Source organism: Pantoea agglomerans (assembly GCF_021397715.1).
Lineage (GTDB): Bacteria > Pseudomonadota > Gammaproteobacteria > Enterobacterales > Enterobacteriaceae > Pantoea > Pantoea astica.
In genome coordinates, this window is sequence record NZ_CP090207.1 from 798899 (window position 1) to 912241 (window position 113343).

The 113343-nt window shown below is 55.8% G+C and carries 111 protein-coding genes and 1 other RNA gene (2 of these 112 only partly in view); 73 read left to right on the top strand and 39 right to left on the bottom strand.

The features are described from left to right. Both LZU96_RS03900 and LZU96_RS03905 read right to left on the bottom strand, forming a co-directional pair. On the bottom strand, positions 1–964 hold the 5' portion of the coding sequence (locus tag LZU96_RS03900; RefSeq protein WP_233988126.1) for an alpha,alpha-trehalase. The gene continues 695 nt to the left of window position 1, outside the view; 964 of the gene's 1659 nt are visible here — the first part of the coding sequence; its start codon is at positions 962–964; its stop codon lies beyond the left edge, outside the window. 353 nt (positions 965–1317) lie between these two features. Continuing rightward, positions 1318–2175, bottom strand: coding sequence for an SDR family oxidoreductase (locus LZU96_RS03905; protein ID WP_233987142.1), 858 nt, complete (start codon positions 2173–2175; stop codon positions 1318–1320). 103 nt (positions 2176–2278) lie between these two features. Here LZU96_RS03905 and LZU96_RS03910 point away from each other — a divergent pair, with 103 nt between their 5' ends. After that, the gene (locus tag LZU96_RS03910; RefSeq protein WP_233987143.1) at positions 2279–2665 is read left to right on the top strand and encodes a winged helix-turn-helix transcriptional regulator; all 387 of its coding nucleotides are present in this window, start codon (positions 2279–2281) and stop codon (positions 2663–2665) included. A 65-nt stretch (positions 2666–2730) separates the two neighbouring features. Here the strand turns inward: LZU96_RS03910 and yghX are convergent, their stop codons facing one another. Then, the gene (gene yghX, locus LZU96_RS03915; RefSeq protein ID WP_233987144.1) at positions 2731–3618 is read right to left on the bottom strand and encodes a YghX family hydrolase; all 888 of its coding nucleotides are present in this window, start codon (positions 3616–3618) and stop codon (positions 2731–2733) included. Between the two features lie 786 nt (positions 3619–4404). Between yghX and LZU96_RS03920 the strand changes: the two genes are divergently transcribed. From LZU96_RS03920 to LZU96_RS03950, 7 genes are all read left to right on the top strand, one after another. Next, positions 4405–5817, top strand: coding sequence for a cytochrome ubiquinol oxidase subunit I (locus tag LZU96_RS03920; protein WP_233987145.1), 1413 nt, complete (start codon positions 4405–4407; stop codon positions 5815–5817). A 1-nt stretch (position 5818) separates the two neighbouring features. Beyond that, the gene (gene cydB / locus LZU96_RS03925; protein WP_094121919.1) at positions 5819–6823 is read left to right on the top strand and encodes a cytochrome d ubiquinol oxidase subunit II; all 1005 of its coding nucleotides are present in this window, start codon (positions 5819–5821) and stop codon (positions 6821–6823) included. A gap of 1 nt (position 6824) precedes the next feature. Then, positions 6825–6992: a DUF2474 domain-containing protein gene (locus LZU96_RS03930; RefSeq protein ID WP_094121920.1), complete on the top strand. Its 168-nt coding sequence runs from the start codon at positions 6825–6827 to the stop codon at positions 6990–6992. Between the two features lie 192 nt (positions 6993–7184). After that, positions 7185–8054: a helix-turn-helix domain-containing protein gene (locus tag LZU96_RS03935; protein ID WP_233987146.1), complete on the top strand. Its 870-nt coding sequence runs from the start codon at positions 7185–7187 to the stop codon at positions 8052–8054. Positions 8055–8333: 279 nt separating this feature from the next. Continuing rightward, positions 8334–8489 (top strand): hypothetical protein, encoded by a 156-nt coding sequence (locus LZU96_RS03940; RefSeq protein ID WP_233987147.1) that lies wholly within the window; start codon positions 8334–8336, stop codon positions 8487–8489. Between the two features lie 365 nt (positions 8490–8854). Then, complete coding sequence (locus LZU96_RS03945; protein WP_233987148.1) at positions 8855–9682, top strand: siderophore-interacting protein; 828 nt, start codon at positions 8855–8857, stop codon at positions 9680–9682. Between the two features lie 77 nt (positions 9683–9759). Further along, complete coding sequence (locus LZU96_RS03950; protein ID WP_233987149.1) at positions 9760–10296, top strand: PadR family transcriptional regulator; 537 nt, start codon at positions 9760–9762, stop codon at positions 10294–10296. Between the two features lie 34 nt (positions 10297–10330). On the opposite strand, the gene LZU96_RS03955 is transcribed toward LZU96_RS03950, so the two are convergent. Next, on the bottom strand, positions 10331–10627 hold the full coding sequence (locus LZU96_RS03955; RefSeq protein ID WP_233987150.1) for a SelT/SelW/SelH family protein: 297 nt from the start codon (positions 10625–10627) through the stop codon (positions 10331–10333). 240 nt (positions 10628–10867) lie between these two features. Between LZU96_RS03955 and LZU96_RS03960 the strand changes: the two genes are divergently transcribed. The 6 genes from LZU96_RS03960 to LZU96_RS03985 all read left to right on the top strand — a co-directional run bounded on the left by LZU96_RS03960 (position 10868) and on the right by LZU96_RS03985 (position 17496). Further along, complete coding sequence (locus LZU96_RS03960; protein WP_233987151.1) at positions 10868–13240, top strand: TonB-dependent receptor domain-containing protein; 2373 nt, start codon at positions 10868–10870, stop codon at positions 13238–13240. Positions 13241–13290: 50 nt separating this feature from the next. Then, positions 13291–14322 carry a hemin-degrading factor gene (locus LZU96_RS03965; RefSeq protein WP_233987152.1) on the top strand — a complete coding sequence of 344 codons (1032 nt, stop codon included), beginning with the start codon at positions 13291–13293 and terminating at the stop codon, positions 14320–14322. Continuing rightward, on the top strand, positions 14319–15140 hold the full coding sequence (locus tag LZU96_RS03970; RefSeq protein WP_233987153.1) for a heme/hemin ABC transporter substrate-binding protein: 822 nt from the start codon (positions 14319–14321) through the stop codon (positions 15138–15140). The genes LZU96_RS03965 and LZU96_RS03970 overlap by 4 nt, the downstream gene beginning before the upstream one ends. Further along, positions 15133–16131, top strand: a complete 999-nt coding sequence (locus tag LZU96_RS03975; RefSeq protein ID WP_233987154.1) for a FecCD family ABC transporter permease — start codon at positions 15133–15135, stop codon at positions 16129–16131. The genes LZU96_RS03970 and LZU96_RS03975 overlap by 8 nt, the downstream gene beginning before the upstream one ends. Further along, the gene (locus LZU96_RS03980) at positions 16128–16904 is read left to right on the top strand and encodes a heme ABC transporter ATP-binding protein (protein ID WP_233987155.1); all 777 of its coding nucleotides are present in this window, start codon (positions 16128–16130) and stop codon (positions 16902–16904) included. The genes LZU96_RS03975 and LZU96_RS03980 overlap by 4 nt, the downstream gene beginning before the upstream one ends. A gap of 94 nt (positions 16905–16998) precedes the next feature. Further along, positions 16999–17496, top strand: a complete 498-nt coding sequence (locus LZU96_RS03985) for a CinA family protein (protein ID WP_233987156.1) — start codon at positions 16999–17001, stop codon at positions 17494–17496. 713 nt (positions 17497–18209) lie between these two features. On the opposite strand, the gene LZU96_RS03990 is transcribed toward LZU96_RS03985, so the two are convergent. The 3 genes from LZU96_RS03990 to LZU96_RS04000 all read right to left on the bottom strand — a co-directional run bounded on the left by LZU96_RS03990 (position 18210) and on the right by LZU96_RS04000 (position 20091). Then, positions 18210–18695, bottom strand: coding sequence for a GNAT family N-acetyltransferase (locus LZU96_RS03990; protein ID WP_233987157.1), 486 nt, complete (start codon positions 18693–18695; stop codon positions 18210–18212). Then, positions 18692–18985 (bottom strand): DUF1778 domain-containing protein, encoded by a 294-nt coding sequence (locus LZU96_RS03995; RefSeq protein WP_233987158.1) that lies wholly within the window; start codon positions 18983–18985, stop codon positions 18692–18694. Before LZU96_RS03995 ends, LZU96_RS03990 begins: the two co-directional genes overlap by 4 nt. A 122-nt stretch (positions 18986–19107) precedes the next feature. Further along, positions 19108–20091: an MDR family oxidoreductase gene (locus LZU96_RS04000; protein ID WP_233987159.1), complete on the bottom strand. Its 984-nt coding sequence runs from the start codon at positions 20089–20091 to the stop codon at positions 19108–19110. Between the two features lie 560 nt (positions 20092–20651). Between LZU96_RS04000 and LZU96_RS04005 the strand changes: the two genes are divergently transcribed. Then, the gene (locus LZU96_RS04005) at positions 20652–22805 is read left to right on the top strand and encodes an ornithine decarboxylase (RefSeq protein WP_233987160.1); all 2154 of its coding nucleotides are present in this window, start codon (positions 20652–20654) and stop codon (positions 22803–22805) included. 930 nt (positions 22806–23735) lie between these two features. On the opposite strand, the gene mltC is transcribed toward LZU96_RS04005, so the two are convergent. Genes mltC through mutY form a run of 3 tightly spaced genes read right to left on the bottom strand, consistent with a single transcriptional unit; the run spans position 23736 to position 26226 of the window. Then, on the bottom strand, positions 23736–24815 hold the full coding sequence (mltC, locus tag LZU96_RS04010) for a membrane-bound lytic murein transglycosylase MltC (protein WP_233987161.1): 1080 nt from the start codon (positions 24813–24815) through the stop codon (positions 23736–23738). Between the two features lie 53 nt (positions 24816–24868). After that, the gene (locus tag LZU96_RS04015) at positions 24869–25141 is read right to left on the bottom strand and encodes an oxidative damage protection protein (RefSeq protein ID WP_128086611.1); all 273 of its coding nucleotides are present in this window, start codon (positions 25139–25141) and stop codon (positions 24869–24871) included. Further along, positions 25138–26226, bottom strand: a complete 1089-nt coding sequence (gene mutY / locus LZU96_RS04020) for an A/G-specific adenine glycosylase (protein WP_233987162.1) — start codon at positions 26224–26226, stop codon at positions 25138–25140. Before mutY ends, LZU96_RS04015 begins: the two co-directional genes overlap by 4 nt. Positions 26227–26380: 154 nt before the next feature. Here mutY and trmB point away from each other — a divergent pair, with 154 nt between their 5' ends. The 3 genes from trmB (at position 26381) to LZU96_RS04035 (ending at position 28243) form a co-directional block, all read left to right on the top strand. After that, positions 26381–27100, top strand: a complete 720-nt coding sequence (gene trmB, locus LZU96_RS04025; protein ID WP_233987163.1) for a tRNA (guanosine(46)-N7)-methyltransferase TrmB — start codon at positions 26381–26383, stop codon at positions 27098–27100. Beyond that, entirely contained in the window at positions 27100–27426 is a 327-nt protein-coding gene (locus LZU96_RS04030; RefSeq protein WP_233987164.1) for a YggL family protein, read from the top strand. Before trmB ends, LZU96_RS04030 begins: the two co-directional genes overlap by 1 nt. A 100-nt stretch (positions 27427–27526) precedes the next feature. Beyond that, a complete protein-coding gene (locus LZU96_RS04035; protein ID WP_233987165.1) occupies positions 27527–28243 on the top strand; it encodes a DUF2884 domain-containing protein in 717 nt (238 codons plus the stop codon). Between the two features lie 35 nt (positions 28244–28278). On the opposite strand, the gene hemW is transcribed toward LZU96_RS04035, so the two are convergent. Genes hemW through LZU96_RS04055 form a run of 4 tightly spaced genes read right to left on the bottom strand, consistent with a single transcriptional unit; the run spans position 28279 to position 31300 of the window. Beyond that, on the bottom strand, positions 28279–29418 hold the full coding sequence (gene hemW / locus LZU96_RS04040) for a radical SAM family heme chaperone HemW (protein WP_233987166.1): 1140 nt from the start codon (positions 29416–29418) through the stop codon (positions 28279–28281). Then, the gene (locus tag LZU96_RS04045) at positions 29411–30004 is read right to left on the bottom strand and encodes an XTP/dITP diphosphatase (protein WP_233987167.1); all 594 of its coding nucleotides are present in this window, start codon (positions 30002–30004) and stop codon (positions 29411–29413) included. Before LZU96_RS04045 ends, hemW begins: the two co-directional genes overlap by 8 nt. 21 nt (positions 30005–30025) lie before the next feature. Then, the gene (locus LZU96_RS04050; RefSeq protein ID WP_094120697.1) at positions 30026–30580 is read right to left on the bottom strand and encodes a YggT family protein; all 555 of its coding nucleotides are present in this window, start codon (positions 30578–30580) and stop codon (positions 30026–30028) included. 12 nt (positions 30581–30592) lie between these two features. Then, complete coding sequence (locus LZU96_RS04055; RefSeq protein WP_233987168.1) at positions 30593–31300, bottom strand: YggS family pyridoxal phosphate-dependent enzyme; 708 nt, start codon at positions 31298–31300, stop codon at positions 30593–30595. A 14-nt stretch (positions 31301–31314) separates the two neighbouring features. Here LZU96_RS04055 and LZU96_RS04060 point away from each other — a divergent pair, with 14 nt between their 5' ends. Further along, positions 31315–32310, top strand: coding sequence for a type IV pilus twitching motility protein PilT (locus LZU96_RS04060; RefSeq protein WP_233987169.1), 996 nt, complete (start codon positions 31315–31317; stop codon positions 32308–32310). Here LZU96_RS04060 and ruvX read toward each other — a convergent pair. From ruvX to LZU96_RS04090, 6 genes are all read right to left on the bottom strand, one after another. Next, the gene (gene ruvX / locus LZU96_RS04065; RefSeq protein ID WP_094120694.1) at positions 32304–32723 is read right to left on the bottom strand and encodes a Holliday junction resolvase RuvX; all 420 of its coding nucleotides are present in this window, start codon (positions 32721–32723) and stop codon (positions 32304–32306) included. The genes LZU96_RS04060 and ruvX overlap by 7 nt on opposite strands. Next, complete coding sequence (locus LZU96_RS04070) at positions 32723–33286, bottom strand: YqgE/AlgH family protein (RefSeq protein ID WP_233987170.1); 564 nt, start codon at positions 33284–33286, stop codon at positions 32723–32725. Before LZU96_RS04070 ends, ruvX begins: the two co-directional genes overlap by 1 nt. Before the next feature lie 87 nt (positions 33287–33373). Then, positions 33374–34318, bottom strand: a complete 945-nt coding sequence (gshB, locus tag LZU96_RS04075) for a glutathione synthase (RefSeq protein ID WP_233987171.1) — start codon at positions 34316–34318, stop codon at positions 33374–33376. A gap of 113 nt (positions 34319–34431) precedes the next feature. Beyond that, entirely contained in the window at positions 34432–35163 is a 732-nt protein-coding gene (gene rsmE / locus LZU96_RS04080) for a 16S rRNA (uracil(1498)-N(3))-methyltransferase (RefSeq protein WP_233987172.1), read from the bottom strand. A 75-nt stretch (positions 35164–35238) separates the two neighbouring features. Then, a complete protein-coding gene (gene endA / locus LZU96_RS04085) occupies positions 35239–35946 on the bottom strand; it encodes a deoxyribonuclease I (protein ID WP_233987173.1) in 708 nt (235 codons plus the stop codon). Between the two features lie 78 nt (positions 35947–36024). Continuing rightward, the gene (locus LZU96_RS04090; RefSeq protein ID WP_233987174.1) at positions 36025–36537 is read right to left on the bottom strand and encodes a SprT family zinc-dependent metalloprotease; all 513 of its coding nucleotides are present in this window, start codon (positions 36535–36537) and stop codon (positions 36025–36027) included. Between the two features lie 270 nt (positions 36538–36807). Here LZU96_RS04090 and LZU96_RS04095 point away from each other — a divergent pair, with 270 nt between their 5' ends. Continuing rightward, entirely contained in the window at positions 36808–37917 is a 1110-nt protein-coding gene (locus LZU96_RS04095; protein WP_233987175.1) for a glycosyltransferase, read from the top strand. Beyond that, on the top strand, positions 37907–39166 hold the full coding sequence (locus LZU96_RS04100) for an O-antigen ligase family protein (protein ID WP_233987176.1): 1260 nt from the start codon (positions 37907–37909) through the stop codon (positions 39164–39166). The genes LZU96_RS04095 and LZU96_RS04100 overlap by 11 nt, the downstream gene beginning before the upstream one ends. Positions 39167–39237: 71 nt before the next feature. On the opposite strand, the gene LZU96_RS04105 is transcribed toward LZU96_RS04100, so the two are convergent. Continuing rightward, on the bottom strand, positions 39238–40635 hold the full coding sequence (locus LZU96_RS04105) for a sugar porter family MFS transporter (protein WP_233987177.1): 1398 nt from the start codon (positions 40633–40635) through the stop codon (positions 39238–39240). A gap of 441 nt (positions 40636–41076) precedes the next feature. Next, a complete protein-coding gene (metK, locus tag LZU96_RS04110) occupies positions 41077–42228 on the bottom strand; it encodes a methionine adenosyltransferase (protein WP_233987178.1) in 1152 nt (383 codons plus the stop codon). A gap of 848 nt (positions 42229–43076) precedes the next feature. On the opposite strand from metK, the gene speA reads away from it, so the two are divergent. From speA to LZU96_RS04125, 3 genes are all read left to right on the top strand, one after another. Next, the gene (gene speA, locus LZU96_RS04115) at positions 43077–45053 is read left to right on the top strand and encodes a biosynthetic arginine decarboxylase (protein ID WP_233987179.1); all 1977 of its coding nucleotides are present in this window, start codon (positions 43077–43079) and stop codon (positions 45051–45053) included. A gap of 170 nt (positions 45054–45223) precedes the next feature. Further along, entirely contained in the window at positions 45224–46144 is a 921-nt protein-coding gene (gene speB, locus LZU96_RS04120) for an agmatinase (RefSeq protein WP_010248847.1), read from the top strand. Positions 46145–46341: 197 nt separating this feature from the next. Beyond that, a complete protein-coding gene (locus LZU96_RS04125) occupies positions 46342–46752 on the top strand; it encodes a YidB family protein (RefSeq protein WP_233987180.1) in 411 nt (136 codons plus the stop codon). Between the two features lie 55 nt (positions 46753–46807). Here the strand turns inward: LZU96_RS04125 and LZU96_RS04130 are convergent, their stop codons facing one another. Next, complete coding sequence (locus LZU96_RS04130) at positions 46808–47563, bottom strand: M48 family metallopeptidase (RefSeq protein ID WP_233987181.1); 756 nt, start codon at positions 47561–47563, stop codon at positions 46808–46810. Between the two features lie 271 nt (positions 47564–47834). Here LZU96_RS04130 and tkt point away from each other — a divergent pair, with 271 nt between their 5' ends. The 7 genes from tkt (at position 47835) to LZU96_RS04165 (ending at position 56260) form a co-directional block, all read left to right on the top strand. Next, on the top strand, positions 47835–49829 hold the full coding sequence (gene tkt / locus LZU96_RS04135; RefSeq protein WP_233987182.1) for a transketolase: 1995 nt from the start codon (positions 47835–47837) through the stop codon (positions 49827–49829). Positions 49830–50138: 309 nt separating this feature from the next. Continuing rightward, on the top strand, positions 50139–51158 hold the full coding sequence (gene epd / locus LZU96_RS04140) for an erythrose-4-phosphate dehydrogenase (protein ID WP_094120683.1): 1020 nt from the start codon (positions 50139–50141) through the stop codon (positions 51156–51158). Between the two features lie 51 nt (positions 51159–51209). Then, positions 51210–52373 (top strand): phosphoglycerate kinase, encoded by a 1164-nt coding sequence (pgk, locus tag LZU96_RS04145; protein ID WP_233987183.1) that lies wholly within the window; start codon positions 51210–51212, stop codon positions 52371–52373. 105 nt (positions 52374–52478) lie between these two features. Next, positions 52479–53558, top strand: a complete 1080-nt coding sequence (gene fbaA / locus LZU96_RS04150; protein WP_233987184.1) for a class II fructose-bisphosphate aldolase — start codon at positions 52479–52481, stop codon at positions 53556–53558. A 192-nt stretch (positions 53559–53750) separates the two neighbouring features. Then, on the top strand, positions 53751–54644 hold the full coding sequence (mscS, locus tag LZU96_RS04155; protein ID WP_233987185.1) for a small-conductance mechanosensitive channel MscS: 894 nt from the start codon (positions 53751–53753) through the stop codon (positions 54642–54644). Between the two features lie 125 nt (positions 54645–54769). Further along, complete coding sequence (argO, locus tag LZU96_RS04160) at positions 54770–55393, top strand: arginine exporter ArgO (protein WP_233987186.1); 624 nt, start codon at positions 54770–54772, stop codon at positions 55391–55393. A gap of 144 nt (positions 55394–55537) precedes the next feature. Then, a complete protein-coding gene (locus LZU96_RS04165) occupies positions 55538–56260 on the top strand; it encodes an oxidative stress defense protein (RefSeq protein ID WP_233987187.1) in 723 nt (240 codons plus the stop codon). A 33-nt stretch (positions 56261–56293) separates the two neighbouring features. Here LZU96_RS04165 and LZU96_RS04170 read toward each other — a convergent pair whose 3' ends face one another. Continuing rightward, complete coding sequence (locus tag LZU96_RS04170; protein WP_009087111.1) at positions 56294–57199, bottom strand: LysR family transcriptional regulator ArgP; 906 nt, start codon at positions 57197–57199, stop codon at positions 56294–56296. Between the two features lie 181 nt (positions 57200–57380). On the opposite strand from LZU96_RS04170, the gene rpiA reads away from it, so the two are divergent. Both rpiA and serA read left to right on the top strand, forming a co-directional pair. Next, positions 57381–58040 (top strand): ribose-5-phosphate isomerase RpiA, encoded by a 660-nt coding sequence (gene rpiA / locus LZU96_RS04175; protein WP_233987188.1) that lies wholly within the window; start codon positions 57381–57383, stop codon positions 58038–58040. 279 nt (positions 58041–58319) lie between these two features. Beyond that, positions 58320–59558 carry a phosphoglycerate dehydrogenase gene (gene serA / locus LZU96_RS04180; protein WP_233987189.1) on the top strand — a complete coding sequence of 413 codons (1239 nt, stop codon included), beginning with the start codon at positions 58320–58322 and terminating at the stop codon, positions 59556–59558. Between the two features lie 53 nt (positions 59559–59611). On the opposite strand, the gene LZU96_RS04185 is transcribed toward serA, so the two are convergent. The 3 genes from LZU96_RS04185 to zapA all read right to left on the bottom strand — a co-directional run bounded on the left by LZU96_RS04185 (position 59612) and on the right by zapA (position 60875). Beyond that, the gene (locus LZU96_RS04185) at positions 59612–60223 is read right to left on the bottom strand and encodes a 5-formyltetrahydrofolate cyclo-ligase (RefSeq protein WP_233987190.1); all 612 of its coding nucleotides are present in this window, start codon (positions 60221–60223) and stop codon (positions 59612–59614) included. Positions 60224–60322: 99 nt separating this feature from the next. Beyond that, positions 60323–60506: non-coding RNA, 6S RNA (gene ssrS, locus LZU96_RS04190), on the bottom strand. A 39-nt stretch (positions 60507–60545) separates the two neighbouring features. Beyond that, a complete protein-coding gene (zapA, locus tag LZU96_RS04195) occupies positions 60546–60875 on the bottom strand; it encodes a cell division protein ZapA (protein WP_094120675.1) in 330 nt (109 codons plus the stop codon). Between the two features lie 170 nt (positions 60876–61045). Here zapA and LZU96_RS04200 point away from each other — a divergent pair, with 170 nt between their 5' ends. From LZU96_RS04200 to LZU96_RS04235, 8 genes are all read left to right on the top strand, one after another. Then, positions 61046–61624, top strand: coding sequence for a YecA family protein (locus LZU96_RS04200; protein ID WP_094120674.1), 579 nt, complete (start codon positions 61046–61048; stop codon positions 61622–61624). A gap of 59 nt (positions 61625–61683) precedes the next feature. Continuing rightward, positions 61684–63006: a Xaa-Pro aminopeptidase gene (gene pepP, locus LZU96_RS04205; protein WP_233987191.1), complete on the top strand. Its 1323-nt coding sequence runs from the start codon at positions 61684–61686 to the stop codon at positions 63004–63006. Further along, positions 63003–64181 (top strand): 2-octaprenyl-6-methoxyphenyl hydroxylase, encoded by a 1179-nt coding sequence (ubiH, locus tag LZU96_RS04210; protein ID WP_233987192.1) that lies wholly within the window; start codon positions 63003–63005, stop codon positions 64179–64181. The genes pepP and ubiH overlap by 4 nt, the downstream gene beginning before the upstream one ends. Positions 64182–64194: 13 nt before the next feature. Then, entirely contained in the window at positions 64195–65397 is a 1203-nt protein-coding gene (ubiI, locus tag LZU96_RS04215) for an FAD-dependent 2-octaprenylphenol hydroxylase (RefSeq protein WP_233987193.1), read from the top strand. Positions 65398–65837: 440 nt separating this feature from the next. After that, complete coding sequence (gene gcvT, locus LZU96_RS04220; RefSeq protein WP_233987194.1) at positions 65838–66935, top strand: glycine cleavage system aminomethyltransferase GcvT; 1098 nt, start codon at positions 65838–65840, stop codon at positions 66933–66935. A gap of 23 nt (positions 66936–66958) precedes the next feature. Continuing rightward, positions 66959–67345, top strand: a complete 387-nt coding sequence (gcvH, locus tag LZU96_RS04225) for a glycine cleavage system protein GcvH (protein ID WP_233987195.1) — start codon at positions 66959–66961, stop codon at positions 67343–67345. Positions 67346–67425: 80 nt separating this feature from the next. Continuing rightward, on the top strand, positions 67426–70299 hold the full coding sequence (gene gcvP, locus LZU96_RS04230) for an aminomethyl-transferring glycine dehydrogenase (RefSeq protein WP_233987198.1): 2874 nt from the start codon (positions 67426–67428) through the stop codon (positions 70297–70299). Between the two features lie 74 nt (positions 70300–70373). Further along, positions 70374–71117 (top strand): SDR family oxidoreductase, encoded by a 744-nt coding sequence (locus LZU96_RS04235; RefSeq protein ID WP_233987199.1) that lies wholly within the window; start codon positions 70374–70376, stop codon positions 71115–71117. A 38-nt stretch (positions 71118–71155) separates the two neighbouring features. On the opposite strand, the gene LZU96_RS04240 is transcribed toward LZU96_RS04235, so the two are convergent. Together LZU96_RS04240 and LZU96_RS04245 are read right to left on the bottom strand one after the other, a co-directional pair. Next, on the bottom strand, positions 71156–72595 hold the full coding sequence (locus LZU96_RS04240) for a 6-phospho-beta-glucosidase (RefSeq protein ID WP_233987200.1): 1440 nt from the start codon (positions 72593–72595) through the stop codon (positions 71156–71158). A 114-nt stretch (positions 72596–72709) separates the two neighbouring features. Beyond that, on the bottom strand, positions 72710–73429 hold the full coding sequence (locus tag LZU96_RS04245; RefSeq protein ID WP_233987201.1) for a MurR/RpiR family transcriptional regulator: 720 nt from the start codon (positions 73427–73429) through the stop codon (positions 72710–72712). A 168-nt stretch (positions 73430–73597) separates the two neighbouring features. Between LZU96_RS04245 and trhA the strand changes: the two genes are divergently transcribed. After that, entirely contained in the window at positions 73598–74251 is a 654-nt protein-coding gene (trhA, locus tag LZU96_RS04250; protein ID WP_233987202.1) for a PAQR family membrane homeostasis protein TrhA, read from the top strand. 31 nt (positions 74252–74282) lie between these two features. On the opposite strand, the gene tal is transcribed toward trhA, so the two are convergent. After that, positions 74283–75233: a transaldolase gene (tal, locus tag LZU96_RS04255; RefSeq protein ID WP_233987203.1), complete on the bottom strand. Its 951-nt coding sequence runs from the start codon at positions 75231–75233 to the stop codon at positions 74283–74285. A gap of 142 nt (positions 75234–75375) precedes the next feature. Beyond that, positions 75376–75834 (bottom strand): ribose 5-phosphate isomerase B, encoded by a 459-nt coding sequence (gene rpiB / locus LZU96_RS04260; RefSeq protein WP_064703550.1) that lies wholly within the window; start codon positions 75832–75834, stop codon positions 75376–75378. A gap of 435 nt (positions 75835–76269) precedes the next feature. Here rpiB and LZU96_RS04265 point away from each other — a divergent pair, with 435 nt between their 5' ends. From LZU96_RS04265 to LZU96_RS04290, 6 genes are all read left to right on the top strand, one after another. Then, positions 76270–77607, top strand: a complete 1338-nt coding sequence (locus LZU96_RS04265) for an MFS transporter (RefSeq protein ID WP_233987204.1) — start codon at positions 76270–76272, stop codon at positions 77605–77607. Beyond that, positions 77604–79349: a dihydroxyacetone kinase family protein gene (locus LZU96_RS04270; protein ID WP_233987206.1), complete on the top strand. Its 1746-nt coding sequence runs from the start codon at positions 77604–77606 to the stop codon at positions 79347–79349. Before LZU96_RS04265 ends, LZU96_RS04270 begins: the two co-directional genes overlap by 4 nt. 2 nt (positions 79350–79351) lie before the next feature. Continuing rightward, complete coding sequence (locus LZU96_RS04275; protein WP_233987207.1) at positions 79352–80131, top strand: triose-phosphate isomerase family protein; 780 nt, start codon at positions 79352–79354, stop codon at positions 80129–80131. Beyond that, the gene (locus LZU96_RS04280) at positions 80128–80937 is read left to right on the top strand and encodes a sugar phosphate isomerase/epimerase family protein (protein ID WP_233987208.1); all 810 of its coding nucleotides are present in this window, start codon (positions 80128–80130) and stop codon (positions 80935–80937) included. Before LZU96_RS04275 ends, LZU96_RS04280 begins: the two co-directional genes overlap by 4 nt. 2 nt (positions 80938–80939) lie before the next feature. Next, positions 80940–81797 carry a phosphogluconate dehydrogenase C-terminal domain-containing protein gene (locus tag LZU96_RS04285; RefSeq protein ID WP_233988127.1) on the top strand — a complete coding sequence of 286 codons (858 nt, stop codon included), beginning with the start codon at positions 80940–80942 and terminating at the stop codon, positions 81795–81797. 122 nt (positions 81798–81919) lie between these two features. Beyond that, positions 81920–82894 (top strand): sugar-binding transcriptional regulator, encoded by a 975-nt coding sequence (locus LZU96_RS04290; RefSeq protein WP_064703544.1) that lies wholly within the window; start codon positions 81920–81922, stop codon positions 82892–82894. A 44-nt stretch (positions 82895–82938) separates the two neighbouring features. On the opposite strand, the gene ygfZ is transcribed toward LZU96_RS04290, so the two are convergent. Further along, complete coding sequence (ygfZ, locus tag LZU96_RS04295) at positions 82939–83925, bottom strand: tRNA-modifying protein YgfZ (protein ID WP_233987209.1); 987 nt, start codon at positions 83923–83925, stop codon at positions 82939–82941. 226 nt (positions 83926–84151) lie between these two features. On the opposite strand from ygfZ, the gene sdhE reads away from it, so the two are divergent. Beyond that, entirely contained in the window at positions 84152–84418 is a 267-nt protein-coding gene (gene sdhE / locus LZU96_RS04300) for an FAD assembly factor SdhE (RefSeq protein ID WP_233987210.1), read from the top strand. After that, on the top strand, positions 84393–84800 hold the full coding sequence (locus LZU96_RS04305; RefSeq protein ID WP_233987211.1) for a protein YgfX: 408 nt from the start codon (positions 84393–84395) through the stop codon (positions 84798–84800). Before sdhE ends, LZU96_RS04305 begins: the two co-directional genes overlap by 26 nt. 55 nt (positions 84801–84855) lie before the next feature. On the opposite strand, the gene fldB is transcribed toward LZU96_RS04305, so the two are convergent. Further along, positions 84856–85374, bottom strand: a complete 519-nt coding sequence (fldB, locus tag LZU96_RS04310; protein ID WP_233987212.1) for a flavodoxin FldB — start codon at positions 85372–85374, stop codon at positions 84856–84858. Between the two features lie 102 nt (positions 85375–85476). Between fldB and xerD the strand changes: the two genes are divergently transcribed. From xerD to LZU96_RS04385, 15 genes are all read left to right on the top strand, one after another. Continuing rightward, complete coding sequence (gene xerD / locus LZU96_RS04315) at positions 85477–86370, top strand: site-specific tyrosine recombinase XerD (protein WP_233987213.1); 894 nt, start codon at positions 85477–85479, stop codon at positions 86368–86370. A 21-nt stretch (positions 86371–86391) separates the two neighbouring features. Continuing rightward, positions 86392–87105 carry a bifunctional protein-disulfide isomerase/oxidoreductase DsbC gene (gene dsbC, locus LZU96_RS04320; RefSeq protein WP_094120918.1) on the top strand — a complete coding sequence of 238 codons (714 nt, stop codon included), beginning with the start codon at positions 86392–86394 and terminating at the stop codon, positions 87103–87105. Positions 87106–87108: 3 nt separating this feature from the next. Continuing rightward, on the top strand, positions 87109–88845 hold the full coding sequence (gene recJ, locus LZU96_RS04325; protein ID WP_233987214.1) for a single-stranded-DNA-specific exonuclease RecJ: 1737 nt from the start codon (positions 87109–87111) through the stop codon (positions 88843–88845). A gap of 218 nt (positions 88846–89063) precedes the next feature. Then, a protein-coding gene (gene prfB, locus LZU96_RS04330) for a peptide chain release factor 2 (RefSeq protein ID WP_233987215.1) occupies positions 89064–90162 on the top strand; the annotation gives its coding sequence in 2 pieces (ribosomal slippage) (positions 89064–89138 and positions 89140–90162; 1098 coding nt in all). Between the two features lie 9 nt (positions 90163–90171). Continuing rightward, positions 90172–91692, top strand: a complete 1521-nt coding sequence (gene lysS, locus LZU96_RS04335) for a lysine--tRNA ligase (RefSeq protein ID WP_233987216.1) — start codon at positions 90172–90174, stop codon at positions 91690–91692. 728 nt (positions 91693–92420) lie between these two features. After that, complete coding sequence (locus tag LZU96_RS04340) at positions 92421–92978, top strand: helix-turn-helix transcriptional regulator (protein WP_233987217.1); 558 nt, start codon at positions 92421–92423, stop codon at positions 92976–92978. A gap of 1223 nt (positions 92979–94201) precedes the next feature. Next, positions 94202–94741, top strand: a complete 540-nt coding sequence (locus LZU96_RS04345) for a fimbrial protein (protein ID WP_233987218.1) — start codon at positions 94202–94204, stop codon at positions 94739–94741. Between the two features lie 94 nt (positions 94742–94835). Next, positions 94836–95369 (top strand): fimbrial protein, encoded by a 534-nt coding sequence (locus LZU96_RS04350; protein ID WP_233987219.1) that lies wholly within the window; start codon positions 94836–94838, stop codon positions 95367–95369. After that, the gene (locus LZU96_RS04355) at positions 95369–97888 is read left to right on the top strand and encodes an outer membrane usher protein (RefSeq protein WP_233987220.1); all 2520 of its coding nucleotides are present in this window, start codon (positions 95369–95371) and stop codon (positions 97886–97888) included. The genes LZU96_RS04350 and LZU96_RS04355 overlap by 1 nt, the downstream gene beginning before the upstream one ends. A gap of 40 nt (positions 97889–97928) precedes the next feature. Further along, positions 97929–98675, top strand: a complete 747-nt coding sequence (locus LZU96_RS04360; RefSeq protein WP_409520460.1) for a fimbria/pilus periplasmic chaperone — start codon at positions 97929–97931, stop codon at positions 98673–98675. Between the two features lie 47 nt (positions 98676–98722). Beyond that, entirely contained in the window at positions 98723–99364 is a 642-nt protein-coding gene (locus LZU96_RS04365; RefSeq protein ID WP_233987222.1) for a fimbrial protein, read from the top strand. 67 nt (positions 99365–99431) lie between these two features. Next, positions 99432–99911 (top strand): fimbrial protein, encoded by a 480-nt coding sequence (locus LZU96_RS04370; protein ID WP_233987223.1) that lies wholly within the window; start codon positions 99432–99434, stop codon positions 99909–99911. 12 nt (positions 99912–99923) lie between these two features. Continuing rightward, entirely contained in the window at positions 99924–100436 is a 513-nt protein-coding gene (locus LZU96_RS04375) for a fimbrial protein (RefSeq protein WP_233987224.1), read from the top strand. Continuing rightward, positions 100436–100996: a fimbrial protein gene (locus tag LZU96_RS04380; RefSeq protein ID WP_313188908.1), complete on the top strand. Its 561-nt coding sequence runs from the start codon at positions 100436–100438 to the stop codon at positions 100994–100996. The genes LZU96_RS04375 and LZU96_RS04380 overlap by 1 nt, the downstream gene beginning before the upstream one ends. Before the next feature lie 117 nt (positions 100997–101113). Further along, positions 101114–102058, top strand: coding sequence for a fimbrial protein (locus LZU96_RS04385; protein ID WP_233987225.1), 945 nt, complete (start codon positions 101114–101116; stop codon positions 102056–102058). Between the two features lie 97 nt (positions 102059–102155). On the opposite strand, the gene LZU96_RS04390 is transcribed toward LZU96_RS04385, so the two are convergent. Further along, positions 102156–102782 carry a serine protease gene (locus LZU96_RS04390; protein WP_233987226.1) on the bottom strand — a complete coding sequence of 209 codons (627 nt, stop codon included), beginning with the start codon at positions 102780–102782 and terminating at the stop codon, positions 102156–102158. A gap of 19 nt (positions 102783–102801) precedes the next feature. Here LZU96_RS04390 and LZU96_RS04395 point away from each other — a divergent pair, with 19 nt between their 5' ends. Together LZU96_RS04395 and LZU96_RS04400 are read left to right on the top strand one after the other, a co-directional pair. Continuing rightward, positions 102802–103083 carry a hypothetical protein gene (locus LZU96_RS04395; RefSeq protein ID WP_233987227.1) on the top strand — a complete coding sequence of 94 codons (282 nt, stop codon included), beginning with the start codon at positions 102802–102804 and terminating at the stop codon, positions 103081–103083. A gap of 66 nt (positions 103084–103149) precedes the next feature. Further along, positions 103150–104313: an MFS transporter gene (locus LZU96_RS04400; protein WP_233987228.1), complete on the top strand. Its 1164-nt coding sequence runs from the start codon at positions 103150–103152 to the stop codon at positions 104311–104313. On the opposite strand, the gene LZU96_RS04405 is transcribed toward LZU96_RS04400, so the two are convergent. Further along, on the bottom strand, positions 104310–105230 hold the full coding sequence (locus tag LZU96_RS04405; RefSeq protein WP_233987229.1) for a LysR family transcriptional regulator: 921 nt from the start codon (positions 105228–105230) through the stop codon (positions 104310–104312). The genes LZU96_RS04400 and LZU96_RS04405 overlap by 4 nt on opposite strands. A gap of 102 nt (positions 105231–105332) precedes the next feature. Here LZU96_RS04405 and lysA point away from each other — a divergent pair, with 102 nt between their 5' ends. Then, on the top strand, positions 105333–106589 hold the full coding sequence (gene lysA / locus LZU96_RS04410) for a diaminopimelate decarboxylase (protein WP_233987230.1): 1257 nt from the start codon (positions 105333–105335) through the stop codon (positions 106587–106589). Positions 106590–106621: 32 nt separating this feature from the next. Here the strand turns inward: lysA and LZU96_RS04415 are convergent, their stop codons facing one another. Then, complete coding sequence (locus LZU96_RS04415) at positions 106622–106930, bottom strand: PTS lactose/cellobiose transporter subunit IIA (RefSeq protein ID WP_233987231.1); 309 nt, start codon at positions 106928–106930, stop codon at positions 106622–106624. Positions 106931–107109: 179 nt separating this feature from the next. Between LZU96_RS04415 and LZU96_RS04420 the strand changes: the two genes are divergently transcribed. The 5 genes from LZU96_RS04420 to LZU96_RS04440 all read left to right on the top strand — a co-directional run bounded on the left by LZU96_RS04420 (position 107110) and on the right by LZU96_RS04440 (position 111557). Next, complete coding sequence (locus LZU96_RS04420; RefSeq protein WP_233987232.1) at positions 107110–108459, top strand: PTS sugar transporter subunit IIC; 1350 nt, start codon at positions 107110–107112, stop codon at positions 108457–108459. Continuing rightward, complete coding sequence (locus tag LZU96_RS04425; protein ID WP_233987233.1) at positions 108456–109883, top strand: glycoside hydrolase family 1 protein; 1428 nt, start codon at positions 108456–108458, stop codon at positions 109881–109883. The genes LZU96_RS04420 and LZU96_RS04425 overlap by 4 nt, the downstream gene beginning before the upstream one ends. A 23-nt stretch (positions 109884–109906) precedes the next feature. Next, positions 109907–110224 (top strand): PTS sugar transporter subunit IIB, encoded by a 318-nt coding sequence (locus tag LZU96_RS04430; protein ID WP_233987234.1) that lies wholly within the window; start codon positions 109907–109909, stop codon positions 110222–110224. A 96-nt stretch (positions 110225–110320) separates the two neighbouring features. Beyond that, complete coding sequence (locus LZU96_RS04435; RefSeq protein ID WP_033733824.1) at positions 110321–111094, top strand: FCD domain-containing protein; 774 nt, start codon at positions 110321–110323, stop codon at positions 111092–111094. A gap of 13 nt (positions 111095–111107) precedes the next feature. Further along, positions 111108–111557, top strand: coding sequence for a GNAT family N-acetyltransferase (locus LZU96_RS04440; protein WP_233987235.1), 450 nt, complete (start codon positions 111108–111110; stop codon positions 111555–111557). Positions 111558–111597: 40 nt separating this feature from the next. Here LZU96_RS04440 and LZU96_RS04445 read toward each other — a convergent pair whose 3' ends face one another. From LZU96_RS04445 to LZU96_RS04455, 3 genes are all read right to left on the bottom strand, one after another. Further along, positions 111598–112638, bottom strand: coding sequence for an NADP(H)-dependent aldo-keto reductase (locus LZU96_RS04445; RefSeq protein WP_233987236.1), 1041 nt, complete (start codon positions 112636–112638; stop codon positions 111598–111600). Between the two features lie 140 nt (positions 112639–112778). After that, complete coding sequence (locus tag LZU96_RS04450) at positions 112779–112997, bottom strand: YgdI/YgdR family lipoprotein (protein WP_233987237.1); 219 nt, start codon at positions 112995–112997, stop codon at positions 112779–112781. Positions 112998–113115: 118 nt separating this feature from the next. Beyond that, positions 113116–113343, bottom strand: the 3' portion of a protein-coding gene (locus LZU96_RS04455; protein WP_233987238.1) for a TerC family protein. It continues 483 nt past the right edge of the window; the window shows 228 of its 711 coding nt (coding positions 484–711); its start codon lies beyond the right edge, outside the window — the gene reads right to left on this strand; it ends in the stop codon at positions 113116–113118.

Below are 113343 nucleotides of genomic sequence, written 5' to 3' on the forward strand. Positions count from 1 at the left end.
CTGCACCCGCACGCAGATCGCGATAAACTTCGCTGGCCGGACGTTTTGACTGTCGGGCCGTTTCCACATCCTCGATCCACGACTCATCACGCGGTGTATCCCGGTCATCCCAGTAACGGTTAAGCAGTGAACCGTTCGGCATCCGCACCACATGGCGATAAGCCTGATTGGGCATCAGCGAACCGGCACCGTCCATCCAGAACTGATACTCCTTCATCAGCTGTTCCTGATAGCGCTTCGCACCGCGCACGCCATCTTCTTCAAACAGCTCAACCATCAGCGCAAACACGGGCGGCTGGGAACGGCTGAGATAATAGGTGCGGTTACCGTTAGGCACATGGCCGTAGTTATCGATCAGCCAGGCGAAGTTATCCGCCATGTGACGCAGCAAATCATCACGACCCGACTCGGCGAGGCCGAGCATGGTGAAGTAAGAATCCCAGTAATAGGTCTCGCCAAAGCGCCCGCCCGGCACCACATAAGGTTTCGGCAGCGGCAGCAGGGAAGAGTGCGGCATATGCTGCTGCGGCATTTTGGTCAGTACCGGCCACAGATCGTCGATATGCTCGTTGAGCGTTTTATCCGGATTGGAGACATAAAAGCTTTCATTTACGCCAGGCAGATAAAAGTGATCGGCGACAAAACGCGACAGGTCAAAATCACTGCTGCGTTTCTGTCGGCGATAGCGCATCAGCACATCCAGCGGATCGTATTTTGGCGAGCAGTCGGGGAAGGTTTTGCTATCCTCAAAAATGCGCGACATCTGGACATGTTCAAACAGTTCCAGATAACGATCGGCAGGGGTGAGCGCATCCGGCGCCGGTAAGCCTTCAATCAGCTCCGGTTCCGGTTCAGAATCCTGCATGCGATCCAGTTTCAGTTCATGGGGATCGTATTGATACTCAACTTCCGCCCCGGCACGAACCTCTTCAAGTGCATTTAGTTGCTGGCGATAAGTATTAATAGCGGCCTCCTGAGCGGTCGGGGTTGCACAAAGGACAAATTATAGACCTCTCATGCTGCGGAACAACAATGCAGAATATCTATGAACGTAATAAAAATTGTCTATTAATCGACGTTTTTGGATAAATTCCAGTCAATTCAACCAAATATGCCGTTGTTCATAAAAAACGCATTTCAGATGAATCTCTTAGTCGGTAAAAGAAAAAAATTTAGCCTGAAGAAAACCGGCTTTTATTTACATTTTGTAAGATAAGCGTGGCGGGAAAAGGGTGCAAAAGATGGCATACGCAACGACAGAACCGGTGAGAAACGGCAAACAGAGCGGCCGATAGCGGCCCGCTCTGCGATCGTCAGTCAGCTTTTCGCCAGCGCAGCGCGAATGACTGCCGGATAAGGCGTCGTGGGACGACCAATCAGCTGGCTGAGCTGATGTGAATCATCAAACAGACCGCCTTTTTCTGCACCCGCGTCGGAATCTGCCAGCATTTCAGCCAGGCCGTCAGGCAGCCCCGCGCTTTTCAGGGCGGCAGCAAATTCCTGCTGCGACAGATTGACGTAATCCACCTTTTCGCCGCTCTGAGCGGCAATTTCAGCGGCGAACTGCGCCAGGGTATAGCTGTCATCACCGGCCAGTTCATACACCTTGCCAGCCTGATTATCACGTACCAGCACTTCCGCTGCTGCATCGGCATAATCCTGGCGCGCTGCCGACGCGATGCGTCCTTCGCCTGCGGCACCGATAAAGGCATGATGCGCCAGCGCCGGGGCGATACTGGCTGCATAGTTTTCACTGTACCAGCCGTTACGCAGCAGGGCGAATGGCACGCCGGAAGCCTGCAACAGCGCTTCGGTTGCCCGGTGTTCTACGCCCAGCCCCAGCGGTGAGCTATCGGCGTGCAGCAGGCTGGTATAAGCAATAAAACCAACGCCAGCCGTTCGGGCCGCTTCAATCACCGCTTTATGCTGGGCTTCGCGCTGACCCACTTCACTGCCGGAAATCAGCAGCAGCTTATCGACGCCAGCGAAGGCGGCAACCAGCGTCTCCGGCTGGCTGTAATCCGCCTGACGCACCACCACACCTTGTGCAGCAAGGTCTGCCGCTTTGGCTGGGGTACGCACGGCGGCAACAATATCGCCCGCCGGCACTTTTTTCAGTAATGCGTCGATCACTAAACGGCCGAGCTGGCCGGTGGCACCTGTCACTGCAAACATGGTATCGCTCCGATTATTTCGCTGTTGGTGAAATCCAGACTACGGGATAAACTAATTTTTAGTAAGTACTTACAGATTTGTTAGTTTAAGGGTTGTGATATAAATGTCTGAAAAGCTGAGTGAAAGATTTATCCGCGGTGAGCTGCTCAATGTGAACTGCCCCTCGCGTGAGGTACTTAAACGGGTGACCAGCCGCTGGAGCGTACTGATTCTGCTGGCGCTGCAGGACCAGACGCTGCGCTTCAGCGAGTTGCGGCGAGTAGTAGGCGGCGTGAGTGAGCGGATGCTGGCGCAGAACCTGCGTCATCTGGAAGAAGACGGTTTCGTGCAGCGCATCGCTTATCAGGTGGTGCCGCCTCATGTGGAGTACTCGCTAACGCCGCTCGGGCGTGAAATGGGTGAGCAGGTGGTCGGGCTGGCCGACTGGCTGGAGGTCAATCTGAGCCGGATACTGGCGCAACGCGATAAAAGCGCGGCGGATCGGGCTTAACACCCGAGCGGCAGTGAAGCCGCGCTTTGCCTGCGTCCCGTCGAAGATGCCTGCAATAGCCTGCGCTAGTGAAGATATTTTTCAAACCACGCCAGGGTTCTTTGCCACGCCAGTTCTGCCGCCGGTTGGTCGTAGCGCGGGGTCGAATCATTGTGGAAGCCGTGATTCACGCCAGGATAGAGGTATGCCTGATAGATCTTGTTATACTGCTTTAGCGCCGCTTCATAAGCTGGCCAGCCCGCGTTGATATTGTTATCCAGCGCGGCATAGTGCAGCAGCAATGGCGCGTTTATCCGCGGCACATCTTCCGCTTTTGGCTGCCGGCCATAGAAGGGGACCGCGCAGTCCAGCTCCGGGAAGGCAACGGCCGCCGCATTGGCGACGCCGCCGCCATAACAAAAGCCCGTTATTCCCACTTTCCCGCTCGCTTCCGGGTGATGACGTAAAAATGTCACGGCGGCAAAAAAGTCGTTCATCAGCCTGACGGGATCGACCTTCGCCTGTAATGCGCGCCCCTCTTCGTCATTACCAGGATAGCCGCCGACCGAACTCAGCCCGTCGGGAGCCAGCGCGATATAACCCGCTTTGGCGACCCGGCGCGCCACATCATCAATGTAGGGATTGAGACCGCGGTTTTCATGTACCACCACCACCGCCGGACGCCGGCCTGCAGGTTTCGTCGGTTTTACCAGATAGCCGCGGACTTCACCGTGACCCTCCGGCGAAAGATAGTGGAGGTATTCTGGTTTGATATCGGGATCGGTGAACTCCACCTGCGTCGCCAGGGCATAGTTGGGGCTGAGCATACCGAGCAGCGTGGCACCGGTCATGCCGCCAATAGCCAGTTTACCGGCCATGGCAATAAACTCGCGTTTAGTGATGCGGCCGTGCGCGTAGTAATCGTAAAGCTCCAGCAGTTCCTGCGGAAAATCCTGTGCGGTCAGACGTGCCATAGCGACTCCTTAACCCGGATAAGAGGATAAATGCCACCCTAACAAACCACAGCGGGAGACGGCAGGCAACCGGCATGACGCAACAGGTTAAAACGGTAATAACGTAACGGCAGAGGAAAATAAGCGGCTCAGCCGGTTAATAAGTGATTGCTGCTTATTAAGCCGCTTATTCAGTGTTGTTTCAGGGAATAAGCCGCAGACGCGCGGCGGCTGTTAATTATCGGTAAGAGATCACTCCAATTTATTAACATTTACATCCGCATTAAACTGCCCGGTTTTACCGGCTTCGCCTGAAAATATAATCCTGCCATTAGACAATCCAGGGCAAAAAAGCAAACAAAGCGGCAGGCAGAAATATTTGGTTTCTAACCCATTAAAAAGTAAGTCTATTTCGAAGAGTTACAGTCAGATTTGACCTTTCCCGGAACAGGGTTTATAAAATAATAACACCGGAAAACAGCATGTTGAGGGCTTTTTTTTGGTTAAAGGTGGGCTTAGCCAGTGGGCAATTTTAAGCCAGCAATAGCATAACATTCGTGTCACATAACTACGCTGTAATTAACCTTTGCGCCTTATTTTTAAATAAGTAATTCCCATGAAAAACAATGATCAGAATCAACAAAGACTGTTATAGTTTTCATTAACCCGATTGTTTCTGTTTCCTCGCTGCGAATAGTTTTAAATTCGCGGCGGGAATTAATTCAACGGCAACGAAATGAGTGCTTCAGGCTTAAGTTGTTAATTATAAGTAAATATGTGGTGTTCTATGTGGCAAAGAGGTAAGCAATGTTCGGATTAGATGCCTTTCATCTGGCGAGGATTCAGTTCGCATTTACTGTTTCCTTCCATATTATCTTTCCCGCCATCACCATCGGCCTCGCCAGCTTCCTGGCCGTGCTCGAAGGGATGTGGCTGAAAACCCGCGATCATACCTATCGTGATCTCTACCATTTCTGGTCGAAAATCTTTGCCGTCAACTTCGGCATGGGCGTGGTGTCGGGACTGGTGATGGCCTATCAGTTCGGGACCAACTGGAGCGGCTTCTCGGAGTTTGCCGGCAGTATCACCGGTCCGCTACTGACCTATGAAGTCCTGACCGCTTTCTTCCTCGAAGCGGGCTTCCTCGGCGTGATGCTGTTCGGCTGGAATCGCGTCGGGCCCGGTCTGCACTTCTTTGCCACCTGTATGGTTGCGCTGGGAACCCTGATCTCTACCTTCTGGATCCTCGCGTCAAACAGCTGGATGCATACGCCGCAGGGCTACATCATCGAGAACGGCATCGTGGTGCCGCAGGACTGGTTCAAAATCGTCTTTAACCCGTCGTTCCCGTACCGCCTGTTCCATATGTCGGTGGCCGCCTTCCTCGCCAGCGCCTTCTTTGTCGGGTCATCAGCGGCCTGGCATCTGCTGAAAGGCAAAAATAATCCTGCGATTCGCAAGATGTTTTCGATGGCGCTGTGGATGGCGCTGATTGTCGCGCCGATTCAGGCGATGATCGGCGATGCGCATGGTCTCAACACCCTGGAGCATCAGCCCGCCAAAATAGCGGCGATTGAAGGACACTGGGAAAACCCGCCAGGCGAAGCCACGCCGCTGATTCTGTTTGGTATTCCCGACATGGAGCAGGAGCGCACCAAATACGCGCTGGAAGTGCCTTATCTCGGCAGCCTGATCCTGACCCACAGCCTGGATAAGCAGGTACCGGCGCTGAAGTCATTCCCGAAAGAGGATCGGCCAAATTCAACGGTCATCTTCTGGTCGTTCCGCGTGATGGTGGCGATGGGGCTGCTGATGATTACTCTGGGCGTGGTCAGTCTGTGGCTGCGTTTCAAAGGGCGTCTGTATGAGTCACGTCCATTCCTGTGGTTTGCGCTGCTGATGGGGCCGTCCGGTCTGATAGCGATCCTGGCTGGGTGGTTCACCACGGAGATCGGCCGTCAGCCCTGGGTGGTGTATGGCGTACAGCGCACCATTGATGCGGTGTCGGCGCACGGCGATCTCCATATGAGTATCAGCCTGCTGGCCTTCATCCTGGTCTACAGCTCGGTGTTCGGCGTGGGTTATCACTATATGATGCGTCTGATCAAGCAGGGTCCCGAAACCGGCGAAGGACACATCACTGAGCAGGGTGGTCCGGGTCAGAAGAAAACCCCGGCACGTCCACTTTCTGCGGCCACCTTTAAGGATGGAGACCACTAAGATGATCGATTTTTCAATTATCTGGTTCGCGATTATCGTCTTCGCCACCCTGATGTATATCGTAATGGATGGGTTCGATCTCGGTATCGGCCTGCTGTTCCCGTTCAACAAGGATGTGGGCGAGCGCGACATGATGGTCAACACCGTTGCGCCGGTCTGGGATGGTAATGAAACCTGGCTGGTGCTGGGCGGGGCGGGGCTGTATGGCGCGTTCCCGCTGGCCTACTCGGTGATTGCCGATGCGCTGTCGATTCCGCTGACGGCGATGCTGATTGGCCTGATTTTCCGTGGCGTGGCGTTTGAGTTCCGCTTCAAAGCGGTAGAAGGTCACCGCGCATTCTGGGACAAGTCATTCATCGCGGGGTCTATCCTGGCTACCTTCAGTCAGGGCGTCGCGGTTGGCGCAATGCTGGACGGTATTCCGGTTGAGGGCCGCCGTTTTGCCGGTTCCGCAATGGACTGGCTGGCACCGTTCCCGCTGTTCTGCGGCGTGGGGCTGGTGGTGGCCTATGCGCTGCTGGGCTGTACCTGGCTGATCATGAAAACGGAAGATGAGCTGCACCGCAAAATGTCAGCGCTGGCCACGCCGCTGGTGATCGCGCTGCTGGTGATTGTCGGTATCATCAGCCTGTGGACGCCGTTTGCCCACGACGATATTGCCCAGCGCTGGTTTAGCAAGCCTAACCTGTTCTGGTTCCTGCCGGTTCCGGTGCTGGTGTTGCTCTGTTCGTGGGGCATCGTGCGTGCGATCAAACGTCAGGCGCACTACTCGCCGTTCCTGCTGACGCTGGCGCTGATCTTCCTCGGCTTCTCTGGCCTGGGTATCAGCATCTGGCCCAACATTATTCCGCCGTCAGTGACCATCTGGGCCGCCGCATCACCTCCGCAGAGCCAGGCCTTTATGCTGGTGGGAAGCCTGCTGATCATTCCGATGATCCTGGGCTACACCTTCTGGAGCTACTACGTGTTCCGTGGAAAAATCAAAGCAGATGCAGGATATCATTGATATGAAAACCGAAGTCAGCAGCATGAAAAACCACAATGAAACGAAAGCCCCGTGGTGGAAGCGCGTGATGTGGCTGGTGGTCATCTACGCCGCAAGCGTGCTGGCACTGGGTGTCGTCGCCTCATTATTCCGCATGATGATGACAGCGGCCGGTATGCGCAGCCATTAGTGGCTCCCTTACCCGCTGCGTAAAGAGCAGGGCTGACTTCGGTCAGCCTTTTTTAATTAGTCACCTAAGCAATTAATGCGAAATCGTCACCTGGCCACCCTTTGCGCCCGGCCTTTCCTTACCGCCGTTGCGGTTTTTTGTTATTCTTTTGTGACAAATATCACCCTTTAATCCGCGTCGTACATCGCCATCATGCTCAGTCAGGCCCTTAAAAAACAGCACATTAATGCACTGGTAGAGTGGATCGAAGCCAATCTGACCGACGATCTTAGTATTGATCTGATCACCCTGAAATCGGGTTATTCCAAATGGCACATGCAGCGCATGTTCAAAGAGATGACCGGCCAGACGCTGGCGGCTTATACCCGTAAACGACGCCTGACGATGGCGGCAATGGCGCTGCGGCTGACCCGTATGCCGCTGATCGATATCGCCGTACGCTTTGGTTTTGACAACCAGCAGAATTTTACCCGGGTCTTTAAAAGCCATTTCTCGCTGACGCCTGGCGCGTTCCGTCGTATCCCGCATTTACCGGTGAAACATTTCCACGGCCGGATTCCGGTGCGCTCGCCGATTGAACATGCGGTGCTGGTTGAACAGGATGAAGACCTGCCGCTCTGCGGTGAGACGATGGAGTGGGAGTGTCAGTTCGGCGAATATATCGCCGATCATGAACATCGGGTGGCGGAACAGGCGCGACGGCTGGTTGCGCTGGCGGGCGGCCAGGTGCGGCATGGCTGGCTCGGTTTTCAGTATGGTCCGGGCCACTCTTCGGCTGACCAGCAGAATATCAGCCTGTTCCAGGCACTGGAGCCGCAGCACGCCGCGATGCTGGACGGCAAAACAGAGAGCTGGAGTGAAACGCGTGGACTTTATGCGCGGATTAACTGGAGCGGCGCACCTGAGCAGCTGACGCGCTTTATTGCTGACATCTACTATCTGCACCTGCCGACGCTGGGCGTGGCGCGCCGTCAGGGTAAAGATCTGCTGCGGCTGGATTTTGCACTCTGCAAACCGGACTGGCTGAGCGGGGTTTTTTCGATTCCGGTGACGCCAGCCTGAGGCGTCACCGGCCGTTTCAGCCGCGATTCGGCTGCCTCAGCCTGAAAAATGCATATTCTGTGCGGTAAACCGTGACAAACCGCACGATTTTATAAAATAAGTTACCGGTCTGGCGTAAAATCCTTCACCGAAACCCCGTAGTGCACCATTCAACGTACTTTTCTGGCGGGGCTGAAACATTCATCTGCATTTCTGGCCATTTCTGGCTAAAAACGATAAACGAAGAAAATTATGCGACGCTCAATGTTGTTACTTATCTCAATGCTTTCGGCATTGCCTATGCTGGCTGCGGCTCAACTGGCAGAACCCTTCTCGCCACCGGCTGGCCTGCACCCGCATTCACAGATCTCTCAGCACGAAATTCTGGGCGACGGCCAGTTGCCGCAGCACACCCAGAATAATCCTGCCGCCTCCGGCTTTAACGACACGCTGTAACCGTTCTGGCCGGTAAGTGGGCGTCCCTCGGTTCAGCGGCGCAATCGACATCCCCGGCCGAATGCCTTTCCTGTTACATCCTGCGTCAGCAATAAAATCGGCTGATCGGCTGGCCATCACTTCTGCATCTTTTCCTCTTCTCTCTGGCCTGTGCAGGCTACTGAGCGACTGTTGTCGCCAGTCAGCCAGCGGCTGACTCACTTTGCACTGCTGCGTTCACCGCCTGTGTCGCAGAAGCCGATCTTCAGTGACATAAAATATATCTTAATCCGCTGCGATCGCATTTTTCGTCATTGTGTTCAAGATATATCATAGCTAATCTGAGCCACTCAGATGAGAATGATTTTGATTCCATGATTATGCTGATGCCCTCGATTGACGGGCATTTAACCCGCTTCAGGAGAGATGTTGTGCCAAATCCTAACTCTGATCGCCTTCCTCAGCGCGTCCGTAATGAACTGCGCTTTCGTCATATTCAGGTGGCAAGCAAAACTAACATTGCCGGTAACTTCTGGCGCATCGTCTTCAGCGGCAGCGATCTGGCGGGCTTCAATTCACCAGGCTTTGACGATCACATTAAAGTCTTCTTTCCCACCAGCGCGGGTGAGATGCCGGCACTGCCGCAGATCACCGAGGATGGCATTGTCTGGCCGGACGGCTTGCGCCCGGCGGCCCGTGATTACACGCCGCTGGCCTTTGACGGCGTCTCGTCGCTGACGCTCGATTTCTATATTCATCAGAGTGGCGTTGCCAGCGACTGGGCGACACAGGCGAAAATCGGCGACAGCCTGATCGTCGGCGGTCCGCGCGGCTCACTGATCGTACCGACCGACTACGCTTTCCAGCTCTATGTCTGTGACGAAACCGGTCTGCCGGCCTTTGCGCGCCGTAAACAGGATGCCCGCGCCCAACAGCTGCATCTGTTTGCCTATGCAGATGAGACCACCGGGCGGGATTACTTAACCGATACGGCTGGCGTTACTCTCAACTGGCTCGGCAGCGGTCAGATGCAACGGGCGCAGCTCAGCCAGCTGACGGCGAAGCTGGATCAACTGGCGATACCGTCGGAAGATTACTTCATCTGGCTGACCGGCGAAGGCGAGTTTGTTAAGGCGCTAAGCGACTATTTCACCACCCAGCGCGGCGTGAACAGCGACTACGTCCGGGCCGTGGCCTACTGGCACCAGAAGTAAAGCCGGCGGCCGCCCGTGTTGAATTTTGCCAGGCGGCGGTCTACCATCAACCTCCATTTCTTCTCCCTGAGCAGGTTATGAAAGACCATTCAGCAGCGCCATCTGATGATCATCCCGCGCGCGCTGGCGGCTGTGGCAGCCGTCGTAAGCGTCGGGAAAAAATGCTGGAGGCGAGTGATATTCGTCTGCTGATGCTCCATTTCCTGGCGCAGAATGCCGCGCACGGCTATGAACTGATCAAGTCGGTGGAGGAGTTGTCGAAAGGGGAGTATTCGCCCAGTCCGGGCATTATCTATCCCAATCTGACGCTGCTGGAAGAGATGGAGGCGATTCAGGTGGTCGACGCGCAGGCCACACGCAAAGCGTACCGGCTGACTGCGGCGGGTGAGGCGCTGCTGGCGTCCAGCGGCGATCGGGTCGCCAGCCTGATCGCCCGCTTATCGTCACTGGCGATTCTGGTTAATAACCGCAGCATTCCGGCGGTTGAGCAGGCGATCCATACACTGAAAATGGCGCTCAACACCCGTCTGGCACAGCAGGATATCTCCGAGGCCGCGTTGCAGACGCTGATTGCGGCGCTGCACGACGCGGCAGAAAAAATCACCCACAGCTGACCCTTCTCCCTGATGCGGGTTGCCAGCCGGCGACTCAGCTCACTTCAGGCTTGTGCTTATCAATGTGACCCAGCGTGCGGTCCGGGAAACAGATGTCGCGCACCCGTTGTTTTAGCGTTGTGGCATCTGGAAAACCTCCATCCCGTTTACGCTCCCACAGCAGATGCCCGTCGAGCGTAATCTCAAAAATACCCCCGGTTCCCGGCCTGAGCGTCACTTCCGCCAGATCCTCAGCGAAGGTGTGCAGGAGTTCCTGTGCCATCCACGCCGATCGCATCAGCCAGTTGCACTGCATACAGTAGTGGATAACGACCACAGGTTTTTGCGCCATAACTCTTTTCCTTTAACGTGTTGATAAATTACCGGTTAATTGTAGTTAACAAATTGTGCTGCGCAAGAGTGATCTTAATGTAAATGGGATTGATAATGATTCTTAATTGCATTAAATTCCGGGCGATAAGAAATACTCAGAAACAACTCCTGCTATTTTGCGGCTTTTGTGCGAAGCCGGTTTGATGATGCCAGCAAGTAAGTGAGCGAATACTAACAATTAACCAGGTAATTCGCGCCCATGTCACCACTTTTTCAGGGATTGACGCAACAGCGTCTGTTTAAACTGGCGTACCTCGCCTCTGCCATCCAACCCCTCTGCAGTTATGCCGCAGGCAGTGACGCTGCTCCGCTGGCGCTTTCCGACAAAACACAAAGTCAGGCCGATGCGGTGATGACGGTTACGGCACCACCGCTGAAGCAACAGGCTGGCAGCAAAACCAGCCTGTCGGCAGCGGATCTGCTACAGCGTGGTGCCACCGATTTTGGCTCTGTTATGCGTTATGAACCGCTGATCAGCGCCACCGGCAGTCAGGGCGGATCGTCCGCAGGCAAGAGCGGTTTTGATCGGGCGGGCTATACCGGCTACAACATTCGCGGGCTGGAAAGTAACCGCGTCGGGCTGGACGTTGATGGTATTCCGCTGCCGCAGGCAACCGGCCGCAGCTATGTGGGGCGAGCCGGGCTGGACAGTTTTGGCATTGGCCGTGACTACATCGACCCTTATCTGTTTGGCCGCATCGACATTGAAAAGGGCGCGACGGCGGTTGATCAACCCAACACCTCGCTCGGCGGCAATGTCTCCTTCCGTAATAAGTCTCCCGACGACTACCTGCATCCCGGAAAAGCGACCGCGTTCAGCTATCAGAGCGACTATGACTCATCCAATCGCAGCTGGCATAACGGCGTCACCGCCGCCGCCGGTGACGATGAACTGCGCGGCATCTTTGTTTACAGCCGCCGCGACGGCCAGCAAACCCGTAACAACAGCGACACGCTGGAGGCGTATCCCGCGAACTGGCACTCCGATGCCTTTATGACCTCCGGGGTCTGGCAACCCAACGATTTGCACCGGTTCAGCGCGACCGCCGACTACTACCATAAAACCAATCACAGCCGTTACGACAGCTGGGATACCGCCGGTAACACCATCTGGGGCAGCGCGCAGCAGCAGAGCGATACCCGCCGCTGGGGCATCAGCCTGGCGGATGAATATACGCCCTACAACGAGATTATCGACAGCCTGACAACCCGGATTTACTGGCAGCAGACCGAAGCGCACGACAATACGCTGATGCCGTCGAGCGCAACCGCCTGGCAAAACGTCTATTCCGATTACAACAGCGACAGCTACGGTTTTGACGCACAGGCAACCAAACGTCTCGGGCGACATGAGCTGAGCGGCGGAGTGAATGCGCGTCGGGTAGAGACCGAGCGGCCTTTCCGTCAGACGCCGGCGCCGGGCGTCACCGGTGTCATCATGCAGCCACAGGCCAATAGCCGCAGCTACACCCTTGGCGGCTATCTGCAGGACAAAATTAATTTTGATGCTGACGGACATAACGCGGCAGTGATCCCTGGCGTTCGGGTGGCGTACCAGAACACCAAACCGCGTGATGTCGGGACGCTGACTACCAACAGCAGTGTGCTGGATGCCAGTGAAGTCTCCGCCCTGTACGGTTCGGCCAACAGCGATACCCAGCTGCTACCGTCAATCGCCTTCCAGTACGATCTCACGCCCAGCCTGATGACCTATCTGCAATATACCCGTGGCGCGCAGTTCCCTAACGATACCCAGCTGTATGGGTCCTGGAACCTCGGTTCCAGCTATGCGGGTCCGGCACAGTATGCGCTGATCGGTAATGCTGATTTAAAAACCGAGACCAGTAATAACTACGAATGGGGCGTGAAAGGCCAGCTGACAGAAGGTGTCACCCTGAATGCCGCTGCGTTTTATAACGACTACAAAAACTTTATCGCCTTTACCCGCTACAGCCGCGCGGCAAATCCGGGTAAGTTCGTTAATGTCCCCAGCAACATCTACACCACTTACCAGGCGGAAAACCGCGACAAAGCCTATATCTACGGCGCTGAAATCAGCAGCAAAGTGAACGTCGGCAGCTGGTTCCCGCAGGTGGATGGCCTGAGCGCCAGCCTGGCCTTTGGCTATACCCAGGGTGCGGCGAAGTCGAGCTATCTCGGCGACCGCTATATCGACCTGGAAAGCGTGGCCCCGATGAAAGCTATCGTCGGGCTGGGCTGGGATGATGCGGAACGGGGTTATGGCGCGGCCGTCACCGCGACCTTTGTCAAAGGCAAACGCGCCACCGCCACCAACCGTAACAGTTATGCCAACAGCGGCGGCAGCCTGACCGATTCCAGCACTGATTATATGCGGGTGCCCGGTTACGGCATGGTGGATATGACCGCTTACTGGCGGGTGACGCCGCAGGTCAGGCTGAGCGGGGGAGTGTATAACATTACCGATCGCAAATACTGGGATTACCTCAGCAGCCGTGAACTGACCAGCGCGACCCAGCAGGAGCGCAACAATCAGGCGCTGGCGGTGATGCCGGGCCGGACCTTCCAGTTAGGCGTTAACGTCGATTTCTGATAACCGCTGCTCTGCACTGATGCAGGGCACCGCAATGGGAGCACTCAAGCATGGATTCTGTTTACCAGCACTACCTCGCCCTGAAAGGCGAACAACCGAAAAAGTATGCCCGTGACCTTGCGGCACTGATCGGGATCAGTGAAGCGGCGCTGTGTCAGGCCCGCATCGGGGCGGATGCCTGGCGGCTGAAGCCAGATTTTCCGGCACTGCTGCAGGCACTTGAGGCGGTTGGTGAAACCAAAAGCCTGACCCGCAACGCCTATGCGGTACATGAGCAGATCGGCGAGTACAAAAACCTGCATCTGGGTGACCACGCCGGCATTTTACTGAACCCGCGAGCGCTGGATCTGCGTCTGTTTGTCGCCCAGTGGCGGAGTGCCTTTGCCCTGCAGGAGCAAACCGCACAGGGCGAACGGCACAGCATTCAGATCTTTGATCGTCATGGAGATGCGGTGCTGAAGATCTATGTCACGGATCGGACCAACAGGGCCGCGTGGCAGACGCTGATTGAGGCTTTCCGCGAGGACGGCGCGACGCCACTGCAGGTTGAGCCGTTCGCCGCCGCTGCGCTGACCGATAAAGTGGATGGAGCGGCTATCGATCGTGAATGGCGTGCCATGACCGATGTGCATCAGTTTTTCAGTCTGCTGAAGCGTCACAACCTGTCGCGTCAGCAGGCGTTTCGTGCCGCCGGTGACGATCTGGCCTGTCAGACCCGCAACGACGCGCTGGCGCGGCTGTTGCAGATGGCGCAGCAGGAGGGCAATGAAATCATGATATTTGTCGGTAATCGCGGCTGTACCCAGATTTTCACCGGCGCGATCGAGAAGGTAATGCCGATGGATAACTGGCTCAACGTCTTTAATCCGCAATTCACCCTGCATCTGATGGCTGACCAGATCAGCGAAAGCTGGATCACCCGCAAACCAGCTGGCGATGGCTTTGTCACCAGTCTGGAACTGTTTGCCGCCGACGGCACCCAGATCGCTCAGCTCTACGGACAGCGCAGCGAAGGCACGCCGGAGCAGGCGCGCTGGCGCGAGCAGATCGATGCGCTGCGTGATGCAGGAGCCGTGGCATGAGATGGCTGACGCTGTTAGGACTGCTGCTGGCGCTGCCGTCGCTGGCAACGGAGCGGGTGGTATCGATTGGCGGCGACGTCACGCAGATTATCTATGCGCTGGATGCCCAGCAGCAGCTGGTGGCGCGAGACAGCACCAGCCTGCGCCCGGCGCTGGCAACCCGGCTGCCGGATGTCGGTTACCTGCGCCAGCTGAATGCCGAAGGTATCCTGGCGCTGAAACCGACGCTGGTGATCGCCAGTGAACTGGCGAAGCCTTCGCTGGTGCTGCAACAGATTGCACAGGCCGGGGTGCGCGTGGTGACGGTCAGTGGTGAAAACAGTCTGCAGGCGATTCCGCAAAAAATAATCACCATCGGCGAGGCGCTCGGCCATCAGACCGACGCCCAGGCGCTGGCACAGCAGATGACGCAGCAGATCGGCCAGTTGCCACAGCAAAAATTGCCGGTGAAGGTGCTCTACATTATGGCCAACAGCGGCATGAAATCGATGGCGGCGGGTAATCAGACCGCTGCTGACAGCGCCATCCGCAGCGCCGGACTGCAGAACGCGATGGGCAGCGTGCCGCACTATCAGGCGCTGTCGCAGGAAGGGGTGATCGCTGCCGCGCCGGATCTGGTGGTCATCGGCGAAGAGGGACTGAAAACTCTGGGCGGCGAACAGCAGCTGTGGCAGTTACCCGGACTGGCGTTGACGCCGGCCGGTCAGCAGCATCGTCTGCTGGTGATCGATACTATGGCGCTGCTGGGCTTTGGCCTGGATACGCCGCGGGCGATCGTCCGGCTACGTCAGGCCGCGGAATCACTGACGCATGATTAACGGTAATGCGCCGCGCATACTGACGCTGATGACCATTATGTTGCTGATATTCGTGGTGCTGGCCGCCAACTTTGGGGCGATGTCGCTGTCGCTGCGTGGCCTGTGGCAGGCAGCGTTCAGCGAGTTGATCTGGCAGGTCTGGCTGAATATTCGCCTGCCGCGCGTGCTGCTGGCGGTGCTGATCGGCATGGCGCTGGCAGTTTCCGGCGCAGTGATGCAGGGCGTCTTTCGTAATCCGCTGGCCGATCCGGGTTTGCTCGGTATCAGCAGCGGGGCCGGTCTGGCCGTGGCGCTGGCGATTGTTGCCCCGCTGGCTCTGCCGCCGTCGCTGGCGCTGTGGCTGCCGATGATCGCCGCCTTTATCGGCAGCCTGCTGGTGACGTTGCTGATCTTCAGCTTCAGCCGGCTGGCGCGCGGCAATCTGTCGCGGCTGCTGCTGGTGGGGATCGCCATCAACGCGCTGTGCGGTGCGGCGGTCGGCGTGCTGTCGTGGCTGAGTAACGATCAGCAACTGCGTCAGCTGTCGCTGTGGGGAATGGGCAGCCTGAGCCAGGCGCAGTGGCCGACGCTGCTGATCTGCGCGCTGCTGATTTTGCCGGCGCTGCTGCTGTTACAGTCACTGTCTCGCCAGCTCAACCTGCTGCAGGCGGGCGAAGAAGATGCGCACTACATGGGCGTTGAGGTGAAACGCACTCAGCATCAGTTACTGATCCTCAGCGCGCTGCTGGTCGGTACGGCGGTGTCGGTCAGCGGCGTGATCGGCTTTGTCGGCTTAGTGGTACCGCACGTAATGCGTTTTTGCCTTGGCAGCGATCATCGCTGGCTGCTGCCTGGTTCGGCGCTGGCGGGCGCGATTCTGCTGCTGCTGGCCGATACTCTGGCGCGCACAGTGGTGGTGCCGGCAGAGATGCCGGTCGGGCTGCTCACCAGCCTGATTGGCGGTCCGTGGTTTCTCTGGTTAATCCTGCGTCAGCAGCGAGGCATCGAATGAGCGAGCAATTACAGGCGGCGGGATTATGTTTATCCCGCGACGGTAAAGTCATTATCGATCGTCTCGACGTCACGCTCTCGGCCGGTGAGATGGTGGCGCTGATTGGCCCCAACGGTGCCGGGAAATCGACGCTGCTGCGGATGCTGACCGGCTTCCTGTCGCCTGACCAGGGTGAATGTCGTCTGGACGCGCAGCCCCTGGCGGAGTGGTCACGCGAGCGGCTGGCGCGACGCCGGGCAGTGATGCGGCAGCAAACCCAGCTGACCTTTTCACAATCCGCCGAATCGGTAGTGGCGATGGGACGTGCGCCCTGGCCGGAGACGCGCAGCCGGGAAATTGTGGCGGAAGTGATGCAACTGACCGGCTGCCAGTCACTGGCGCAGCGCGACTATCGTCAGCTGTCAGGAGGAGAGCAGCAGCGGGTACAGCTGGCACGGGTGCTGGCACAGCTGTGGCAGGATGGCGCGCCGCGCGGCTGGCTGTTTCTGGATGAGCCCACCTCGGCGCTGGATCTCTTCTGGCAGCAGCAGACGCTGCGATTACTGCGGCAACTGACGCGCACCGGTGAGCTGAGCGTCTGCGCGGTGCTGCACGATCTTAATCAGGCGGCGTTATGGGCGGATCGCATCCTGCTGCTGCACGCCGGCAGGCTGGTGGCACAAGGTACGCCGCAGGCGGTGATGACGGAAGCGACGCTGACCCGCTGGTATCAGGCCGAATTACAGGTGGTGCCGGGCGAGGGTGGAAAGCCGCACATTCAGCTGCGGGTTTAGACCGTTTCGCTTTTAAAACATTGTGTTGCGAGGTTCTGTCTTGACAGTTTTGCGCCATACTTGTGTTTCTGGGTGAGTTATTAAGGAGACAATAATGGCGCAATCTTTAGACCAAACCGCTAACCAACTGGGTGAACTTTTACTCTCTTCCGGACTGCATCTGGCCACTGCCGAATCCTGTACCGCCGGGTTGATCAGCATGACGCTGGCGGCGGTAGAGAACAGTGGCAACTTTTATACCAGCGGCTTTGTGACCTACAGCGAAAATGCCAAGATCCGCCTGCTCGGTGTTCATCCCGCTACGCTGGAGCAGCACACCGCGGTCAGTGAACAGACCGCGCGGGAAATGGCCCAGGGCGCCTGCGCCCGTTCCGGTGAGCCGGTCGGGCTGGCGATCACCGGCTATGCCGGGCCTGATGGTGGGGAAGATGGTACGCCCGCCGGCACCATCTGGTTCGGCTGGGTCTTGCCGAATGGCCAGGACTACGCCGAGTGCCATCAGTTCAGTGGCGATCCTAAATCGGTGATGGAGCAGGGCACGCAGTTCGCGCTGGAAGGGTTGATTAAACGGCTGCAGCTGCCGACTGAATAAAGGCGCAGGATTGCGCCTTAACCGGGCATCACCGTTCATTTCTATGCTTTCTTGTAAAACCCTATCTGTTTGTAATTGATTGAGTTAGCGTAGAAATATTTCCGGATGCGTTTTGATTTATCCCTACGTATCCGGAAAATCAGGGTCAGAATGAGGCATTGAAAGCAATTGGGAATAACCACTTTTAATATTGTAAAAAGGTTCTCAACCCAAATTGAACCTGGCATCGACTTTTAGAAAACACTTCCAAAAGAAAAATGTCCTGATGCAGGTGATTTTGATACTTTAGCCTGTTTTGCTGATGTCAGCACCTGGCTGAATAGAGAGTATAGATATAATCACCCCTACTATTGCATTAAGGATATGCGTCGTTTAAGAGAGAAAATACCTGATAGATGTGATACAAGAGGGGAGATTGGTGGTTGAATTAAGCTATTGATTTTAAATAAAAAATACAGTGAATATTGTGCACTGCTAAACTGGAGTGAGACCGTGGATAATTACGAAATTAAATTTATCCATTTATAGATTAGTAGACAAATTTACGGGTGGTTAAGCTGTTCGCCCTGTTAAAATAATATTAACGTTGTTCAGGCAGAGGCGTTATAAGCCTGGCTGCAAGAAAATTTATAGCATATGAACCAGGTGCTGTGTAATTAAGGTGATTCAGAAAATAACCATATTAATATTTTTTCTCCAGCCCGGAATAGCAATCAGGCATGAACTAAATCCCCCAGCGTCACCATCAGCATCATCGGGTCAATGGGCGACGGCTCAAACCCCACCCGCAGGTAAAACTCCCGCGCTTCATCCGACAGGGCGTGAACCAGCATCCCGCGAATGCCGATAGTCTCTGCCACCTGAATCACCCGCAGCCCGGCATCCCGCATCAGCGCCCGTCCGACGCCCTTCCCATGCAGAGATTTATCCACCGCCAGACGTCCCAATACCACAACTGGAATCGGGTCAGGCATATTGCGGCGGAAGTGGCCAGGCGCAGTATTCGTCGTCACAGCGCTGGAAGCTAGCGAGTAGTAAGCCATTACCTTAGCATCGTCGCAGCAGACAAACGTGCGGGACGCGCCAGAAAGCTGCTTCTTCATCGCCCGCTGTTTCAGCCAGTTATCCATAGAATCCACGCCGCAACAAAACGGGGTAAGAATATGCCCGGCGTGAAGCGGCTCAGGGGCAGAGATCACTTTTCCTGCTCCCACGGAGCAGGAGTCTGCATGGTTTTACGCAGTGCAGCATTAGGCGAAGGAGCCTGATCCAGACGAGTCAGAAATTCCTGATAAGCCTGCGGATCGGCCATAATGATGCGCTGCTCGATCAGCGCCTCTTCTGCTGCGGCGCGGGCGGCCTCCAGCACAAAGTCAGTGCGGTTTTTCCCTCTGGCTTTCGCCGCCCGATCGATAAGTTCGCGCTCGGCGGGCTTAATGCGCAGGTTCAGAGTTTCGCGTTTCATCGCCATACTGTTTGTGGCTGGCATGGAGTTGTCCTCTTGTGTTTCAGTGGATATTAAGTATACAACGCATGTAACGCAGATGTCATTACGATAAATTCAGAAGGTATCGAACCTGAATCTTCCCGAGTCCGGGCACCGTCATTGTGTTAACGACAGTCAACAATCAGCCGCCCGCGGACTTTGCCTTCCAGCAGGTCCTGAGCCCCTTGCCGGGCTTCACTTAGCGGAATTACCTGCGTCAGCTGGCTCAGCAGATCGCTATCGAGTAATTCTCCGAGCCGTTGCCAGGCTTGCTGGCGCAGCGGGATCGGGCACATCACGCTATCCACGCCAGCCAGCGTAATGCCGCGCAAAATAAAGGGTGCCACGCTGGTCGGCAGATCCAGTCCCTGCGCCATTCCACAGGCGGCGACCGCACCATCGCGCTGGGTTGCGGCCAGCACATTCGCCAGCGTATGACTGCCGACACTGTCTACCGCCGCCGCCCAGCGCTCTTTCATTAATGGCTTACCGGACTGCGAGAGTTCGTTGCGATCGATCACCGAGGCCGCGCCCAGCGTATCAAGCAGATAAGCGTGATCGCTGGCGCGTCCGCTGGAGGCCACCACCTGATAGCCGAGGCGGGCCAGCAGGCTGACGCTAAAGCTACCCACACCGCCACTGGCACCGGTGACCAGCACCGGACCGCGATCCGGCGTGATGCCCTGTTTTTCCAGCGCCATCACACACAGCATGGCGGTCAGACCCGCAGTGCCAATCGCCATGGTTTGCAACGGGCTGAGCGTGGCGGGCACTTCGACCAGCCAGTCGCCGCTCACGTTGGCTTTCTGCGCCAGGCCACCCCACTGTTTTTCACCCACGCCCCAGCCGGTGAGCAGGGCGACATCATCCTGCTGCCAGTCGGGATGGCGGCTGGCGGTAACCCGTCCAACAAAATCGATACCCGGCACCATCGGGAAGTGACGCACAATCGGCCCTTTATTGCAGATCGCCAGCGCATCTTTGTAGTTAAGGGAGGAGTAGCTGACGTCGAGAGTGACATCGTGATCGGGCAGTTGTGATTCGGGAAGATCTTTCAGCAAAGAACGGTAACCCTGTTCGTCATTTTCAATGACCAGTGCCTTGAACATGCAGCCTCCGGCAAAATAGGAAAGAGGGGAATAAGTTTACGCCTGACTGACGGATTGCGGTAGGGATAGGGTCGCTAAGCTGCGCGCTGTCGCTCGCATCGATCGTGAAACGGCGTAAATCCTGATCGGGACGGGAATGAACTTCGTGCATAAATCTGCATATAATTCAGATAATTAATCGGATAATATGATTGTTATTTGTTTTTAGTTATTAAAATCAATGATTTAATTATGTGTGGGTTTGACTATTTAATTGACGCGCGCGGCTTGTTCGCGTCAAAAAAAGATGACATTATGACCGCCACTTTTTGAACCTGCTTATCTCTTTCAGAGGACGTTGCCATGTCCGGTTTACCGCGCACTCGCCCTGGTTACCGTTCGTTTTTTGCGGCTTACGCCCGATTCTGTTCCGTCCTGCTGAACACCTTCCTGATCGCCATGCGGTGAGGCCAGCCAGCGGCTGCACGCGGCCGCATGATGCTATCTGACACTATTCGCCGGGGAGATCTCCCCATTGCTGTGCCTCTGGCACTCAGCCCCTGACGTTAGGGATTTGCCTTATGACTCCACTTAAAATTGCTGCCAGCGCCGCGGTGGCGCCCAACCTGACCCTTAACACCACGCGCGATGTGGTCACGCTGGATAACACCGACTTTACCGACGTCGCGGCGGTCGTTGTCTCACTGGCGGATAGCCGCAGTGGCGTGCTGGCCCTGTTACGCCATACCGGCTTTAACCTGCCGGTATTTGTCGCCAACGCGTTTGAAGAAGAGGTGATGCATCTGCCTGGCGTCAGCGGTGAGCTGAATGGTGATCCGCAGGACTGGCTGGCGCTGGAAGCTGCTGCTCAGGCCTATGAAGCGGCGCTGCTGCCACCCTTTTTCGAGACGCTGACCCGCTATGTGGATATGCAAAACAGCACCTTCGCCTGTCCGGGACATCAGGGCGGGGCCTTCTTCAAAAAGCATCCGGCGGGTAAACAGTTCTTCGATTTTTACGGCGAGAATGTGTTCCGTTCCGATATGTGCAACGCCGACGTCAAACTGGGGGATCTGCTGATCCACGAAGGCTCGGCGAAAGATGCACAGAAGTATGCGGCGAAAGTGTTTAACGCCGATAAAACCTACTTCGTGCTGAACGGCACCTCCAGCGCCAATAAAGTGGTGACCAACGCGCTGTTAACACGCGGAGACCTGGTGCTGTTTGACCGCAACAACCATAAGTCGAACCATCATGGCGCACTGATTCAGGCGGGTGCGACGCCGGTCTATCTGGAAGCGGCGCGCAACCCCTTTGGCTTTATCGGCGGCATTGATGCGCACTGTTTCGATGAAGCCTATCTGCGCGAGCAGATCGGCAAGGTGGCGCCACAGCGCGCCACGGAAGCACGTCCTTTTCGTCTGGCGATTATCCAGCTGGGCACCTATGACGGTACCGTTTATAACGCGCGTCAGGTGGTGGACCGCATTGGTCACCTGTGCGATTACATCCTGTTCGATTCGGCCTGGCTCGGCTATGAGCAGTTCATCCCGCTGATGGAAGGGTGTTCGCCGCTGACCCTGACGCTGAATGAAAACGATCCCGGCATTTTTGTCACCCAGTCGGTGCACAAGCAGCTGGCGGGCTTTTCGCAAACCTCGCAGATTCATAAAAAAGACAACCACATTCGCGGGCAGCGGCGCTTTTGCCCGCATAAACGCCTGAATAACGCCTTTATGCTGCACGCCTCAACCAGTCCGTTCTATCCGCTGTTCGCCGCGCTGGATATCAACGCGCGTATGCATCAGGGCGAGGCGGGACGGCGGATGTGGGATGAGTGCGTCACGCTGGGGATCGAGGCACGCAAAGCGATCCTTGAGCGATGCGACATGATCCTGCCGTTTGTGCCGGAGACGGTCGGAGGCCAGCCCTGGCAGGCGGCAGCAACGGAAACCATCGCCCGTGATCTGCGCTATTTCAGCTTTGAACCGCAGGCAAACTGGCACGGCTTTGCGGGTTATGCCCGCGACCAGTATCGGGTCGATCCCTGCAAGCTGCTGCTGACCACGCCGGGCATTGATGCGGCGAGCGGTGACTATGCCGACTTTGGTATTCCTGCCACCATTCTGGCTAACTATCTGCGTGAGAACGGTATCGTGCCGGAGAAGTGCGATCTTAATTCGATCCTGTTCCTGCTGACGCCTGCCGAGACGCCGGAAAAAATGGCCAATCTGGTGGCGATGCTGGCGCAGTTTGAACAGCATGTGAAAGAGGATGCGCCGCTGGCGGAAGTGCTGCCGACCATTTACCGCAAGAATGCCCAGCGTTATGCCGGATATACCCTGCGTCGCCTGTGCCAGGAGATGCACGATCTCTACGTCAGTCACGATGTGAAGGGCCTGCAACGAATGATGTTCCGCGAGGCGGGCTTGCCGCCGGTGGCGGTGAATCCGCAGGATGCGCATCAGGCGTATATTCGCGGAGAGGTGGAACTGGTGCCGATCGCCGAAGCCGAAGGCCGTGTCGCTGCGGAAGGCGCGCTGCCTTATCCGCCAGGCGTCCTCTGCGTGGTGCCGGGTGAAGTGTGGGGCGGCGCGGTGCAGCGCTATTTCCTGGCGCTGGAAGAGGGAGTGAATTTACTGCCGGGCTTTTCGCCGGAGTTGCAGGGCGTTTACACCGAAGAGGATGCCGCAGGGCGTAAGTATCTGGTGGCCAATATGATGGTGGGGCGCTGATCTGAGCGTGGGCAGAGGCGGGTGGCGGCCCGCCGGACCTTGTTGTTCGCTGCGCGAACGGGCTGGGAGCGGGTTTCGTTCGCTGGTTGGCTGGCGGCTGGTGGGGTTCGCTGCGCGAACGGGCTATGAGCAGGTTTCGTTCGCCGGCTGGCTGCGGCAGTTTCAGCTTCGCCGCTGCCGGCGACCGACAAGGGGGCGCCAGTCGCCGCGCCCCCTTGACCCCGGGCTCCGGCCTGCTTCACCGCCGCTTCGCGGTCCCTTCGCTTCTTCCAGATTTCTCACGGACCGGCCGGGACGCGCCATCCCTGGCGCGGCCCCGCCTCTTCGCGACATCCCTGTCGCTCGTCCTGAAATCCCTCATCCGCTCAGCGCTTCAGACGGCCTCCCAACCCCTCGCTGTTATTTCTGCGTTTCCTGGTGAGTTCTTCGTCGCTGTATGTCTGAGCACAATGACTGTCGGTGCTGCTGGTTTTTCAGGGCCGTTGTCGTGAGAAAAAAGAAAACATCCAGCCCCAGCCCGCCGCCAGGCGTCATTACACCAACCCCCAGACGACACCGGACCATTAAAAAACAGAGATACCACAGACGGGGTTTTACCCGAGGCGTCCGAAGCGCTGAGGAGTGAGCGAAGGCCAGGAAGAGCCGACAGGACGTCGGCGAAAGGACGGCCTCGCCAGGGACGGCGAGTCCGGACGGTCCATCGGCCGCAGGGAATGACGAAGGGACCGCGCGCAGCGTGGCGCGAAAGCAGCCGGACGCCGGGATTGTTAAGGGGCGGGCGTCCGCCCCTTAACGCGTCCGCCCGCTCGGGCAAACTGAAACTCCCCAACGCCTGGCGGACGAAACCTCACTCTTTGTCAGCCCGCAGCCATGCGTTACCTGACCCAGCCTGCTGCCAGGCGAAACACTCCACCGCTGCGAAGCGAAACATCAAAACCCACGATAACTACGCTGCGCGGTACTCACCTTATAGAGATAACGACGTGACTCCGCCGAAGGATGCTGGCTGGTCAGGGTCTGATAAACCTTGTTCGGTGACATGCTGTTGATCATCGAAAACGCCCGATCTTTATCACTGGAGAAGACCCGCAATACGCTGCCGGCACCGCCGTTATAAGCGGTGATCACCGCATAGCGACGTGATACCGGATCCTGAATGCCGCCCAGATAGCTGCGCTGCAACAGCGACAGATAAGCCGTACCGGCGTCGATATTGTTCTCTGGATCAAGCAGATAGCTGCGGCTCGGTTTGCCCCATTTGCCTTTCATGCGGAACACGTCGACCCCGGCGGTATGCTGCACCACCTGCATCAGGCCCAGCGCATCGGCGTGGCTCACCGCATAGGGGTTGAAGCTCGACTCGGTCTGCATAATCGCCAGAATCAGTGAGGCGTCCACACCATACTGTTCCGACGCTTTACGCACCATCGGCAGATATTTGTGCGCACGCTTATCCAGATGGTTCGGCACCATCGGAATCGAGATCGAGTAGATCACATGCAGGCCCGAGGTGCGGCGCTGCAATTTATTCTGGATCAGGTAATCTGCAAAGGCCTCGGCGCGACCCTGCCAGCGGATCGGCTGGCCGGTATTGTCCAGCACCTGACCGTAAAGCAGCGGCTCTTTGCTGATCACAATATCGTTGGCGTCGGAATAGAGATCGACGTTGCCCGGATCTTCACCAATCAGCAACGTGGTCACAATCGCCTGGCGCAGGCTGGCCATCGGATCGGTACCGGCAATGGTCTCAATCGTCAGCTTACCGCTTTCGAAGTTGATGTGGCTGCGGGTGTAATAGTTGTCGCTATATTTGACGTAATCTTTAGGTCCGGCGATCAGGACCTCATTAATACCCCAGATATTCTCAATATTATGGGCAAACTGGCCCATCAGAATATCGAAACCGTTGGTGTCTTTTACCCAATCTTCATGAAACTGCTGTTTTTTTTGTCCGGAGCAGGAAACCAGAAGTGGTGCCACCACCAGCAGGGCGATCAATTTTTTATTCATTGGGAGTGCATGCCTGATCGGGATAACGAGCCTCAACGCAGAGGCCCAAATGTTTACGCTTCTGGCGGTGTATAGCCTTCGATATGAACGTCTTTGCCTTCAAACAGGAAATTGATCATCTCCTTCTCCAGCACCTTACGATCTTCCGGATTCATCATGTTGAGCTTCTTCTCATTGATCAACATGGTCTGTTTCGCCATCCATTTCTGCCAGGCTTCTTTCGAAATCTCGTTGTAAATACGCTTGCCCAGATCGCCAGGATAGAGCTGAAAATCCTGCCCTTCCGCGTCGCGTTGTAAAAAAGTACAAAAAATGGTGCGGCTCATGATTCTTCCTCATTGATCTCACAACTGTCCAAAGCCAGTTGTTGGGGATGGCGCAATTCGTGTAACAGGCGCTCAACCGGCGCGGCTAATCCCACAGATGGTGGCAGCGCTAAGTTATACCAGAGACCGCCCGCTTCATCCATCGCCGCCCCGACAGAAGGCCACGCCAGCCACATAGGCACAATGTCCAGATGGAAATGGCTGAAGGTGTGGCGGAAAGCGGTCAGCTGCTGTGGTTGGGCGTGGATACCGCGAGCAATCAACCAGTCAGTCAGTGCGGCTTCGCTGGTGAACTGCGGGAAGCAGAACAGGCCGCCCCACAGTCCGACCGGGGGACGCTGCTCCAGCCAGACCTGATCGCCATGTTGCATCATCAGGAACCAGCCGCTGCGTTCCGGTAATACCTGCTTCGGTTTTTTACCGGGATAGCTGGCCCAGCTGTGATGAGCATAGGCTTCGCAACCGTTGTTCAGCGGACAGATATCGCATTTCGGTTTCGAGCGGGTGCAGACGATAGCGCCCAGATCCATCATCGCCTGATTAAACTGGCTGACGCCCACGGCGGGCGTTACGGTTTCGCTGATCTGCCATAAGCGCTTCTCAACCTCTTTCTTGCCCGGCCAGCCGCCAACGGCGTAGCACCGCGCCAGCACGCGCTTGACGTTGCCGTCGAGAATCGGGAAGTGCTGACCCAGTGACAGTGATAACACCGCGCCAGCGGTGGAGCGTCCGACGCCGGGCAGGGCGGCAACCTCATCGAAATTCTGCGGGAACTCGCCCTGGTGAACCTCAACAATCTGCTTTGCCGCCTTGTGCAGATTACGCGCCCTGGCGTAATAGCCCAGACCGGTCCACAGATGCAGCACTTCATCCAGCGGCGCAGCCGCCAGATCGCCCACCGTGGGGAAGCGCGCCATAAAGCGTTCAAAGTAGGGAATAACCGTGGCAACCTGGGTTTGCTGTAACATCACTTCGGACAGCCACACCTTATAAGGCGTTTTTTCCAGCTGCCAGGGCAGGGTTTTGCGGCCAAAGCGCTGATACCAGTCCAGCACTTGTTGCGCGAACTGCGGCGCTTGCATCATAAGAAGGAAATTTTCCGTGTTTACTCTACACTCAGGCAGGAATTCCAGCACATGCGCACCTGGGTGTAAACCGGAAGATTGCAAAGGCTTGCTTCTGCTTATGAACTTTGCATAATGCCCGTTTCCCAGAACAGGCTAACCAGCAGGCTTCGACATGATTAATGACGTCATCACCCCAGAATTTGATGAGAACGGGCGGCCATTGCGCCGGATCCGCAGTTTTGTACGCCGCCAGGGCCGCTTAACCAAAGGGCAGCAGCAGGCTGTTGATACATACTGGCCAGAGATGGGAGTGGAATATCAGCCGGAGCCGATCGATCTGCCCCAGCTGTTTGGACGTGACGCGCCGGTCACACTGGAAATTGGCTTTGGCATGGGCGCTTCGCTGGTCACCATGGCGCAAAATACACCACACCAGAATTTCCTCGGCATTGAAGTCCACCTGCCGGGCGTGGGTGCCTGCCTGGCTTCCGCTAAAGAAGCGGGCGTCGATAACCTGCGCGTGATGTGTCACGACGCGGTGGAAGTGCTGGAGAAGATGATCCCGGATAACTCGCTGCGTATGGTCCAGCTGTTCTTCCCCGATCCCTGGCATAAAGCCCGTCACAATAAACGTCGTATCGTCCAGGTGCCGTTTGCCGAGCTGGTGATGCGTAAGCTGAAGCTGGGCGGCGTATTCCACATGGCAACCGACTGGGAAGCCTACGCTGAACATATGCTGGAAGTGATGAACAGCATCGATGGCTTCCGCAACCAGTCAGAACAGCAGAATTACGTGCCGCGTCCCGAGACGCGTCCACTGACCAAGTTTGAGCAGCGCGGGCAGCGTTTAGGCCACGGCGTATGGGATTTAATGTTTGAGAGGGTGAAATAATGGCCACACAACGCAGCCGCCGTTTACGTAAAAAATTGCACATTGATGAGTTTCAGGAACTCGGTTTCTCGGTGGCCTGGCGCTTCCCGGAAGGGACCAGCGAGAGCGAAATTGATGAGACGCTGAACCAGTTCATCAACGAAGCGATCGATCCTAACGGTCTGGCCTTTGATGGCAGCGGTTACCTGGTGTGGGAAGGTCTGATCTGCCTGCAAAAAACCGGTAAATGCACCGATGAGCATCGTGAACTGGTGCGTAAATGGCTGGAAGACCGCAAGGTGCAGGATGTGCAGGTGACTGAACTGTTTGATGTCTGGTGGGACTAAGTAACACGACGCCGGGCTGCGCAACAGGGGAGAAATGATCTCTCACTGCAGCGCAGCCCGGCCCTTCAGGATCGTTCAGACAGTAGATAAGGGAGATTCTATGATGCGTAAAGCGCTTCTTGCTGTGCTGCTGGTGGCAGCGACCCAGGCTCAGGCGGCCTATGAATGCAGCGTTAAGCCACAGGATGATGTGGTGATCACGCCGCAAAGCGTGCAGGTGGTGGGCGCTAATGGCAATCTGCAGATTACCCCGCAGGGCGAGGTGCAGTTCAACGGCCAGAAGGTGTCGCTGGACAGTGCCGGTCGCCAGAAAGCCATCGACTATCAAACGGCTTTACGGCGCGATCTGCCGTGGATCGACAGCGGTGCCACCTCGCGGCTGGAAAAAGGACGCGCGGCACTGGATCGGGTGATTGTTGAGAAGCTGGGCGAGAACAGTAACGTTCGCAATCGCCTGACTACCCTGAACGGTCAGCTGAAACAGCAGATGAACCGCATCATTGAACACCGGCCGGATGGCCTGACCTTCCATCATCAGGCGATCGACACTGTGCGTGCCGACGGCGAGCGGCTGGTGCAGTCAACGCTGGGTGGCGTGATGCAGGACAGCCTGAACGAGATGGGCAGTCAGCAGGCGAGCGGCGGCAGTAATCCGCTGCAGGCCATTATGGGTAATCTGGGCGGTTTGCAGCAGTCGATTCAGGCGGAGTGGAGCAAGCAGGAGCAGGATTTCCAGAACTTCGGTCACGAAGTCTGTAACCGCGTCATTTCGTTAGAAGATCAGCGCAAAGGGTTGGTTGCCGGTCTGAACAAATAATCTGACGCCTCAGCCCGCAGGCTGAGGCGTACCTCTTACTCTTCCGGTAAAAACAGCTCTAACAGCGAATTGAGGAACAGTTTCCCTTTCTCACTGATCTGCCACTCTTCAGCCGTTTCCACCACATAACCTGCCGCAATCGCCGCCTCCATCTGCGGGCGGATCACCTGTTCCGGCAAACCGGTATAACGGGTAAATTCACTGCGCGGCGCGGCTTCCAGCAGCCGGAAGCGATTCATAAAGTATTCAAACGGCTTGTCGATGTCGGCCACGTCATACTGCTTTTCGCGATAATTACCCTGCATAAAGCCACGCGGATGACGGGTCTTCACCGTCCTGACGATACGACCATCGGGCTGGGTCAGTTTGCCGTGCGCACCACAACCGATGCCGAGATAATCCCCGAAGCGCCAGTAGTTGAGGTTATGTTCACAGCGGTAACCCGGCTTCGCATAGGCGGATGTTTCATACTGCTGATAGCCGGCAGCGCTCAGCAGCTGATGACCCTGCTCGTAAATATCCCACAGCGCATCATCATCCGGCAGCACCGGCGGTCGTGAACCAAACAGCGTGTTGGGTTCAATGGTCAGCTGATACCAGGAGAGATGCGGCGGATTAAGCGCGATCGCCTGACGCAGATCGTCAAGCGCTTCGTCCAGCGACTGATCGGGCAGGCCGTGCATCAGGTCGAGGTTAAAGCTGCGCAGCTGTAATCCCTCGGCCAGCTTCGCGGCACGCTTCGCCTCGTCCGGACCGTGAATACGACCCAGTCGCTGCAGCTTTTGCGGGCTGAAACTCTGGACGCCAATCGAGATCCGGTTAATACCGGCACGCTGATAGGCGCTGAAGCGGTCCGCTTCAACGGTACCCGGATTCGCTTCCATGGTGATCTCTGCACCCGCCGCCAGCGGCAGGCGTGAACGTACGCCATCCATCAGCAACTGCATCGCACTGCCGCTCAGCAGGCTGGGCGTGCCGCCGCCGATGAAAATGGTGCGCACCTCACGGTCAGCGATCAGCGGTAAGTCCTGATCCAGATCGCGCAGCAGGTGCTGCACGTATTCAACGTGCGGCACCTCATCTTTCAGCGCATGGGAGTTAAAATCACAGTAGGGACACTTCTGTACGCACCACGGAATGTGGATATACAGACTTAACGGCGGCAGATTAGGCATTACGCATCGCTTCCAGCAACAGCGTCAATGCTTTACCCCGGTGAGAAACCTCGCCTTTTTCCGCTTTGCTCAGTTCGGCAGCGGTTTTACCCAGCGCCGGCACGAAGAAAATCGGGTCGTAACCAAAGCCACCAGCGCCAGCCGCCGCACGGGTGATCTCACCCTGCCAGCTACCGTGGAACACCAGCGGCGTCGGATCGTCGGCGTGACGCAGATAGACCAGCACGCAGTGAAACTGCGCCTGACGCTGGCCGTCAGGCACGTTTTCCAGCGCCTGCAGCAGTTTCTCCAGATTCTGCTGATCGCTGGCTTCTTCACCGGCGTAACGCGCGGAGTAGATACCCGGCGCGCCGCCCAGCGCATCCACCGCCAGCCCGGAATCATCCGCGATGGCCGGTAAACCGGTGATCTTCGCCGCATGACGTGCTTTGAGAATGGCGTTCTCAATAAAGGTCAGGCCGGTTTCTTCAGCCGATTCCACCCCAAGTTCGGTCTGGGCGACAATATCCAGGCCGAAGGCGGAGAGCAGATCCGCCAGTTCACGCACCTTGCCGGGATTACCGGTGGCGAGGACAACTTTTTGCATAACAGTTCCAGTTTGGTTCATTTACAGCAAATACCAGAGACCCGGGAACAGGTCCATGCCGAGAAAGTTCAGGGCATACAGCACCAGAATAACGATCATGGCGGAGAAATCGATGCCGCCCATCGCGGGCAGCACGCGGCGAATCGGTGCCATCAGCGGTTCGGTCAGCTGAATCAGCACGTAATCAATCGGGCCGCGACCCTGACTGATCCAGCTCATCAGTGAGCGGATGATGATGACCCAGAACACCAGATAGCCGGCGGATTTAACCAGCGAGAGCAGACCGACCAGCAGGTTGGTCGGATCGACGGAGAACACCCCGACCTGAATCAGCAGCAGAATCGGATATTTCAGCGTGGTCAGCACAAACGCCAGCAGCAGCGAGGCGGTATCGATCGGGCCGAGCGCCGGGAGTACGCGACGCAGCGGCTTGATGATGGGCTGCGTCACTTTCACCACGAACTGTGCCAGCGGGTTATAAAAATCGCAGCGCGCCCACTGCATCCAGATGCGTAACAGCAGCACCATGACGTAGAGATCGATCAGCGTTTTTACTAAAAACGTCATTGTTAACATGAAGTTCCTCTATTATTGTTGTGAGTTGCGCGCAGCGTCGCGAGCGCCAAAAATGGCGGTGCCGATGCGCACCATCGTACTGCCTGCGGCGATTGCCGCCTCCATGTCATCGCTCATTCCCAGCGAGAGCGTATCGATAGCGGGATAGTCCTGCTGCAACTGCCGGAAGGCTTCAGCCATCTGCTGGCACACCGCCAGTTGCCGGTCATAATCGCTTTCCGCTGCCGGTATGGCCATCAGCCCACGCAGCCGAAGCTGCGGCAGCGCAGCGATCTGCTGCGCCAGCCCGGAAACAGCATCCAGCATGATGCCAGATTTGCTGTTCTCGTCACTGATATTTACCTGAATTAACACATTCAGCGGCGGCAGCGTCGCGGGACGCTGATCGTTGAGCCGCTGTGCAATGCGCTGACGGTCAATGGTGTGGCACCAGTCAAAGTTTTCCGCTACCAGGCGACTTTTGTTCGACTGCAGCGGGCCAATGAAGTGCCACTCCAGCTGAGGATGTGCGGCCAGTGCCTGAACCTTTTCAACCCCTTCCTGAACGTAATTTTCACCAAAGGCGATCTGACCGGCTGCGGCGGCTTCTTCGACCGCGCTCGCAGGTTTGGTTTTACTGACTGCAAGCAGCGTAATTTCTTCTGGCGCGCGGCCGCAACGCGCGGCGGCGGCGGCGATTCGTTGCCGCACTTGCTGTAGGTTGTGCTGGATTGAGGTCATAGTCAGGAGAAATCATGAATCTGGATGAAATGGTGGCGCTTAGTGTAAAGCATAATGCCGCCGATCTGCACCTTTGCAGCGGACATTTGCCCTACTGGCGACGTCAGGGAAAGCTGGAGGCGATCCCGCAGCAGGCCAGGCTGCCGTCAGCGTGGATGGAACAGTTTGTCACCCAATGGCTCGATAACCTGCAGCGTCAGCAGCTGGAGTGCGACGGGCAGCTCGATTTTGCCCTGACGCTGGTAAACGGTCAGCGGCTGCGTGCCAGCCTGTTCCTGCAGCGTAACGGCCTGTCGCTGGCGCTGCGCATCATCGCCGGGCAGTGTCCGACGCTGGAGAGCCTGCGGCTGCCGCCAGGCGTGCTGGCCCTGCTGACGCTTCAGGATGGGCTGATTCTGGTCACCGGCGCCACCGGCAGCGGCAAGTCTACCACGCTGGCAGCGCTGGTGGATGCGCTGAATCGCCAGCAGGCGCGGCACATTATTACGCTGGAAGATCCGATTGAGTTTATCCATCACAGCCAGCAGTCACTGATTCAGCAGCGTGAAATTGGCCTGCACTGCGCCTCGTTCAGCCTTGGAGTAAAGGCGGCGCTTCGCGAAGATCCGGATGTGATTCTGCTGGGCGAACTGCGCGACAGCGACACCATCCGTCAGGCACTGACCGCGGCGGAGACCGGCCATCTGGTGCTGGCGACGCTGCATACCCGTGGTGCGGTGCAGGCGGTTGATCGGCTGGTCGATGTCTTTCCGGCAGAAGAGAAACAGCTGGTGCGCAGCCAGCTGGCGGGCAGTCTGAAAGCGGTGATTGCCCAGCGGCTGGTGCCGTCTATCGACCAGAAACGTATTGGCCTGTTCGAAGTGCTGGTGGCAACGCCCGCGATTGTGAACCTGATCCGCGAAGGCAAGATGCACCAGATCCCGGCGCTGCTGCAAACCGGCGCGCAGGCCGGAATGCAGACCTTCGAGCAGAGCCGGCTGGCCCGCCAGGCCGAAGGGTGGCTTCAGTAGTGGTTCTCGAACCAGTCCTGCAGAATGATGGCGGCAGATTGTGAATCCACCGAGCCTTTGTTTAACGCGCGGTAGCCGCCGCGTTCAAACAGTCCGGCGCGGGCTTCGACCGTGCTGAGGCGCTCATCCTGCAGTTCGACCCGGATGCCGAAGCGGCCGTGCAGCCGGTTAGCAAATTTGCGCGCGCGGGCGGTCAGCGGCTGTTCGGTGCCGTCCATATTCAGCGGTAAACCCACCACCACGAAATCGGGCTGCCATTCTTTCAGCAGCTTTTCAATCTGCAGCCAGTCCGGTGTGCCATCCTGCGCTTTAAGCGCCGTCAGCGGGCGGGCGGTGCCGGTCAGTTGCTGACCTACCGCGACACCAATACTTTTGGTGCCGAAGTCGAAACCTAACAGAGTTTGTGTTGACATCAGGCGTGTCCGGCGTCGCTGGCCATGTTGTGTATATCGACGCCAATACTGCGCGCCGCTTCGCGCCAGCGCTCTGAAATCGGCGTCTGGAACAGAATATTGCTGTTAGCGGGCGTGGTCAGCCAGGCATTTTCCATCAGCTCATTCTCCAGCTGATCCTTTTCCCAGGCACAGTAACCCAGCGCCACCAGTACGTTGCTGGGCTGAGAGGCAGTACCAATCGACTCCAGTACGTCGCGGGAAGTGGTGATAACCGTATTGTCTGAAATACGGATGCTGGAGGTAAAGGTGCGTTGAGCCGAATGCAGAATAAAGCCGCGATCTTCCGCCAGCGGACCGCCGGTAAACACCGGTTTATCCAGTTTGATCGCCGGATCGCGATCGTCGGCAGAGATTTTAAGCTTCTTCAGAATGCCTTCAACCGTCAGGTTTTCCATCGGTTTATTGATGATCAGACCCATTGCGCCTTCTTCGTTATGTTCGCAGAGATAAACCACGGAACGTTTGAAGAAAGGGTCCTGCAGTGAAGGCATGGCGATCAAAAAGTGATGCTGTAAATTCATTCTCACACGATGTACCAAAAAAATAACCGGCACGCGACGGCCGCACCGGTATTGGGTTGATCTCGGAGCATGGCCCCGGCGTCATGCTCAGCCCAGGCGCTTCTCAATGGCATCCATCAACATGCCGGTGATGGAAATCGGGAAAGCCGCCTCAATTTCACGCACGCAGGTCGGGCTGGTCACGTTAACTTCTGTCAGTTTATCACCGATGATGTCCAGTCCGACAAAAATCAGCCCTTTCGCTTTCAGAGTCGGGCCGACACGACGGGCGATTTCCCAGTCGCTCTCGCTCAGCGGACGGGCTTCGCCGCGTCCACCGGCCGCGAGGTTACCGCGGGTTTCGCCGCCCTGTGGAATACGGGCCAGGCAGTAAGGCACCGGCTCGCCATCCACCACCAGCACGCGTTTGTCGCCATCTTTGATCGCCGGAATATAGTTCTGCGCCATGCAGAACCGGCTTTCATGCTCGGTCAGGGTTTCCGTGATAACGCCAAAGTTCGGATCGTCTTTCTTCACCCGGAAAATCGAGGCGCCACCCATGCCATCCAGCGGCTTCATGATGATGTCGCCGTGCTCCTGCCAGAAGGCGCGCAGTTTCTCTTTGCTGCGGGTCACCAGCGTATCCGGCGTGAACTCAGCAAACCAGGCGGTATAGAGCTTTTCGTTACAGTCGCGCAGGCTCTGCGGTTTGTTAACGATCAGCGTACCCAGCTCTTCTGCGCGCTCCAGAATATAGGTCGCATAGATAAATTCAGTATCGAACGGCGGATCTTTGCGCATCAGTATCACGTTCAGGTCAGCCAGCGGGATCTCCTGCTCGCTGCCAAACTGATACCAGTTATCGGGATTCTGCTCGACGGTTAACAGACGAGTGCGGGCAGAGGCGACGCCACCGCGCAGGGAGAGATCGTGCATCTCCATGTAGTGAATCTCGTAACCACGGCGCTGTGCTTCCAGCAACATGGCGAAGCTGGTGTCTTTTTTAATATTGATGGACGAAATAGGGTCCATCACGATGCCAAGTTTAATCATTATTATCTCCTCAGGGAGGCGGCGGTTACCGTCTCGTCTCGTTCGGTCAGCAGTGGGCGCTTAGTCAGCACGCCAGATGGCGGGCGTCGGTGACGGCCCGCTGGAAGTATCGCTTAACCCAGGTCGCCAAACCTCACCTGAAGTGCCGTAATGGCGGTCAGCGCGGTGGTTTCGGTACGTAAAACCCGTGGGCCAAGCAGGATGTCAGTAAAATCGTGCTGCGCCGTCATGGCGATCTCGTCAGCGGAGAGCCCGCCTTCAGGGCCAATCAGCAGCCGCACCCGTTCAACCGGCTGCGGTAGCGTATTAATACTGTGGCTGGCGCGCGGATGCAGATTCAGCTTCAGTCCGCTCTCCGCCTCAGCGCACCAGGCTTCCAGCGTCATCGCCTGACGAATTTCCGGCACGCGATTACGGCCGCACTGCTCGCAGGCGGCAATGGCAATCTTCTGCCACTGCTGAATTTTTTTAGCCAGGCGTTCAGCGTCCAGCTTTACACCACAGCGCTCGGAAAACAGCGGCGTAATGACGTTCACCCCCAGCTCAATCGATTTCTGGATAGTAAACTCCATCTTCTCACCGCGCGACATCACCTGACCCAGATGCAGGTGCAGCGGTGACTCGCGATCGTCCGGCTGGCTCTCTGTGACCGATACTTTTACACGCTTTTTATCAACATGCGTGATCTCTGCTGCAAAAGTCAGATTAGTGCCATCAAAGAGTTCCAGATGCTGTCCAGGCGTCATACGAAGCACCCGGCCAACGTGATTGGATGCATCTTCATCCAGCGTAATGTCACTGCCAACGCTCAACGGCCCGGCGTGATAGATGCGAGGTATGCGCATAAGGTTCCTGAGAACTAAGCGCCGTGTGGAATGACACGGCGTCATCGGGAAAAGAGCTAGTTTAGGGCAGGCTTTTTAGCGCTGGCAAGCCTGCTGCACATAAGGATTGTGATTCCCCTGTACCCGCGCGATACGCTGGTCACGTTCGCACTCCCATTTCGTCACCGGATAGAGCTTATCCCAGGCGGTAAACAGCTGAGTTTGCTGGCGCGAAATCCGCAGATGATACTGGTCACGCATATAGAAATAGGTACGGGCAATGGCACCGCGCGCCCGTGCGGGTGGCTCCGCCTGTTTGAGTTTAAAATCCACCTTCATCTCACACTGACCATACTGCTTTTCACTGCCGTTCCATTGACTGTAGGCGAAGTTGCCGCGGTCGCCATTGACTTCGCCAACAGCCGGTTGCAGGTTGTGCAGATCGGTTTCGATGCGACGATAGTCGGGATCTTTGCTGCAGTTTTTACGGCCGCCGTTTTGCCAGCATTGACGCTGGTGACCAAACTCCCAGGCGGGCATAACGTGTTCCCATTCAATACGTGAAGCGCGATTGGCGTTTTTACGCGCCTGATAGCCGCAGCTGTTCAGGTCAGGTACGCCTTTTTTCCCCTGCCAGCTAATTTTACAGCCGCAGTAAAAGGAGCCGGGCGCATCCGCGTTGATTTCTGCCGCAAAGGCCTTGGCCTGTTGAAAGTTGTTCTGGTGATAGTTATTCAGATTCAGGGCGTCAGCCGCAAAAGGAACCCATAACAGCGCAGCGGCCAGACTAATTATGCGAGACATATTCCAGATTTCTACTCAGTGCTTTAAAAAGGGCGGCAGGGTAACAGAATGCGGAATAGGGCGGAATGGGAATCCTGCTCAGGCGGGGACAAACTCGCCAGCTTTCAGCAGGCTGCCGCAGTGAACGCAGCGATATTCGCTCTCACCGCGCAGCACGCGATTGTGACGACGGACCGTCAGCTGGTGCTGCTGGCACTGGCAGCGGTAAGCAAAGGTGCGGCTGCGTACCGACTGCACCTCAAACTGATGGGTACGCCGTGCCGGCACGCCCAGCACCTGCTCCATCATCCACTTCCACTCCTTGCCGTGCGGCGCTACGCGACCGAATTTCTTCCACACCAGCAGATGCGCCAGTTCATGCGGAATCACTTCATCAATGAACGCCTGCTGATTTTCCAGCAGTAACACCGGATTGATGCGGATCTCCCAGGGTTCCAGCCAGGCGGTACCGGCCGCGGTGCCGCGCTGCTGATAGAGCAGTGTCGGTTCGGGATAGTCCGTTTTGAGTGCCTGATTGGCGCGCGTCAGCGCCTGGCGCAGCGCGCGCATCACGGCTTGTTGCAGTGCAATAGGGAGGCGAGGCGTTTTCATGGCGCTCAGAATAATCGGCGACGGGCGGGAACTCAACCGCCCAGGATAAACCTCGCATAAAAGGCCTGGCTGAGCGTTTTGCCCTCTGAACCCCCGAAAGCGGGTAAAGCGCGCGCGATGCTGCCGCTGGCGTGACAGCGCGCACCATCGCCAGCCGGGTAATCATTCTGGTTTAAATATTGTTATGCTCCTATTTAGAATATTCTATTGTTAACATTCTCCGCAGAGTGAATGGATGTCGGGTGAAGGGCACAGGGCACGGATAAAGCGATGAAAGATAATAATAACTTAAAGAAACAACGGATTGTGCTGGTGACAGATTTGATGGCCGGACGCGGTGGGATGGAGAACGTGACCCGGCAGTTGATTACGGCGCTGAATGCCGATCCGGAAACGGAGGCCGGGCTGTTTATCATCAATAGCGGCGAACAGAGCGACTCTCGCGACTGGACCGCTAACGCCGTGTTACAGGAAAGCGTCTGCACGCTGCGCAATAAAAAAATTAAGAACTTCATTCATACGCTGCGAATGGCGGCTTTTTTTCGCCGCTATCAACCCGATCACGTCCTGACCTTAAACACTATTCCCTGCCTGATGACGCGCCGGGCGATCACGCTCTCCGGCCGAAAAATCGTGTTGTCGAGCTGGATGCATCTGCCACCGCGTGAACGTTACCGTCCTCACTATCTGCTGCGCGCCGATCACCACTTTGCTATCAGTCAGCAGATCAGGCAGCAACTGATCGAGCTGGGCGCGAAGGCGACGGATATCGATGTGATCTACAACCCGGTGAAGCGCCAGGCTGACGTAATTGGTCGGCCATCAGCGCTTAAATTTCTCTACATCGGTCGGGTTCATTTTGAACGGCAGAAGCAGCTTAAAGATCTGTTCGATGCGCTCCGGCGGGTTGAGGCACCGTGGACGCTGGAGATTATCGGCGACGGCGAAGATCTGGCGCGCTGCCAGGATTATGTCACGCAATTGGGGATGCAGGATCGCATCACCTGGCATGGCTGGCAGGAGAATGCCTGGGATTATGTAACCCGCCAGATCGGCGAGGTCACCTCTCTGGTGATGACCTCAAACTTCGAAGGCTTCCCGCTGATTCTGCTGGAGGCGATGTCGCGCGGCGTCTATTGCGTCTCGTCTGACTGCGTCAGTGGCCCGGCGGAAATCATCAGGCCGGGCATCAATGGTCAACTGTACGAAAAAAACGACAGCGTGGCGCTGGCTGCCATTCTCAACGCCATGAGCGGGGCGTTTCATTTTCCCGATCAACAGACTATTAAACAGAGCATCACCGGTTTTTATGAGGAGAATTATATGAAGCATCTCAAGGAAGTGCTTAACCGCCTCTCCGGGGTTAAGCATGACGAATAAGCGCGAACTTAACGGATTATCCTTAGCGGTGAATTTTTCTGTCATCGCACTCTGCCTGGCGCTGGCCATCAACATGTTTGTCACCGGCCTGCCGCAAAAAATATTCTACGTTGTCTCCTACCTGTCGGTAGCCTCCATTCTGTATGGCCTGGTGCGCAGAAAAATAGACTTTCAGCAGCACCGCTTTTTTATCGCGCTGTTTATTGCGCTGATACTCTTTACGCTGATCCGGTTGGTCTGGGCGATGCAGGTCAAAGGGATTGAAACGGCACCCTCAACCGACAGTATCACGACCATCAGCAACTATCTGCTTGGCGCAAAACGGCTGTTGCTTGGCGCATTTGTGCTGTTGAGCCTGGCCGTTTATGGTCAGCTGGTGTCACTCAAAACGCTCAGGGCCGGGAAAGTTTTAATCCTGATTGGCCTGCTGATCACGCTGGGCTTCGGCATCTATGAGCATCTCTATACCGCCAACGTGCGGATCAAGCTCACCACCGAAGCAGCCTCCATGTCCTCTTATATGATTCTGTTTATCTACTGCGCCTGGCTCTGGCTGAGTCGTTTTGAGACCCATGCTTACTGGAAGATGGCTGATGTGGCGGTGTTAATCGTCACCTTCGCGTTGCTCTATCTCTGCGGCACCCGCGTGACGCTTATCGCTCTGGTGGCGGTCGGATTGCTGTTCCTGCTGCAGACCTATCGCCTGTCGATGCTAACCAACTGGCGCATCAGCGCGCTGGTGGTGGGATTGCTGGCAGTGCTGGTGCTGATGACCAGCAACCGCTGGGTGGAAGGGGTGCAGGATATTGAGAACTTCGGTTCCAACAGCTCGACCTCGCTGGGCGCACGGGTGGCAATCTGGGGCGGGGCGGTCAACTTTATTCAGCATCATGGCGGTTTTTCGACGCCGGATGAGCGCACGACTCAGGCTCGCCAGTTTATCAGCGCGCACTACCCGAATAATGTGGAAGGCTATACCAACGTTAAATACAACATGCACAACGAGTTCCTTGAGGTCACCACGTTACAGGGCTGGCTGGGCGCTTTGTCGCTGGCGTTGCTCTATCTGGTGGCTCTGGCGGGGGGAGTGAAGCGCTGCGATCTGCGCGGCGTTGCGCTGCCGCTGGTGGCGCTGTTTGTCGCCGGGCTGACCGATTCGGTGCTGCCCTATAACCAGACCGCGACTGTTTTCATTATGGTGCTGGCCCTCTGCTGTATACGGCTACCGGTGCCGCAACGACAGGTCTGAGTTGAGCAGATGAACAAATAAAAACGGCGGGGTTTCCAGAGAAACCCCGCCGTTTTTTTTACGCCTGATAATTAATTCTGTGAACCGATGTCGCGCAGTTTTTTACCGGCCATCAGGTTACGTTCGATGTGCTCCAGCGAGACGTTTTTAGTCTCAGGGATCAGCATCACTGTCAGCAGAATGAAGAACAGGTTCAGCAGCGCATAGACCCAGAAGGTATTAGCGTTGCCCAGCGTGTTCAGCATCGTCAGGAAGGTCGCACCCACGATCATGTTAGCGATCCAGTTGGTGGTAGTGGAAACGGTGATACCGAAGTCGCGGCCTTTCAGCGGCTGAATTTCGGAACACAGAACCCAGATCAGCGGGCCGGCTGACATCGCAAAACCGATGATAAACATCAGCAGCATACCCACGGCGAAGTACTGTGCGCCCTGCGAGTGAATGCCGAAATGCAGCATGGTACCCAGCACGCCCATACCGGCTGCCATCACCATAAAGCCAAGAATCAGCGTCGGTTTACGGCCCCAGCGATCGACCAGACCGATAGCGATAAAGGTCGCCAGTACGTTGATCAGACCGACAATCACCGTGCCCCACATCTGCTCAGTGGTATTGGTGAAGCCTGCGATTTCAAAGATCTTCGGTGCGTAATACATGATGACGTTCATGCCGGTAAACTGCTGCATCACCTGCAACAGAATGCCGAGGTAGACCGCACGACGGAAGTGGCTGCTGCTGGTAAACAGACCCCAGCCAGACTGCTTGATCTTCAGGCTTTCACGAATCTCATCCAGCTCACGTTTTGCCTGTTCGCTGGTGTCACGCAGACGATCCAGTACCCGTTGTGCATCGCGGAAGTTGCCTCGTGCCGCCAGCCAGCGCGGGCTGTTTGGCAGGAAGAAGACGCCGACCAGCAGCAGCAGTGCCGGAATGGTGATGATGCCCAGCATCCAGCGCCAGTTGCCGGTAAAGCTGAACGCGGTATCGGAGAGGTAAGCGCCCAGAATACCGATGGTGATCATCAGCTGATAAAGCGAAATCATACTGCCGCGAATTTTTTCGGGTGCAATTTCTGAAAGATAAAGCGGGGCGGTGTAAGAGGCGATACCGACAGCCAGACCCAGCAGGACGCGGGCGCTGATCAGCATTTCAGGGTTAGGTGACATGGCAGACCAGAGTGAACCAATCACGAACAGAATCGCGCCGGCCATCAGGCTCTTTTTACGGCCGAGGCGGGAGGACATCCAGCCGCTACCGATAGCACCCACCGCGGCACCAAACATCATAGAACTGACGATCCACTCCTGTTGATGGGCGGTTACGTTAAAGTCTTTTGCGATAAACGGCAGAGCACCGGCAATAACGCCGATATCCAGACCGAACAGCAGTCCCGCGAGGGCCGCCAGAAAGCAGACAAATAAGGTCATCGCCTTATTTGATGTTCTGCTTTTGTGTGTATTGCCAGGCATTTTAGCCTCCAGGTTTATCCATCATTGTTTTTATCAATGTTAAAAAACTCTTTGCGCGAAAAAAGTGAGTCCGATCACATCAGTGTAATCGTTTACACACGCTGAAACCCTGAAATTCAGCATTTTTTGCCCGGAAAGGTTAATTAACCAGTGAGGTATAGCACTCATTAAGTTTCTGACAAGGCTCTATTTATTGGCTATCAGACGACGCTGAAAATAACGCATTTTCAGCAGAATAACTACGTAGAGTAAATCCTAAATAGCAGATAAACAAAGCGTTTCAAATTGTAATCGTTAACATTTTGTTGTCAGAAAAGGCGAAAAGAAGTGTAGACGAGATCAGAAATTTTGCTGCGGGCAGAGCGCGGAACGACGAATTGCGGCCTCTCAGGCATAAAAAAACCCTGCCTGAGCGGCAGGGTTTTCAGCAAAGCGCCGTTATCAGAGGCCAGCGGCTTCACGCAGCTGTGCGGCTTTGTCGGTTTTTTCCCATGGGAAATGTTCGCGACCAAAGTGACCATAAGCAGCGGTCTCTTTGTAGATCGGGTGCAGCAGGTCGAGCATCTGAATCAGGCCATACGGGCGCAGATCAAAGAACTCACGCACCAGCAGCGTCAGCTGCTCGGTAGAGACTTTCTCAGTCCCAAAGGTTTCAACCATGATCGAAGTCGGCTCTGCCACGCCGATGGCGTAAGAGACCTGAATTTCACAGCGATCCGCCAGACCGGCTGCCACAATGTTCTTCGCCACATAACGGGCTGCGTAGGCCGCTGAACGGTCCACTTTTGACGGGTCTTTACCGGAGAACGCTCCACCACCGTGACGGGCCATACCGCCGTAGGTATCCACGATGATTTTACGACCGGTCAGGCCGCAGTCGCCCATCGGGCCGCCGATCACAAAACGGCCGGTCGGGTTGATGTGGTATTTGGTCGAGGCGCTCAGCCATTCTGCTGGCAGAACCGGCTTGATGATCTCTTCCATCACCGCTTCCTGCAGATCTTTCTGGCTGACAGATTCGGCGTGCTGAGTAGAAAGCACTACCGCATCGATGCCGACGATTTTGCCGTCGTCATACTGGAAAGTGACCTGGCTTTTGGCATCCGGACGCAGCCACGGTAGGGTGCCGTTTTTACGCACTTCAGCCTGACGCTGCACCAGACGGTGCGCATAGGTCACCGGCGCAGGCATCAGCACGTCGGTTTCGTTGGTGGCATAGCCGAACATCAGGCCCTGGTCGCCCGCGCCCTGTTCCAGCGGATCGCTGCGGTCAACGCCCTGGTTGATATCCTGAGACTGTTTACCAATCGCGCTTAAAACCGCACAGGAATTGGCATCAAAGCCCATATCGGAATGAACATAGCCGATTTCACGTACGGTGTTACGGGTGATCTCTTCGATATCGACCCAGGCGCTGGTGGTGATTTCACCGCCAACCAGAACCATACCGGTTTTAACGTAAGTTTCGCAGGCCACGCGTGCTTTAGGGTCCTGTTCAAGGATGGCATCCAGCACGGCATCGGAGATCTGGTCGGCGATTTTATCAGGATGTCCTTCTGATACGGACTCGGACGTAAAAAGGTGTTTAGCCATTCTGTTCTTTACCTTACAAATGGTTTGAATTCGACTGCATAGCGCAAGTGAGTATCATCTGACTTAACGCCCCTTCAGGCAAAGCCACGAGCAGTGAGGTTGTGTCAGCACAGCAGGCCAACACCGCCTGGATATTAACCTGTTTAGATGGAAAACCATCTGGACGGCTATTTTAGGTTACAGAATGAGCCAATTGCCAGCCCTTTTTCTGTTTCAGCATTTTACCTGGAAAGGTTATCGGCATAATTTCCTGACACTGCACGCGTTTCCCCGATAATCTTTTTGCATTTTGCGGCGGTAAACTGTATAAAACGCCGCTGCTTCGAGAGCAGTAGCAAGGATGACGCCTCAGTTTGCGTCGCGCCCGTCAGACAAGGGTCTGGCTTTCACCCAGGTTGTGTTCCATATGCCGCTGGCATGTGCGGAGGTGATACGAGTAATGAACCACGTTTTCTCTTCTCCCGGTTCCCTGTGCTGCGGCGCTGCGCTGGCTGTCTCCTGTTTCCCATCTCTTTCTCTGTCCTGCCGACAATATGTTCGATGCGGTAATTTTACCGACACGAGCGCCGGTTAATCTGTACCACTATCCTTACGGTTTAGTCTCTTCTCTGCCGCCGCGCAGCTGAACGACGCACGTTATCCGTGGTCCTCTTATACAAATCTGTTAAATGCTTTCGGTTTCAACGGAGATGGCCAGGGTGTTTTACACTTAACTCTCATGCGTGAATCGCGCTGACGGTAACGTCAGGTGAACAGGACATTGCGTTTAATGTGGCAACGAATTTCCAGATTAGCGGCCAGTAAGCCGGTTAACAGTTTTATCTTTCAACGGAAAATTGAGGTTCGCGATGTCTGACGACATAAAGAATATCAAGGGTTCGTCAGCTGGCGAACAAGGTGCACTCCGCTCAATGCAGGAGGTAGCAATGAACGATCAGGATGCGAGCAAAATGTTGCGTACCTACAACATTGCCTGGTGGGGCAACAACTATTACGACGTCAACGAACTGGGCCACATCAGTGTCTGTCCCGATCCGGATCGCCCGGATGTGCGCGTCGATTTAGCCCGACTGGTCAAAGAGCGCGAAGCGCAGGGCCAGCGTCTGCCGGCGCTGTTCTGCTTCCCGCAGATCCTGCAACACCGCCTGCGCTCAATTAACGCCGCGTTTAAACGTGCGCGTGAATCCTACGGTTACAAAGGCGACTACTTCCTGGTTTATCCGATCAAGGTGAACCAGCACAAACGCGTAATTGAATCGCTGATCCACTCCGGCGAACCGCTGGGACTGGAAGCGGGCTCGAAAGCTGAACTGATGGCGGTGCTGGCGCACGCCGGTCAGACCCGTACCGTGATCGTCTGTAACGGCTATAAAGATCGCGAATATATTCGTCTGGCGCTGATTGGCGAGAAGATGGGCCACAAGGTCTACCTGGTGCTGGAGAAGATGACCGAAGTCCGTCTGGTGCTGGAAGAGGCGGAGCGCCTGAACGTGGTGCCGCGTCTTGGCATTCGCGCCCGTCTGGCCTCTCAGGGCTCGGGTAAATGGCAGTCGAGCGGTGGCGAAAAGTCGAAGTTCGGTCTGTCGGCGACCCAGGTGCTCAGGCTGGTCGAGATCATGCGTGAAGCGGGCCGTATGGATAGCCTGCAGTTGCTGCACTTCCACCTCGGTTCACAGATGGCCAACATTCGTGACATCGCCACCGGCGTGCGTGAGTCGGCGCGCTTCTACGTTGAACTGGCGAAGCTGGGCGTTAACATTAAATGTTTCGACGTCGGCGGCGGTCTGGGCGTGGATTACGAAGGAACGCGCTCGCAGTCTGACTGCTCGGTGAACTACGGCCTGAACGAATATGCCAACAACGTCATCTGGGCGATTGGCGATGCCTGTGATGAGCATGGCCTTGAGCATCCGACGGTGATCACCGAGTCGGGCCGTGCGGTAACGGCACACCACACGGTACTGGTTTCGAACATCATCGGCGTTGAGCGCAATGAGTTCAGCAAGCCGGAAACGCCGGATGCTGATGCACCACGCCCGATTGTCAGCATGTGGGAAACCTGGCAGGAGATGCACGAGCCGAACACCCGTCGTTCGCTGCGTGAATGGCTGCACGACAGCCAGATGGATCTGTTTGATATCCATACCGGTTACTCCTCCGGCACTTACGATCTCAAGCAGCGCGCCTGGGCTGAGCAGCTCTATCTGAGCATCTGTCACTACATTCAGCAGCATCTCGATCCAAGCAACCGTGCGCACCGTCCGATTATCGACGAACTGCAGGAGCGGATGGCGGACAAGATCTACGTCAACTTCTCGCTGTTCCAGTCGATGCCGGATGCCTGGGGTATCGATCAGCTGTTCCCGGTACTGCCGCTGGAAGGGCTGAACAAGAAGCCAGAGCGCCGCGCCGTGCTGCTCGACATCACCTGTGACTCCGATGGCACCATCGATCACTACGTTGATGGCGACGGCATCGCCACCACCATGCCGATGCCAGAATATGACGTGGATAATCCGCCGATGCTGGGCTTCTTCATGGTCGGGGCTTATCAGGAAATTCTCGGCAACATGCACAACCTGTTCGGTGATACCGAAGCGGTGGATGTTTATGCCCGTGAAAATGGTGATGTTGAAGTCCAGTTGTCGGATGAAGGCGACACCGTTGCAGATATGCTGCGCTACGTGCAGCTCGATCCGAACGAACTGATGGCGCTGTTCCGTCACCAGGTGCAGGCCTCCGATCTGGATGAGGAGCTGCGTGCTCAGTTCCTCGAAGAGTTCGAGAGCGGCCTGTACGGTTACACCTACTTAGAAGACGAGTAATCGGTTCAGATTGCCGGGCAACGGATATTGCAGTTGCCGGTGAAATGTCGATAATCTGACGCATACCATCCCTTCCTCGTCGGGCCTAACGACGCGGAGGGGATTTTTTTCATCTATAGCTCAATGGCTCGCGGGCCTGGCCCGACGGATGCCCACAGAGAGGACGAACTATGTACAATACCCTCGGCAACCAGTACGACAACTCCCTGGTGTCAAACGCCTTTGGTTTCATGCGCTTCCCGCTCAACTTCCAGCCCTACGACAGCGACGCTGAATGGGTAATTACCGGTGTGCCGTTTGACGCCGCTACCTCGGGCCGTCCGGGCAGCCGTCTGGGCCCAGGCGCTATCCGCCAGATCTCAACTAACCTGGCGTGGGAAGGCTGCCGCTGGCCGTGGGATTTCGATCTGCGTCAGCGTCTGAACGTGGTGGACTGCGGCGATCTGGTCTATGCCTTTGGCGACTCGCAGGATCTCTCTGACAAACTGCAGGCCCATGCTGAAAAACTGCTGGCGAACGGCAAACGCATGATGACCTTTGGTGGCGATCACTACGTGACGCTGCCGCTGCTGCGCGCGCATGCGAAGCACTTCGGTAAGATGGCGCTGGTCCATTTCGATGCCCATACCGATACCTACTCTAACGGCCCGACCTTCGACCACGGCACCATGTTCTTCACCGCGCCGAAAGAAGGCCTGATCGATCCACAACACTCGGTCCAGATTGGTATCCGTACCGAGTTTGATAAGAGCCTGGGCTTCAACGTGCTGGATGCGGCGCAGGTTAACGACCGCAGCGTTGATGACATCCTGGCCGAAGTGAAACGCACCGTCGGCGATCTGCCAGTCTATCTGACCTTTGATATCGACTGTCTCGATCCGGCTCATGCGCCGGGTACCGGCACGCCGGTGATTGGCGGACTGACCACCGATAAAGCCACCAAGCTGATTCGCGGTCTGCAGGGCATGAATATCGTCGGTATGGATCTGGTGGAAGTGGCGCCAGGCTACGACCACGCCGATCTGACTGCGCTGGCCGCCGCGACGCTGGCGCTGGATATGCTGCATGTGCAGGCGGTAAACAAAGGCTGATGCCTGATGCCTGCCGGCGCTGATCCGGCAGGTGCTGAACACGGCGTCCTGTCCGATGGGCAGACGCCGCTGCAGTGATGTTCCTCTCTTTGCGGTGATCCGATTGATTCCCTTCTGGCCCCGACGGGCAACCGTCAGGCGCGAACCCCTATCTGCAACTAAACTTACAGCGTAAAAATGGCGTAGTGGAGATAATCATGGGCTTTCTTGATGAACTGGCTGGTGCGCTGGATGGCCACCAGAGTGAAGGGCATCCGCCGGGGCAGTTGCAGGCAGTCTGGCACTGGGTGCAGGAGCAGGGCGGTATTGAGGTGCTGCTGCATAAATTCCAGCAGGGCGGATTAGGCGAGATCTTCAGTTCGTGGATCGGCACCGGCGATAACCATCCGGTAGGCCACAGTGAGATTCAGTCTGCCTTTGGCCAGGATGAACTGCAGTCACTGGCGGACAAACTCGGCACCGATGTGAAAGGGGCGTCGGGTACGCTGGCGGCGCTGTTGCCGCAGCTGATCGATAAAATGTCGCCGCAGGGCCAAATGGATGAACAGGCGCTGCATGACAATAAGCTGGATTTAGGCTCGATGGTGGATCAGATATTTAAGCGCTAGCGAACGTCGTATGGCTGAGCGCACACGCCAGATGCATGCGCGCTCAGAGGCGGATTTACTTGCCGTCTGCCGCAATACGCTCACGGATATGCTGGGCGCGCGCCTCAGAAGCCGGATGCGAATCGAACATTGAACTCTGACGTCCCTGTTCTAATTTTGCCAGCTTCTCAAAACTGGTCGCCAGCCCCATTGGGTCGATGTTGCGCTTCTTCATCAGATCGTAGGAGTAATCATCCGCCTGCGTCTCCTGGGTTTGCGAGAACTGGGCGTTGACCAGTTTTTCGCCCATTTCCCCCAGCTGCGACTGCGACAGCGATCCAATCACGCCGCCCACTGACGCCGCTGCGGTCCGTGCGGCGGTGGTGGCATAAGCCAGCTGCATCGCCTTGCGCGTATGACCTAACGCGACGTGGCCCATCTCATGGCCCAGCACGCCTTCCACTTCATTGTCCGTCATCATATCCATCAGGCCGCTGTAGACGCGGATACAGCCGTTTGCCATCGCCCAGGCGTTGACATCTTTGGTCTGGTACACCTTGTAATTGGCCGGTACGCCGTTGATGTTGTCGCCCAGCGCGGCGGCGATCTTGTTCAGACGCTGCTGGTATTCGCTGCTGGCAGGTGCAATCTGGTTCTCTTTATCCATCTGCTCACAGGATTGATCGCTGAGCTGCTTCACCTGATCATCGCTCAGGGTATAGGCCTGATAGGCCTGCGCGCCCGACTGCATCAACGCATTATTGTCTAAACCCTGACAGCCGCTCAGCAGCGTTGCCAGCCCAAGAGCTAACACAGTTTGTTGGATTTTCATTCCATATCCCATTCATAACAAGGTAAGAAAAACAAACACCTGAAACACCGCCAGATGTTTAAACGATTCGGTTATAGCGCGCCATCCGGCACTTTGCTAGCAGACATCGCCGGAAAAGCCAGACGAAGCGGGCACATTTAGCGTTTTACGGCATGTACTTTTGCCATGATTTTCATGTACATTGATCTGCAACTTTTTCCTTGTTTTGCCCGATAACTGATTAATAACAATAAGTTAAGGCGCGAAGCATTAATCCGACCTGGAGTAGAAAATGCCCTCTCGTAAAGAGCTTGCCAACGCCATTCGCGCGTTAAGTATGGATGCAGTACAGAAAGCTAAATCGGGACATCCGGGTGCCCCGATGGGCATGGCGGACATCGCTGAAGTACTGTGGCGCGGCTACCTGAATCACAACCCAACTAACCCGCTGTGGGCTGACCGCGACCGCTTCGTGCTCTCCAATGGTCACGGCTCAATGCTGATTTACAGCCTGCTGCACCTCACCGGCTACGATCTGCCGATGAGCGAACTGGAAAACTTCCGCCAGCTGCACTCAAAAACTCCAGGTCACCCGGAATATGGCTACACCGCAGGCGTTGAAACCACCACCGGCCCGCTGGGCCAGGGCATCGCGAACGCGGTCGGTTTCGCCATTGCTGAGCGTACGCTGGCGGCGCAGTTCAACCGTCCGGGCCATGACATCGTAGACCACAATACCTATGTCTTCATGGGTGACGGTTGCATGATGGAAGGGATTTCACACGAAGTCTGCTCGCTGGCCGGTACCCTCAAGCTGGGCAAACTGGTGGCGTTTTATGATGACAACGGCATCTCCATCGACGGTCACATTGATGGCTGGTTTACGGATGACACCGCAAAACGCTTTGAAGCCTACGGCTGGCACGTAGTGCGTGGCGTTGATGGTCACGATGCTGATGCGATTGCCAAAGCGATCGACGAAGCGAAAAGCGTCAGCGATAAGCCGTCGCTGCTGATGTGCAAAACCGTTATCGGTTTCGGTTCACCAAACAAAGCGGGCACCCATGATTCACACGGCGCACCGCTGGGCGATGATGAAGTGGCCCTGACCCGCAAACAGCTGGGCTGGGAACACGCACCGTTCGTTATCCCTTCTGATATCTACGCTGAGTGGGACGCGAAAGAAGCGGGCCAGGCGAAAGAAGCGGCCTGGGATAAGAAGTTCGCAGCCTATGCGCAGGCGCATCCAGAGCTGGCAGCCGAGTTCAAACGTCGCGTCAGCAACGAACTGCCGGCTAACTGGCAGCAGGAGTCGCAGAAGTTCATCGAGCAGCTGCAGGCTAACCCGGCCAAAATCGCCAGCCGTAAAGCGTCACAGAATGCCATCGAAGCCTTTGGTAAAATTCTGCCGGAATATCTGGGTGGCTCAGCCGATCTGGCTCCCAGCAACCTGACCATCTGGTCTGGCTCTAAGCCAATCAATGAAGATGCCGCCGGTAACTACATCCATTACGGCGTGCGTGAATTTGGTATGACCGCGATTGCGAACGGTCTGGCACTGCACGGTGGTTTCCTGCCATACACCGCGACCTTCCTGATGTTCGTTGAATATGCGCGTAACGCAGCGCGTATGGCAGCACTGATGAAGATCCGTCAGATCATGGTTTATACCCACGACTCAATCGGTCTGGGTGAAGATGGCCCGACGCATCAGCCGGTCGAGCAGATGGCCAGCCTGCGTACCACGCCGAACATGAGCCTGTGGCGTCCGTGTGACCAGGTGGAATCGGCGGTGGCGTGGAAATATGCCATCGAGCGCAAAGATGGCCCGACAGCGCTGATCTTCTCTCGTCAGAACCTGGCGCAGCAGGAACGCAGCACTGAGCAACTGGCTGACGTGGCGCGCGGGGGTTACGTGCTGAAAGATTGCGACGGTACGCCTGAAGTGATCCTGATCGCTACCGGTTCAGAAGTTGAACTGGCAGTAGGCGCGTGGGATAAACTCACCAGCGAAGGCCGTAAGGCTCGCGTCGTCTCTATGCCGTCAACTGATGCATTCGACAAGCAGAGTGACGCTTACCGTGAATCCGTTCTGCCGAAAGCCGTTAGCGCACGCGTGGCTATCGAAGCGGGTATCGCCGATTACTGGTTCAAATATACCGGTCTGAACGGCGCTATCGTCGGCATGACCAGCTTCGGCGAATCTGCTCCGGCCGATCAGCTGTTTGAAATGTTCGGCTTCACCGTCGACAACGTGGTCGCCAAAGCGAAAGCGCTGCTGGCGTAATCGCCGTCAGGCGGGGTAATAGCCGCCTGATTAAATAAAGGGGCGCGTCAGGCGTCCCTTTTGCTGTTTTATTCCTGTAGTAATAATGCACTTTTGCTCTGTTTTGTGACGCAGATCCAAATATAAGCAGTCCGATTGATCACAATCATTCCTGTTATTCCTTCCATCCATTATTGTGGCTGAACCGTTTCAGTTGCCGGGCAAATCACCCCGGTTTCAGACAATGCCGGGTAAGATTCTCCTGTACAAACTACAGCGAAGCGCTCAGGCTAACGGCACGTTTTTTCCGTCTGACGTGGCAGGAGAGAGATGACCATACGGGTAGCAATAAACGGGTTTGGCCGTATTGGACGCAACGTATTGCGCGCGCTGTATGAAACCGGCCGTCGGGCTGAGATCAGCGTGGTCGCCATTAATGAGCTGGCTGAAGCCACCGGCATGGCGCATCTGCTGAAATATGACACCAGCCATGGCCGTTTTGCCTTTGACGTGCGTCAGGAGCGCGATGTGATGTGGGTCGGGGGCGATACGCTGCGCATTTTACATCGGGCTGAGATTGCCGATCTGCCGTGGCGCGAACTCGATGTCGACGTGGTGCTGGATTGCACGGGCGTCTATGGCTCACGCGCCGATGGCGAAGCGCATCTGCAGGCGGGCGCGAAGAAAGTGCTGTTCTCGCATCCTGGTGGCAACGATCTCGACGCCACCGTCGTCTATGGCGTTAACCAGCAGCTGCTGAAAGCCACCGATTGTCTCGTTTCAAACGCTTCCTGTACCACCAACTGCATTATTCCGGTCATCAAACTGCTGGATGACGCCTTTGGCATTGAATCCGGCACTGTCACCACGATCCACTCGGCGATGCACGATCAGCAGGTGATCGACGCTTATCACAGCGATCTGCGCCGTACCCGCGCGGCCAGCCAATCGATCATTCCGGTGGATACCCGTCTGGCGGCCGGCATTACCCGTATTTTTCCGAAATTCAACGATCGCTTTGAAGCGATTGCTGTGCGCGTGCCGACGATTAACGTGACGGCGATTGATCTCAGCGTTTCTGTACGCCAGCCAGTGAAGGCGTGTGAAGTTAACGCCTTGTTGCAAAGCGCGGCAGAAGGGGCATTTCGTGGTATAGTTGACTATACAGAATTACCGTTAGTCTCAGTCGATTTTAACCATGATCCGCACAGTGCCATTGTGGACGGCACCCAGACGCGGGTCAGCGGTCAACACCTGATCAAGACGCTGGTCTGGTGTGACAACGAATGGGGCTTTGCTAACCGAATGCTCGACACGACGTTAGCGATGGCCGCAAGCGGTTTCAGGTAGGGCGCGGTTTGCGCCCGGCAAAACTTATGAGAATCAACGAGAGGGTTCACCATGTCTGTAATTAAGATGACCGATCTGGATCTTGCTGGCAAACGCGTTCTGATCCGCGCCGATCTCAACGTACCAGTGAAAGAAGGGAAAGTGACGTCTGATGCACGTATCCGTGCTTCACTGCCTACCATCGAAGCGGCGTTGAAACAGGGCGCGAAAGTGATGGTTACCTCTCACCTGGGTCGTCCGACCGAAGGTGAATACACCGAAGAGTTCTCGCTGCTGCCGGTAGTTAACTACCTGAAAGAGAAGCTGAGCGGCACCAATGTGACCCTGGCAAAAGATTACCTCGACGGCGTTGAAGTGGGCGCTGGCGAACTGGTGGTGCTGGAAAACGTTCGCTTTAACAAAGGCGAAAAGAAAGATGACGAAGCGCTGTCTAAAAAATACGCTGCCCTGTGCGACGTGTTCGTGATGGATGCATTCGGCACCGCGCACCGCGCGCAGGCTTCTACCCACGGCGTCGGCAAATTTGCCCCTATCGCCTGTGCCGGTCCGCTGCTGTCAGCAGAGCTGGAAGCACTGGGTAAAGTGATGAGCAACCCGGAGCGTCCGCTGGTCGCAGTCGTGGGCGGTTCTAAAGTCTCTACCAAATTTGACGTACTGCAGTCGCTGGTGAAAATTGCTGACACCGTTATCGTCGGTGGCGGCATCGCCAACACCTTCGTGGCGATCGACAACAACGTCGGCAAATCACTGTATGAGCCAGACTTCGTTGAAGCGGCGAAAGGCCTGCGTGACCAGTATGGCATTCCGGTTCCAACCGATTCCCGCGTTGGCACGGAATTCTCTGAAACTGCCCCGGCAACCGTGAAAAAGGTTTCGGAAGTAGCGGATAACGAAGAGATTATGGACTTCGGTGACGAAACCGCTCAGGCGATGGCGGCCATTCTGAAGGATGCGAAAACCATCCTGTGGAACGGTCCGGTTGGCGTCTTTGAGTTCCCGAACTTCCGTAAAGGTACCGAAATCGTGGCAAACGCCATTGCTGACAGCGAAGCGTTCTCTGTTGCCGGCGGCGGTGACACCTTAGCGGCCATCGATCTGTTCGGTATCGAAGATAAAATTTCCTACATCTCGACCGGTGGCGGCGCATTCCTGGAGTTCGTGGAAGGCAAAAAACTGCCAGCCGTTGCCATGCTGGAAGAGCGTGCGAAGCAGTAATCCTTTGGGGGCGATGCCGGGTGGCATCGCCTGAAGTCTTGCCCGTCAGGGCGTTTAAATCGAGGTCCCCAATGGGGATCAACGGTCACGAAACAGGACACAATCATGTCTAAAATTTTTGATTTCGTAAAACCCGGCGTTGTCACTGGTGATGACGTACAGAAGATCTTCAAAGTTGCGAAAGAGAACAAATTCGCACTGCCAGCTGTAAACTGCGTCGGTTCCGACTCTATCAATGCGGCACTGGAAGCAGCGGCGAAAGTTAAAGCGCCGATCATCATCCAGTTCTCTAACGGCGGTGCCGCATTTATCGCCGGTAAAGGCTTCAAGACTGAAAAACCACAGGGCGCTGCCATCTTCGGTGCTATCGCTGGCGCACACCATGTGCATCTGATGGCTGAGCAGTATGGCGTGCCGGTTATCCTGCACACTGACCACTGCGCGAAGAAACTGCTGCCGTGGATCGACGGTCTGCTGGACGCAGGCGAAGAGCATTTCAAGAAAACCGGTAAGCCACTGTTCTCTTCTCACATGATTGACCTGTCTGAAGAGTCACTGGAAGAAAACATCGAAATCAGCAGCAAGTACCTGGCGCGCATGGCGAAAATCGACATGACGCTGGAAATCGAACTGGGCTGCACCGGTGGTGAAGAAGATGGCGTCGACAACAGCCACATGGACGCGTCTGCTCTCTACACCCAGCCAGAAGATGTGAACTACGCGTACGAAAAACTGAATGCCATCAGCCCGCGCTTCACCATTGCGGCGTCATTCGGTAACGTCCACGGCGTTTACAAGCCAGGCAACGTTAAACTGACCCCAACCATTCTGCGCGATTCGCAGAAATATGTGTGTGAAAAACACGGTCTGCCGCACAACGCGCTGGACTTCGTTTTCCACGGTGGTTCAGGTTCTTCTGCTGCAGAAATCGAAGAGTCTATCAGCTACGGCGTGATCAAGATGAACATCGATACCGATACCCAATGGGCGACCTGGGACGGCATCCTGCAGTACTACAAAAAGAACGAAGGCTATCTGCAGTCGCAGCTGGGTAACCCGGAAGGCGCTGACAAGCCAAACAAAAAATACTATGACCCACGCGTCTGGCTGCGTTCAGCCCAGGCCTCTATGGTGGTCCGTCTGGAGCAGGCGTTTAAAGAGCTCAACGCGGTCGACGTGCTGTAATAGCCGGTGAGTTAGCGTACAAAAAAGGCCCGAAAGGGCCTTTTTTTTCTCTTTTTTTTGGCAAAAGCGAAGCAAACCGCCGCCAGGTTTGGCACTGGCCCATTTATTGTTTACCCTTTTGTCAGGGATTGTCAGACAAGGTCTGGCAATGTTTTGTCGTTTCCCTTGGGGATACTATTACAGGGTGGTTACATGCAAGACACGGGCATGATTGATGAACTCAACAATGCAGGCAACTGGATAATTCGCAATCAGGAATTGTTGATCAGCTACGCGGTCAATATCGTCGCAGCCATTGCGATCATTATCGTCGGGATGATGATTGCACGCATTATCTCCAATACGGCAAATCGGGTGTTGCAGGCGCGACACATCGATACCACGGTGGCTGACTTCCTTTCTGCGCTGGTTCGTTACGGCATCATCGCCTTCACACTTATTGCGGCGTTAGGACGCATTGGCGTACAGACAACGTCAGTGATTGCCATTCTGGGTGCGGCAGGTCTGGCCGTGGGTCTGGCGTTAAAAGACTCTCTTTCTAACCTGGCGGCGGGCGTGCTGCTGGTGATATTCCGCCATTTCCGTGCCGGCGAATTTGTCGATCTTGGCGGCATTATGGGAACGGTGATGAATGTCCAGATCTTCTCAACCACACTCAAGTCCGCTGACGGCAAACGTGTTGTGGTACCCAACGGCAAGATTATTACCGGCAATATCGTTAACTTTTCCCGTGAACCGGTTCGACGTAATGAGTTCATTATTGGCGTCTCGTATGAAGCTGATGTGGACGAGGTGCTGACCCTGTTACGTGAAGTGGTCGATGCAGACAGCCGCGTCCTGCAGGACCTGGGTGTACAGGTCGGTCTGAATGAGCTGGCCGCGTCATCAATGAACTTTGTGGTGCGCTGCTGGAGCAACAGCGGTGACCTGCAGAACGTCTACTGGGACCTGCTGAAGAACTTCAAGCGGGCGCTGGATGGCAAAGGCATCGGTATTCCTTATCCGCAGATGGACGTGCATCTGCATCGCGTCCGGTCACCCGACGCCACGGTGCCGCAGCTGCAAAGCCCGACGCAGCCGCAGTAACCCGTCAGTGGGCGGCGTTCGCCGCCCATTCATTTTGCTAATCGCTGATTAATTTTTTCCATTTCCGCTAATCTCATCGCCTCTTTATACTCCTTCCCATCTTCAGTTATTCGGGAAGTTATCTGATGTTATCTCTCTACTTTCAAGGGCTTGCTCTTGGCGCTGCGCTGATCCTGCCTCTGGGTCCGCAGAATGCGTTCGTGATGAATCAGGGCGTAAAACGGCAGTATCATCTGATGACCGCCTCGCTGTGCGCCCTGAGCGATATTTTGCTGATCAGTGGCGGGATCTTTGGCGGCAGCGCCTTACTGAGCCAGTCGCCACTGCTGCTGATGATGATCACCTGGGCGGGCGTAGCCTTTCTGCTCTGGTATGGCTGGGGCGCGCTGCGTAGCGCCTTCAGCCACAGCGTCGATTCAGACGACAGCCAGCCGCTGAAGCAGAGCAGGGGACGCATTATCGCGACGCTGCTGGCGGTGACCTGGCTTAACCCGCACGTCTATCTTGATACCTTTGTAGTGCTCGGCAGCCTGGGCGGCCAGTTGCCGACCAATGCCGCCCGACAATGGTTTGCGCTGGGCACCATCAGCGCCTCGGTGCTGTGGTTTTTTGGCCTGGCACTGCTGGCCGCCTGGCTGTCGCCACGGCTGCGAACCGCCAGAGCACAGCGCATTATTAACCTGCTGGTGGGCGCGGTGATGTGGTTTATCGCCCTGCAGCTGGCGCGTCAGGGCATGGCCGGTTTTTAAACTCAGCGCGAACAGGCAACGGTTATTGCCGCGCTGAGGCCGAACTTTTGCCATAATGACCACTCAAAGCATGGCGCATACCGATGCGCTTTTGGGCTTCGCCTGTTGGAAGCCGTCATATTGACCTTTTCAAGGAGGACTTTCATGAAACTGAAAGCATTGGCTCTGGCCGCCATAATGAGCGCCGGGGCACTGCCCAGCGTACAAGCTGATGAGTTGCCGAATGGGCCGCATGTCGTGACCTCTGGCAAGGCAACGGTTGATGCCCGTCCGGATATCGCCACCTTATCTATCGTGGTAAACGTATCGTCAAAAGATGCTGCTGATGCGAAAAAGCAGGCCGATAGCCGGGTGGCACAATATTTCGATTTCCTGCAAAAGAATGGCATCGAGAAGAAAGATATTGATGCGGCCAACCTGAGCACCCAGCCGGAATACGATTACACCAAAGAGGGTAAATCGGTACTGAAAGGTTATCGTGCGGTGCGTCAGGTGCAGGTTACCCTGCGTCAGCTGGATAAACTCAACGATCTGCTGGATGGCGCGCTGAAATCCGGCCTGAACGAAGTACGCAGCGTTGAGTTAGGCGTGGCAAACCCGGAAAGTTATAAACAACAGGCCCGCAAAGCAGCAATCAAAAATGCCACTCAGCAGGCGTCAGAGCTGGCAGCCGGCTTTAATGCGCAGCTGGGCTCGATCTACAGCATTCGCTATCAGGTCGCTAACTATCAGCCGATGCCGATGAACCGTATGTATAAGGCCGCTGCGGCAGCCGATACCTCGGCGCAGGAAACCTACGATCAGCAAAGCATCAACTTTGACGATCAGGTCGATGTGGTGTTTGAGCTCAAACCGAATACGCCATAATGCAAAACGGGGCCTCAGCCCCGTTTTCTCTGGTTACGCGGCAACGTCATCCTGACGCAGCACGCGATGTCCATGCGCAATCAGCGCATCGGTCACCCGCCGCATCAGACGGCTTTCCGGCGCAAAGCGATGCCAGTAAAGCATCCGGCGCTGATAGAGGCCCGGCGTCAAATCAATCAGCTCACCGCTCGCCAGCTCACGCTCAATCTGCAGATGCGGAATCATACAGCAGGTCGAACCCTGTCGAGCCATCTGCACAAAGGCTTCCGATGAATTAACGATGTGGCAGGGCACGCTGCCCGGCGAGAGATCGAAGTTCTGTTGCAGAAACGCCTGGTGCATATCATCCAGGTGGTCAAAGGCTACGGCAGGCGCTTTCAGCAGGGCAGAACGGGTGACGCCGTTGGGGAAGAAACGGTCAGCAAAATCGCGGGAGGCGACAAACAGATAGTCGAGCGCACCCAGCTGATCGACCAGGCAACTCGGCAGCGGTTGCGGCTGAATACTCACTGCACCCACCACTTCGCCGCGGCGTAAACGCTCCTGGGTCCGGGTTTCATCTTCTACCTGTAAATTGAGCCGTACCGGCGAGTCGGCCAGCACATCTTTCAGCGCGGGCAGCAGCCAGGTCGCCAGACTGTCGGCGTTGACCGCCAGTGACAGCAGCAGCGGCGTGGTACCGCTGTTCTCATCGCCCAGCCACTCCTCTTCCAGCAGCTCAACCTGATGCAGCAGCGCCAGCAGCTTCTGACCCTGCTCGGTGGGGCGAGGCGGCACGGTACGCACCAGCAGCGGCTGACCAAACAGGTTCTCCAGCTGCTTGATGCGCTGCGAAACCGCCGACTGCGTGATGCATAATTTTTGTGCGGCGCGTTCAAAACCGCGTTCACGAATCACTGAATCCAGCGCCTGAAGCGTACGATAATCGGGGCGTTTCATTGTTATTCTCTCTCCTTCAGGGTGGACGTTACTATGCCACAAAAGTGTCACCGGTAAGTGACCGCGTGTTTTTGTGGTCTGGCTTCCAAAGCGATAAATCCGCGCCTGTCACCCGAGCATTTTCAGTAAGCCTTGTTTTATACTACGCGCACTTCGTTGTCGCACAGGTTTTAAACATACCATGACCCAGGATGAACTGAAAAAAGCCGTAGGTTGGGCTGCACTCGATTACGTTAAGCCCGGTACGGTTGTCGGCGTTGGCACCGGCTCGACCGCCTCCCATTTTATTGATGCGCTCGCGACGGTCAGGCATCAGATCGAGGGCGCGGTCTCCAGCTCTGACGCCTCAACCCAAAAGCTGAAAAGCCTCGGTATTCAGGTGTTCGATCTGAACGAGATCGATGTTCTGTCGGTTTACGTTGATGGTGCTGATGAGATCAATCCGCAGATGCAGATGATCAAAGGCGGTGGGGCTGCGCTGACGCGTGAGAAAATCGTCGCCGCGGTGGCTGAAACCTTTATCTGTATCGCTGATGCCTCAAAAGAGGTAGACGTGCTGGGTCGTTTCCCGCTGCCGGTCGAAGTGATCCCGATGGCGCGCAGCTATGTGGCGCGTCAGCTGGTCAGGCTCGGCGGTTTACCGGAATATCGGCAGAACGTGGTCACCGATAACGGCAATATTATTCTCGACGTGCATAATCTGCGTATTCTCGACCCGATTGAACTGGAAAAAGCGATCAACGCTTTGCCAGGCGTTGTTACCGTTGGCCTGTTCGCCGCACGCGGCGCGGATATCGCGCTGATTGGCGGACCTGACGGGGTGAAAACCATCAAAAAATGATCTGTCCGGCGTCGAAGCGGCGCCGGGGGTTTCTGTCTGAAAAACAGCTTTTCTCGCCAGGGTGAAATTTGGTGACTTATGTCACATTAGCGTCATCCACAGCGGGTTCGTTCTCCCTTCATCGCAGACATCACGATTTTGTACGGCAATGTGCTGCTGCAAAGCCTTGCCGTGCTGTCGCACAGGCAATCGTTTGTATTGCCGCAGGCGTATTTTTTGATATTTTGACAGAAGGCTGGCTTATGGCAGTCCTCATTGAATTCTGAATAGGGTCGGGAAATGGCAAAGGTATCACTGGAAAAAGACAAGATTAAGTTCCTGCTGGTGGAAGGTGTCCATCAGAGCGCGCTGGAAAACCTGCGGGCTGCAGGCTATACCAACATCGAATTCCACAAGGGCGCGCTGGACGCTGACGCGTTAAAAGCATCGATCCGTGATGCGCACTTTATTGGTATCCGTTCCCGCTCCCAACTGACTGAAGAGATTTTTGCCGCCGCTGAAAAGCTGGTCGCGGTCGGCTGCTTCTGCATTGGCACCAACCAGGTTGACCTGCAGGCCGCAGCCAGCCGCGGGATCCCGGTGTTTAACGCGCCGTTCTCCAATACCCGCTCGGTAGCGGAACTGGTAATTGGTGAGATGCTGCTGATGCTGCGCGGTATCCCGGAAGCCAATGCCAAAGCCCATCGTGGTATCTGGAACAAAAATGCCAAAGGTTCGTTTGAGGCGCGCGGCAAGAAGCTGGGCATCATCGGCTATGGTCATATCGGTATGCAGCTCGGCGTACTGGCCGAAAGCCTGGGAATGCACGTTTTCTTCTACGATATCGAAAACAAGCTGCCGCTGGGCAACGCGACCCAGGTACGCCATATGGCGGATCTGCTCAATATGAGCGATGTGGTCAGCCTGCACGTGCCGGAGACGGTCTCCACCCAGGATATGATTGGTGCTGAACAGCTGGCACAGATGAAGCCTGGCGCGCTGCTGATTAACGCCTCGCGCGGCACGGTAGTGGATATCCCGGCGCTGTGTGACGCACTGGCCAGCAAACAGGTTGGCGGCGCAGCCATCGACGTGTTCCCGGTCGAGCCTGCCACTAACAGCGATCCCTTCATCTCGCCGCTCAGTGAATTTGATAACGTCATCCTGACTCCGCACATTGGCGGATCGACCGAAGAAGCGCAGGAGAATATCGGCATCGAAGTCGCTGGTAAGCTGGCGAAATATTCCGATAACGGCTCCACGCTGTCAGCGGTTAACTTCCCGGAAGTGTCACTGCCGATGCACGGCGCCAGCGCCAGCCGTCTGCTGCACATCCATGAAAACCGCCCAGGCGTCCTGACCGCTATCAACCAGATTTTTGCCGAGCAGGGCATCAACATTGCCGCTCAGTATCTGCAGACGTCGCCGTTTATGGGCTATGTGGTCATCGATATCGATGCTGAGCCAGAGCTGGCTGATAAAGCGTTACAGCTGATGAAGGCGATTCCCGGCACCATTCGCGCTCGTCTGCTTTACTAAGCGTCAGAAACAGCAAGAGGCGCGCTGTGCGCCTCTTTTTTTGCTCAGCTATCTTACTCCCACTGCCACAGCTTTGACGGCGTCAGCACCGCTGGTAACGGCACATCCCACTCCGCAACCGGCAGGCTATCGACACACTGACAGTCATGCGCCAGCCCGACCGGCAGGAAACCATGCTGTCGCCAGTTCTGCAGCGTGCGATCGTAAAAACCGCCGCCCATTCCCAGACGTTGTCCATATTGATCAAAAGCCACCAGCGGCACCATCATCACATCCAGCTGATCGAGGGTGATCAACTGCCGGATATCCAGCGGCGGCTCGGGAATATGGAGTTTATTTTTGCGCAGCAGGGTATCGGGTGAGTAGCGCAGGAATAACAAATTACCGGGGGAAAAGGGGTGTAATACTGGCAGATAAACCGCTTTCTTCAGATGCCAGAGACGGGCAATCAGCGGACGGGTATTGAGCTCGCCATCCACCGACAGGAACAGGGCGATATTGAGCGCTTCAGTCAGTGGAGCGTAATTCAGGGCGTGTTCAGCAAGCTGCTCAGCGGCCAGGGTTTGCTGCTCATCGGTTAGTGCGCGCCGTAAATGGCGGACGTGCTGGCGAATTGCCTGGCGTTGAGGCTGGATTGCATTGGGTCGCTGAGAAGGTTCAGACATGGTTTCCCCGCCGGATAAGTCGCTGTAGCAGCAACTATAACATGACAGTCGGGGAAAAATACCGGGACGAACAGGGTAGTACACAGGGACTACAGAAGAGAGATCTCCGAGATGCCGCCGTAGGCTGTAACCCTTGAACCCTTGGTTCAAGGTGAATATGCCGTCGCAACCATCAGGCTTCTCGGACGGACCGAGCATGCTCACAGGTTACGGAGCGTCACATTCTGTTTTTTTGAAATATCGGCTCAGGGGACTGGCCCACATGCAAACATCTCAGAGAAAATTTACCTCACCGTTACCAGAGTATAGCAACCATGAAGTTTTATTCGAACTTCGCATCCTCACGCTCAGTGATGCGACCTTGCTCAACCAGCGCCTGTTCAATCGTCTGCTGCAACATACGGATACGCTGTTCCATATTAGCAGCATAATCGCGCGTTTTCACTTTCTCTTGCGCCAGCTCGTGGCAGACGTTTAACGCGGCGATGAACACCAGTTGTTCTGTATTGGTGACTCTAGTGCGAACTTTTAGATCTTGCAACCGTTGATTGAGATCTTCAGCCGCTGCATTCAGCGCATCTTGCTGTTCAGGCGGACAATTCACTCTCAACGAACGACCAAAAATTTGTAAATCTACCGGTTGTGCAGACATGCCACCTTCCTGACTGATTACTTCGCCCGCAACTCCCTTAACCATCAATGGTTTGAGAGGCGGGCAACTATATAGACCCGCGAAATAAGTTACAACCCCTTTTCTGGAAACCTTGAGGCAGCTAGTGGTAGCATAACACGAACTTATTCTGCCAACGACGATGAAAACTTATGTCCTTACAGAACGCAACCCCCGATTACAACGCGCTGGCGGCGGCGCTCTCACAGCAGGGCGTAGGAATGACCCCAGCGGAAATGCATGGCTTGCTGAGCGGCATCCTGTGCGGCGGCAATCAGGACCCGAGCTGGAAGACCCTGGTGCACGATCTGGCCAATGAGGGCATGGCGTTTTCACAAAGCCTGTCGATGCCGTTACAGGCGCTGCACGAAAATATCGCCACCACGCTGGAAGATGAAGGTTTTCTGTTTCAGCTGCTGCTGCCGAGCGATGATGACATCACGGTATTCGATCGCGCCGATGCGCTGGCCGGCTGGGTAAACCATTTTCTGCTCGGCCTCGGCGTGACACAGCCTAAACTGGATAAAGTCACCGGCGAGACCGGTGAGGCGATCGATGATCTGCGCACCATCGCCCAGCTGGGCTATGAGGAAGACGAAGATGAGGAAGAGCTGGAACAGTCGCTGGAGGAGGTGATTGAGTATGTGCGTGTGGCGGCGTTGCTGTGTCACGACACCTTTACCCGTCCGCAGCCGACCGCGCCAGAAGTCCGGAAACCGACGCTACACTAAACTTACGTTAACGGGTCAACCGGTCAGTTCAATCCGATCAGATTACAGGGAGTGCAGAGATGATTTCACTGGACAGATTCCAGCAGCGTCGACAGGCGCTGTTAGCGAAAATGGTACCCGGCAGCGCCGCGTTGCTGTTTGCCGCGCCTGAAGTGACGCGCAGCAACGACACTGAATATCCGTTCCGTCAGAACAGCGACTTCTGGTATTTCACCGGCTTCAACGAGCCGCAGGCGCTGCTGGTGCTGATTAAAAGTGACGAAACGCATAACCACAGCGTTCTGTTTAACCGGGTACGGGATCTGACCGCGGAAGTCTGGTTCGGACGTCGACTGGGGCAGGAGGCGGCACCGGCAAAGCTGGGTGTCGATCGCGCTTTGCCGTGGAACGATATTGGCGAACAGCTGCACCTGCTGCTGAACGGTCTGGATGTGGTTTACCATGCGCAGGGCGAACATGCGGAAGCCGACACGCTGGTGTTTAACGCACTGGATAAGCTGCGCCGCGGTTTCCGCCAGAATCTCAGCGCACCGGCGACGGTGACCGACTGGCGTCCGTGGGTGCATGAGATGCGCCTGTTCAAGGATGAGGATGAGATTGCTTTGTTGCGCCGCGCCGGCAAAATCAGCGCCCTGGCGCATACCCGGGCGATGGAAGCCTGCCGCCCCGGGATGTATGAATATCAGCTCGAAGGCGAAATTCATCACGAATTTTCCCGTCACGGCGCCCGCTTTCCGGCTTACAACACCATTGTTGGCGCCGGTGAAAACGGCTGCATTCTGCACTACACCGAAAATGAGAGTGAACTGCGCGACGGCGACCTGGTGCTGATCGATGCAGGCTGTGAGTTTCACGGCTATGCCGGCGATATTACCCGCACCTTCCCGGTTAACGGGAAATTCAGCGCCCCGCAACGCGCCATCTATGACATCGTCCTGGCCTCTCTCTACACCTCTCTCACGCTGTTCCGGCCGGGCATCAGCATCCGTGAAGTGAATGACGAAGTGGTGCGGATTATGGTCAGCGGCCTGGTAGAGCTGGGCGTGCTGGAGGGGGAAGTCGAAACCCTGATTGCTGAAGAGGCGCATCGCCAGTTCTACATGCATGGCCTCAGCCACTGGCTGGGTCTGGACGTGCACGATGTCGGGCACTACGGTACCCCAAGCCGCGATCGGGTGCTGGAGCCAGGCATGGTACTGACCGTGGAGCCGGGGATCTACATCGCCCCGGATGCCGATGTCCCGGCAGAGTATCGCGGCATTGGCATTCGTATCGAAGATGACATTCTGATCACCGAAACCGGCAATGAAAATCTGACCGACAGCGTGGTGAAGGATGCCGAAGCGATCGAAGCATTAATGGCGGCGGCAAAAACAGCATGACTATTCTGATTGCCGGTGGCGGCATGACCGGCGCAACGCTGGCGCTGGCGATATCCCATCTGACGCAGGGCCAGCTGCCGGTGACGCTGATCGAAAGCAGCGAGCCCGCCAGCCGGTCGCACCCAGGCTATGACGGCCGCGCTATAGCACTGGCAGCCGGTACCTGTCAGCAACTGGCGGATATCAACCTGTGGCAGCGCATTGCCAGCTGCGCCACACCGATTACCCACATTCACGTCTCCGATCGCGGCCATGCGGGATTCGTCTCGCTGGCGGCGGAGGATTATGACATTCCGGCGCTGGGGCAGGTGGTGGAGCTGTTCGATGTCGGACAGCGTCTGTTTGCTGAGCTGAAAAAAGCGCCGGGCGTCACGCTGCGCTGTCCGGCTCGCGTTACGCAGGCCAGTCGCAGCGCGCAGCAGGTCAGGATAACGCTGGATAACGGCGAGCAGCTCAGTGGCGACCTGCTGGTGGCAGCCGATGGCTCACGTTCGGCGCTGGCGGCCTCCTGCGGTATCCAGTGGCAAACCAGCGACTACCAGCAACTGGCATTGATTGCCAATGTCACCACGGCGTTGCCGCATCAGGGACGTGCGTTTGAACGCTTTACCGAGCACGGCCCGCTGGCGTTGCTACCGATGTCCGGCAATCGCCTGTCGCTGGTGTGGTGCCATCCGCTGTCACAGCGTGATGCGGTTATGCGCTGGAGTGATGCTGACTTTCTTCGTGAACTGCAACGGGCATTTGGCTGGCGGCTGGGCAAATTTACGCATGCCGGTCAGCGTGAATGCTACCCGCTGGCGCTGCACCGGGCGGTGCAGCCGGTCACGCATCGGGTGGCGGTAGTCGGTAACGCGTCGCAGACGCTGCACCCGATAGCCGGACAGGGCTTTAACCTTGGCCTGCGCGATGTGATGTCCCTGGCCGAGACGCTGGCCTCAGCCCATCGACAGCAGCAGGACCCCGGCAGCTATGCGGTGCTGAATCAGTATCAGCAGCGCCGTGAACAGGATCGCGCCGCGACCATCGGCATTACCGACGGCTTAGTCCGCATCTTCGCGAACCGGCATACGCCGCTGGTGATCGGGCGCAATCTGGGCCTGATGGCGATGGATCATCTGCCGTGGCTACGAAATCAACTGGCTGAGCGTACGCTTGGCTGGGTTAAGCGTTAATAAAGAGGCTTTGATGCAAACTTTTGATGTGGTGATCGCCGGTGGCGGTATGGTCGGACTGGCGGTCGCCTGCGGCCTGCAGGGTAGCGGACTGCGCATCGCGGTACTGGAAAAATCGCCCGAGCCACCGCTCAGCCTGAGTGATGCACCCTCGATTCGCGTTTCGGCCATTAATGCCGCCAGCGAACGGCTGCTGCAGAAGCTGGATGTCTGGTCGACCATTCTCTCGCTGCGCGCCAGCGCCTATCACGGCATGGAAGTGTGGGATAAAGATAGCTTCGGAGCTATCGCTTTTGACGACCAGCAGCAGGGGCTTTCTCATCTGGGTCATATCATCGAAAATCCGGTGATTCATCGCGCCCTGTGGCAACGCGCCAGCGTCTGCAGCGACGTCACGCTGATGGCGCCCTCACAGCTGCAGCAGGTAGCGTTTGGCGACAATGAAGCCTTTATTACCCTGCAGGATGGCAGCATGTTAACGGCGCGTCTGATGATTGCCGCTGACGGGGCCAACTCCTGGCTGCGTAACAAAGCAGATATTCCGCTGACCTTCTGGGATTACGATCATCACGCCCTGGTCGCCAACGTCCGTACTGCGCTGCCGCACGACGCAGTGGCGCGTCAGGTGTTTCATGGTGACGGTATCCTGGCTTTCCTGCCGATGCAGGACCCGCATCTGAGTTCGATTGTCTGGTCGCTGTCGCCGCAGGAAGCAAGCCGGCTGGAGACGATGCCGGAAGCGCTGTTCAACCAGCAGCTGTCGGTGGCGTTTGATATGCGGCTCGGCCTGTGCCAGCTGGAGAGCGAGCGCAAAACCTTCCCTCTGATGGCGCGCTATGCCCGCAACTTTGCCGCGCATCGTCTGGCGCTGGTGGGCGATGCGGCCCACACCATTCATCCGCTGGCAGGGCAGGGCGTCAACCTGGGCTTTATGGACGCGGCTGAACTGATTGGCGAGATTCGCCGTCTGCACCAGCAGGGTAAAGATATCGGACAGCACCTCTACCTGCGCCGCTACGAGCGCAGCCGTAAGCACAGCGCTGCGATGATGCTGGCTGGGATGCAGGGCTTCCGCGAGATGTTCTCCGGCACTCATCCGGCCAAAAAGCTGCTGCGCGACGTTGGCCTCAAGCTGGCGGACAGCCTGCCGGGCGTCAAACCGCTGATGCTGAAGCAGGCGATGGGCCTGAATGATCTGCCGGCGTGGCTGCGATAAACGCAGCGTCAGCGCTCACTACCAGGCCAGCATTTGCTGGCCTTTTTTATCGCTGAAATCCGCGCTGCACCATCACAATGCAGCGCCGCACCACCATTGCCCTTCGTTTGATTTATTCTAATTTTGCCGCGCAATTCGCATTACTTTTTCTTATTCGGTTGCTAAGCCGTCACGGTGTTTTTTTAACATCCTGAACGGCTTCTCGCATAAATTTGCTGGGTATATTCAACCTCCCTGCATTTATTGCGTGATTAATCACAAAATCGCAGTTTTTTATCCTGTCGATGTGGAATCCTGGTTAGGCTGTGCATCAGCTTTCGACCCCGGTTTGCTTATGGTTAATCGTCAGATTCGGTGGTAACGTCAGGCTAAAGAGAACGTTTGCGTCGGCACCGTTTCCGGCGCGCTTTGCTACTCACTCGCTTCTGCACAGGATGGTTATGACTCAGCAAACACCTCTGTTTGAACAGCATCAGGCCTGCGGCGCCCGCATGGTCGATTTTCATGGCTGGATGATGCCGCTGCATTATGGCTCCCAGATGGACGAGCATCATGCGGTGCGTAATGACGCCGGGATGTTTGATGTCTCCCACATGACGATTGTTGACCTGAAAGGCCCGCGTACCCGCGAGTTTCTGCGCTACCTGCTGGCAAATGATGTGGCAAAACTGACCCAGCCCGGCAAAGCGCTCTACACCGGCATGCTGAATGCGTCGGGTGGCGTCATTGACGATTTAATTGTTTACTTTATGAGCGAAGATTTTTTCCGGCTGGTGGTGAACTCCGCTACCCGTGAGAACGACCTCGCCTGGATCGCCCGGCATGCCGAGGGCTACGGCATTACGCTGACCGAACGTGACGACCTGGCGCTGATTGCCGTTCAGGGTCCGCAGGCGCAGCAGAAAGCGCAGACGCTGTTCAGCGACGCACAGCGGCAGGCGGTGGCAGGTATGAAGCCATTCTTTGGCGTTGAGGCGGAGGGGCTGTTTATCGCCACTACCGGCTATACCGGTGAAGCGGGATATGAAATTGCATTACCGGCAGAGCAGGCAGCCGATTTCTGGCAGCGAATGCTGGCCGCCGGCGTCAGGCCGGCCGGGCTGGGCGCGCGCGACACGCTGCGGCTGGAAGCGGGCATGAACCTCTACGGTCAGGAGATGGATGAAGGCGTTTCTCCGCTGGCTGCCAATATGGGCTGGACGGTGAGCTGGGAGCCTGCTGACCGGGCTTTTATCGGCCGTGAAGCACTGGAACTCCAGCGTGAACGCGGCACAGAAAAACTGGTTGGGCTGATCCTGACCGAAAAAGGCGTGCTGCGTAACGGGCTGCCGGTGCGCTTCACCGACGACCAGGGCGAGCCGCAGGAAGGGATCATCACCAGCGGCTCTTTTTCGCCCACGCTGGGTTACAGCATTGCCCTGGCGCGGGTGCCGGCCTCGATTGGCGACACCGCCATCGTTGAGATTCGTAACCGTCAGATGCCGGTAAAGGTTACCCGACCGATTTTTGTCCGCGCCGGTAAACCGGTCGCCCAGTAAATTTTATTCAGGAGAAATGGCCAATGAGCAATGTGCCGAATACGTTGAAGTACCGCGACAGCCACGAGTGGGTGCGCAAAGAAGAAGATGGTTCTTACACCGTGGGGATCACCGAACACGCACAGGAACTGCTGGGTGACATGGTGTTTGTCGATCTGCCTGAAGTAGGGACAACCTTTGCGGCCGGTGAAGAGTGTGCTGTCGCCGAGTCGGTCAAAGCCGCATCAGATATCTATGCGCCGATCAGCGGTGAGATTGTGGCGGTCAATGATGCGCTGTCCGACGCACCAGAGCAGGTCAACAGCGAGCCGTATGACGGCGGCTGGTTATTCAAAATCAAAGCCAGTGACGAGTCAGAAATTGACGCGCTGCTGGATGCAGATGCGTATAAAGCGTCTATCGACGAGTAATCGTCAGGCGGCCTCTCGTCGGGGCCGCAGATTTCTGTTTGCTCTCTCTGTTCCCCAGCCCGATTCAGGATTTACTGCTAATGACTCAGACTCTCAGCCAGCTTGAACACAACGGTGCATTCATCGAGCGCCATATCGGTCCTTCACCTGAGCAACAAGCGATGATGCTTGACGCTATTGGCGCTCCGTCGCTGGAGGCATTAATCGGCGCGATTGTTCCGGCAGATATTCAGTTGCCTGGCCCGCCAGCGGTCGGTGAAGCCGCCACGGAACAGCAGGCGCTGGCTGAACTGAAAGCAATAGCCAGTCAGAATCTGCGTTACAAATCCTGGATCGGCATGGGATACAGCGCGGTAATCACGCCACCGGTGATCCTGCGGAATATGCTGGAGAATCCAGGCTGGTACACCGCCTATACGCCGTATCAGCCGGAGGTCTCACAGGGACGACTGGAGGCGTTGTTAAACTTCCAGCAGCTGACCCTGGATCTGACCGGCATGGATATTGCCTCCGCCTCGCTGCTGGACGAAGCCACTGCCGCTGCAGAAGCGATGGCGATGGCAAAACGCGTCAGCAAGCTGAAAAACGCCACTAAATTTTTTATTGCCGGGGATATTCATCCGCAAACCCTTGATGTGGTGCGAACCCGTGCCGAAACCTTTGGTTTTGAACTGATTATCGATGAGGCCGAAAAAGCCCTGGATCATGACGATCTGTTTGGCGTGCTGCTGCAACAGGTTGGCACCACCGGCGAAGCGCACGATTACAACGCGCTGATTGCCGCGCTGAAAGCCCGCAAAGTGGTGGTCAGCATGGCTGCCGATTTCATGTCGCTGGTGCTGCTGGAAGCGCCAGGCAAGCAGGGTGCGGATATTGTGTTTGGCTCTGCGCAGCGCTTCGGCGTGCCGATGGGTTACGGCGGTCCGCACGCGGCCTTCTTCGCCAGCCGCGATGAGCATAAACGCTCGATGCCGGGCCGCATCATCGGCGTCTCCCGTGATGCTGCCGGTCATACCGCGCTGCGTATGGCGATGCAGACCCGTGAACAGCATATCCGTCGCGAAAAGGCCAACTCCAACATCTGTACTTCTCAGGTGCTGCTGGCGAATATCGCCGGACTTTATGCGGTATTCCACGGTCCGGCGGGCCTCAAACGCATCGCCTCGCGCATCCATCGTTTTACCAACATTCTGGCGGCGGGCCTGCAACAGGGCGGTCTGACGCTGCGCCATCAGCACTGGTTCGATACCCTGACGGTGGAGGTCTCAGACAAAGCGGCGGTGCTGAACCGCGCCCTGAGCTTTGGCGTTAACCTGCGTAGCGATATTCATCAGGCCGTTGGCATCACGCTGGACGAAACCACCCAGCGTGAAGATATTCTGACGCTGTTCGCCATTCTGCTGGGTGACGCGCACGGGCTGGATCTGGATAAGCTCGACCACGACGTTGCGCTGGAGAGCCAGTCAATTCCGGCCGGTTTACTGCGCCACAGTGAGATCCTGACGCATCCGGTGTTTAACCGTCATCACAGTGAAACCGAGATGATGCGCTACATGCACAGCCTGGAGAAAAAGGATCTGGCGCTGAATCAGGCGATGATCCCTCTTGGCTCCTGCACCATGAAACTCAATGCCGCGGCGGAAATGATCCCGATCACCTGGCCAGAATTTGCTGAACTGCATCCGTTCTGCCCGGCAGAACAGGCGAGCGGTTATCTGCAAATGATCGGTCAGCTGTCGCAGTGGCTGGTACAGCTCACCGGCTACGATGCGCTTTGTATGCAGCCGAACTCTGGCGCGCAGGGCGAATATGCCGGTCTGCTGGCGATTCGTCGCTATCACGAAAGCCGCAACCAGGGCGATCGTCACCTCTGCCTGATCCCGAGCTCGGCCCACGGCACCAATCCGGCATCCGCACAGATGGCCGGCATGGATGTGGTGGTTGTGGCCTGTGATAAACAGGGCAACATTGACCTCGGCGATCTGCGCGAGAAAGCGGCACTGGCAGGCGACAAAATCTCCTGCATCATGGTGACCTATCCGTCGACTCACGGCGTATATGAAGAGACTATCCGCGAAGTCTGCCAGATTGTGCATCAGTATGGCGGCCAGGTTTACCTCGACGGCGCCAACATGAATGCGCAGGTCGGCATCACCACGCCGGGCTACATTGGTGCGGATGTGTCGCACCTTAACCTGCATAAAACGTTCTGTATTCCGCACGGCGGCGGCGGACCGGGCATGGGACCGATTGGCGTGAAAGCGCATCTGGCCCCGTTTGTTCCGGGTCACAGCGTGGTGCAGATCGATGGCGTATTAACGCAGCAGGGTGCGGTGTCAGCGGCACCGTTTGGCAGCGCCTCTATTCTGCCGATCAGCTGGATGTACATTCGCATGATGGGCGCGGAAGGGCTGAAGCAGGCCAGTTCAGTGGCGATCCTGAATGCCAACTATATCGCCAGTCGTTTGCAGTCAGCCTATCCGGTGCTCTATACCGGTCGTGATGGTCGGGTCGCGCATGAATGCATTCTCGATATCCGCCCGCTGAAAGAGCAGACCGGTATCAGCGAACTGGATATTGCCAAACGTCTGATTGACTACGGTTTCCACGCACCGACCATGTCGTTCCCGGTGGCGGGAACATTGATGGTTGAACCGACCGAATCGGAAAGCAAAATCGAATTGGATCGTTTTATCGACGCGATGCTCTCTATCCGTATGGAGATCGACCGGGTAACGGCGGGCGAATGGCCGCTGGAAGACAATCCGCTGGTCAATGCGCCGCATACTCAGCTGGAAATCGTCAGCGAGTGGACGCATCCCTACAGCCGTGAGCTGGCGGTTTTCCCGGCGGGCAGCCATAACAAATACTGGCCGACGGTAAAACGTCTGGATGATGTGTTTGGCGATCGCAATCTGTTCTGCTCCTGCGTACCGATGAGCGATTATCAGTAACGCGCGTATACGCGAAACCGCTAAACCAACCTGAACAGGGCCGATTCGTCGGCCCTTTTTTTATGGGAGACAAGATGAAATTAGCACTGGTTACCGGCGGCAGTCGCGGTATCGGACGCGCCACCGCCCTATTACTGGCCGCCAGAGGCTATCGGGTGGCGGTCAATTATCGCCAGCGCGAGGCGGAAGCACAGCAGGTGGTGAGCGCGATCCAGCAGCAGGGCGGCGATGCCTTTGCGCTGCAGGCGGATATTGCCGATGAAGCGCAGGTGATGGCAATGTTTGCGCAGCTCGATCATCAGTCCGCGCCGCTGACCCTGCTGGTTAATAACGCCGGGATTCTGTTTCAGCAGTGCCGGGTCGAGCAGCTCGATGCGGCCCGCCTGCACAAAGTTTTTGCGACCAGCGTCATCGGCACCTTTCTCTGCTGCCGCGAAGCCGTCAAACGAATGGGAACCCATCACGGCGGTCAGGGCGGCGCGATAGTGAATGTCTCATCAGCCGCGGCCCGGATTGGCGCACCGGGTGAGTATGTCGATTATGCCGCGTCGAAAGGCGCGATGGATACGCTGACCAAAGGATTATCGCTGGAAGTGGCGCAGCAGGGGATTCGGGTTAACGGGGTTCGTCCGGGATTCATCTACACGGAAATGCATGCTGATGGCGGTGAGCCGGGTCGGGTTGATCGCCTCGCCAGTGCGATCCCGATGGGGCGCGGCGGGCAGGCGGAGGAGGTCGCGGAAGCGATTGTCTGGCTGGCCAGCGAGGCCGCCTCTTACGTCACCGGCAGCATCATTGATGCTGCCGGTGGGCGCTAACGCAGCACGCCGCTGCTTTTCAGCCGCGGCGTCACCCGTTACAGGTTTTCGCCGTTGCTGGCGATAACCTGCTGATACCAGTTAAAGCTCTTCTTCTTCGAACGGGAGAAATCGCCGCTGCCGTCGTCGTTTTTATTGACGTGAATAAAGCCGTAACGCTTATCGTACTGGCCGGTGGTGAAGGAGACGCAATCCAGGCAGCCCCACGGCGTATAGCCCATTAGCTCTACACCGTCGTAAGTGACTGCTTTTTTCATCTCTTCGATGTGGGCGCGCAGATAGTCGATGCGGTAATCATCTTCAATCACGCCTGCATCGTTTGGCTTGTCGATAGCACCAAAGCCGTTCTCGACGATAAACAGCGGCTTCTGATAGCGTTCATAGAGTTCGTTAAGCGCGTAGCGCAGGCCGACCGGGTCAATCTGCCAGCCCCAGTCAGAGGCTTTAACGTGGGGATTTTTTACCACGCCTTCGAAGCCGGTGATCGGGTCATCCACGCCGCTGGCATCGGTTTTCACTGCGTTACTCATGTAGTAACTGAAGCCGACGTAGTCTGCACAGCCCTGACGCAGCGTATCGGCGTCATCCGCTTCCATCTGGATCTCATAGCCTTTACGCGCCCACTCTTTCAGGGTGTAAGCCGGATAGTAGCCGCGCATCTGCACATCGCTGAACACGTAACGCTGATGCATCGCTTCCTGCGCCAGCACCACATCATCAGGATGACAGGAGAAAGGATAGACCGGCACCATGGCGATCATGCAGCCAATCTGAAAGTCAGGATTAATGGCATGACCGAGTTTCACCACCTTCGCGCTGGCAACAAACTGGTGGTGCATCACCTGATACATCGCCTGTTCCGGTTTCTCATGCTCGGTAAAGATCACGCCAGAGCAGCAGTAACCAAACAGCGGATATTGCCAGTTGCGCTGGTTATTGATCTCGTTAAAGGTCATCCAGTATTTCACTTTGTTTTTATAGCGATTCAGCACCACTTCGCTGAAGCGCACAAAGAAATCGACTACCTTGCGGTTGTGCCAGCCGCCATACTGTTTCACCAGGTGATAAGGCATTTCGAAGTGAGAAAGGGTGATGACGGGTTCAATGCCGTACTTCAGCAGTTCATCAAACAGATCGTCGTAGAATTGCAGGCCAGCTTCATTGGGCTGTTGCTCGTCACCATTCGGGAAGATGCGGGTCCAGGCAATCGAGGTGCGGAAGCATTTGAAGCCCATCTCGGCAAACAGCGCCACATCCTGCTTATAGTGAGAGTAGAACTCCACCGCCTGATGGTTCGGATAAAAGTTGCCGGGCTGAACGCCGTCAGTGATCACCCGATCGACGCCGTGTGAGCCGCCGGTCAGCACATCAGCGATGCTGACGCCTTTGCCGCCCTGATCCCAGCCGCCTTCAACCTGATGCGCCGCAACCGCACCGCCCCAAAGAAACCCTTTTGGTAACTGCAATTCTGCACTCATGCTCACTCCATTACGGATATTGAAATTGCAGTGAGTGTAGCAAGGCAATAATGAAAGTCACGATATAACAACGCGCCAGTAATGTGATCTGTTACAGCCAGAAAACAGCCTGTTTTATTTTCCCAGCTGGCGCCCAATCGCCTCGATAATATAGGTGACCGGCACCTGAGTGGTGATGTCATAATTATCGGCCATGCGGATGATCGGGACGTGGTAACAGAGGCTGAAATCACACATTTTCGCCAGCGAGCAGCTCTCAGTATTGGTTATAGCGATAAGTTTGCACTTATTTGCACTGAACTGGCTGGCAATACGCAGAATCTCTTCGGTCTCGCCGGAAACCGACAGGATAATCGCAATTGCATTTTCATACAGATCGGGGCTGACGGGATAATAGGGATCGTCAATCGCGTGGCTGAATTTACCGAGGTTAGAGAAGAAACGCGCGCCATATTTCGCCAGGCTGCCCGACGTTCCGACGCCAATGAAAAACACCCGCTCAGCCTGATTAATCTTTTGCGCCGCCTGGGCAATCAACTGGCCGAACTCGTCGTTATTAATACTTTTAAAAAAACTCAACATCTCATGGACGCTGGCGGTATTCACCTGCGGTGCACTCTGCTGCTCGGTTAACCGCAGCCGGATACGAAATTCTGACCAGCCTTCGCAGTGCATCTTGCGGCAAAAGCGTAGCACGGTGGTGGTGGAAACCGCGGCCTGCTCGGCCAGCTCGCGAATGGTCATATAACCAACACGTTCACGATGTTTGATGATGAACTGATAGACCTGCATTTCCAGGTCATTAAGGCGGGCGAGATCGCGGTGCGAAAACATGGATGGCTCATTGTACAGTTGACCAGCCGACAGTTTACCAGATTCATCGGCGGGTTTGACCGTTACAACGTTTCACAGATTATTTTCAGCGTACATGTGTACACCGAAAGCGGAGTTGGCTACTCTGATGGTCCTGTTTTCGTTATGGCTTCACTTTCAGGACACCTTATGACCACCACGCGTATCCCCTCGCCAGGCTATTCACTCTCCGAGGAAATTGCTAATAGCATCAGTCATGGGCTGGGCTGCCTGTTTGGCATTGTTGCCCTGGTTCTGATGCTCAACAAGGCGTTTGAGACCGGTGCAGATGCCACCGCCATCACCAGCTACAGCCTGTATGGCGGCAGCATGATCCTGCTGTTTCTCGCCTCAACGCTTTATCACGCCATTCCCAACGGCCGGGCCAGGCCCTGGCTGAAAAAACTGGATCACTGCGCCATCTATCTGCTGATCGCCGGCACCTATACGCCTTTCCTGCTGGTGGGCCTGAAGTCGCCGCTGGCATACGGCCTGATGGTGGTGATCTGGGGCCTGGCGCTGGCCGGTATCATCTTTAAGCTGACCATTGCCCATCGTTTCAAAGTGCTGTCGCTGGTGACCTATCTCTGCATGGGCTGGCTGTCGCTGATTGTGGTCTATCAGCTGGCGATGACGCTGGCACCGGGCGGCATCTGGCTGCTGGCCATCGGCGGTATCATCTATTCGCTGGGGGTGATTTTCTATGTGGCGCGCCGCATTCCTTATAATCATGCGATCTGGCACGCGTTTGTACTGGGCGGCTCTATCTGCCATTTCTGTGCGATCTATTTTTATGTCAGTTAGCCAGGCGGAACGGGCTTCCGCCTGGCGACCATCAGAGCCGTGAAGCGAGCATATCTTCCAGCTTTTGCTGATCCACGGCGAACTGGCGGATGCCTTCCGCCAGTTTATCGACCGCCATTGGGTCCTGATTATGCAGCCAGCGGAATTGCGCTTCCGTCAGCGGAGAGGGCGGATTCGACACCGCCGTCGAAGGTGTTAACTGGCGCGTCACCGGCAGCGTGCTGCTTTCCAGGCTCTGCAGCAGATCGGGGGAGATGGTCAGTCGATCGCAGCCCGCCAGCGCCAGCACCTGTTCGGTTTTACGAAAGCTGGCGCCCATAATCACCGTCTGATAGCGGTGAGATTTGTAGTAGTGATAAATGTTGCGTACTGACACCACGCCGGGATCGCGCTGCGCATCGTACTCCGTCTCTGGATTGCGGCTCTGATGCCAGTCATAGATACGTCCGACAAATGGCGAAATCAGAAACACTCCCGCTTCGGCACAGGCCTGCGCCTGAGCAAAGGAAAACAGCAGCGTCAGGTTGCACTGGATGCCGTTGCGCTCCAGGGTTTCAGCCGCGCGGATCCCTTCCCAGGTGGCCGCCAGCTTGATCAGAATGCGTGAGCGATCAATCCCTTGCTCTTCATACATCCGCACCAGCTTTTCGGCTTTGGTGACGCACATGCCGCGATCAAAGGAGAGACGCGCATCCACCTCGGTCGAAACCCGGCCCGGCACGCTTTTCAGAATCTCCACCCCAAGGTTAACCGCGACCCGATCGCTGGCATTGATGATCTGCGTCTGTTTGCTGCCGCCCTGCGTGCGGGCGTCCTCAATCGCCTGCTCAATCAGTGGCTGGTAGCGGGGCAGCGTCGCCGCTTTCAGGATCAGTGACGGATTAGTGGTGGCATCCTGCGGGTGATAGCGACGTATCGCCTCGATATCGCCGCTGTCGGCCACCACGGTGGTGAACTGTTTCAACGCCTCTAAAGGGTTCATTTTCTGCTCCATAGTCAGACCCGCAGCGCCACGCCAGGCACACTTTTCCCTGCGAAAGCCGCGTCGCCTCTCTGGTGGTGTGGTAAAGGAAAGTCAGGCGGAGTCCGGTAACGGGCGGCTTCGCCTGATGAAAAAGCGCGGCTTACTTATTCAGGCTCGCCTGCTCGTAATAATCAATTTTATCGACTTTTGCGCTCGACCCACCGGCCTCAAACTCCGACGCCAGCCAGGCATTGACGATGCTTTTCGCCAGCTCCGGTCCCACCACGCGTGCGCCCATCGTCATCACCTGCGCATTATTACTTTTGCGGGCGCGCTCGGCCGAGAAGGTGTCATGGCACTGGGCCGCCCGGACGCCAGGGACTTTATTGGCCACGATCGCCACGCCAATGCCGGTACCGCACAGCAGAATGCCGCGCTGATATTTTCCCTGCTGGATTGCCGTCGCCAGCGCAAAGGCCACGTCCGGATACATCGGGCGGTCATTGCGGGCGTCATTGCTGTAATCCACCACTTCGTACTGCTTCTCTTCCAGATGACGTTTAATCAAGTTTTTCAGTTCAATCGCCGCATCATCGGCGCCAATCGCGATCGTTTTCATCGTCTTCTCCAGCCAGTTACCCGCTTAGCCCGCCACGCAATGACAGGCGTAAAAATGTTCAGCTTTAGCCTGACACATTTCTGTTCATATGTTCAATAGTATTTCATTTGTTTTACGCGGCGTCGCGGCGACTGGCTGCGCTGTAAGCGTGATTCTTCCCCGCACGGCGCGGCATACCGGCAGGTTATCTGAAAATTGCGCTGAATTTAATTCATTTGAAGAGGATCACAGATCTCACCGTTGCTGTTGAGAGCTGCTCAATTATACGTGTACTGTTCATTTGTTCGAATAGTGATACCAATGTACAAGAAGACCCATTGAGGACTCGCACATGGATTACCCAGGCCCTGTTTTTTGCACCTGCTTCGACAATGCACCGCGTGCGTTGCCAACACCTGACACCACTTTTTATCGCGCCCAGACCGGAGGTGCGTCATGACCCGGACCACAATGACTGACGTGGAGCAATCCGCGATTCGTAAGATCTCCTGGCGACTGGTGCCGTTTGTCGCCCTGATGTTTTTTATCAACTTCCTCGACCGTACGGCGATTTCATTCGCCGGACCCAATGGCATGACGCAGGATCTCGGCCTGACCGCCGTGCAGTTCGGTCTCGCCTCCGGCATCTTTTTCATCGGTTATATCCTGCTGGAAGTGCCGAGCAATCTGGCGCTGCATCGCTTTGGCGCCCGTAAATGGCTGGCGCGCATCATGATCAGCTGGGGCATCGTGTCGCTGCTCTTTACCTGGGTCAGCAGCATTAACGGGCTCTATACCCTGCGCCTGCTGCTGGGCATTGCGGAAGCGGGCTTTTTTCCCGGCGCGATCCTCTATCTCAGCATGTGGGTGCCCGCACGCCACCGCAGCAAAATCCTGTCGCTGTTTTATCTGGCGCAGCCACTGACCGTGGTATTCGGCGCACCGCTGGCGGCATCCTTTATTGAACAGCATGGCCTGTTTGGCCTGGCGGGCTGGCGCGTGATGTTTCTCGGCGTCTCCATCCCGGCCATTCTGATCGGCATCGTGGCGCTGTTCTGGCTGGTGGATACACCGCGTCAGGCGAAATGGCTGACGGCAGACGAGAAAAACTGGCTGACCCGCGAGCTGGATGCAGAACATAAGACGAAAACCCAGACCGGACACCAGGGCGTGCGCAGCATTCTTGGCAATCGCCGCGTCTGGATGCTGTGTCTGATCTACTTCGGTTTTATCTACGGCCTCTACGCGCTGGCCTTTTTCCTGCCGACCATCATCGGCGGCTTCCAGCAGCAGTTCGGCACCACCTTCAATGTGATGCAGAAAGGATTGATCACCGGCGTGCCTTACCTGATTGCCGCGGTGGTGATGTTCTTCTGGTCCCGTGACGCCTCTCGTCGTGGCTGCAAAACCTGGCACATCGCGATTCCGGCGGTGACCGGTGGCATCAGCGTGCCGCTGGCGCTGTTCATGGACTCGCCTTTCACCACCATCATGGTGATTGCGATTACCGCCAGCTCTATCTTTGCCGCCTTACCCAATTTCTGGACGTTGCCGACGCAGTTTCTGACCGGCGCTTCGGCTGCGGCCGCCATCGCCCTGATTAACACGCTGGGCAATGTGGCGGGCTTCTCGGCGGGCTATATCACCGGCGCGCTGCACGATGCCACCAGCAGCTACACCGTACCGATGTTTGTGGTTGGCGGCTTCATGTTGTTGTCAGCAGTGCTGATGCTGTTGCTGAACCGTAGCCGCCAGCTTGAACCGACCTCTCTCGCACAGGAGCAATTACCATGACTTACCTGTTTAACCAGCCTTCCGCTTTCGCGGCTGAACTGATCGAAGGCTTCGTGGCCGCTAATGCCGATAAAGTACGTCAGGTGCCGGGCGGGGTGGTGCGCAACACCCGCAGCCAGCCGGGCAGCGTGGCGGTCGTGGTGGGTGGTGGCTCAGGTCACTATCCGGCGTTCGCCGGGTTGGTTGGACAAGGTCTGGCACACGGCGCGGCGATGGGCAACCTGTTTGCCTCGCCGTCGGCGCAGCAAATTTATAATGTGGCGCGCGCTGCCAGTAATGGCGGTGGCGTGTTACTGATGTTCGGCAACTATGCCGGTGACGTGCTGCATTTCGGTCAGGCCTGTGAGCGTCTGCGCGGCGATGGGATCCCGTGCGAGATCCTGGCGGTCACCGACGATATTTCCAGCGCCGGCATCGACGAGATTGAGAAACGGCGCGGCGTCGCCGGTGATCTGACGGTGTTCAAAGTTGCCTGCGCCGCTGCCGAAGCGGGCCATCCACTGAAGCAGGTACTCAGGCTGGCGCAGCATGCCAATAATCGCACCCGTTCGTTTGGCGTGGCGTTTTCTGGCTGTACCTTACCGGGCGCGTCGCACCCGCTGTTCGAAGTGGAAAAAGGGCGCATGGCGCTGGGGCTGGGCATTCATGGCGAACCGGGTATCAACGAATCGGCCGTGCCGACCGCCGATGAGCTGGCCGAAATTTTCGTTAACCGACTGCTCAGCGAGCTGCCGCCGGGCATCAGCCAGACGGCGGGAGAGCGGGTTGCGGTGATCCTTAATGGCCTCGGCACGGTGAAATATGAAGAGCTGTTCGTGGTCTATCGCCGGGTGGCGCAGCTGCTTGAGGCGGCGCAGTTGCAGGTCATTGAGCCGGACGTCGGCGAATTTGTTACCAGCTTCAATATGGCTGGCGCTTCACTGACGTTGATGTGGCTGGATGATGAGCTGGAAACCTTCTGGCGCGCCCCGGCCAATGCTCCAGCCTACCGCAAAGGCAGCGTCATCGTTGCCGAAGCGCTGGGGCCGGATGCGATGCTGGAGCAGGCGGAAGAGAGCCTGCCTGTCGCCAGCGCTGACTCACAGCAGAGCGCACAACAGCTGCTGCAACTGCTGGAGGCGGTAGCCACCATGCTGCAACGCAACGCCGAAAAACTGGGTGATATTGATGCGGTGGCAGGCGATGGCGATCACGGCATCGGGATGGAACGCGGCGTGCTGGGCGCGGTTGAAAAGGCGCGTGAGGTGGCGGCGCGAGGCGCGGGAGCCGGTACGCTGTTATGTCGTGCGGCTGATGCCTGGGCTGATAAAGCGGGTGGCACCTCCGGCGCACTGTGGGGCGTGGCGCTGACCGCCATCGGAACCGCCATCGGTGACAGCCAGACGCCGGACGCTGCGCGCATTGCCCGTGGCGTGCGGCAGGCGCAGGAAGGGATTCAGCATTTCGGCAAAGCGCGGGTCGGCGATAAGACTATGGTGGATGTGCTGGTCCCGTTCAGCGACAGCCTGAACGCCGCCGTTGCGCGCGGTAGCTCACTGACCGAGGCCTGGTGCGAAGCGGCACGGGTGGCTGATGACGCCGCGCAGGCCACGGCGCAACTGCTGCCGAAAATGGGGCGCGCCAGGCCGCTGGCTGAAAAAAGCCTCGGCACGCCCGATGCAGGCGCGATTTCGCTGGCGATGATCGTCAATACCGTGGCCGATTTGCTGAAAGATCACGCCACCGCGGATCAGGGAGCCTGAGCATGTCACAACCTGTTCTGTGGCTGGGCGTCAGCCTGAAAATGTATTTTGGCTACCAGCAAACCCTCGACTGGTGCCACGACGTTGCCGCACTGGCGCGGCGTCATCCAGCGATTCAGCGCGGCGATATCGGGCTGTTTGTGCTGCCCGCCTATCCGGCGATACCGGCGGCTGCCGCTATTTTTGCCGATACGCCGGTACGCGTTGGGGGTCAGGATGTCTGCCAGGCTGAAAACGGTGCCTGGACCGGTGAAGTCAGCGCCAGCATGTTGCAGGAGCTGGGCTGTTCGCTGGCGGAGATCGGTCACGCCGAACGCCGCCGCCATTTCCATGAAGATTCCGCGCAGATTGCCGCCAAAGTGGCGATGTCGCTCAGCCACGGCCTGACGCCGGTGTTATGCATCGGGGAAGCGCAGCAGGGGGAACCGTCACAGGCGATCGCCCTGTGCCAGCAGCAACTGTGCGAGGCGCTGTCGCTGGCACAGCAGCAGGGTCTGACCGGCACGCTCTTTTTTGCCTGGGAACCGCAGTGGGCGATTGGCGCACCGCAACCGGCACCCGAAAGCTATATCCGCGCGGTGTGTGAAGGTGTGCGTCAGTTGCCGACGCCAGCAGGCATTTCTCTGCAGGTGATCTACGGCGGCAGCGCCGGTCCGGGATTGATTCAGCGGCTTGGCGGAACCGTGGATGGTCTGTTCCTCGGCCGCTTTGCCCACGATCCTGCCGCGCTGGAGCAGATTATTGACGAGGCCAGCGCGCTGGCGGAGGAGTGTCACTCATGAGCCAGATCGGACTCAGCACCTACGCCTTTTTCTGGCGCATGTCAGAGCGGGTTCCGCAGCCGCTGACGCTGGGACAGATGCTGGAGCAGACCGCCGCACTCGATCTGTCGCTGTTCCAGATTTGCGATTATCCGGCAATTGAGAGCTGGTCGGATGCCGACCTGCAACGGTTGCGGCAGCAGGCAGATGCGCTGGGCATTACGCTGGAACTCGGCACTCGTGGACTGGAGACGGCCCATCTGCAACGCTATCTGCAGATGGCGCAACAGCTCGATGCGCATGTCGTGCGCTCGATGTTTTACACCGCCAGCCATCGCCCCTCACTGGAGCAGGCGGCGCAGCTGATCGCCGACGTGCTGCCGGACTATGCGGAGCAGCAGGTCCGGCTCTGTCTTGAGACCTACGAGCAGGTCAAAACGGCGGATCTGATGTCCGTGATTAACCGCTTTCCGTCGCCGTGGCTGGGTGTCTGTCTCGATCCGGCCAACTGCGTCGCCGGGCTGGAGTTACCTGAGCAGGTCATTGCGCAGACCGCGACGCGGGTCGGCAATCTGCATATCAAAGATTTCGCCTTTACCCGGCGTGATGGCTGGGTCGGCTTTACCTATGCCGGCTGCCCGATGGGTGAAGGCTTGCTCGATTATGACCAGATGATCGCCAGCGTGCGTCCGGCCGAACGCGGCATTAACCAGATTATTGAACACTGGCTGCCGTGGCAGGAAGACGCTGCCACCACCTGTCAGCGTGAAGCTGAGTGGACGGCGCGCAGCGTGGAATTTTTACGTAGTAAACAAAATCGGGAGTAATAATAATGAATCAACTGAAAACCCTTACTGTGATTGGCGCCGGCGGCAAGATGGGCATGCGCATTTCAGCCAACTTCCAGAAAAGTGATTACCAGGTCTTTTACTGTGAAAATTCACCCGCGGCGCAGCAGCAGGTTACTCAACAGGGCCGTGAACTGTCGGATGCCGCCTCGGTGGTGCCGTTAAGCGACGTGGTGATCCTGGCGGTGCCGGATATTGTGCTGGGTAAGGTCTCTGAAGCGGTGGTGCCGCAGATGAAGGCTGGCGCGGTGCTGTTAACGCTCGATCCGGCCGCCGCCTATGCCAATCTGATCTTCCAGCGTGACGATATTGAGTATGCGGTGGCGCATCCCTGTCATCCATCGGTATTCCTTGAGCGTTACACCAAAGAGGAGCACGCCGACGCCTTTGGCGGCATTGCCGCGATTCAGCACGTTGCCGCGGCTTATGAAGCGGGCAGCGAGGCGCAGCGCGCCGAACTTAGCAAGGTGATCAGCGTGATGTATGGCCCGGTGGAGCAGGTACACTGGGTGACGGTGACCCAACTGGCCTATCTTGAGCCGACGCTGGTTGAGACCGTCGCCTGCATGGTGGGCGCCTTTATGAAAGAAGCGCTCGATGAAACGGTGAAGCACAGTGGCGTTCCGGAAGAGGCCGCAAAAGCAATGCTCTACGGGCATATTCAGATTGCGCTGGCGGTAGCGTTCCGCGCCACTAATCCGTTCTCTGATGCCTGCATGATCGCCATGGAATATGGACGCGAGAAGATTGTGAAGCCTGACTGGAAGCAGATTTTCGATCAGAAAGAGCTGGATATCGTGATTGCCCGGATGCTGAAAATCGACGCCATTCATCGCTAATCTGTGACACCACTACCGGCTCGCCGCCTCAATGCCTGGCGAGGTGAGCCGGTTCAATGGTATAAATTCCCTCCTGAAACGCCTGTGCTTAGTCAGGTAACTCACTGCGAGACAGATAACGCATGGAAAAACACACGCCTTCTCAGGACGCTGAACTGCTGACCGAAATCGCAGTCGCCTATTATCAGGACGAAATTACCCAGGAAGAGATTGCGCGTAAGTTTGGCATTTCACGCATCAAAGTCGGACGGCTGCTGAAGCGTGCCAGGGAAGAGGGCATTGTTGAAATCAACGTGCGTTACCATCCGGTATTCAGTACCCGGCTTGAGCAGCAATTGCTTGACCGCTTTCCCCGCTTACAGCGTGCGCTGATCGCGCTCGATCTGCAGGACAATGATGAGCAGCGGCGTCAGGTGGCGGCGCTGGTCTCCTCCTGGCTGGAGCAATCGCTAAAAGAAAACTCGGTGGTGGCCGTCGGGCAAGGGCGCAACGTGGCGGCGGTGGCCGATCATCCGGGCCAGGTGCCGACGCGTAACTGTCACTTCATCAGCGGTATCGGCGGCACTCACCGTCCCGGTGATGCGATTAACGCTGACCACATCAGCCGTCGGCTGGCGAAGAAGTTTGGTGGCATCAGCGAAACGCTCTACGCTCCGGCCTATGTCGAAGATCGCTCGCTGAAAGCGGCGTTTATGCAGAACGGCACCATTAAAGAGACGCTGGATCGGGCGCGCAAAGCTGACTTCGCGCTGGTCGGCATCGGCGATATGAATGAAAACAGCTACATGGTTAAGTTAGGCTGGTTTACGCCGCACGAAATCATCGACGCCAGCCTGAATCAGGGCGTCATCGGTGATATCGCGGGCTACGACTTTTTTAATTCGCAGGGGCAGCACGTTGATACCGTGATGAACGATCGGGTGATTGGTCTGAGCATTGATGAACTGCGCAAGATCCCGTGCGTGATTGCCATCGCCTCGGAGAACACCAAAGCGATGGCGATTCTGGGCGCGTTACGCACCGGCGCTATCGACATCATTGCCACCACGGCGCAGAACATCCGCACCCTGCTGAACATGACGCAGAAAGCGGAGTAGCCGCCGCGCAGGCACGCAGCCTCTGCGGCGACGTGCCTGAGCCGTTACTCTTCCTGCAGCGAGTAGGGCAGCGGCTGAATGGTCAGATGACCGCCTTCATCACCCTCAACCCGCAGCACGCTCTCCGGCTCCAGATCGTTATTCATCACCACCTGTACCCAGCTGACACCGTCATCCAGCTGCACCGCCGTCAGCACGCTGCCGGTACGTCGCCAGCGCTCACCCATCCGGAGTTCCAGCGCCGCATTGGCTGCCGGCAGATGGCTGGCCTGTCCCGCCAGCCAGTAGAGTGCGCGTTTGTTCGCGCCACGGTATTTGGCCCGCGCCACCATCTCCTGACCGGTGTAGCAGCCTTTTTTAAAGCTGATGGCGTCCAGCGCCTGCAGGTTGGTAGCCTGGGGAATAAACTGCACGCTGGTGGCGGGATCAATCACCGGAATGCCGGCTTCAATCTCCAGCGCCAGCCACTGCTGGCTGTCATTGAACTCGGCATCATCCGCCAGTTTCTGCTGCAGCGATTCCGCCTGGGCCAGCGAGGTCACGATCAGGAAACGCTCTGCCGGATGCGCAAACCACAGCAGCGTGGTTTCTCCCTGCTGCACCACCGGGGTTTCGCTGTCGGGCAACTGTTCAAACAGGTTGGCCAGCGCGGCGCGCGCCTGGAAACCGGCCACGCCCAGCAACACGGCCTCATCATCGGCCGCCAGCGTCACTTTCGAGAACACCGCATATTTCTTTAATTCGCTCAGCTGAGTGTCGCGCAGTTCACGACGCACCAGATAGGCATAACCTTCGCCGCGATGGAACAGGCGCAGGTTGCTCCACATCTTGCCTTTGGCATCACAGTGAGCGGCGGGCAGATGGTGAGCGGCATCCAGCGCGGCCACGTCCAGCGTCAGCTGACCCTGCAGGTAGGCGGTGCTGTCGGGGCCGAAGACGGAAACCAGCGCCCAGGCATCCAGTGACATCAGCGTTAACGGCAGACGGGACGAGGCAACAGGCTGGCGCGGCGGTAAAGTAAAGGTTGGCATGGAGATATCCTGATTAAGAAGGTTCATCCGAAACAATATCCTCAATGTTAAAAGAGCCGACTGGCAATGCAACCTGTTTACTGAACACGGCGCACAAATCGCGTGATAACCCTGAAAAAAGGCGGCCTGATGTGCGGCAGATCGCACAGCAGGCTGCGCTTCGCCTGCAGTCTGCGACAATCCAGGTTACACTAGCCGCCATGTGGTGAACTGTGGAAACTGACGCATGGATATCAATGATAAATCACGGATTCAGTGGGCCTGCCGCCGCGGCATGCTGGAGCTGGATGTGGCTATTATGCCGTTCTTTAAATATGAATATGACAGCCTGAACGACACCGATAAGCAGGTGTTTATCGCGCTGCTCAGGAGCGACGATCCCGACCTGTTTAACTGGCTGATGAACCACGGCGAGCCCAGCGATCCTGAGCTGAAGCGGATGGTTAACCTGATTCAGCAGCGCAACCGTGAACGCGGCCCGGTGGCAATGTAATCTGCAGCCGTCCCGCCTGGCGCCTATCCTGCTGGGCGTGTGGCTGGTGGTGGCGCTCTCCGGCGTGCTGCTGCTGCCCGTCAGCGGAGGGTTGATTAAGCTGACGATAGCGGGATTAGTGCTGGCGGAAGGCGGGCGCCATCATCGACGGCTCCGTCAGCGGCGTGGTTCGCTTCAGCGCGAGAGTGCGCAAATCTGGTGCTGGCAGGGCGAACGCTGGCGGCCGACTCAGCCGCTGCGCTGGATGCCGTTTGGCGTGTTATGGGTGGCGAAAAGCGAGCGGGGCAGAACCCTGCGCTTATGGCTGATGCAGGACATGATGCCGCCGGGTGAATGGCGGGCGTTGCGCGCCCGCTGTTTCAGCGAGGCGCAGAGTGAATGAGCGCTGAAGCGGCTTTACCCGCTAAAGCCGCTCACCGGATAGGGCCGTTTAGCGATTACAGCAGTTCGGCGGTCTCGGTTAATATCTGCTCACACCACTGTTCGACGCGTTCGTCGGTGACCTCAAACTGGTTCACATCGTCGAGCGCCAGACCGACAAACTGCTGGCCGTCGGCAGTGAGCGGTTTCGGGCTGGTGAACTCATATCCTGCCAGCGGCCAGTAACCGACAAAGCGCACGCCCATCGGCTGCAACAACTCATGCAGCATACCCAGCGCATCCAGGAACCATTCACCGTAGCCAATCTGGTCGCCCATGCCGTACAGCGCCACAATCTTGTTGCGCAGATTCAGGGTCGACAGTTGTGACCAGATCGCCTCCCAGTCTTCCTGTAACTCGCCGAAATCCCAGGTCGGAATCCCCAGGATCAGCAGATCGTACTGCTCCATCAGGCGCGGATCGTCATCTTTCACGTTGTGCAGGGTGACGAGCTCTTCGCCAATAAAATCGCGAATTTTCTCCGCTACGATTTCGGTGTAACAGGTACTGGAACCGTAAAAAAGACCGATTTTCATGCAGATAACACTCTGTAAAGACTGACTTTGGCGCAATTGTACCAGAAGCGCCGCTGAATCAGGCATAATGAGCATGATTTTACAGCGAACGGCGGGGATAACGTGCAAGACAGCGAACTGACTGAACAGTTTCTCGATGCGCTCTGGATTGAGCGGAATCTGGCGCAGAATACGCTCTCCTCTTATCGCCAGGATCTCCAGACGCTGACCAGCTGGCTGGCGCATCATAATCTGACGCTGCTCAGCGTGATGCCGCTGGATCTGCAGCAGTTTCTGGCCGAGCGGCTGGAAGGTGGCTACAAGGCGACCAGTTCCGCCCGGCTGCTCAGCGCCATGCGCCGCCTGTTTCAATATCTTTACCGCGAGAAGCTCCGGCCTGACGATCCCAGCGCGCTGTTATCGGCACCGAAACTGCCGCAGCGACTGCCGAAGGATCTCAGCGAGGCGCAGGTGGAGCGGCTGCTGCAGGCACCGAACATCGACATCCCGCTTGAGCTGCGCGACAAAGCGATGCTGGAGTTACTCTACGCCACCGGTTTGCGCGTTTCTGAGCTGGTGGGCCTGACGCTGAGTGATATCAGCCTGCGGCAGGGCGTGGTGCGGGTCATCGGTAAAGGCGATAAAGAGCGACTGGTGCCGTTAGGTGAAGAAGCGGTTTACTGGCTGGAGCACTATCTGGAGCATGGACGGCCGTGGTTACTCAACGGACAGACGCTGGATGTGATGTTTCCAAGCAATCGGGCGCAGCAGATGACGCGGCAGACCTTCTGGCACCGCATCAAGCATTACGCCACGCTGGCCGGTATCGACAGTGAAAAATTGTCGCCGCATGTGATGCGCCATGCGTTTGCTACCCATCTGCTGAACCACGGTGCCGATCTGCGTGTCGTACAGATGTTGCTGGGACACAGCGATCTCTCCACCACCCAAATTTATACGCATGTCGCCACCGAGCGCCTGCGTCAGTTGCATCAACAACATCATCCGCGGGCCTGATCTGCGGAAATAAGGAAAGAGATGAACAAGCATTTTGCCATGCTGGCGCTGTTAGCCAGCGCCTTTTCCGGTCTGGCACAGGCCGATGACAGCGCCATTCAGCAATCATTAAAAAAGCTCGGCTTAAATCAGACTGAGATTTCCCCGTCACCGCTGCCGGGCTTCAAAACCGTGCTGTCGGAGAGCGGCGTGCTCTACGTAACCGATGATGGCAAACATATGATTCAGGGACCGCTGTATGACGTCAGCGGCGCACAGCCTGTCAACGTGACCAATCAGCTGCTCGACAAAAAAGTCGAGGCGCTGGTGCCGGAGATGATCGTCTACAAAGCACCAAAAGAGCAGCATGTGGTGACGGTGTTTACCGACATTACCTGTGGCTACTGCCGCAAGCTGCATGAGCAGATGGCAGACTACAATGCGCTGGGGATCACCGTACGCTATCTGGCGTTCCCGCGTGAAGGGCTGCATGGCCAGATTGAAACTGCGATGAAAGCGATCTGGTGCAGCGCCGATCGTAACAAAGCCTTTGATGAGGCGATGAAGGGCGATGCGCCGAAGATGGCCGCGCCAGACAGCTGCAAAATCAATATTGAACAGCACTACAAGCTCGGAGTGCTGTTTGGCATTCAGGGCACGCCAGCCATCCTGACCGACAGCGGCATGATGATCCCGGGCTATCAGGGTCCGCAGGAGCTGAAGCAGGTACTGGATAATCAAAAGCGTGGTGGTTAATCGGTGGTAAAAAACGAAGTGGAACTGCGTCGTCGTGAGGTGACGGTTGAGGATGCGCTGCCGGCGACCCTGCCGCCGTTGCTGAAACGTCTTTATCTGCAACGCGGAGTACGGGACGCGGCGGAGCTGGAGCGCGGCGCGAAAAACCTGCTGCCGTTCCAGGCGCTGAGCGGCATTGATAGCGCAGTGACGTTGCTGCATCAGGCGCTGCTCGATGGTCGCCGCATTATGGTGGTCGGCGATTTTGATGCCGATGGCGCGACCAGCACCGCGCTGACGGTGATGGCGCTGCGCAGCATGGGCGGCAGCAATGTGCAGTATCTGGTGCCGAACCGCTTCGAAGATGGGTATGGGCTTAGCCCGGAAGTGGTTGAGCAGGCGCGCGCGCGCGGTGCGGCGATGATCCTGACGGTGGATAACGGGATTTCGTCCCATGCCGGGGTTGAATGCGCGCACCAGCACGGTATTCCGGTGCTGATCACCGATCACCACCTGCCGGGAGAAACCTTGCCGGCCGCCGAAGCGATCGTTAATCCCAACCTCGCCGACTGCAACTTCCCCTCGCGCGCACTGGCAGGCGTCGGCGTCGCGTTTTATCTGATGCTGGCGCTGCGTGCGCATCTGCGCACCCTGGGCTGGTTCGGCGCAACCCGCAGCGAACCTAATCTGGCGGAGCTGCTGGATCTGGTGGCGCTGGGCACGGTGGCTGATGTGGTGCCGCTCGACGTCAATAACCGCATTCTGGTGTGGCAGGGACTGAGCCGGATTCGCGCCGGTAAATGCCGTCCCGGCATTCGTGCGCTGCTGGAGATCGCCAACCGCGATGCGCGCCAGCTGGCGGCCAGCGATCTGGGCTTTGCGCTTGGCCCACGGCTTAATGCCGCCGGGCGACTGGATGACATGTCGGTCGGGGTGGCGTTACTGATGACTGACGATCTCAGCCAGGCGCGGATGTTAGCCAGCGAACTGGATGCGCTGAATCAGACGCGCAAAGAGATCGAGCAGGGGATGCAGAGCGAAGCGCTGGCACTGTGTCAGGCGCTGGAGCGTGAGCAGAGCGACCTGCCGCTGGGGCTGGCGTTTTATCATCCGGAGTGGCATCAGGGCGTGGTCGGGATTCTGGCTTCACGCCTGAAAGAGCGCTTTCACCGTCCGGTCATCGCTTTTGCGCCCGCCGGTGACGGGACGCTGAAAGGGTCCGGCCGCTCGATTGCCGGTCTGCATCTGCGCGATGCGCTGGAACGGCTTGATACCCTCAATCCGGGCCTGATGCTGAAGTTTGGCGGTCATGCGATGGCGGCGGGCCTGTCGCTGGAAACGGAACGCTATGAGGAGTTCCGCCAGCGTTTTGCCGAACTGGTCGGCGAATGGCTGGATGGCGAATCCCTGCAGGGCATTATCTGGTCCGATGGCGCGCTGCAGCCGCAGGAATTTTCCCTGCAGACCGCCGAGATGCTGCGTGAAGCAGGTCCCTGGGGCCAGGCGTTCCCGGAGCCCGCTTTCGATGGCAAATTTAAGCTATTGCAGCAGCGGCTGGTGGGTGAACGCCATCTGAAAGTGATGGTGGAGCCGCTGGGCGGCGGCCCGCTGATCGATGGCATCGCCTTTAATGTGGATACCACTCTCTGGCCCGACACCAGCGTGCGTCAGGTTGAACTGGCCTACAAGCTGGATATCAACGAATATCGCGGCAACCGCTCGGTGCAGCTGATCATCGATCATCTCTGGCCGGTTAACTGACCTTAACCGACAGTCGCGCCTCGTCTGCGGGTGAAGAGGCGCGACACCTGCCCGGCATCGTGTCGCCGTTCCTGCTTTCCCTCCACCGATGCACGGTACGCCATACCGTTAATCCCCGCCGCGCCGCCACCGCATCAGCGCTACAAACTGTCGTCAGTTTCGGGTAAACTTATCCGTTAATTTTCCTCTCCATCGAACGCAAAAAAGACGCTAAAGCCATGTTTGAAATCAACCCGGTCAAAAACCGTATTCAGGACCTCAGTGAGCGCAGCGACGTTCTTCGGGGGTATCTTTGACTACGATGCCAAGAAAGAACGCCTCGAAGAAGTAAACGCCGAGCTGGAACAGCCAGACGTGTGGAATGAGCCGGAACGCGCCCAGGCACTGGGCAAAGAGCGCTCCTCGCTTGAAGCGATTGTTGACACGCTCGACCAGATGACGCAAGGGCTGGAAGATGTCCAGGGTCTGCTGGAGCTGGCCGTCGAGGCCGACGACGAAGAGACGTTCAACGAAGCGGTGGCTGAGCTGGATGGCCTTGAAAGCAAGCTGGGAGAACTTGAATTTCGCCGTATGTTCTCCGGTGAATACGACAGCGCTGACTGCTATATCGATCTGCAGGCGGGCTCTGGCGGCACCGAAGCGCAGGACTGGGCCAGCATGCTGATGCGTATGTATCTGCGCTGGGCTGAATCCCGCGGTTTCAAAACTGAAATTATTGAAGAGTCTGAAGGCGAAGTGGCGGGCATTAAATCTGTGACCATTCGCGTATCGGGCGACTACGCCTTTGGCTGGTTGCGTACCGAAACCGGCGTGCATCGCCTGGTGCGTAAGAGCCCGTTCGACTCAGGCGGTCGTCGTCACACCTCATTCAGCTCAGCCTTTATCTATCCGGAAGTGGATGACGATATTGATATCGACATCAACCCCGCCGATCTGCGCATCGACGTCTATCGCGCCTCCGGTGCAGGTGGTCAGCACGTTAACCGGACGGAATCCGCGGTACGTATTACCCACATTCCAACCGGCACCGTGACTCAGTGTCAGAACGACCGTTCTCAGCACAAGAACAAAGATCAGGCGATGAAGCAGATGAAGGCGAAGCTGTACGAGCTTGAGATGCAAAAGAAAAATGCTGAGAAACAGGCGCTGGAAGACAACAAGTCTGACATCGGCTGGGGCAGCCAGATCCGTTCTTACGTGCTCGACGATTCGCGCATCAAAGATCTGCGTACCGGTGTGGAAACGCGCAACACCCAGGCGGTGCTGGACGGCGATCTGGATCGATTCATTGAAGCTAGTTTAAAAGCAGGGTTATAAGGAACCGACATGTCTGAACAACAACCGCAGAGCGCTGACGCCGCACTTGAGTTAAACAACGAACTGAAAACGCGTCGCGAAAAGCTGAGCGCGCTGCGTGCCAATGGCGTGGCGTTTCCTAACGATTTCCGTCGCGATACGCTCTCGAACCAGTTGCTGGAAAGCTATGGCGAGAAGAGCAACGAAGAACTGGAAGAGCTGGGCATCGAAGTAAGCGTGGCCGGACGCATGATGACGCGCCGTATCATGGGTAAAGCATCATTCGTGACCCTGCAGGATGTCGGCGGACGCATTCAGCTCTATGTTTCGCGTGACGATCTGGCTGAAGGGATCTACAACGAGCAGTTCAAAAAATGGGACCTCGGCGATATCCTCGGCGCGCGCGGCAAGCTGTTCAGGACCAAAACCGGCGAACTGTCGATTCACTGTTCTGAGCTGCGTCTGCTGACCAAAGCCCTGCGTCCGTTGCCGGATAAATTCCACGGCCTGGCCGATCAGGAAACCCGTTATCGCCAGCGCTACCTTGATCTGATCGCCAACGACGAATCACGTAAAACCTTCAAAATTCGCTCGCAAATCATGGCCGGTATCCGTCAGTTCATGGTCAGCCGCGACTTTATGGAAGTGGAAACCCCGATGATGCAGGTGATCCCGGGCGGTGCCTCTGCGCGTCCGTTCATCACCCATCACAATGCGCTGGACATTGATATGTACCTGCGTATTGCGCCTGAGCTCTATCTGAAGCGTCTGGTGGTCGGTGGCTTTGATCGGGTATTCGAGATCAACCGTAACTTCCGTAACGAAGGCATCTCGCCACGTCATAACCCAGAGTTCACTATGATGGAACTCTATATGGCGTACGCGGATTACAAAGATCTGATTGAGCTGACCGAGAGCCTGTTCCGTACCCTGGCGCAGGATGTGCTGGGCACCACCGTGGTGCCGTATGGCGAGCATCAGTTCGATTTCGGCAAGCCATTTGAAAAACTGACGATGCGCGAAGCGATCAAAAAATACCGTCCGGAAACCGATCTGGCCGATCTGGAAGACTTTGATAAAGCGGTAGCGATTGCTGAATCGCTGCACATTAAAGTTGAGAAGAGCTGGGGCCTGGGCCGTGTGGTCACAGAGATCTTTGAAGAGACCGCCGAAGCCCATCTGATTCAGCCGACCTTCATTACCGAATATCCGGCTGAAGTGTCGCCGCTGGCGCGCCGCAACGACCAGAACCCGGAGATCACCGATCGCTTTGAGTTCTTCATCGGCGGCCGTGAAATCGGTAACGGCTTCTCCGAGCTGAATGATGCGGAAGATCAGGCGGAGCGTTTCCTGCAGCAGGTCAATGCCAAAGATGCCGGTGATGACGAAGCGATGTTCTACGACGAAGATTATGTCACCGCGCTGGAACATGGTCTGCCACCTACCGCCGGTCTCGGTATCGGTATCGACCGTATGGTAATGCTGTTTACCAACAGCCACACCATCCGTGACGTGATTCTGTTCCCGGCGCTGCGTCCGGGCAGCAAATAACCATCACGCATAATACCTGACAGACTGCACCCCAAAGGCGGAACTCCGCTGAGTAGGGTGCAGTTTTTTTATCCTGCGCCAAAAGTCTGACAGCTGTCGCTCTTCCAGCCACTGCTTTTATCTCACCCGTTCGAATTCATTATCCTGACACACTCCGATACACTATTTTACAGCACTAGTCTTTTTCTCATTAACTCCAATTAAAATCCGCAAAGTTATGCTTTTTTAACAGTCAGTTAAACTGGACCCTGCACTTTTTGCGTTCGCTTATACACCGCGCTTAATGGTAATAACGCGCGATCAATCGCTGACTTTATGCGCTAAATGAAACCTATACAAAAATAATTACAATTTAATTCTATGCGAATCAGAAAAAGAGATCATTGCTTTAGCGTTAATGAATGGTCTGATGATTTCATCCTGATTTTAGATTGAGTGTTATAAAAAAGGCTTATCTGAATGGATGCTGCTTTCGAAGGCCGGTTAACCTAATTCATTAATACAGAAAGAAATTAAAGCGAATAATATCATCATGAAAAAATAAGATATTCGGAATTAAATAATAAACGCTCCAGATTGGTAATTAATGTTAATAATGAAATAGCACTTTTAGATCAAGATAAAAAATGGCAAAAAACATAGGATAAATTGCGAGTGAAAACTCAGGAGTAATTGTCTTTAAGTGGTGTCACCTCAAATAATAATAAACAATTCATAGGATGAATTAGATGAAGAATGAGATCTTTATTCTCGGTAATAACGAGATGTTAATGCTTGGATTAAATGAACTTACAAGGAATTTTACAGGTAAAAAGGGACTGTTCTCTGTCCGACGTGTCACTCTGATTGAGCTTATGCATATAGATGCCAGCTATAAAACCAGGAAGAAACAGAGTATTGCTATCGTTCCTGCACATCTCAAGGACGTTATTCATATCTTTGCCGGTATGGAGCATATCAGGCTGGTCCCCAGCAATATCAGTTTGTTTGCATTCTCGTCGCTGCTTAGCGAAGTCGTGTTCTCTGATGCAGGCGCAAATCGGCCAGGATCGAACGATGCACTTTTCCTGACGGCGAAGGAGAGACGCTATTGTTACCTGGTCTACAATGGCATTTCGAATAAAAAAATCGCCTGCTATTTCCAGTGCACAGAGAAAAACATCAGCTATCTGAAAAGAAAGATAATGTCGAAGTGGCAATGCAAAAATAGCCTCGATTTCTACAAGACGATAAATTATTTTTACGGTGATAATGACACGATTTTTGGCTTAAACAGCGCCGGATAGCACGACCGCTTGCAAGCCTGAATGTGTGTTATAGGAAGCATGAACTGTAAAAAACAATGGAAGCGTAGAGCGCGAGCATAACCCAGGCGCCATCAACCTCATCATTACAGGCCTGGCCGCATGACATCATGGCCAGCCTGATTCTCTCTTACTGCTGAACATCCTCTCTGACCGTTAACCCCTGATGCGCACTAAAGGCAGAATCCTTTCCGTCTCTGAGCGTAAAAGGCGATGTTGCCTGGCCTCAACTCAGATTGCCGCATGCTATGTTGCTACGCCGCTAATCAACGGACTTCGCCCTGTTAAGACGAGCTGACCTGCACGTCTGGCTGTAGCGCGCATCCTGTTATTCCTGAAATAGCTCGCACTCAGCTGCCAAAAAAGTGCAATGAAACGCGGTGATTATCTTTTCCTTCTGAACTGCTATTTCTGAACGCGGAGCCAGCCCGGCTGAAACTGCGTCACCTCAACCGTACGGCAACCTCGTCTGATTATTAACGACCGTTTCGTCAGCGCATAGGCTGGCGCTCAGCTTCCTAATCCCTTTGGTGCGGTTTTACACTTCGCTCATAAACCCGAGCGTCCTTTTCCGGATAGCAGATACGGATGACTAATGCTGAACCCTCGGTCTGACCAGAGGGAGTCTGTCTCTGACTTTTAGCTGATTAACACAAACTCCTGCCTTTGAGCTTTTATCTTCTACCTCTTTTTATGTATAAAAGAGCACGGAAGCGATCTCGCTATGCCACTTTCCTTGTTATGCTGAACATTAATGGTGCATCGGTCGGCCGTTAATTTCCCCCTGTAACCTGCGTTTCGGGAATACTCCTCTCATTAACGCCGCTTTCACCCTGAATAAAGCGTTCTTCATCGCGCGAAACCTCCTAAAAGAAACTAATCATCATTTAAATTTTAATTAACAACTTACCTCAATGAAAATACGGGTTTTTAGGCCTTTCAAGTCTCATTTGACAATGAAGTGGTTAGCCTGAATAGCATTGATTTGGATGATTCTCACTAAGATTGTTATTTCATTCTCTTTTTTGTAAAGGTATAAATGCCTCCGTCAGCAAGCGGGTAAAGAAATGTATAGATACATATACGAAGCCTTACTCCTGCACCGAATATAAACAAACATGGCTCATAAAAAATGGGTCGGTTTTTTTATGTAACAACGCGAAGTGTACGCATAAGTAAATAAATTTAATTTAAGGATGATATAAATGAAAAAGATTCAACTGGCGATGATTATGGGTATGGTTCTGGCAAGCGGCAGCGTATTTGCAGCGGATCAGGGTCACGGTACTGTGCAATTCAAAGGCGAAATCATTGACGCACCTTGCTCAATCACTGCTGATACTGTTGAGCAGACTGTTGACCTGGGTCAGGTTTCAAGTTCAGTGCTGGCTAAAGGCGGCAAATCTTCACCTAAAGCATTCAACATCAAACTGGAAGATTGTACGATCACTACCCAGAAAACTGTAACCGCTACCTTCACCGGTAAAGGCGCTACTTTTGATACCACTTCTTCACTGCTGGCTCTGGCTGGTTCAGCTGCAGGCGCAGGTATCGCTATTACTGATGACAACAGCAGCGTCATTAAGCTGGGTACTGCGAGCACCCCTTACAACTTAACTACTGGTACGACTGAAGCTGAACTGCGTTACTCTGCTTACCTGCAGGGTGCAGCTGATAACACCGCTACCCCAATTGTTCCTGGTGAATTCACCAGCGTAGCTAACTTCACTTTAGCTTACGAATAATAGTCTGTATTTAATAAACAGGCGGTTCGCCGCCTGTTTATTTATTCAATGCTTCACGCATTATGAATTTAATAAGCACCGGGTGACGATTAATATGAGAATTTTTTTAATCTCTCTATTTTCCCTTGCGGTACTGAGCCAGTTTTCGGTAGCGAATGCCGCCGGGCAGGGACATGGTAAAGTACAAATGCAGGGGATGATAATAGATACGCCCTGTGCCATTTCGGCTGAAAGTCTGGATCAAAGTATCGATCTGGATGTTTTACCTGTGAGCACCATAGTCAATGAAGGTGTCGGACCTGCGCAACCCTTTACCATCAAGCTCAGTAATTGCTCACTGGAATCCTCACTTAAAAACAAAAATGACTGGTCAAAGTTTTCCATTGCATTCGATGGAAATACGACTAATGGAGACCTGTTCAGTACGAGTGGTGAGGCCAATGGCGTAGGTCTGCAGATTTCTGATAAAGCCGGAAATATTGCCGTGCCAGGACAGGCTATGCCTGAGAATAGTATTACACCTGGCAGTATGACAATAAATTATAACTTACGTTTAATGGCAGACCAGAATACAGTTCGGGCTGGCAACTTCCAGAGCACTATACGCTTCAGAATGGATTATTACTGATGAAGGGATCTCATAAAAATTTACCCCTGCCAATAATAACAAGTAAAATACGGCCACTGGTTATCAGTATAATATTGGCTCTGGGAACGAGTTCTTACGCAAGAGCCGCAGGTAATCAGGATATACAGTTCAATACAGACGTACTGGATGTAAAAGATCGCGAACACATTGACCTGAGCCATTTTGCCCGTGCCGGATATGTGATGCCGGGTAAGTACCATATGATGCTGCGGGTCAATCGCCACGAATTTAATGAAATTGATGTGGTTTTTCAGGTTCCGGCCAACGATCCTAAAGGCAGTGAACCCTGTATTACGCCAGAGATTGCTAACCAGATTGGCCTCAAAGATAAAATGAAAGGGCAGCTCGTCTGGCTGAATAACAATACCTGCTTAGATATTTCTTCGCTGCCGGGTGCCCAGGCAACGGGTAATCTGGCGGACAATGCGCTCGATATTTCGATCCCGCAAGCCTATATCGAATATATCGCTGACAACTGGGATCCCCCGTCACGCTGGGATGAAGGCATCCCAGGCGGCATACTGGATTACAGTGTTAACGCCAGGAACAGCCGCACCTCGGATGTGGGAAAAAATGAGCAGGATGTCAGTGGTAATGGTGTGGTCGGCCTTAATGCCGGACCCTGGCGCCTGCGCGGCGACTGGCAGGGCTATTACAACCACACAACGGGATTAAAAGAACCGTCTCAGCATACGTTACGCATGAGTCGCTACTATATGTATCGGGCTATCGGCGCGCTGCGGGCCAAGCTCACCCTGGGGGAAAACTATCTCTATTCAGATATTTTCGATAGTTTTCGTTTCACCGGGGCGAGCCTGGTATCTGACGACAGTATGCTGCCGCCGAACCTTCGTGGTTATGCGCCGGAGGTCAGTGGTGTCGCAAAAACGGACGCTAAGGTCACGGTTTCACAACAGGGACGGGTTATCTATGAAACCCAGGTACCCGCAGGGCCGTTTCGTATTCAGGATCTTAGCTCTGCTGTTTCCGGTACCCTGGATGTGCAGATTAAAGAGCAGGATGGCAGCGTTCGAACCTTTCAGGTCAATACCGCGAACATCCCTTATCTGACGCGTCCTGGCATCGTTCGCTACAAGATGGCATTAGGTAAACCTTCTGACTATCTGCGGCACAGTCGTGGTCCGAATTTCGCCAGCAGTGAGTTTTCCTGGGGGATCAATAATGGCTGGTCGCTTTATGGCGGGGCGATCATTGGCGGTGATTATAATGCGCTATCCACCGGGGTGGGACGTGATCTGCTGGCGTTTGGCGCACTCTCGGTCGATGTGACTCAGTCCCGGGCGCGTTTGCCGGATCAGGGCAACCTGACGGGTGAATCTTATCGTCTCAGCTATTCGAAGCGCTTTGAAGAGATTAGCAGTCAGGTTACTTTTGCCGGCTACCGCTTTTCCGAACGTAACTACCTGAGCATGTCTCAGTATCTTGACTTACGTTATCTTGGAAACAGCAATGGGCAGGGCAAAGAACTGTACACGATCACCTTCAATAAACAATTTGAAGATTTGGGTCTTAGCGGTTATTTAAACTATAGCCATCAGACTTACTGGGATCAGCCTGCCAACGACAACTATACGATGTCTCTGGCAAAGTACTTTGATTTTATGCGTCTTAAAAATCTGAGTATTAACCTGACGGCGTACCGGTCAGTTTATGATCATGCTAATGATGATGGCGCTTATCTGACGCTCAGTATTCCCTGGGGGAATACCGGTTCAATAAGCTATGACAGCCAGTATTACAACAGTAAAACATCGCATACGGTCAGTCTTTATAATCGTATCGACAGTAACAGTAATTATCAGCTTAGTACGGGCATTGATTCAAACAGTGACGGCAATGTCAGTGGTTATTATACCCATGATGGCGACCTGACGAGTATGACTGCCAATGCCAGCTATAGCAGTAACCAGTATAATTCTTTTGGTGTCTCTCTGCAGGGTGGGGTAACGGCCACCGGTAATGGGGTTGCGTTACACCGCATCGGCACATTAGGCGGAACACGAATGATGCTGGATACCGGTGGGGTGAAAAATGTTCCGCTGGTAGGTAACGGCGGTGTCAGCCACAGTAACATGTTCGGTAAAGCAGTCATCAGCGATCTTAATAGTTATTACCGCAGCAGCGTTCGGGTTGACCTGGATAAACTGGCCGATAATGTCGATGCACCTCGCTCAGTCGTGCAGTCCTCATTAACCGAAGGCGCTATTGGTTACCGTAAATTAGGCATCGTTGCCGGGCAGAAAGCGATGGCGATTGTGAAACTGGCTGATGGTTCCTCACCTCCGTTTGGCGCGACAATTGAAAATAAAGATGCTTATCAGACGGGTATTATTAATGATGATGGCAGCGTCTGGTTGACGGGAATTAATGCCGGCGAAGTGATGAAGGTGAAATGGGACGGTAAAGAGCAGTGCCATGTCACTTTGCCTAAGGTATTACCCCCATTAACCAGTGCATTACTGCTTCCTTGCGAATAAAGCAGCGCTGAAAAGATAAAAAATTTAAGAGAGAGTTATGATGAATATTAAAATTTTATCCTCCCTGATGGCAGGTTTATTACTTGGCTGTGCTGTCATGCCACAGGCCAATGCGGCCATTGCGCTGGACCGTACCCGCGTCATTTTTGATGGCGGAAAAAATTCGACCAGCCTGAATATCAGCAATAAAAATAAAGAACTTCCCTATCTGGCCCAGGGCTGGATAGAGGATGCCAACGGGAATAAAATAGATTCGCCGTTAATCGTACTTCCGCCGCTGCAGCGTCTGGACCCCTCGGCCAAAAGCCAGGTCAAAATCCAGTCGTTACCCGCGATTAACCTGCTGGCTCAGGATAAAGAGACGCTTTATTATTTTAATCTCAGGGAAATTCCACCGCGTACCAATAAAGCCAATACATTACAGATAGCATTGCAGACCAGAATAAAATTATTTTATCGTCCCGCCACTTTGATTAAGACTTCTGCGGAGATGATCAATGTCTGGAAAGATAAAATTACCCTGACGCGTGAAGGCAATAAATATCGCATCAACAATAATACGCCTTACTTTTTTAATGTCGCCGCGGTGGGTAATGGCAGTAAAGATCTGGCTGAAATTAAGCCGTTGACGATTGCGCCGCAGAGCAGCGAAACCCTCTCTGTGAGTGCAGATCAGATGGGTAATTCACCCGATATTACCTTTATCAATGATTACGGTGGCCGGCCAAAACTGCATTTCCGCTGCAGTGGATCAACCTGCAACGTAGGTGAATATAAAGAAGGCTAATCCTGCGCTGTGCAGGATAGCAAGCAAGAACCAATCAGGAATTGCATATGGATATCGAAGCTACTTCGTTAACAGGAACGGGTTCAGGTCAGAGGATTATTCGTCACGGTTTGCAGGGACTGACATGCCTGATGGTCGCCTCTTTACTCTCAGCCGCGCCTGCTGTTCGGGCGCAGGATTTCAGTCAGGTAGACGGTGAGAGCGGCGTCATGCATATCTCCGGTGCGCTGACCCAGGGGGCCTGCCGTCTGGAAATGCAAAGTGCTGACCAGCATATTGAGCTGGGCACCATCACTACCGGGGATTTCAGCACGGTGGGCCAGCGTGGCGAGGCGATTCCGTTTCAACTGACTTTGCGTGACTGTTTGCTGAATGGCGGGCGTCAACGGGACGCCAGAACACAGAGTACCGTCTGGGATAGCCGCCAGCCTGTGGTCTCCGTCTCTTTTGTCGCGCCAGCCGATAATGAATCGCCCGATCTGGTTAAAGTCGCGGGGGCTCAGGGTGTGGGGCTGCGTCTGCTGGATAGCCGTCACCAGGATGTGCGTCTGGGCGATCGAAGTGAACCGGTTTTTGTCGCGCCTTATCACGATGTGTTGACCTGGTATGTGGTTCCTGAGCGTACGTCAGCGCCGCTGGTCGCCGGAGCTTTCACCTCCACCGTTAACTTTCGCCTGAATTATGACTGAGGTTAAAATTATGCCAGTGCCGCAGAGGGTGAGAGCGCTAATACCATGGCGTCGCATACGCACCTGTTTGAACAGTGTTATTGCGCTTTGTGTATGTCTGTCCGTGGGACCGCTTTACGCGATAGATCCGATTCCGATTAAAATAACCGGTACCGTTATCGCCACGGCTGCCTGTAATTTCGGCAGCGATGAAACGGTAGCCGTTGAATTTGGTGATGTTTATATTAATCAAATCAGCGGCGACTTTTATAAAAAGCCCGTTCCTTACACCTTAACCTGCCAGGGCGATTCTGCGGGTAAAACCATCAGCATGCAGTGGGTTGCCAATGCAGCTGCATTTGACAGTCAGTTAACAACCACCGATGTTTCCGGGCTGGGGATTAAGTTATTGCAGAATAATAGCCAGGTGAGTCCTAATGCCTGGTTTACCATTGACGCAAACTCTCCCCCTTCGCTGGATGTTGTTCTGGTTAAACAATCAGGTGCTTCTTTTAGCAGTGGGCAGGAATTTAATGCATCAGCAACGCTTAAAGTGGCTTATCAATAAGGAAGAATAAAGATGAAAGCCAGGCAACATTCTCTGCTCGGCATGAAGCTTCTTGCTGCTTTGCCGCTTCTGTTTCTTTTTAGCGTCGAAACATATGCAGACCAGACGGGTGATACGGTCAATGTCACTATTCACGGCACGTTAAAACGCCAGCCCTGCCATATCAGCAATGATGAGAATATCGCCATTGAATTTGGCAACGTCGGGATCAATAAAATTGATGGCGAACGTTATAAGCAGCCAATCAGTTACACGCTGGAATGCGAAGATCCGGATGCCGCGGCAACGTTGAATATGACGCTGAAAGGGACGCAGACTGACTATAACACCGGCGCAATTACCACCACCATACCGGGGCTGGGTATTGAAATTCTGCAAAATGGGGCGCCGGTTAAGATCAATGAATCCTTTGTGATTGACTATAACAATCCTCCCACTCTGGAAGCGGTTCCGGTCTCTTCCGGCGCGGCATTAACGGAAGGCGCGTTTAGTGCGACGGCAACGTTACTGGCGGAGTATGAATAATGTCAGAATATAAAAAAATCGAAATCATTAACTTTTTTTTAGTCGCTAATCTGATTGTTATTATGCTTTTACTGCTGTTATTACAGGTGAAGGCCCATGCAGTGACGGATAATCTTCGGTTTTCGGGTAATCTTGTCGCGGAACCCTGCGTACTTGATCCGACAACAGAAAATATAGAACTCGATTTCGGTACCATTATTGATAAATATCTCTATATCAATCAGCGCGTTCACAGCCAGCCTTTTACGGTGCGTTTGCTGGAGTGCGATTTATCGCTGGGCAATACTGTGAGTTTAACCTTCAGCGGAACTGCGGACAGCGAATTAACCGATATGCTGGCGATAACCGGTTCGGCCAGCGGTATCGCGATTGGGCTGGAAACTACCAGCGGTATTGCGCTGCCGTTTAATAAAGCGACACCCATGTATGCATTGACGTCGGGCACCACCGAACTGGTATTTAATGGTTATGTTCAGGGCAAGCCAACGGCGATTCAAAATCATTCTATTGGCCGGGGCGAGTTTAACGCGATAGCGACTTTTACCCTCAATTATGAATAAGCGCAGCCAGAGACTGAAACGAGTTTGTTGCTATTTATAAATCAGAAATGCGAATAACTGAATCGCGGAATAGGGTATGAGTGCGTGGTAACACAGCATTTTAGCGAGATGAAAATAATGAAGAAATTATCGAAGATAGCCAGTCTGATATTGAGTAAAACCGTGCTATCCGCGTTGGTTATCTGGCTCTGGTCGGCCAGCTGTAGCGCTTATGATTTTAGTGTGACCTGTTACGGTGACAATGGACTGTGCGGACCGGGCGTTAATTTTACCTTAACCAAAATCAGTACTGCACACGATGCCGTGCCTTTGCCGTTAACCCCCACTAGTATTCAATTTTATCTGGCAAACTGCCCTTCCGATACCAGTTGCACTAAATTGGTTGGCCCTTTCTATGATAGAACGTCCCCCATGTCTGCATGGGAAGATAAAAACTGGGGAACCTACGCGACTAAGTTCCTCTCGGCTAACAACATTCTTAATGGTGCTATTACAGGGGGTATTAATGCTGGCACGGGTGATGTATGGAACCCTAATGCCTATAAAAATCTTTGCTTTAGTATCACGGGTGTAAATTTCAGTACTAGCTGGGCAATCTGGGGGATAAATTATAGTTATCCAATGGGCACCGTGATGTGTTCAGTACCGATTAACCGGGTTGTGGCTGATACCTGTAGCGTCTCAACACCCAGCATCGACGTCGCTTTTGGTCAGCTTGAACGGTCAGAAATTAGTACAACGCTGCCTGCGAGTAACGATGTGAGCAAAACCCTGACGCTCAATTGCAGTGGCACCAGCGTTCACAACTTTTCGCTGAAGCTGAATATGACCCCGGTGTCGTGGTCAAACTCACAAATCACTACCAGTAACAGTGCGCTGGGTATCAGCGTATCGAAAGATAGCACCGTGCTGAATAACGGCTCTTCTTTCGACATGAGTGTGGCCGGGTCGGGCACCGCGGGGCTGGTCTTCAGCGTCTTGAGAAATCCTTCGTTGCCCAGCAGCAGCATTGCTACCGGCGACTTTACCGCTTCTGCAACGCTGGTTGTCACCGAACAGTAAGGTTTCTAGCCCTAAAAAAGGGTCTGATGCTCAGGTTTCCCGGCATCAGACCCTGATTAAAATATCTCTCCGCTGAGGCGCTGACCTCACCCACTCCTCAGGTTTTAATCGCCTGATCCAGCCATTGCTGAAAACGCGCATAGGGCACGTAGAGCGCAACATTCTTATACAGCGTCTTGCCGCTGGTATTGTCATTAATGCGATCGCTATAGCCGATGATCACGCCCGCCAGCGTATCGTCAGAGGCGTTATAGACCGCGCCGCCCGACATCCCTTTCACCACTCCGGCATTGGCCGCCACCACCACACAGTCCGCTTTGTTCCAGCTGTTTGCCAGCGTGGTATTAATCAGGTTCTGTCCGCTGGAGCTGACCGGCATCGCCGAAATAAAACTGTAGCCATAGAGATTCACCTGATCGCCGATATGGCTGTTGCGAAAGCTGGGCGGCAGGCTGGCTTCGCTGTTTTTGTGGTAGACCACCGCCAGATCGCATTGCGGATGCCAGGACTTGACCCGATAGAGCGAAAACTTCGCTACGTGCGCGGCGGTCAGGCTGTACTCCGACGTCAGCGGAATGGTGGTGCCCAGCGTGCCTAATCCCAGCACGGTTGGAATACCGGTCACGGTCATATCGACCCGCTTTTCGGCCTCTTTACTGTACTCATAGTGACCCACCGAGCAGCCGGTTAAGGCAAATATCATCAGGGCAATAAGCCGTTGCATTCTTTCTCCCCGCGTCAGAATGAGTTCACACCAGCTGGCGTTTCATAATGGGGTTATCGGCAACGCTGAAATTTTATTTATTGCAGACACATTAAAAAGCGTAACCGGTGACAGGCAAATGACAACCCTTGCTGGGCTGTGGTGGCAAAATCGGGCGTTTTTGGTTGCGCTGCGGATGACAACATCCTGCAGCGACGGCAGATATTATTGCGGCGATAGCAATAATCCTTTGCCGCCAGGGGACTATGTGGTGTTCAGCGGCTGTGCTGTAATAGCCCGCGTGACGCAGATCAAATATTAATAAGCGTCGACTGAGCCACGGCTTCGCGCGGTTCACCTGCATTTTCATCGTATTGGGAGAAATGTTATGCCTGTAGCGTTACTGGCGCTGGCGCTGAGTGCGTTCGCCATCGGCACCACCGAGTTTGTCATTATGGGCCTGCTGCCGGATGTGGCAGGCGATCTTCAGGTGTCGATTCCGTCAGCAGGCTGGTTAATCAGCGGGTATGCGTTAGGCGTCGCGATTGGCGCACCGATTATGGCGCTGCTGACCGCCCGGCTGCCGCGTAAAAAAACGCTGATGCTGTTAATGGTGATCTTCATCGTAGGCAATCTGCTGTGTGCGCTGGCCTACAACTATAACCTGCTGATGCTGGCACGTATCGTGACCGCGCTGTGCCACGGCGCCTTCTTTGGCATTGGTGCCGTGGTGGCGGCCAGTCTGGTGGCGCCGGAACGTCAGGCGTCTGCCGTGGCTCTGATGTTTACCGGGCTGACGCTGGCTAACGTACTGGGCGTGCCATTGGGCACCTGGTTTGGTCAGCTGTTCGGCTGGCGCGCGACCTTCTGGGGCGTGGCGGTTATCGGCGTGCTGGCTTTCATCGCCCTGATTGTCAGCCTGCCAGATAACAAACAGGAAAAACCGGTCGATCTCGCCAGTGAAGTGAGCGCGCTGGCTAACGGTAAACTGTGGCTGTCGCTGCTGATGACGGTATTTTTTGCCGCGGCGATGTTTGCGCTGTTCAGCTATATCGCGCCGCTGCTGTTAGAAGTGACCGGGATCAGCGATCGCGGCGTCAGCTGGACGCTGTTCCTGATTGGCGCGGGCCTGACGGTCGGCAATATTCTGGGCGGTAAAATGGCGGACTGGAAAGTCTCCTTCAGCCTGATCCTCAGCTTCTCCCTGATTGCGATTTTCTCGCTGCTGTTCAGCTGGACCAGCCACGCGCTGTGGCTGGCAGAGATCACCCTGTTCCTGTGGGCGATGGCAACCTTTGCCACCGTGCCAGGCCTGCAGATTAACGTGGTGCGTCACGGTAAAGAGGCCCCGAATCTGGTCTCGACCCTGAATATTTCCGCGTTCAACGTCGGTAATGCGCTGGGTGCGTGGGTCGGCGGGGCGGTGATTGGCCGGGGTTACGGCCTGACGGCGGTACCGGTTGCCGCCGCGGCGCTGGCGGTGATCGGTCTGCTGGTCTGCCTGATCACCTTCCGCAAATCGGGTGGCGCGGCTTCTGCGGTGCGCGCTTAAACCAGGCGTGCGGCGATGCGCGCCGGAAAGTCAGCCACCTGTTGTTGCAGATGGCTGACGAACGCATCGACCAGCGCCGAGGCAGGGCGGTGATGCGGCCGGACCAGGCTAACGGTAAAGGGCACCGACACGCTGAACCGCCGCATCACCACACCGCTGTCGGCATAATCGAGCGCCGTCAGCGGATTGACGATTGAAATGCCGACTCCCGCTCTGACCATAGCGCACACCGACGCGGCGCTGTGGGTTTCCAGCACCAGACGACGATCCACCTCCTGTTCATGAAACAGCGCATCAAGCAGCTGGCGATAACTGTCGGTGCGCGACAGACTGACATAATTCTCACCGGCAAAATCCTGCGGCGTCAGTACGGCACGCTGACTCAGAGGATGCTGCTGCGGCAACACACAGACCTCATCGCAGGTTAACAGCGCATAACGATCGGTACCGGCCGGTGCATGCTGGGTTTCGGTTAAACCGAGGTCATAGCGCTGCGCCGACAGCCACTCCTCCAGCAGCGGCGACTCCTGCGGGATCACATTCAGACTGACATCCGGATAGCGCTGCAAAAAAGGCTGACACAGCGGTGGCAGCAGCGACTGCGAAAACACCGGTAAACAGGCAACCGAAAGCTCGCCCTGACGAAACTGCCGCAGGTTATCCGCCGCCTCCATGATGCGATCCAGCCCATACCAGGAACGCTGCACTTCCTCAAACAGCCGCAGCCCCTGCACCGTTGGTTGCAGACGTCCGCGCACCCGGCCAAACAGCTGCAGTCCGAGCTGCTGCTCCAGCCGCGCCAGCTCCCGGCTCACCGTCGGCTGCGAGGTGTGCAGCAGCGTCGCGGCCTGCGTCAGGTTACCGCTGGTCATCACCGCGTGAAAAATTTCAATGTGTCGCCAGTTGATGTTCGCCACACTGCCATCCCATATCAATTATGCATAGATGCTATTAAAACAGATATTTTTCGCTATAGCACGATTCTGGCTTAATGGGGTTATCGCCACAGGAGAATCCTTATGCCCCGTTCCTTACAGACCACTGAAACCGCGCTCAACGCCACTAACCTGCTGCCGCTGGCACGCCGCTATGCGGGGCCGTTCTGGGCCTACGATGCCGAAATCATTCAGGCGCGCATCACCCAGTTGCAGGCGTTTGATGTGGTGCGCTTTGCCCAGAAATCCTGCTCAAATATCCATATCCTGCGCCTGATGCGGGCGGCGGGCGTTAAGGTTGATTCGGTCTCGCTGGGCGAAATAGAACGTGCGCTGGTGGCGGGATACCAGCCGGGTGGTGACGAGATCGTGTTTACTGCTGACCTGTTTGATCAGCCCACGCTGGCGCGGATTGCGGCGCTGAAGGTGCCGGTTAATGCCGGTTCCGTCGATATGCTGCATCAGCTGGGGGCTGTCTCGCCGGGCCATGCGGTATGGCTGCGGGTTAACCCCGGTTTCGGCCACGGCCACAGTCAGAAAACCAATACCGGCGGTGAAAACAGCAAGCACGGTATCTGGCACGGGGATCTGGCCTTAGCGCTGGCGGCAATCCAGCAATATGGCCTGCGACTGGTGGGCATTCATATGCATATCGGTTCCGGCGTTGATTACGCCCATCTGCAACAGGTATGTGATGCGATGGTCAGTCTGGTGGTGGAGTTCGGTCAGGATCTGACCGCGATCTCAGCGGGCGGCGGATTGTCGATTCCCTATCGCTACGGTGAAGAGGCGATCGATACCGATCACTATTTTGGTTTGTGGGATGCCGCGCGCCAGCGTATTGCGCAGCACCTGGGTCATGACGTCAAACTGGAAATTGAGCCGGGTCGTTTCCTGGTGGCCGAGTCGGGCGTGCTGGTGTCGCAGGTGAGGGCGGTGAAAGAGATGGGCAGCCGTCACTTTGTGCTGGTCGACGCCGGTTTCAGTGATTTAATGCGCCCGTCGATGTACGGCAGCTATCACCATATCTCGCTGATGGCGGGCGATGAGCGGGCGATTGATGAGCAGCAGACTATCGACACGGTGGTCGCCGGTCCACTGTGCGAATCGGGCGATGTCTTTACCCAGCTGGAAGGCGGCAAAGTCGATACCCGTGCTATTCCGGCGGCGCAGGTCGGCGATTATCTGGTGTTTCATGACACCGGCGCGTATGGCGCGTCGATGTCATCCAATTACAACAGCCGTCCCCTGATCCCGGAAGTGCTGTTCGAACAGGGGCAACCGCGCGAGATCCGCCGCGCGCAGACCATCCAGGAATTACTGGCGCTGGAAGAGGTCTGACCGGCCGCACAGGCGGCAGCAAAGGCCGCCTGTCAGTTAAACAGCTCTTTACGCAGCATCACCATCTCCTCCGCCAGATCGCGACACAACATCGCATTCATTAAATGATCCTGTGCATGCACCAGGATCAGCGTCACCGGTAACTTGCCGCTGCCTTCATCCGCGCCAATCAACTGCGTCTGAACCTTATGCGCTTCTTTTGCTGCGGCATCGGAGGCGGCCAGCGCCGCGTCGGCACCTGACCAGTCACGCTGGCGAGCGCACTGGATCGCCATCATCGCTGACGATCGGGCTTCCCCGGCATTGATCAGCAATTCCATCATGGTTTGTTCGAAATCCATACGACCTCCGTTATTGGTATGCCAAATTGGCTTTTTTAATCTTACTGGAATGCCAAAAAACGTTTCCGGGAGCTTTGTCACAGAAAGAAACGGGGATAATCGTCATTTTGGTATGCCACTAACAGGGAAGATAGCCACGACTACTGGAATGCCAATCTTACATCTCTGAGGGTTGACCCATGTCTCTACAGGACCGCCTTATCGATTCGCTGGGCAGCTTTGCCACCCGCTTCAATAGCTACCGCTACATCATGGCGATCAAAGCCTCGTTCATTACCCTGATGCCGGTGATCATCGTCGGCGCCTTCTCGGTGCTGATTTCAAACATGGTGCTGGACAGTAAAAATGGCCTCGCCAGCTTCGCCGCGCTGAGTTTTTTAGCCGATCTGAAACCGATCACCAGCAGTATTAACTATGCCACGCTGAGCTTCCTCAACATTGGCGCGGTGTTCCTGATTGGGATTGAGCTGGGCCGTATCAACGGCATCAAAACCTTGTTCCCTGGCCTGCTGGCGGTCATCTGTTTTGTCTCCGTGACGCCGACCACCTTACAGATGATGGTCGACGGTCAGATGCATCTGGTCACCGATGTGCTGGCGAAGCAGTTTTCAGATACCAAAAGCCTGTTTCTCGGCATGTTTATCGCCATTCTGTCGGTCGAGGTTTATTGCCGTCTCGAACAGGTTGAGCGGCTGAAAATTAAGATGCCTGATACCGTGCCGCCCAACGTTGCCGCCTCTTTTTCGGCGCTGATCCCGTCGATTATCACCGTGACGCTGGTGGCCACCTTTGGCTTTGTTTTCCATCGCGTTAGCGGCATGTATCTGTATGACGCGGTCTATCAGGTGGTGCAGCAACCGCTGGAGTCGGTAGTGCAGAGCCTGTGGGGGATTCTGATTCTGATGTTCGTTGCCCAGCTGTTCTGGGTCATTGGCATTCACGGCAATCAGATGGTGAAACCGATTCGTGAACCGCTGCTGCTGGGGGCGATTATGGTCAATATGACCGCCTTTGAGCAGGGCAAAGAGGCGCCAAATATCATCACCATGCCGTTCTGGGATGTTTACATGAGCATCGGCGGTTCCGGCCTCACCATCGGTCTGTTGACGGCGGTGATGCTGGCAACGCGGCGCAAGGAGATGCGTGAAATCGCCAAACTCTCATTCGGCCCCGGCATTTTCAATATCAATGAACCGGTGATCTTTGGTATGCCGATTATGCTCAACCCGATCCTGGCGATCCCGTTCATCATTACGCCGCTGGTGACCGGTTCCATCGGCTATTTCGCCACGGTGATGGGATTCGCCGGCAAAGCGGTGGTGATGGTGCCGTGGACCACGCCACCGATCATTAACGCCTGGCTCTCGACGGCGGGATCGATGGGCGCGGTCGTGACCCAGATCATTTGCATTCTGGTATCGGTGCTGATCTACCTGCCGTTTGTCAAAGTGGCTGCCCGCCGCGCCGATGCTGCCGAAGCGCAAAATTCACAACCTGAACTGACCCCGAACCGACCGGAGGTGTTATGAGTCGCCAGCTGATTCAGATCCCGCAAAATTTTATTCTCGGTGCTGCTGCTTCAGCCTGGCAAACCGAGGGCTGGAGCGGGAAAAAAGTAGGGCAGGACTCCTGGGCAGACGCCTGGTATCAGCAGGATCGGCACGTCTGGCATAACGGCTATGGCCCGGCCATCGCCACCGATTTTATTAACCGTTTTGAAGAAGATGTGGCGCTGATGAAAGCCAGCGGGCTGACGCACTATCGTACCTCGATCAACTGGTCGCGTTTTCTCACCGACTATGAAACGGCCACGGTGGACGAAGAGTACGCGGCTTACTATGACCGGCTGATTGACGAGATGCAGCGCCAGGGGATTGAACTAATGCTCTGCCTGGAGCATTACGAACTGCCCGCCACGCTGCTGGAGCAGTATGGCGGCTGGCAGTCAAAGCATGTGGTTGAGCTGTTTATCCGTTACGTCGAACAGGTGTTTAAACGCTATGCCGGACGGGTGACGCGCTGGTTTGTGTTTAACGAGCCGATTGTGGTGCAGACCCGCGTCTATCTCGATGCGCTGCGCTGGCCCTATGAGCAGAACACCCATAAGTGGATGCAGTGGAACCACCATAAAAATCTGGCCACCGCCCGGGTGGTGCAGCTGTTCCGCCAGGCGGGCTATGCCGGTCGCATCGGCACCATCCTCAACCCGGAAGTCACCTATCCGCGCTCGTCAGCCCCGCATGACCGGAAGGCGGCGCATATTTATGACCTGTTCTATAACCGGGTATTTCTCGATCCGGCTATTAAAGGCACCTATCCGGCGGAGCTGCTGGCACTGCTGGATAAACATCAGATTCAGTGGGAAGCAACGCCGGAAGAGCTGGCGATCATCGCTGGCAATACCGTCGATGAGGTCGGGCTTAATCTTTACTATCCGCACCGCGTAAAAGCCCCGTCCCGAGCCTGGCATCCGGAAACGCCGTTCCATCCCGCCTGGTATTACGAGCACTTTGAGTTGCCGGGCCGGCGGATGAACTCTTCGCGCGGCTGGGAAATTCAGCCGGAAATCATCTGGGATATGGCGCAGCGAATGCGCGATGAGTACGGCAACATTCCGTGGTTTGTCGCCGAGAGCGGCATGGGCGTCGAAAACGAAGCGCAGTTCAAAAACGCAGAGGGGGAAATTCAGGACGACTACCGCATCCACTTTATCAGCGAGCATCTGCATCAGGCGATCCGCGCGCAACAGGCGGGCATCAACTGTCAGGGCTATATGCTGTGGGCCTTCACCGACAATGTCTCGCCGATGAACGCCTTCAAAAACCGCTATGGCCTGATTGAAATCGACCTGGAGAACCAGCGTCAGCGCCGGATGAAAAAGTCCGCCCACTGGTTCCGGGCACTGCGCGATAACCAGCAATTTACCCTGTGGCTTGATGATGAGCCTAAGTAACCAAATAACCCGAGGAAGCGAGAATGAAACGTATTGTTCTGGCCTGTGCCGCAGGCATGTCGACATCAATGGTGGTGACAAGAATGGAAAAAGAGGCCGCCGCGCGCGGATTATCTTTTCAGATCTACGCCATCCCCGAACAGAATCTGCGTGAGGAGCTGCAAAATTACGGCAGCGAAGTGGTGGCGGTGCTGCTGGGGCCGCAGGTGCGCTTTAAACTGGAAGAGAATAAAAAACTGACCGACAGCTATCAGCTGCCGATTGCGGTGATTGATACCGTCGCTTACGGCACCCTGAATGGCGCAAAGGTACTCGATCAGGCGCTGGCTTTGATACACTGAGGCACAGTTTGCGAGCCATCTTCTCCGGCTCGCGGGCATTGTCGCGCAGGGAACGGCGGCAATGCCGTTAGCGCATTGATTGCAAAGGGTGAAAGCGTGGACAAAGCCGAAGCGCCGCAAGAAAAAAAGCAGTATCAGGAAATTGGTCAGCATCTGCGCCAGCAAATCAGCGACGGACATTATCCGGTGGGATCGCGCCTGCCGCCTGAACGTCAGCTGGCTGAAACCTGGGGCGTCAGCCGGACCATCGTGCGCGAGGCGTTATTGATGCTGGAGCTGGAAGGCACGGTGGATATTCGCCAGAGTTCCGGCGTCTACGTGATGCGTATTCCGTCCGCCAGCGACGATGAAGAAGAGGCTTTTTTCCGCAGCGATGTTGGCCCGTTTGAAATGCTGCAGGCGCGTCAGCTGCTGGAGAGCAATATCGCCGCCTTTGCCGCTAAAATGGCGACCAAGGCGGACATCGAAAACCTGCGCCGCACGCTGGAGCAGGAGCAGCGTGCCATCGCCGCCAATGACAGCAGTCAGGATAACGACAAGTTATTTCATCTGTTGCTGGCGGGAGCCAGTCAGAATCAGATGCTGCTCGACACCGTGACCAGCATCTGGCGACATCACGACAGCAGCCCGCTGTGGCAGCAGCTGCGTCCCCAGTTTGAAACCCGCGCCTACCGCCTGAAGTGGCTGGGCGATCACCAGACCATTCTGGCCGCTCTGCGCCGTCGCGATGTGATGGGCGCATGGCAGGCCACCTGGCAGCACCTTGAGAATGTTAAAAATACGCTGCTGGAGCTCTCCGATGCGGATGCGCCTGACTTCGACGGTTATCTGTTTGATTCAGTACCGATCTTTCAGGGAAAGCTGATGTAGTGGAGAGTCATTAATGAAGATAGTGCCGCTTAGCGCCGTGCCTCAGTTTGCCGATCAGATTACCGAATGGCAGTGGCGGGCTTTCGGCGATCCTGACAGCCGTGACTTCTTCGCCAGCATTGTCGCCAGCAGCCTGAGCGGAAGCGATTTTCCGGTGACGTTTGTCGCCGTGGAGGCGGGCAATGCGATAGGTACGGTGGGCTTCTGGCGCTGTGATCTGATCAGCCGTCAGGATCTCTTCCCGTGGCTGGCGGCCCTCTATGTGGATAGGTCCGCGCGCGGCAAAGGCGTGAGTGAAGCGCTGCAGCAGCGGGTGATTCAGCACGCTCAGGCGCAGGGATATTCGCGGTTGTGGTTGTGGTCAACCTTCAGCGGCTATTACGAACGTTTTGGCTGGCAGCCTCAGGGCGAGGCGCTGGAATATCCCGACAAGCCTGTGATGCTCTATTCCCGCCCTCTGTAAAGGGTGCCAGCCGCGCTATTGGCGACCGGCACGGGCTGATTCAGGGAGCCGGATAGGTATAACGACGGTGGATCGCCTCTATGCCTTCCAGGATCTCAGCATTTAATGTCAGATTGAAGCTGTCGATGTTGGTCTGCAACTGCTCCAGCGTGGTCGCGCCGAGCAGGGTGCTGGCGACAAACGGCTGCTGACGCACGTAAGCCAGTGCCATCTGTGACGGATCAATCTGGTGCTGGCGGGCTAACGCCACATACTCGGCAACCGCCTGTTGCGACTGCTCGCCGCTGTAGCGGGTAAAGCGACTGAACAGCGTGTTGCGGGCACCGGCAGGCTGCGCGCCATTCAGGTACTTACCGCTCAGGGTGCCAAACGCCAGGCTGGAGTAAGCCAGCAGCTCAACCCCTTCATGCTGACTGATCTCGGCCAGACCCACTTCAAAGCTGCGGTTCAGCAGGCTGTAGGGATTCTGAATGCTGATGATGCGCGGCAGTTCATGCTTTTCCGCCAGTTGCAGATAGCGCATCACGCCCCATGCGGTTTCATTCGACACCCCGATATAGCGAATCTTACCGGCGCGCACCTGTTCGGTCAGCGCTTCCAGCGTCTCCAGCAGCGTCACCTGGGCGGTGGTTTCACTGTACTGATAGCCCAGCTTGCCAAAATAGTTGGTCTGACGTTGCGGCCAGTGCAGCTGATAGAGATCGATATAGTCGGTATTCAGGCGTTTCAGGCTGGCATCCAGCGCTTCGCGGATGTTCTTGCGGTCCAGTGCCATGTTAGGGCGAATCGACGCATCGTTACCGCGCGACGGGCCCGACACCTTGCTGGCCAGAATGATTTTGTCACGGCTGCCGCGCTGTTTCAGCCAGCTGCCAATGTACTGTTCGGTCAGACCCTGGGTTTCCGGGCGCGGTGGCACCGGATACATTTCGGCAGTATCAATAAAGTTAATGCCGGAACGAATAGCCAAATCCAGCTGAGCATGGGCGTCGGCTTCACTGTTCTGTTCGCCAAACGTCATGGTGCCCAACCCCAGCTGACTCACTTCCAGCGTGCTATGGGGAATACGATGATAGTGCATTGCCAGCTTCCTTTTCTTTATGGAATGGAATGTTGTCTCCTCAGGGACTATAGCGCGAGCAATGGCGGGGAAGGAAGGGGGAAAAGTTGGGGAAAACGCCTGCCAGCGGGGAAGATGCGGCAGGCGAGTCAATTTCGCACTTAGCGTTCAATGATGGTCGAGACCTCATCGCCGTTAATCTGTACTGCGTGACCCGACTGATCGGTGTACTGCACCAGCCCGGTTTCTTTATCAATGGTCGGCTTACCTTCGGTCATAATCATCCGGCCATCTTTAGTTGCCATCACATAATCTGAACTGCATCCGCTTAACATCGCTGCGGTTAGCGCCACAATTGCTACACCTGCCCATCCTTTCATTACGCCTCATCTCCACACATCATCGACTGCAAAAAGTGTAGTAATAAATTGTTTTGCCGGCCGGGTTAATCGTAGGAATCTGAAAATTTGCGGGCGAGCACGCTCGCCCTTGACATTTCTATGCGGTTTTCTTCTTACCGCGCATCAGGTTAAGGCACTCAACCGCCATTGAGAAGAACATGGCAAAATAAATGTAACCTTTTGGTACATGAACCGCGAAACTCTCCAGAATCAGGGTGAAACCGACCAGAATCAGGAAAGCTAACGCCAGCATTTTCACCGACGGATGGCGCTCAACAAACTCACCAATGGTGCGGGCAGCGAACATCATCATCAGCACTGCGAT

Coding starts and splice junctions, on each gene's coding strand:
- mltC (WP_233987161.1), bottom strand. CDS start 24,815: ATGAATAAAAAATTGATCGCCCTGCTGGTGGTGGCACCACTTCTGGTT.
- LZU96_RS03965 (WP_233987152.1), top strand. CDS start 13,291: ATGGATTCTGTTTACCAGCACTACCTCGCCCTGAAAGGCGAACAACCG.
- pepP (WP_233987191.1), top strand. CDS start 61,684: ATGATTTCACTGGACAGATTCCAGCAGCGTCGACAGGCGCTGTTAGCG.
- LZU96_RS03975 (WP_233987154.1), top strand. CDS start 15,133: ATGATTAACGGTAATGCGCCGCGCATACTGACGCTGATGACCATTATG.
- endA (WP_233987173.1), bottom strand. CDS start 35,946: ATGTCTCGCATAATTAGTCTGGCCGCTGCGCTGTTATGGGTTCCTTTT.
- rpiB (WP_064703550.1), bottom strand. CDS start 75,834: ATGAAAACGATCGCGATTGGCGCCGATGATGCGGCGATTGAACTGAAA.
- LZU96_RS04420 (WP_233987232.1), top strand. CDS start 107,110: ATGTCTCTACAGGACCGCCTTATCGATTCGCTGGGCAGCTTTGCCACC.
- LZU96_RS04390 (WP_233987226.1), bottom strand. CDS start 102,782: ATGCAACGGCTTATTGCCCTGATGATATTTGCCTTAACCGGCTGCTCG.
- cydB (WP_094121919.1), top strand. CDS start 5,819: ATGATCGATTTTTCAATTATCTGGTTCGCGATTATCGTCTTCGCCACC.
- dsbC (WP_094120918.1), top strand. CDS start 86,392: ATGAACAAGCATTTTGCCATGCTGGCGCTGTTAGCCAGCGCCTTTTCC.
- LZU96_RS04130 (WP_233987181.1), bottom strand. CDS start 47,563: ATGAAAATCCAACAAACTGTGTTAGCTCTTGGGCTGGCAACGCTGCTG.
- LZU96_RS04125 (WP_233987180.1), top strand. CDS start 46,342: ATGGGCTTTCTTGATGAACTGGCTGGTGCGCTGGATGGCCACCAGAGT.
- LZU96_RS04275 (WP_233987207.1), top strand. CDS start 79,352: ATGTCACAACCTGTTCTGTGGCTGGGCGTCAGCCTGAAAATGTATTTT.
- LZU96_RS03960 (WP_233987151.1), top strand. CDS start 10,868: ATGTCACCACTTTTTCAGGGATTGACGCAACAGCGTCTGTTTAAACTG.
- LZU96_RS03985 (WP_233987156.1), top strand. CDS start 16,999: ATGGCGCAATCTTTAGACCAAACCGCTAACCAACTGGGTGAACTTTTA.
- yghX (WP_233987144.1), bottom strand. CDS start 3,618: ATGGCACGTCTGACCGCACAGGATTTTCCGCAGGAACTGCTGGAGCTT.
- LZU96_RS04015 (WP_128086611.1), bottom strand. CDS start 25,141: ATGAGCCGCACCATTTTTTGTACTTTTTTACAACGCGACGCGGAAGGG.
- LZU96_RS04245 (WP_233987201.1), bottom strand. CDS start 73,429: ATGTTTTCGCACCGCGATCTCGCCCGCCTTAATGACCTGGAAATGCAG.
- ubiH (WP_233987192.1), top strand. CDS start 63,003: ATGACTATTCTGATTGCCGGTGGCGGCATGACCGGCGCAACGCTGGCG.
- LZU96_RS04100 (WP_233987176.1), top strand. CDS start 37,907: ATGACGAATAAGCGCGAACTTAACGGATTATCCTTAGCGGTGAATTTT.
- lysA (WP_233987230.1), top strand. CDS start 105,333: ATGCCCCGTTCCTTACAGACCACTGAAACCGCGCTCAACGCCACTAAC.
- ygfZ (WP_233987209.1), bottom strand. CDS start 83,925: ATGCCAACCTTTACTTTACCGCCGCGCCAGCCTGTTGCCTCGTCCCGT.
- LZU96_RS04030 (WP_233987164.1), top strand. CDS start 27,100: ATGGCCACACAACGCAGCCGCCGTTTACGTAAAAAATTGCACATTGAT.
- LZU96_RS03930 (WP_094121920.1), top strand. CDS start 6,825: ATGAAAACCGAAGTCAGCAGCATGAAAAACCACAATGAAACGAAAGCC.
- LZU96_RS03980 (WP_233987155.1), top strand. CDS start 16,128: ATGAGCGAGCAATTACAGGCGGCGGGATTATGTTTATCCCGCGACGGT.
- gcvT (WP_233987194.1), top strand. CDS start 65,838: ATGACTCAGCAAACACCTCTGTTTGAACAGCATCAGGCCTGCGGCGCC.
- LZU96_RS04360 (WP_409520460.1), top strand. CDS start 97,929: ATGAATATTAAAATTTTATCCTCCCTGATGGCAGGTTTATTACTTGGC.
- LZU96_RS04350 (WP_233987219.1), top strand. CDS start 94,836: ATGAGAATTTTTTTAATCTCTCTATTTTCCCTTGCGGTACTGAGCCAG.
- LZU96_RS03970 (WP_233987153.1), top strand. CDS start 14,319: ATGAGATGGCTGACGCTGTTAGGACTGCTGCTGGCGCTGCCGTCGCTG.
- zapA (WP_094120675.1), bottom strand. CDS start 60,875: ATGTCTGCACAACCGGTAGATTTACAAATTTTTGGTCGTTCGTTGAGA.
- LZU96_RS04430 (WP_233987234.1), top strand. CDS start 109,907: ATGAAACGTATTGTTCTGGCCTGTGCCGCAGGCATGTCGACATCAATG.
- LZU96_RS04345 (WP_233987218.1), top strand. CDS start 94,202: ATGAAAAAGATTCAACTGGCGATGATTATGGGTATGGTTCTGGCAAGC.
- LZU96_RS04090 (WP_233987174.1), bottom strand. CDS start 36,537: ATGAAAACGCCTCGCCTCCCTATTGCACTGCAACAAGCCGTGATGCGC.
- trmB (WP_233987163.1), top strand. CDS start 26,381: ATGATTAATGACGTCATCACCCCAGAATTTGATGAGAACGGGCGGCCA.
- LZU96_RS04450 (WP_233987237.1), bottom strand. CDS start 112,997: ATGAAAGGATGGGCAGGTGTAGCAATTGTGGCGCTAACCGCAGCGATG.
- rpiA (WP_233987188.1), top strand. CDS start 57,381: ATGACCCAGGATGAACTGAAAAAAGCCGTAGGTTGGGCTGCACTCGAT.
- argO (WP_233987186.1), top strand. CDS start 54,770: ATGTTATCTCTCTACTTTCAAGGGCTTGCTCTTGGCGCTGCGCTGATC.
- LZU96_RS04185 (WP_233987190.1), bottom strand. CDS start 60,223: ATGTCTGAACCTTCTCAGCGACCCAATGCAATCCAGCCTCAACGCCAG.
- ruvX (WP_094120694.1), bottom strand. CDS start 32,723: ATGTCAACACAAACTCTGTTAGGTTTCGACTTCGGCACCAAAAGTATT.
- rsmE (WP_233987172.1), bottom strand. CDS start 35,163: ATGCGCATACCTCGCATCTATCACGCCGGGCCGTTGAGCGTTGGCAGT.
- LZU96_RS03950 (WP_233987149.1), top strand. CDS start 9,760: ATGAAAGACCATTCAGCAGCGCCATCTGATGATCATCCCGCGCGCGCT.
- gcvH (WP_233987195.1), top strand. CDS start 66,959: ATGAGCAATGTGCCGAATACGTTGAAGTACCGCGACAGCCACGAGTGG.
- LZU96_RS04170 (WP_009087111.1), bottom strand. CDS start 57,199: ATGAAACGCCCCGATTATCGTACGCTTCAGGCGCTGGATTCAGTGATT.
- LZU96_RS04105 (WP_233987177.1), bottom strand. CDS start 40,635: ATGCCTGGCAATACACACAAAAGCAGAACATCAAATAAGGCGATGACC.
- LZU96_RS04290 (WP_064703544.1), top strand. CDS start 81,920: ATGGAAAAACACACGCCTTCTCAGGACGCTGAACTGCTGACCGAAATC.
- LZU96_RS04050 (WP_094120697.1), bottom strand. CDS start 30,580: ATGTTAACAATGACGTTTTTAGTAAAAACGCTGATCGATCTCTACGTC.
- lysS (WP_233987216.1), top strand. CDS start 90,172: ATGTCTGAACAACAACCGCAGAGCGCTGACGCCGCACTTGAGTTAAAC.
- LZU96_RS04355 (WP_233987220.1), top strand. CDS start 95,369: ATGAAGGGATCTCATAAAAATTTACCCCTGCCAATAATAACAAGTAAA.
- LZU96_RS04375 (WP_233987224.1), top strand. CDS start 99,924: ATGAAAGCCAGGCAACATTCTCTGCTCGGCATGAAGCTTCTTGCTGCT.
- pgk (WP_233987183.1), top strand. CDS start 51,210: ATGTCTGTAATTAAGATGACCGATCTGGATCTTGCTGGCAAACGCGTT.
- epd (WP_094120683.1), top strand. CDS start 50,139: ATGACCATACGGGTAGCAATAAACGGGTTTGGCCGTATTGGACGCAAC.
- mscS (WP_233987185.1), top strand. CDS start 53,751: ATGCAAGACACGGGCATGATTGATGAACTCAACAATGCAGGCAACTGG.
- gcvP (WP_233987198.1), top strand. CDS start 67,426: ATGACTCAGACTCTCAGCCAGCTTGAACACAACGGTGCATTCATCGAG.
- LZU96_RS03935 (WP_233987146.1), top strand. CDS start 7,185: ATGCTCAGTCAGGCCCTTAAAAAACAGCACATTAATGCACTGGTAGAG.
- LZU96_RS04055 (WP_233987168.1), bottom strand. CDS start 31,300: ATGACCTCAATCCAGCACAACCTACAGCAAGTGCGGCAACGAATCGCC.
- LZU96_RS04000 (WP_233987159.1), bottom strand. CDS start 20,091: ATGTTCAAGGCACTGGTCATTGAAAATGACGAACAGGGTTACCGTTCT.
- LZU96_RS04400 (WP_233987228.1), top strand. CDS start 103,150: ATGCCTGTAGCGTTACTGGCGCTGGCGCTGAGTGCGTTCGCCATCGGC.
- hemW (WP_233987166.1), bottom strand. CDS start 29,418: ATGCCTAATCTGCCGCCGTTAAGTCTGTATATCCACATTCCGTGGTGC.
- LZU96_RS03905 (WP_233987142.1), bottom strand. CDS start 2,175: ATGTTTGCAGTGACAGGTGCCACCGGCCAGCTCGGCCGTTTAGTGATC.
- speB (WP_010248847.1), top strand. CDS start 45,224: ATGTACAATACCCTCGGCAACCAGTACGACAACTCCCTGGTGTCAAAC.
- LZU96_RS04265 (WP_233987204.1), top strand. CDS start 76,270: ATGACCCGGACCACAATGACTGACGTGGAGCAATCCGCGATTCGTAAG.
- LZU96_RS04200 (WP_094120674.1), top strand. CDS start 61,046: ATGTCCTTACAGAACGCAACCCCCGATTACAACGCGCTGGCGGCGGCG.
- LZU96_RS03920 (WP_233987145.1), top strand. CDS start 4,405: ATGTTCGGATTAGATGCCTTTCATCTGGCGAGGATTCAGTTCGCATTT.
- LZU96_RS04380 (WP_313188908.1), top strand. CDS start 100,436: ATGTCAGAATATAAAAAAATCGAAATCATTAACTTTTTTTTAGTCGCT.
- gshB (WP_233987171.1), bottom strand. CDS start 34,318: ATGATTAAACTTGGCATCGTGATGGACCCTATTTCGTCCATCAATATT.
- LZU96_RS04280 (WP_233987208.1), top strand. CDS start 80,128: ATGAGCCAGATCGGACTCAGCACCTACGCCTTTTTCTGGCGCATGTCA.
- LZU96_RS04365 (WP_233987222.1), top strand. CDS start 98,723: ATGGATATCGAAGCTACTTCGTTAACAGGAACGGGTTCAGGTCAGAGG.
- LZU96_RS04385 (WP_233987225.1), top strand. CDS start 101,114: ATGAAGAAATTATCGAAGATAGCCAGTCTGATATTGAGTAAAACCGTG.
- fldB (WP_233987212.1), bottom strand. CDS start 85,374: ATGAAAATCGGTCTTTTTTACGGTTCCAGTACCTGTTACACCGAAATC.
- fbaA (WP_233987184.1), top strand. CDS start 52,479: ATGTCTAAAATTTTTGATTTCGTAAAACCCGGCGTTGTCACTGGTGAT.
- LZU96_RS04035 (WP_233987165.1), top strand. CDS start 27,527: ATGATGCGTAAAGCGCTTCTTGCTGTGCTGCTGGTGGCAGCGACCCAG.
- serA (WP_233987189.1), top strand. CDS start 58,320: ATGGCAAAGGTATCACTGGAAAAAGACAAGATTAAGTTCCTGCTGGTG.
- LZU96_RS04095 (WP_233987175.1), top strand. CDS start 36,808: ATGAAAGATAATAATAACTTAAAGAAACAACGGATTGTGCTGGTGACA.
- LZU96_RS04005 (WP_233987160.1), top strand. CDS start 20,652: ATGACTCCACTTAAAATTGCTGCCAGCGCCGCGGTGGCGCCCAACCTG.
- LZU96_RS04340 (WP_233987217.1), top strand. CDS start 92,421: ATGAAGAATGAGATCTTTATTCTCGGTAATAACGAGATGTTAATGCTT.
- LZU96_RS03955 (WP_233987150.1), bottom strand. CDS start 10,627: ATGGCGCAAAAACCTGTGGTCGTTATCCACTACTGTATGCAGTGCAAC.
- LZU96_RS04440 (WP_233987235.1), top strand. CDS start 111,108: ATGAAGATAGTGCCGCTTAGCGCCGTGCCTCAGTTTGCCGATCAGATT.
- LZU96_RS04070 (WP_233987170.1), bottom strand. CDS start 33,286: ATGAATTTACAGCATCACTTTTTGATCGCCATGCCTTCACTGCAGGAC.
- LZU96_RS03995 (WP_233987158.1), bottom strand. CDS start 18,985: ATGCCAGCCACAAACAGTATGGCGATGAAACGCGAAACTCTGAACCTG.
- LZU96_RS04445 (WP_233987236.1), bottom strand. CDS start 112,638: ATGCACTATCATCGTATTCCCCATAGCACGCTGGAAGTGAGTCAGCTG.
- LZU96_RS04270 (WP_233987206.1), top strand. CDS start 77,604: ATGACTTACCTGTTTAACCAGCCTTCCGCTTTCGCGGCTGAACTGATC.
- LZU96_RS04395 (WP_233987227.1), top strand. CDS start 102,802: ATGAGTTCACACCAGCTGGCGTTTCATAATGGGGTTATCGGCAACGCT.
- LZU96_RS04415 (WP_233987231.1), bottom strand. CDS start 106,930: ATGGATTTCGAACAAACCATGATGGAATTGCTGATCAATGCCGGGGAA.
- tkt (WP_233987182.1), top strand. CDS start 47,835: ATGCCCTCTCGTAAAGAGCTTGCCAACGCCATTCGCGCGTTAAGTATG.
- LZU96_RS04240 (WP_233987200.1), bottom strand. CDS start 72,595: ATGAGTGCAGAATTGCAGTTACCAAAAGGGTTTCTTTGGGGCGGTGCG.
- LZU96_RS03940 (WP_233987147.1), top strand. CDS start 8,334: ATGCTGGCTGCGGCTCAACTGGCAGAACCCTTCTCGCCACCGGCTGGC.
- tal (WP_233987203.1), bottom strand. CDS start 75,233: ATGAACCCTTTAGAGGCGTTGAAACAGTTCACCACCGTGGTGGCCGAC.
- LZU96_RS03910 (WP_233987143.1), top strand. CDS start 2,279: ATGTCTGAAAAGCTGAGTGAAAGATTTATCCGCGGTGAGCTGCTCAAT.
- sdhE (WP_233987210.1), top strand. CDS start 84,152: ATGGATATCAATGATAAATCACGGATTCAGTGGGCCTGCCGCCGCGGC.
- LZU96_RS04425 (WP_233987233.1), top strand. CDS start 108,456: ATGAGTCGCCAGCTGATTCAGATCCCGCAAAATTTTATTCTCGGTGCT.
- mutY (WP_233987162.1), bottom strand. CDS start 26,226: ATGATGCAAGCGCCGCAGTTCGCGCAACAAGTGCTGGACTGGTATCAG.
- metK (WP_233987178.1), bottom strand. CDS start 42,228: ATGGCTAAACACCTTTTTACGTCCGAGTCCGTATCAGAAGGACATCCT.
- trhA (WP_233987202.1), top strand. CDS start 73,598: ATGACCACCACGCGTATCCCCTCGCCAGGCTATTCACTCTCCGAGGAA.
- LZU96_RS04045 (WP_233987167.1), bottom strand. CDS start 30,004: ATGCAAAAAGTTGTCCTCGCCACCGGTAATCCCGGCAAGGTGCGTGAA.
- LZU96_RS03945 (WP_233987148.1), top strand. CDS start 8,855: ATGCCCTCGATTGACGGGCATTTAACCCGCTTCAGGAGAGATGTTGTG.
- LZU96_RS04235 (WP_233987199.1), top strand. CDS start 70,374: ATGAAATTAGCACTGGTTACCGGCGGCAGTCGCGGTATCGGACGCGCC.
- speA (WP_233987179.1), top strand. CDS start 43,077: ATGTCTGACGACATAAAGAATATCAAGGGTTCGTCAGCTGGCGAACAA.
- ubiI (WP_233987193.1), top strand. CDS start 64,195: ATGCAAACTTTTGATGTGGTGATCGCCGGTGGCGGTATGGTCGGACTG.
- LZU96_RS04165 (WP_233987187.1), top strand. CDS start 55,538: ATGAAACTGAAAGCATTGGCTCTGGCCGCCATAATGAGCGCCGGGGCA.
- LZU96_RS04060 (WP_233987169.1), top strand. CDS start 31,315: ATGAATCTGGATGAAATGGTGGCGCTTAGTGTAAAGCATAATGCCGCC.